General features: G+C 38.1%; 95 protein-coding genes and 1 tRNA gene (1 of these 96 running past the window's edge). 52 read left to right on the top strand and 44 right to left on the bottom strand.

Going from position 1 to position 115,343, the window contains the following annotated elements; translation table 11 throughout:
- A protein-coding gene (gene amaB / locus LVD47_RS15330; protein WP_236978423.1) for an L-piperidine-6-carboxylate dehydrogenase crosses the window boundary here: on the top strand, positions 1-22 show its final stretch. It extends 1,505 nt beyond the left edge of the window; the window shows 22 of its 1,527 coding nt (coding positions 1,506-1,527); its start codon lies beyond the left edge, outside the window; its stop codon occupies positions 20-22.
- A 1-nt stretch (position 23) separates the two neighbouring features.
- Here the strand turns inward: amaB and LVD47_RS15325 are convergent, their stop codons facing one another.
- From LVD47_RS15325 to LVD47_RS15295, 7 genes are all read right to left on the bottom strand, one after another.
- Positions 24-503 (bottom strand): Lrp/AsnC ligand binding domain-containing protein, encoded by a 480-nt coding sequence (locus tag LVD47_RS15325; protein ID WP_236978421.1) that lies wholly within the window; start codon positions 501-503, stop codon positions 24-26.
- 3 nt (positions 504-506) lie between these two features.
- Positions 507-3,014 (bottom strand): type I DNA topoisomerase, encoded by a 2,508-nt coding sequence (gene topA / locus LVD47_RS15320; RefSeq protein WP_236978418.1) that lies wholly within the window; start codon positions 3,012-3,014, stop codon positions 507-509.
- 298 nt (positions 3,015-3,312) lie between these two features.
- Positions 3,313-3,798 carry a DUF6794 domain-containing protein gene (locus LVD47_RS15315; RefSeq protein ID WP_236978416.1) on the bottom strand — a complete coding sequence of 162 codons (486 nt, stop codon included), beginning with the start codon at positions 3,796-3,798 and terminating at the stop codon, positions 3,313-3,315.
- On the bottom strand, positions 3,795-4,163 hold the full coding sequence (locus tag LVD47_RS15310; RefSeq protein WP_236978415.1) for a hypothetical protein: 369 nt from the start codon (positions 4,161-4,163) through the stop codon (positions 3,795-3,797). Before LVD47_RS15310 ends, LVD47_RS15315 begins: the two co-directional genes overlap by 4 nt.
- Positions 4,153-5,367 (bottom strand): metallophosphoesterase, encoded by a 1,215-nt coding sequence (locus LVD47_RS15305; protein ID WP_236978413.1) that lies wholly within the window; start codon positions 5,365-5,367, stop codon positions 4,153-4,155. Before LVD47_RS15305 ends, LVD47_RS15310 begins: the two co-directional genes overlap by 11 nt.
- An 81-nt stretch (positions 5,368-5,448) precedes the next feature.
- Positions 5,449-5,802 carry a 50S ribosomal protein L19 gene (rplS, locus tag LVD47_RS15300; RefSeq protein WP_236978411.1) on the bottom strand — a complete coding sequence of 118 codons (354 nt, stop codon included), beginning with the start codon at positions 5,800-5,802 and terminating at the stop codon, positions 5,449-5,451.
- A gap of 75 nt (positions 5,803-5,877) precedes the next feature.
- Complete coding sequence (locus LVD47_RS15295) at positions 5,878-8,094, bottom strand: PKD domain-containing protein (RefSeq protein WP_236978409.1); 2,217 nt, start codon at positions 8,092-8,094, stop codon at positions 5,878-5,880.
- 265 nt (positions 8,095-8,359) lie between these two features.
- On the opposite strand from LVD47_RS15295, the gene LVD47_RS15290 reads away from it, so the two are divergent.
- A complete protein-coding gene (locus LVD47_RS15290; protein ID WP_236978407.1) occupies positions 8,360-8,929 on the top strand; it encodes an L-threonylcarbamoyladenylate synthase in 570 nt (189 codons plus the stop codon).
- On the opposite strand, the gene LVD47_RS15285 is transcribed toward LVD47_RS15290, so the two are convergent.
- A complete protein-coding gene (locus tag LVD47_RS15285) occupies positions 8,909-9,877 on the bottom strand; it encodes a hypothetical protein (RefSeq protein ID WP_236978402.1) in 969 nt (322 codons plus the stop codon). The two genes, LVD47_RS15290 and LVD47_RS15285, sit on opposite strands and share 21 nt — an antisense overlap.
- A 93-nt stretch (positions 9,878-9,970) precedes the next feature.
- Between LVD47_RS15285 and LVD47_RS15280 the strand changes: the two genes are divergently transcribed.
- The 3 genes from LVD47_RS15280 to LVD47_RS15270 all read left to right on the top strand — a co-directional run bounded on the left by LVD47_RS15280 (position 9,971) and on the right by LVD47_RS15270 (position 12,113).
- A complete protein-coding gene (locus tag LVD47_RS15280; protein WP_236978401.1) occupies positions 9,971-10,444 on the top strand; it encodes an Lrp/AsnC ligand binding domain-containing protein in 474 nt (157 codons plus the stop codon).
- A 174-nt stretch (positions 10,445-10,618) separates the two neighbouring features.
- Positions 10,619-11,074 carry a CBS domain-containing protein gene (locus tag LVD47_RS15275; protein ID WP_236978400.1) on the top strand — a complete coding sequence of 152 codons (456 nt, stop codon included), beginning with the start codon at positions 10,619-10,621 and terminating at the stop codon, positions 11,072-11,074.
- A 442-nt stretch (positions 11,075-11,516) separates the two neighbouring features.
- Positions 11,517-12,113, top strand: coding sequence for an RNA polymerase sigma factor (locus tag LVD47_RS15270; RefSeq protein ID WP_236978399.1), 597 nt, complete (start codon positions 11,517-11,519; stop codon positions 12,111-12,113).
- A 319-nt stretch (positions 12,114-12,432) separates the two neighbouring features.
- Here the strand turns inward: LVD47_RS15270 and LVD47_RS15265 are convergent, their stop codons facing one another.
- From LVD47_RS15265 to LVD47_RS15240, 6 genes are all read right to left on the bottom strand, one after another.
- Positions 12,433-14,910: a TlpA family protein disulfide reductase gene (locus LVD47_RS15265; protein ID WP_236978398.1), complete on the bottom strand. Its 2,478-nt coding sequence runs from the start codon at positions 14,908-14,910 to the stop codon at positions 12,433-12,435.
- A gap of 18 nt (positions 14,911-14,928) precedes the next feature.
- Positions 14,929-15,792, bottom strand: coding sequence for a hypothetical protein (locus LVD47_RS15260; protein WP_236978397.1), 864 nt, complete (start codon positions 15,790-15,792; stop codon positions 14,929-14,931).
- A 15-nt stretch (positions 15,793-15,807) separates the two neighbouring features.
- Positions 15,808-17,256, bottom strand: coding sequence for a RagB/SusD family nutrient uptake outer membrane protein (locus tag LVD47_RS15255; RefSeq protein WP_236978396.1), 1,449 nt, complete (start codon positions 17,254-17,256; stop codon positions 15,808-15,810).
- A gap of 10 nt (positions 17,257-17,266) precedes the next feature.
- Entirely contained in the window at positions 17,267-20,836 is a 3,570-nt protein-coding gene (locus LVD47_RS15250; protein WP_236978394.1) for a SusC/RagA family TonB-linked outer membrane protein, read from the bottom strand.
- 101 nt (positions 20,837-20,937) lie between these two features.
- On the bottom strand, positions 20,938-21,936 hold the full coding sequence (locus tag LVD47_RS15245) for a FecR family protein (RefSeq protein WP_236978392.1): 999 nt from the start codon (positions 21,934-21,936) through the stop codon (positions 20,938-20,940).
- A 107-nt stretch (positions 21,937-22,043) separates the two neighbouring features.
- A complete protein-coding gene (locus tag LVD47_RS15240; RefSeq protein ID WP_236978390.1) occupies positions 22,044-23,327 on the bottom strand; it encodes a deoxyribodipyrimidine photo-lyase in 1,284 nt (427 codons plus the stop codon).
- Positions 23,328-23,419: 92 nt separating this feature from the next.
- Here LVD47_RS15240 and LVD47_RS15235 point away from each other — a divergent pair, with 92 nt between their 5' ends.
- Genes LVD47_RS15235 through LVD47_RS15225 form a run of 3 tightly spaced genes read left to right on the top strand, consistent with a single transcriptional unit; the run spans position 23,420 to position 24,913 of the window.
- On the top strand, positions 23,420-23,848 hold the full coding sequence (locus LVD47_RS15235) for a hypothetical protein (RefSeq protein ID WP_236978387.1): 429 nt from the start codon (positions 23,420-23,422) through the stop codon (positions 23,846-23,848).
- A gap of 14 nt (positions 23,849-23,862) precedes the next feature.
- The gene (locus LVD47_RS15230; RefSeq protein ID WP_236978386.1) at positions 23,863-24,507 is read left to right on the top strand and encodes an SCO family protein; all 645 of its coding nucleotides are present in this window, start codon (positions 23,863-23,865) and stop codon (positions 24,505-24,507) included.
- Positions 24,473-24,913 carry a c-type cytochrome gene (locus LVD47_RS15225; RefSeq protein WP_236978384.1) on the top strand — a complete coding sequence of 147 codons (441 nt, stop codon included), beginning with the start codon at positions 24,473-24,475 and terminating at the stop codon, positions 24,911-24,913. Before LVD47_RS15230 ends, LVD47_RS15225 begins: the two co-directional genes overlap by 35 nt.
- A 19-nt stretch (positions 24,914-24,932) precedes the next feature.
- Here LVD47_RS15225 and LVD47_RS15220 read toward each other — a convergent pair whose 3' ends face one another.
- Both LVD47_RS15220 and LVD47_RS15215 read right to left on the bottom strand, forming a co-directional pair.
- A complete protein-coding gene (locus LVD47_RS15220) occupies positions 24,933-27,611 on the bottom strand; it encodes an MGH1-like glycoside hydrolase domain-containing protein (protein WP_236978381.1) in 2,679 nt (892 codons plus the stop codon).
- A 150-nt stretch (positions 27,612-27,761) separates the two neighbouring features.
- The gene (locus tag LVD47_RS15215; RefSeq protein ID WP_236978378.1) at positions 27,762-28,568 is read right to left on the bottom strand and encodes a tetratricopeptide repeat protein; all 807 of its coding nucleotides are present in this window, start codon (positions 28,566-28,568) and stop codon (positions 27,762-27,764) included.
- A gap of 319 nt (positions 28,569-28,887) precedes the next feature.
- Between LVD47_RS15215 and LVD47_RS15210 the strand changes: the two genes are divergently transcribed.
- From LVD47_RS15210 to LVD47_RS15195, 4 genes are all read left to right on the top strand, one after another.
- Positions 28,888-30,849: a ComEC/Rec2 family competence protein gene (locus LVD47_RS15210; RefSeq protein ID WP_236978376.1), complete on the top strand. Its 1,962-nt coding sequence runs from the start codon at positions 28,888-28,890 to the stop codon at positions 30,847-30,849.
- A 2-nt stretch (positions 30,850-30,851) separates the two neighbouring features.
- Entirely contained in the window at positions 30,852-31,517 is a 666-nt protein-coding gene (locus tag LVD47_RS15205) for a ComEA family DNA-binding protein (RefSeq protein ID WP_236978374.1), read from the top strand.
- A gap of 26 nt (positions 31,518-31,543) precedes the next feature.
- On the top strand, positions 31,544-33,325 hold the full coding sequence (locus LVD47_RS15200) for an ABC transporter ATP-binding protein (protein ID WP_236978373.1): 1,782 nt from the start codon (positions 31,544-31,546) through the stop codon (positions 33,323-33,325).
- Positions 33,326-33,692: 367 nt separating this feature from the next.
- Positions 33,693-34,076 (top strand): DUF3276 family protein, encoded by a 384-nt coding sequence (locus LVD47_RS15195; protein WP_236978369.1) that lies wholly within the window; start codon positions 33,693-33,695, stop codon positions 34,074-34,076.
- Between the two features lie 181 nt (positions 34,077-34,257).
- On the opposite strand, the gene LVD47_RS15190 is transcribed toward LVD47_RS15195, so the two are convergent.
- Together LVD47_RS15190 and LVD47_RS15185 are read right to left on the bottom strand one after the other, a co-directional pair.
- On the bottom strand, positions 34,258-35,610 hold the full coding sequence (locus LVD47_RS15190; protein WP_236978368.1) for a sensor histidine kinase: 1,353 nt from the start codon (positions 35,608-35,610) through the stop codon (positions 34,258-34,260).
- Positions 35,603-36,976, bottom strand: a complete 1,374-nt coding sequence (locus LVD47_RS15185; RefSeq protein WP_236978362.1) for a sigma-54-dependent transcriptional regulator — start codon at positions 36,974-36,976, stop codon at positions 35,603-35,605. The genes LVD47_RS15190 and LVD47_RS15185 overlap by 8 nt, the downstream gene beginning before the upstream one ends.
- Positions 36,977-37,466: 490 nt before the next feature.
- Here LVD47_RS15185 and LVD47_RS15180 point away from each other — a divergent pair, with 490 nt between their 5' ends.
- The 9 genes from LVD47_RS15180 (at position 37,467) to LVD47_RS15140 (ending at position 53,223) form a co-directional block, all read left to right on the top strand.
- On the top strand, positions 37,467-38,813 hold the full coding sequence (locus LVD47_RS15180; RefSeq protein ID WP_236978360.1) for a TolC family protein: 1,347 nt from the start codon (positions 37,467-37,469) through the stop codon (positions 38,811-38,813).
- 399 nt (positions 38,814-39,212) lie between these two features.
- A complete protein-coding gene (locus LVD47_RS15175; RefSeq protein ID WP_236978359.1) occupies positions 39,213-40,463 on the top strand; it encodes an efflux RND transporter periplasmic adaptor subunit in 1,251 nt (416 codons plus the stop codon).
- A gap of 304 nt (positions 40,464-40,767) precedes the next feature.
- Positions 40,768-41,463, top strand: coding sequence for an ABC transporter ATP-binding protein (locus LVD47_RS15170; protein ID WP_236978358.1), 696 nt, complete (start codon positions 40,768-40,770; stop codon positions 41,461-41,463).
- Positions 41,464-41,485: 22 nt separating this feature from the next.
- Positions 41,486-43,921 carry an ABC transporter permease gene (locus LVD47_RS15165; RefSeq protein WP_236978356.1) on the top strand — a complete coding sequence of 812 codons (2,436 nt, stop codon included), beginning with the start codon at positions 41,486-41,488 and terminating at the stop codon, positions 43,919-43,921.
- A gap of 54 nt (positions 43,922-43,975) precedes the next feature.
- Positions 43,976-46,333: an ABC transporter permease gene (locus tag LVD47_RS15160; protein WP_236978354.1), complete on the top strand. Its 2,358-nt coding sequence runs from the start codon at positions 43,976-43,978 to the stop codon at positions 46,331-46,333.
- An 11-nt stretch (positions 46,334-46,344) separates the two neighbouring features.
- The gene (locus LVD47_RS15155; protein ID WP_236978353.1) at positions 46,345-48,813 is read left to right on the top strand and encodes an ABC transporter permease; all 2,469 of its coding nucleotides are present in this window, start codon (positions 46,345-46,347) and stop codon (positions 48,811-48,813) included.
- Positions 48,814-48,825: 12 nt separating this feature from the next.
- Positions 48,826-51,252 carry an ABC transporter permease gene (locus LVD47_RS15150; RefSeq protein WP_236978352.1) on the top strand — a complete coding sequence of 809 codons (2,427 nt, stop codon included), beginning with the start codon at positions 48,826-48,828 and terminating at the stop codon, positions 51,250-51,252.
- A gap of 29 nt (positions 51,253-51,281) precedes the next feature.
- A complete protein-coding gene (locus LVD47_RS15145; protein WP_236978347.1) occupies positions 51,282-51,971 on the top strand; it encodes an ABC transporter ATP-binding protein in 690 nt (229 codons plus the stop codon).
- A gap of 400 nt (positions 51,972-52,371) precedes the next feature.
- Positions 52,372-53,223 (top strand): ion transporter, encoded by an 852-nt coding sequence (locus tag LVD47_RS15140; RefSeq protein ID WP_236978346.1) that lies wholly within the window; start codon positions 52,372-52,374, stop codon positions 53,221-53,223.
- Between the two features lie 102 nt (positions 53,224-53,325).
- On the opposite strand, the gene LVD47_RS15135 is transcribed toward LVD47_RS15140, so the two are convergent.
- From LVD47_RS15135 to LVD47_RS15110, 6 genes are all read right to left on the bottom strand, one after another.
- Positions 53,326-54,294, bottom strand: a complete 969-nt coding sequence (locus LVD47_RS15135; RefSeq protein ID WP_236978345.1) for a D-alanine--D-alanine ligase family protein — start codon at positions 54,292-54,294, stop codon at positions 53,326-53,328.
- 126 nt (positions 54,295-54,420) lie between these two features.
- Entirely contained in the window at positions 54,421-54,846 is a 426-nt protein-coding gene (locus LVD47_RS15130) for a DoxX family protein (RefSeq protein ID WP_236978339.1), read from the bottom strand.
- A 140-nt stretch (positions 54,847-54,986) separates the two neighbouring features.
- Positions 54,987-56,549, bottom strand: a complete 1,563-nt coding sequence (locus tag LVD47_RS15125; protein WP_236978337.1) for an NAD(P)/FAD-dependent oxidoreductase — start codon at positions 56,547-56,549, stop codon at positions 54,987-54,989.
- A gap of 325 nt (positions 56,550-56,874) precedes the next feature.
- Positions 56,875-57,684, bottom strand: a complete 810-nt coding sequence (locus LVD47_RS15120; RefSeq protein WP_236978335.1) for a universal stress protein — start codon at positions 57,682-57,684, stop codon at positions 56,875-56,877.
- Positions 57,685-57,737: 53 nt separating this feature from the next.
- Positions 57,738-58,544, bottom strand: a complete 807-nt coding sequence (gene kdsA, locus LVD47_RS15115) for a 3-deoxy-8-phosphooctulonate synthase (RefSeq protein ID WP_236978331.1) — start codon at positions 58,542-58,544, stop codon at positions 57,738-57,740.
- 5 nt (positions 58,545-58,549) lie between these two features.
- On the bottom strand, positions 58,550-59,560 hold the full coding sequence (locus tag LVD47_RS15110) for a hypothetical protein (RefSeq protein WP_236978330.1): 1,011 nt from the start codon (positions 59,558-59,560) through the stop codon (positions 58,550-58,552).
- Between the two features lie 67 nt (positions 59,561-59,627).
- On the opposite strand from LVD47_RS15110, the gene hemL reads away from it, so the two are divergent.
- Entirely contained in the window at positions 59,628-60,920 is a 1,293-nt protein-coding gene (gene hemL / locus LVD47_RS15105; protein ID WP_236978329.1) for a glutamate-1-semialdehyde 2,1-aminomutase, read from the top strand.
- Positions 60,921-61,181: 261 nt separating this feature from the next.
- On the opposite strand, the gene LVD47_RS15100 is transcribed toward hemL, so the two are convergent.
- From LVD47_RS15100 to LVD47_RS15080, 5 genes are all read right to left on the bottom strand, one after another.
- Complete coding sequence (locus LVD47_RS15100; protein WP_236978327.1) at positions 61,182-62,576, bottom strand: hypothetical protein; 1,395 nt, start codon at positions 62,574-62,576, stop codon at positions 61,182-61,184.
- 94 nt (positions 62,577-62,670) lie between these two features.
- Positions 62,671-63,156: a 30S ribosomal protein S16 gene (gene rpsP, locus LVD47_RS23860; RefSeq protein WP_305067726.1), complete on the bottom strand. Its 486-nt coding sequence runs from the start codon at positions 63,154-63,156 to the stop codon at positions 62,671-62,673.
- Positions 63,157-63,338: 182 nt separating this feature from the next.
- Positions 63,339-65,870 carry a TonB-dependent receptor gene (locus LVD47_RS15090; protein WP_236978325.1) on the bottom strand — a complete coding sequence of 844 codons (2,532 nt, stop codon included), beginning with the start codon at positions 65,868-65,870 and terminating at the stop codon, positions 63,339-63,341.
- On the bottom strand, positions 65,860-66,540 hold the full coding sequence (gene rpe / locus LVD47_RS15085; RefSeq protein WP_236978323.1) for a ribulose-phosphate 3-epimerase: 681 nt from the start codon (positions 66,538-66,540) through the stop codon (positions 65,860-65,862). The genes LVD47_RS15090 and rpe overlap by 11 nt, the downstream gene beginning before the upstream one ends.
- Positions 66,533-67,282: a 3'-5' exonuclease gene (locus LVD47_RS15080; protein ID WP_236978316.1), complete on the bottom strand. Its 750-nt coding sequence runs from the start codon at positions 67,280-67,282 to the stop codon at positions 66,533-66,535. Before LVD47_RS15080 ends, rpe begins: the two co-directional genes overlap by 8 nt.
- Before the next feature lie 61 nt (positions 67,283-67,343).
- On the opposite strand from LVD47_RS15080, the gene LVD47_RS15075 reads away from it, so the two are divergent.
- The 11 genes from LVD47_RS15075 (at position 67,344) to LVD47_RS15025 (ending at position 77,603) form a co-directional block, all read left to right on the top strand.
- A complete protein-coding gene (locus tag LVD47_RS15075) occupies positions 67,344-68,321 on the top strand; it encodes a DUF8428 domain-containing protein (protein ID WP_236978314.1) in 978 nt (325 codons plus the stop codon).
- Positions 68,322-68,472: 151 nt separating this feature from the next.
- The gene (locus tag LVD47_RS15070; RefSeq protein WP_236978313.1) at positions 68,473-68,832 is read left to right on the top strand and encodes an RDD family protein; all 360 of its coding nucleotides are present in this window, start codon (positions 68,473-68,475) and stop codon (positions 68,830-68,832) included.
- A 485-nt stretch (positions 68,833-69,317) separates the two neighbouring features.
- Positions 69,318-70,886 (top strand): signal peptidase I, encoded by a 1,569-nt coding sequence (lepB, locus tag LVD47_RS15065; protein WP_236978312.1) that lies wholly within the window; start codon positions 69,318-69,320, stop codon positions 70,884-70,886.
- Positions 70,887-71,753: a TolB-like translocation protein gene (locus LVD47_RS15060; RefSeq protein ID WP_236978311.1), complete on the top strand. Its 867-nt coding sequence runs from the start codon at positions 70,887-70,889 to the stop codon at positions 71,751-71,753. It abuts the gene before it with no gap.
- Positions 71,754-71,770: 17 nt separating this feature from the next.
- On the top strand, positions 71,771-73,384 hold the full coding sequence (locus LVD47_RS15055; protein ID WP_236978309.1) for a S8 family serine peptidase: 1,614 nt from the start codon (positions 71,771-71,773) through the stop codon (positions 73,382-73,384).
- Positions 73,385-73,478: 94 nt separating this feature from the next.
- Positions 73,479-73,552, top strand: a tRNA-Arg gene (locus tag LVD47_RS15050).
- Positions 73,553-73,740: 188 nt separating this feature from the next.
- Positions 73,741-73,989 carry a 50S ribosomal protein L28 gene (gene rpmB, locus LVD47_RS15045; protein ID WP_236978307.1) on the top strand — a complete coding sequence of 83 codons (249 nt, stop codon included), beginning with the start codon at positions 73,741-73,743 and terminating at the stop codon, positions 73,987-73,989.
- Between the two features lie 12 nt (positions 73,990-74,001).
- On the top strand, positions 74,002-74,190 hold the full coding sequence (gene rpmG / locus LVD47_RS15040; protein WP_236978305.1) for a 50S ribosomal protein L33: 189 nt from the start codon (positions 74,002-74,004) through the stop codon (positions 74,188-74,190).
- A gap of 7 nt (positions 74,191-74,197) precedes the next feature.
- Positions 74,198-74,374 (top strand): DUF4295 family protein, encoded by a 177-nt coding sequence (locus LVD47_RS15035; protein WP_236978303.1) that lies wholly within the window; start codon positions 74,198-74,200, stop codon positions 74,372-74,374.
- 83 nt (positions 74,375-74,457) lie between these two features.
- A complete protein-coding gene (gene ftsY / locus LVD47_RS15030) occupies positions 74,458-75,426 on the top strand; it encodes a signal recognition particle-docking protein FtsY (protein ID WP_236978301.1) in 969 nt (322 codons plus the stop codon).
- Positions 75,427-75,614: 188 nt separating this feature from the next.
- Positions 75,615-77,603, top strand: a complete 1,989-nt coding sequence (locus LVD47_RS15025; protein WP_236978298.1) for a T9SS type A sorting domain-containing protein — start codon at positions 75,615-75,617, stop codon at positions 77,601-77,603.
- Between the two features lie 428 nt (positions 77,604-78,031).
- Here the strand turns inward: LVD47_RS15025 and lepA are convergent, their stop codons facing one another.
- On the bottom strand, positions 78,032-79,831 hold the full coding sequence (lepA, locus tag LVD47_RS15020) for a translation elongation factor 4 (protein WP_236978296.1): 1,800 nt from the start codon (positions 79,829-79,831) through the stop codon (positions 78,032-78,034).
- 775 nt (positions 79,832-80,606) lie between these two features.
- Between lepA and LVD47_RS15015 the strand changes: the two genes are divergently transcribed.
- On the top strand, positions 80,607-81,638 hold the full coding sequence (locus LVD47_RS15015) for a threonine aldolase family protein (protein ID WP_236978294.1): 1,032 nt from the start codon (positions 80,607-80,609) through the stop codon (positions 81,636-81,638).
- 197 nt (positions 81,639-81,835) lie between these two features.
- Here the strand turns inward: LVD47_RS15015 and LVD47_RS15010 are convergent, their stop codons facing one another.
- Positions 81,836-84,478, bottom strand: coding sequence for a valine--tRNA ligase (locus LVD47_RS15010; protein ID WP_236978290.1), 2,643 nt, complete (start codon positions 84,476-84,478; stop codon positions 81,836-81,838).
- 89 nt (positions 84,479-84,567) lie between these two features.
- Between LVD47_RS15010 and LVD47_RS15005 the strand changes: the two genes are divergently transcribed.
- From LVD47_RS15005 to LVD47_RS14995, 3 genes are all read left to right on the top strand, one after another.
- A complete protein-coding gene (locus LVD47_RS15005; protein WP_236978280.1) occupies positions 84,568-85,125 on the top strand; it encodes an RNA polymerase sigma factor in 558 nt (185 codons plus the stop codon).
- A complete protein-coding gene (locus LVD47_RS15000; protein ID WP_236978279.1) occupies positions 85,118-85,489 on the top strand; it encodes a hypothetical protein in 372 nt (123 codons plus the stop codon). Before LVD47_RS15005 ends, LVD47_RS15000 begins: the two co-directional genes overlap by 8 nt.
- A gap of 751 nt (positions 85,490-86,240) precedes the next feature.
- A complete protein-coding gene (locus tag LVD47_RS14995; RefSeq protein ID WP_236978278.1) occupies positions 86,241-87,401 on the top strand; it encodes a sialidase family protein in 1,161 nt (386 codons plus the stop codon).
- 128 nt (positions 87,402-87,529) lie between these two features.
- On the opposite strand, the gene LVD47_RS14990 is transcribed toward LVD47_RS14995, so the two are convergent.
- On the bottom strand, positions 87,530-88,159 hold the full coding sequence (locus LVD47_RS14990; RefSeq protein ID WP_236978277.1) for a hypothetical protein: 630 nt from the start codon (positions 88,157-88,159) through the stop codon (positions 87,530-87,532).
- A 264-nt stretch (positions 88,160-88,423) separates the two neighbouring features.
- Here LVD47_RS14990 and LVD47_RS14985 point away from each other — a divergent pair, with 264 nt between their 5' ends.
- From LVD47_RS14985 to LVD47_RS14935, 11 genes are all read left to right on the top strand, one after another.
- Positions 88,424-89,359 carry an OmpA family protein gene (locus LVD47_RS14985; RefSeq protein ID WP_236978276.1) on the top strand — a complete coding sequence of 312 codons (936 nt, stop codon included), beginning with the start codon at positions 88,424-88,426 and terminating at the stop codon, positions 89,357-89,359.
- 196 nt (positions 89,360-89,555) lie between these two features.
- Positions 89,556-90,248, top strand: coding sequence for a DUF6438 domain-containing protein (locus tag LVD47_RS14980; RefSeq protein WP_236978275.1), 693 nt, complete (start codon positions 89,556-89,558; stop codon positions 90,246-90,248).
- 580 nt (positions 90,249-90,828) lie between these two features.
- Positions 90,829-91,248: a YciI family protein gene (locus LVD47_RS14975; RefSeq protein ID WP_236978273.1), complete on the top strand. Its 420-nt coding sequence runs from the start codon at positions 90,829-90,831 to the stop codon at positions 91,246-91,248.
- A 1-nt stretch (position 91,249) separates the two neighbouring features.
- The gene (locus LVD47_RS14970) at positions 91,250-91,657 is read left to right on the top strand and encodes an EVE domain-containing protein (protein ID WP_236978270.1); all 408 of its coding nucleotides are present in this window, start codon (positions 91,250-91,252) and stop codon (positions 91,655-91,657) included.
- A gap of 240 nt (positions 91,658-91,897) precedes the next feature.
- Positions 91,898-93,931, top strand: a complete 2,034-nt coding sequence (locus LVD47_RS14965) for an NHL repeat-containing protein (RefSeq protein WP_236978269.1) — start codon at positions 91,898-91,900, stop codon at positions 93,929-93,931.
- A gap of 999 nt (positions 93,932-94,930) precedes the next feature.
- A complete protein-coding gene (locus tag LVD47_RS14960; protein ID WP_236978267.1) occupies positions 94,931-95,491 on the top strand; it encodes a helix-turn-helix domain-containing protein in 561 nt (186 codons plus the stop codon).
- Between the two features lie 175 nt (positions 95,492-95,666).
- Positions 95,667-95,891 (top strand): general stress protein CsbD, encoded by a 225-nt coding sequence (locus tag LVD47_RS14955; RefSeq protein ID WP_236978265.1) that lies wholly within the window; start codon positions 95,667-95,669, stop codon positions 95,889-95,891.
- 442 nt (positions 95,892-96,333) lie between these two features.
- Positions 96,334-96,507 (top strand): hypothetical protein, encoded by a 174-nt coding sequence (locus LVD47_RS14950; protein WP_236978263.1) that lies wholly within the window; start codon positions 96,334-96,336, stop codon positions 96,505-96,507.
- 197 nt (positions 96,508-96,704) lie between these two features.
- Positions 96,705-96,995, top strand: coding sequence for a GroES family chaperonin (locus tag LVD47_RS14945; protein ID WP_236978261.1), 291 nt, complete (start codon positions 96,705-96,707; stop codon positions 96,993-96,995).
- A gap of 14 nt (positions 96,996-97,009) precedes the next feature.
- Complete coding sequence (gene groL, locus LVD47_RS14940) at positions 97,010-98,590, top strand: chaperonin GroEL (RefSeq protein WP_236978259.1); 1,581 nt, start codon at positions 97,010-97,012, stop codon at positions 98,588-98,590.
- An 880-nt stretch (positions 98,591-99,470) separates the two neighbouring features.
- Positions 99,471-99,851: a helix-turn-helix domain-containing protein gene (locus LVD47_RS14935; protein ID WP_236978253.1), complete on the top strand. Its 381-nt coding sequence runs from the start codon at positions 99,471-99,473 to the stop codon at positions 99,849-99,851.
- A gap of 21 nt (positions 99,852-99,872) precedes the next feature.
- On the opposite strand, the gene LVD47_RS14930 is transcribed toward LVD47_RS14935, so the two are convergent.
- Positions 99,873-101,414: an acyl-CoA carboxylase subunit beta gene (locus tag LVD47_RS14930; protein ID WP_236978250.1), complete on the bottom strand. Its 1,542-nt coding sequence runs from the start codon at positions 101,412-101,414 to the stop codon at positions 99,873-99,875.
- Positions 101,415-101,542: 128 nt separating this feature from the next.
- Between LVD47_RS14930 and LVD47_RS14925 the strand changes: the two genes are divergently transcribed.
- Positions 101,543-102,751, top strand: a complete 1,209-nt coding sequence (locus LVD47_RS14925; RefSeq protein WP_236978247.1) for a pyridoxal phosphate-dependent aminotransferase — start codon at positions 101,543-101,545, stop codon at positions 102,749-102,751.
- Between the two features lie 82 nt (positions 102,752-102,833).
- On the opposite strand, the gene LVD47_RS14920 is transcribed toward LVD47_RS14925, so the two are convergent.
- Positions 102,834-103,862, bottom strand: a complete 1,029-nt coding sequence (locus tag LVD47_RS14920) for an SMP-30/gluconolactonase/LRE family protein (RefSeq protein WP_236978246.1) — start codon at positions 103,860-103,862, stop codon at positions 102,834-102,836.
- Between the two features lie 361 nt (positions 103,863-104,223).
- Here LVD47_RS14920 and LVD47_RS14915 point away from each other — a divergent pair, with 361 nt between their 5' ends.
- Positions 104,224-105,204, top strand: coding sequence for a GlxA family transcriptional regulator (locus LVD47_RS14915; RefSeq protein ID WP_236978245.1), 981 nt, complete (start codon positions 104,224-104,226; stop codon positions 105,202-105,204).
- A gap of 55 nt (positions 105,205-105,259) precedes the next feature.
- Here LVD47_RS14915 and LVD47_RS14910 read toward each other — a convergent pair whose 3' ends face one another.
- From LVD47_RS14910 to rbsK, 5 genes are all read right to left on the bottom strand, one after another.
- Positions 105,260-106,243, bottom strand: coding sequence for a nucleoside hydrolase (locus LVD47_RS14910; RefSeq protein WP_236978244.1), 984 nt, complete (start codon positions 106,241-106,243; stop codon positions 105,260-105,262).
- Positions 106,244-106,284: 41 nt separating this feature from the next.
- On the bottom strand, positions 106,285-107,295 hold the full coding sequence (locus tag LVD47_RS14905) for a nucleoside hydrolase (protein ID WP_236978238.1): 1,011 nt from the start codon (positions 107,293-107,295) through the stop codon (positions 106,285-106,287).
- A gap of 20 nt (positions 107,296-107,315) precedes the next feature.
- Entirely contained in the window at positions 107,316-108,284 is a 969-nt protein-coding gene (locus LVD47_RS14900) for a nucleoside hydrolase (protein WP_236978236.1), read from the bottom strand.
- A 62-nt stretch (positions 108,285-108,346) separates the two neighbouring features.
- A complete protein-coding gene (locus LVD47_RS14895) occupies positions 108,347-109,360 on the bottom strand; it encodes a GRP family sugar transporter (RefSeq protein WP_236978230.1) in 1,014 nt (337 codons plus the stop codon).
- A 120-nt stretch (positions 109,361-109,480) separates the two neighbouring features.
- Entirely contained in the window at positions 109,481-110,410 is a 930-nt protein-coding gene (rbsK, locus tag LVD47_RS14890; protein WP_236978222.1) for a ribokinase, read from the bottom strand.
- A 540-nt stretch (positions 110,411-110,950) separates the two neighbouring features.
- Here rbsK and LVD47_RS14885 point away from each other — a divergent pair.
- Complete coding sequence (locus LVD47_RS14885) at positions 110,951-112,432, top strand: hypothetical protein (protein WP_236978220.1); 1,482 nt, start codon at positions 110,951-110,953, stop codon at positions 112,430-112,432.
- Between the two features lie 57 nt (positions 112,433-112,489).
- Here the strand turns inward: LVD47_RS14885 and LVD47_RS24125 are convergent, their stop codons facing one another.
- From LVD47_RS24125 to LVD47_RS14880, 3 genes are read right to left on the bottom strand one after another with little or no spacing between them, the layout of a single operon-like run.
- Positions 112,490-112,657: a type II toxin-antitoxin system RelE/ParE family toxin gene (locus LVD47_RS24125; RefSeq protein WP_369427811.1), complete on the bottom strand. Its 168-nt coding sequence runs from the start codon at positions 112,655-112,657 to the stop codon at positions 112,490-112,492.
- Positions 112,658-112,665: 8 nt separating this feature from the next.
- Positions 112,666-112,797 (bottom strand): hypothetical protein, encoded by a 132-nt coding sequence (locus LVD47_RS23755; RefSeq protein WP_255785180.1) that lies wholly within the window; start codon positions 112,795-112,797, stop codon positions 112,666-112,668.
- Complete coding sequence (locus LVD47_RS14880; RefSeq protein ID WP_236978218.1) at positions 112,791-113,033, bottom strand: hypothetical protein; 243 nt, start codon at positions 113,031-113,033, stop codon at positions 112,791-112,793. The genes LVD47_RS23755 and LVD47_RS14880 overlap by 7 nt, the downstream gene beginning before the upstream one ends.
- 76 nt (positions 113,034-113,109) lie before the next feature.
- Between LVD47_RS14880 and LVD47_RS14875 the strand changes: the two genes are divergently transcribed.
- Positions 113,110-113,256 (top strand): hypothetical protein, encoded by a 147-nt coding sequence (locus LVD47_RS14875; RefSeq protein WP_236978215.1) that lies wholly within the window; start codon positions 113,110-113,112, stop codon positions 113,254-113,256.
- Positions 113,257-113,289: 33 nt separating this feature from the next.
- Here LVD47_RS14875 and istB read toward each other — a convergent pair whose 3' ends face one another.
- Positions 113,290-114,024, bottom strand: coding sequence for an IS21-like element helper ATPase IstB (istB, locus tag LVD47_RS14870; RefSeq protein ID WP_236978213.1), 735 nt, complete (start codon positions 114,022-114,024; stop codon positions 113,290-113,292).
- A gap of 53 nt (positions 114,025-114,077) precedes the next feature.
- Positions 114,078-115,343, bottom strand: a 1,266-nt coding sequence (gene istA, locus LVD47_RS14865; RefSeq protein WP_236978212.1) for an IS21 family transposase, incomplete at its 5' end; no start/stop codon positions are given.

Raw genomic sequence — 115,343 nt, 5'->3', positions numbered from 1 at the left:
GGGCATTAAATTCAATCTGTAAATCAGGAATCTTCAATTTCTTTTTCTAATAGATGAATTGGAAAATTTTTTTGAAACTCGAATCCAAAACTAATCATTGTTTCCGTTTGCTGTATTTCCTTCAAATTATCCAATCTCTCAAAAACATCTCTTAAATGTCCATTATTCCGTACCATTACTTTCAAAAGGAAAGAATAATTTCCAGTCACATAACTACATTCTATAATTTCAGGGATTTCCTTTAATTTATCTACTACTTCCATTGATCGGCTCGTATCCTTAAGAATAATTCCCATATAGGCAAAAGTGTCAAAACCGAGTACTTTGGGGTTTAATTTCACCTCCATTTTATCGATGATACCAGCATCCCTCATTTTTGCTATCCGCTGATGCACTAAAGTATTGGAAATTCCCAGGTCTTTAGCTATTTGGGTATAAGCTTTTTTAGCATCATCAATAAGTTGATTAAGAATCTTTAAATCAATGTCGTCCAACTTTACCATTCGTTATTTTTTTGAACTGTTATTGACAATTTTCATTACATCTTCAAGTGTCCAATCCGTCAGGTCCTCTTTACTGTATTTACTACCATCTTCTTTCTTGGGTAAAGAAATACTTTTTCTTTTATACCGAATAAAAGGTCCCCATCGCCCATTTTCCAACGCCACTTTTTCCTTTTCCCATTTTTGAATATATCGATTCGCTTCTTTTTCAATTTTCTTTTCAACCAACTCATGGATTTCATCCTGAGTAAGGGTATTGGGATCATATTTCTTCGGTATATTAACATACATACTCTTGTACTTTAAATATGGTCCAAACCTACCTTTACCTTGAGTTATCGGCTCTCCTTTATAAGTAGCAACAGGCTCATTCTCTTTTTTCTTTATCTTTACAAGCTCCATAGCTCTTTCCAATCCCACTTTGTAAGGGTCTTCTCCTTTTGGTAGCGAAATAAACTGATCCCCCCATTTGACATATGGCCCAAACCTACCAACATTCACAAGAATTTCTTTCCCCTCATGTTCTCCTAAATTTTTGGGAAGATCAAACAATTTTAAGGCCTCTTCTAAGGTAATGGTCTCAATACTTTGATCGAATTTAAGGTTAGCATAGTCTGGCTTTTCATCTTCATCCAGTTCGTCAAAATGTCCTTTCTGGATCAGAGGTTTTCCAAACCGAGAGATTCGGGCAATTACCTGTCTTCCCGATTCCGGGTCTTTTCCAAGCAACCTTTCCCCTTTAAATCGATCAGCCTCTTCCAGTGTTTTTCCTACATCATCATGAAACGGTCCATAAAATGCTTCTAACATAGACTGCCATTTCAATTGTCCTTCAGCGATCTCATCAAACTGCTCTTCAATATTCGCTGTAAAATTGTAGTCCATTATATTGTCGAAATGACTTTCTAGAAAATCTGTCACCACCATGCCCATGTCAGTTGGGTACAATCTATTTACAGTCTTACCGGTAATCTCAGTGTCATCAACTACTTTTACCTCTCCTGATTGAAGAGACAATGTGCGATAAGACCTTTCTTCTCCATCCCTGGATTCCTTTACAACATATCCACGCCCTTCTTCCATAATCTTACTTATGGTAGGAGCGTATGTAGAAGGCCTTCCTATACCCTGTTCTTCAAGCTTCTTCACCAAACTTGCTTCTGTAAATCGTGCTGGTGGTCTGGTAAAACTTTCCCTTGCTGTCATTAAGTCCAGATCAAGGACCTGTCCTACTTTCAATGGAGGTAATATACCTTTTGCCTCCTCTTCTTCATCATCGTCACTGGATTGGATATACAATTTCAAAAAACCATCGAACTTCATAACTTCCCCCTCAGCCCTTAAAATATCACTCTCACGTGTAGATATTGAAATATCGACATTGGTCTTTTCCAAAATTGCATTGGCCATTTGACTGGCTACTGTTCGTTTCCAAATAAGCTCATACAAACGTTTTTGATCGGAATCAGACCCCATCGATCGATTTTGAAAATACGTCGGTCTAATTGCTTCATGAGCCTCCTGGGCTCCCGCAGACTTTCCCTTAAACTTGCGGGTTTGTAAATACTTTTCCCCGAATTCAGAAGTAATGGCATTGGAAATATTACCAATAGCTTCATTACTCAAACTAGTAGAATCCGTCCTCATATATGTGATATATCCCGCTTCATAAAGCCGCTGGGCCGTAATCATTGTCCTTTTAACGGAAAAATTAAGTTTTCTACTCGCCTCTTGTTGAAGTGTAGAGGTTGTAAAAGGAGGGGCCGGTTTTCGTTTGATGGGTTTCACATCAATTTTCTCAATCCTGAAATCGGCATCTTTACAATCATCGAGAAACGAATGGGCTTCATTTTCGTTTGACAACCTTCCAGGGTACGTGGCTTTTATCTCCACTTTTTTCCCCTGTTCATTTTTCAATTTAAAAATTGCTGAAACCTTATAAAAATTTTCAACCTTAAAATTATTGATTTCCCGTTCTCTTTCTACAATTAATTTTACGGCTACAGACTGGACACGACCAGCACTAAGCTTCCCTTTTATCTTTTTCCAAAGGATTTCAGATAACTCAAATCCTACTAGCCGATCAAGGATTCTTCTAGCTTGCTGGGCATCGACTAATTTTTCATCAACCGTTCTGGGGTTTTGAACCGCTTTTAGTATCGCAGGCTTAGTGATTTCACGAAAGACAATTCTTTCGGTGCTTTTAGGATCCAGGCCGAGGACTTCACATAAGTGCCAAGAAATAGCTTCCCCTTCCCGGTCTTCATCCGTAGCCAGCACTACCTGATCTACTTTTTTCATGGACTGCTTCAATTCCTTTACTACTTTCTTCTTGTCGGGGGTAATAATATATTTTGGCTCAAAATTATTATCAACATCTACTGCGTTATTTCCCTTTCCCAAGTCCCTAACGTGGCCATAACTAGATTTTACAGTGTAATTCTTACCCAGAAATTTTTCGATGGTTTTGGCTTTCGCCGGAGACTCTACTATTACTAATTTTTTAGACATATAGGCTAAAAATATTTTTTATTAATCAATTTTTGAAACTAGAAATTCACAATCTTCGGAAGATAATATGCCATTCTATGGGGTACAGAAAGCTATTTATACACCAACATTTCCGAATGAACTATAACTATAACTCTAATTTTGCAAATTCTCTTTAAAATCTACATTCCTTCCGTAAATTTTATCAAAGATATAAATTGGAATAAAAGATTATCATAAAATGTTCATGAAAATTTCATTTCAAAGAAAGGGCAATACTTAGTAATGATTGAAAATCAATCAGAAAGAATGGGTATACCTATTGATTTTCATGCTCGACAGATTCTTTTTTTTCTCTTTCCTTACGAGCTAAAGGAATGGATTGGATTAAATCTTCAGTATTGGGAGATTTATTATTAAGTTTTCGATGATAGGAAATCATCAAAAACCTAACCATATCATCGGGATAATTCAATCCCAAATTATTAAGCGCCACAGAAAGTCTACTTCCTCTGTCTAATCCCCAATTAACCAACATCCATCTACCAAAACTAAAAAAGACATTATTTACGGCAAATGATTCACTTTGGGACGCAAATCGCGCTTTTCCCGGTTCTTCAATAATTTCATCCAAAATTCGAAGAGCATCCAAATGATCTTTTGGAATATAAAAACCATCTATATGCGACTTTTTGATTCTTTTCTGGTATTCCAATTCAAATTTTTCTTCATAGGTCAATGTGTCCTGACTATACATAGGAATTGATAAAACTATTGACAAGGCTATAAAGAAAAGATATCTCATGGTTCTACCCGATTGAATGTAAGTAAAAATGGTGTATTTTGTATCTTTCCAGATAAAATTAAATTACTGGTATCCAAGTGCTTAATATGGAATCTTAACGGAGGATTAGAAGAAATTGTTATTGAATCTGTATCAATTTTATATAGATTGTTTCCCAAAAGAGACAAATTTGTCAATACGGAGTCTTTCCGAAACTCAAAAGAGAGACCATTCAAAGTGTTCGTATTTTTTCCTCTTCTAACCACATCATTAACTATCCATTGCCCTTTGATCAACTCCTTTACATTATTTCCTGAATCACAAGCAACAAATATTCCTATAACCATACAAATAATTACTTCCAGTTGATATTTATTAATTTTCATCTCGTATCAATTCAATTAATGTAATTTCCGGCAGTATCCCTACTCGTCCGGGATACCCCAAAACACCAAAACCTCTATTGACATAAAGATATTGATTATTTGATTTATATAATCCGGCCCATTGCTTGTAAATATATTGACTCGGACTCCACCTAAAAACACCTGGAATCTCGATTCCAAATTGAAAACCATGAGTATGCCCTGATAACGTGAGATCAATATCACTATATTTATTAGTCACTTCCGCTTCCCAGTGCGTCGGGTCATGGGTCAGTAACAATTTAAAATCCGCTTCTTCTGTACCTTCTGCCGCCACTTTCAGATCCCCTTTTCGCGGAAATCTGTCTATCGTACTATAATTTTCGACACCTATTACAGCTAACTTTACCCCTTCCTTGTTAATTATCGCAGACTCATTTTTTAACAGTTTCCACCCAAGTCTCTGGTGTTTTTCAATAAAATCCCTATCGTTTTGAAGCTTTTCATCGAGATCTTTCCAATCGTGATAATCACCATAATCGTGATTGCCGTATATGCTATACCGTCCGTAATTTGCTTTAATCTGCGAAAAATAATCAATAAAAGGATCAATTTCGGATGCAGTAGAATTTACTAAATCCCCTGTAAAAACAAACAAATCCGGATTCAGGTTATTGATCATTCTAATTCCTCTTAAAATGGGTTTTTTCCTCGGGAATGTACCTGCATGTATATCTGAAATTTGTACGATTTTGAAACCTTCAAACTCCCTGGGTAAGTTAGAAATTCTAATTTTTTCCTTTCTTATCCTATATCTAAAAACATTTCTCACCATCCCGTGTCCAAGCAAAACAAGTGGGAATGCCGCCAAAACAATCGAAACATTCTTTACAAACTTGCCCCTGGTCAAGGTTATTTCATCCCCATTTGAACTAATTTTGCCAATTAAAAACTTTAAGCCACGGGTTATGTCCTCAATAATTATCGGAAAAAGTAAAACGGTTTTAGATAGAATATAAATAAATACGAATCCTCTTAAGTATATATTAATTGTGTGCATAATATATTCTGTCGTGTCAAGATAAATCGTAATGAAATATAGATAGACAAGTATATTCAAAACCCAAAACAATGCTATCTTATCTCCTATGACCGGGTACCCCTGTATGACAGATCTATAGGCATAGATATCTAAGAATACGAGAAAAATAAATAAAATAATCATGGAAAATATCTGGAAAATTAAAAAAACCGTGCTCCTTTTCAGAAACACGGTTTTATTTGATTTGTTTATTTCATTATCGCCTTACTTAAAAGCGCGCTTTTCTTTAATTTTAGCCCGTTTTCCAACTAGGTTTCTCAAGTAATATAATTTAGCTCGACGCACCTTACCTCTCTTCAATACTTTAATTTCAATAATATTGGGAGTATTCATTGGAAAAATCCGCTCCACTCCTACTCCATTGGAAATTTTTCGAACGGTAAATGTTTTGTAAGCACCATTACCGGTAACTTTCAACACATCCCCTCGAAAAGCCTGTGGCCTTTCTTTACCTCCTTCAACAATATTGTAAACTACTTCGATATTGTCTCCCGCTTTAAATTCAGGAAATTTTTTATCAATATAGTTCTGTTCTTGTACGTATTTTATCGCATCCATGGCTTTAATAATTACTTAGTGACCTAATAGCGGCTGCAAAGATAAGCATAAATATTAATAAAAAAAATCCTCCTGTCAATTTATAAGAAAAACTTCACCGAAGTGTTTTTTGGGTCGATTACGGGCATCAAGATATTCAACCATGTATACATACATTCCCGGACTGGCCATATATGAGGAATTAGCCAAACTACCATCCCAACCTTCTTGTGGATCATGACCTTCATAAACTTGATTTCCCCATCGGTCATATACTCTAATTACAAATTCTTTCATACCGACAAATACCCCAATACCTTTAAAAATATCATTTTCACTATCTCCATTTGGTGAAAATGCATTGGGAACTGTAAAAATAACGATTGGTTCAATGTCAACAGGTCGCAACAGGGTGTCCGTACAGCCGTTCTCATGAACTGCAATTAACGAAACATTATAAATCCCCGAATCGGGAAAATTTATTACCAGATTTTCTGAGCTGTAACTACCAATTCGCTCAATATTCCAGCCATAAGCAATTGCAGCTTCCGACTTATTAATAAAGGTCACTTCCTTATCAAGATTCGTAGGCCGCAAAGGAGTAAAATCAAAGTCAGCCACAGGGCTCGGCTGTGTAGTAATCATATCGGGGAAAAAAGCTGATGTTTCACAGCCAATTGGAGAGACCAATGACACGCCTACATCATACGTCCCCTGCTCAGTATAGGTGTGCACAGGTCTATACCCGATCCCGGTTGTCCCATCACCGAAATCCCATGTTATATCATAGGTTTCATTCACCGGAGGAGGTAAATTATCGAATAGCACATCCGCCGGAAGACAGGCAATATCTTTTTGATCAGGAAATGCATGATCGGGTGGGACCGGAAAATAACTTATAGCCTTTGTAAGGGTATCCATACAATTATTGCCATCGCGAATTATTAATGATGCATCCCAAATACCAGGTTCCTGGTAAAAATGAGCAGGATTTTGATTAGGAGAAATGTTCCCATCCCCAAAGTCCCAAGAATATTCGGTTATTCCACCATCAGCATCGGAATAAGAAAAATTATTAAAAACCACATCACCAGCAATACAGGTATCATAGGCAAATTCAAAATCAGCTTCAATATTGGGTAAGACCGAAATATCAATATCGGTGCTATCGCTACATTCTGTTCCTTCATTTACGATAAGCTGTCCGCTATACTCGCCGAGAGCAGGAAAAGTAACATCTACATTCTTTTGGTTATAAACTTCTTCCTCGCCATTAATATTAAACTTCCACTTATAGGTACTTATAAACCGCTCTTCGTAACTGGAGTCCCGAAAAGGAATAGTGAATTCACCACAAGATCTCAAAAACACATTGGATTCATTAATGGTAATAGCTGACTGGACCCGGGCAAAAACTGTAGGATCACATTTTGCCACATTAAACTGAAAATCCCGGTTAACTTCACCGATTTTCTCCCCATCCTTATATTCTTCGGCAATTACCGTTATCACAAATTGTCCTTGAATAGTAGGTGTTCCGGTAATAATTCCCGTTTCCGAATCTATCGATATGATTGGATCTCCACCCATTGGATTTTCTGTTGAATAAGTTGGTGATCGAAATCTGACACCGCGGTAAGGGGGACGGCAAGGAGGTGTTGGTTTTACACCGTCACAAGCAGACGGGTCGCCTGGATTATTAAAAGAACTACCGGACAAACCTCCCCCTTCCAAGGGCGTTCCAAAGCGATAAACAATAGAATCAGATTCGGTATCAGATACAGAATGGTCGAAAACAAATGACTGGTCTACACAGACAACCGTAGGAGGGAAATTTTTGAACACAGGACTGTTATTACAACTTTCCTGTGACTCCGGTGTAATCTCAATAAAGTAAGTAGCTCCTATAGATCCCGGATCAACGATATTGGAGATAGTATTATTCCGGCAACAACGTTGGTATACAATGTAATAACTCTGGGATGAAGGCCATGATGGAAGGGTAATTTCAAATTCATACTGTCCCCTTTCGACGCACAGGCCGGGTGGAAGCTCTACACAAGGATAATCCGGTGGATCAATTCTTCCACTGCTGCTCAAAGAAGCGAAGAATGACCCCACTAATGAAAATTGGGTATTCCCCCTGTAAACAGCAATTGAAGCCTGAGCATCCAGGGCAGCTGCATTTTCCTGGGGTCTGCAATCACGGTAAATAAACATAGTCACCTTATACCTGCCGTTTCCCAGACATTCATACGTGATATCCCCCCCAATAATATGCCTGGCATATGAATCTCCCAGAAATATACTCATTAAGACCAAGCAAATTATCCAACCTCTTCGCAACATGGATTTAAATTAATTCATTTTTTATATTTTTTCTGAAAACTGAGGATAATTCTCATTCTACATTCCATTAATTCCTCTTCAACCAACCCATCTAAAATTAAACATAAAATTCTAACAAAAGTTGATACGAAAATTTGCTGCATTTAGATTCAAGTGGGTAATAATTTATCGTTAAAATAGTACTTAAATATATTTTTTTGCGTTTCTGCATGTGTATTAATAAATTTTTATGAGAAAAGAAGTACTTGAAATTGTTGAAAAAATAGAGGCTGGAAAAGTAGTATTATACCCTACGGATACAATATGGGGCTTAGGTTGTGATCCTTTTAACCAGGATGCTGTTGACAGAATTTTTTCTATTAAGAAAAGAGCCCAGGACCAACCGTTGATCCTGTTGGTAAGTGATTTAAATATGTTAAAATCTCTCGTATATAAAATGCATCCCAAACTCGAAAACATACTCTATTTTAATGAACGCCCATTAACCATAATTTTTAAAAAAGCAAGAAAAACATTCGCAAAAGGGATCACTTCCCAGAGTGGAAGTATTGCTCTAAGAATAGTTCAGGAACCTTTTTGCAAAGAGGTTATTAGTGCATTGGGCAAACCCCTGGTAAGTACTTCTGCCAATGTAAGTAAAAGTCCTTTTCCCAAAAGTTTTGATGAAATATCCAGCGATATTTTAGAGAATGTAGACTATATTTCACAGTACCACGGCCAGGTAGGAGAAGATCCTCAACCCTCATTAATAGCTGAGTATTCCGCTAAGCAAAAAGAATTAATTTTCCTTAGAAATTAATTGACCGATTAGTTCCCTTAATTTTTCGTTGGAGAAGGATGAACTTTTATTATAATACAAATCCTGAAATTGGGATGCAGCTACATCCCAATTGTTCATAATATTCGATTCATTTTGAGAATTTGTTTTCACCTGCGGGTTGTAGCCAGAGACCAAAAGCTTATTGCACACTTCTACTATCTTCCCTCCCCCGGAACGAAAGCTAGTGCGGACACAAATGGTATCCGCCGGGAAAGAAAAATTACCAAGAGCTTTATATGATTGAAGTTGCGTTAAATCTACAGCCACCTTTTTTACCTCATCAGGGGTATCGTCTGACAAAAGGAAATAAACCTTATCAGCACTGAAAAATGGATTGCCGGAAGCAGTTACTATATCTGTCCTGGTCTTTCCAACTATTTTTGCCAACTCGAAATCTTCTTTATTACACCATTGATTGGCAAGTCGGAGAAAAATTCCAAAATCCAGTTCACGAATAAAACGCAAATCAATCCAAAGTTCCCTGAACCCCATTGTCTCATTGGAATCGAGCTTTTTCAAAAATTCTTTGACACTACCTTCTCCAATCCTATCTACATTTATATATATTTTTTCGCCTTCATCCCATCCAAAACTTACATATCTATTTGACGTATCTTTTTCTGCACTCACATCAACAATTTCTCCATGCTTGTAAATACTATCCAGTTGCAATCGACCCATGAGTCCCCCCTTATATCTATACCCACCATCTATACTTTCAAAATATTTATTTAGAAAAGCCTCCTTTTCACTCCCAAATTGCATTATTGAACCATGGGATGAAAAATTCTCTCCCCGTAGTTGATTCATTCTGTAATCATTATATTCGGCTTTAGAAACAGTATCCGTAAACCATACCAATAGAAAACATATTGTCCCAACGCCCAGGAGAAATAATAAAAGACTAAACTTTTTAATATACCTCATAAAGATTTCACCAATTAAAAAATGATAAAAATTCTTATATATATTTAAATTATTCTAAATTTATCAAACATACATTAATAAATTTCTTACCGAATGGCGAAGATACATGATTTAGATAAATTGGATAGACAGATTCTTTCCATTTTAATGAAGGATGCAAAAATGCCATATACGGATATTGCAAAAAAACTTTTTGTTTCCGGGGGAACCGTTCATGTCCGAATGAAAAAATTGGAAGAATTAGGCATTGTCAAAGGATCAAGACTGGAAGTGGATGAAACAAAATTAGGATACGACATTACTTCTTTTATCGGTATTTTTCTGGAGAGAAGTTTTCTTTACAATGAAGTGATAGACAAGGTAAAGGATATTCCTGAAGTAGTAAACGCCTACTATACCACAGGAAATTATAGTATTTTTGCTAAAGTTTGTTGTAGAGATACCAATCATCTTCGAGAGCTTTTAAGCGAAAAAATTCAAGCTATAGAAGGTATTCAACGTACGGAGACATTAATTGCCCTGGAAGAAAGTATTAACAGACCAATCACCTTGGTTGAAGAGGATTAAACTGTTTCTTTTGTATTAATATCTACTTGCCAAATAACATACTGCCTTTATTTATTCTGCCACCTTTTACTTAATCAACCTTAAAACTTTTAAGAGTCTATTTATATAAAAAATAATTTGGATTTCGTATATTTAATAGGAATTCAATTACATAGGCAATTAAATACGAAACATATGAAAAATTTTAAACAGAAAGAAGTACCCGCTACTTCAGAAATGGCGGCAGAACCGAAAAGAGTAAAAGAGTACATGACCGATAAAAACAAATTAATCACATTTCATCCAGACACGCATATTCTTGATGTTGCTCAATCTCTCTTACAAAATAGAATAACGGGAGCACCCGTTTTAAATCAAATGGGAGATGTCGTAGGATTGATTGATGATAAAGATTGCCTCAGAATAGTAGTTGAAACAATGTACCATAACCATCCGGTATTGGATAAAACCGCCAGTCACTATATGTCCAACATAATGAAAAGTGTAAACCAGGAAACCGATATCAATGAAGCAGCCAATATATTTCTCACTACCCCGTACAAACGGCTATTGGTAATTGACGACGACGGAAAACTAAGAGGGCAAATAAGCCGAAGAGACATCCTCAAAGCCCTTTTCGATATGGATTAAGTGAAAAATAAAAAAGATAAAGATAAAAGGCACAATAAAAATTGCCCGCCCTTATACCAACAGTTGTGGAAACCTGAATGTTAAATAAGCTTCAAACCGATTTAAACATTAGTAATGATGTTTGGGCATATATAACTTTGATAATGAATTGAAAAAAAACAAGTTGTATTTTATACGGAAATGAATTCAAAGACAAAGGTGAAACGTTCAAAAAATAATTGTTAGCCCTTCTATTCATTTAGATCCCGAATCTTAAGTATACCCCACTAATGAATGTTCCACATATTTATACGTTGACACATATAAGGTCAAAACTGTTTCTTTTCAGGTCTTTATGGAAGAAGATGTTAATGACCAGGATAATTATGTATGATTGCCTATTTTGAGTATATTAATCAAAAGTTAATATCTTTATTCTGTTTTATTAATTTTGCGTCCATACATGCCAAAAGAGAAAAACAACAAGGATGTTAGACTACTGGTCAAAAAACTTAAATCCGGTAACAGGAAAGCTTTTGAGGAGATCTATTACAACCTTCATCAGGCAATTTACGCCAATATATTAAAATTAATAAAAGACAAAACCACCGCCCAGGATCTGCTACAGGAAGTTTTCGTAGTCCTTTGGGAAAAACGCAAAAGTCTGGATTCTAACAAACCCCTTTCCAATTGGCTCTTTGTTGTTAGTTTTAATTTATCCATTAACCAACTCAATAGGGACAAAACGACAATACCATTGGATACAAAATTAGATTTATCCCCAGTTCCATCTTCTATCCAAGAAAAAATTGATTTTGAACTACAATGGGAAATACTTGAAGAAGCAGTAAACCAATTATCACCTCAGAAGAAAAACGTTTTTAAACTATGCAAACTGGAAAATAAAACTTATGAAGAAACAGCAAGGGAACTTAATATTTCAAAACACACTGTAAAAGAATACCTATCCCTGGCTATGAAATCAATCAGAGAATATATTAAAGAAAAAAATATTGATAAAAGTACCCTTGCCGCCCTCCTTATTTATTTAGTCATTTAATCCGCTATTTTCACCAGATATTCCTTTAAGACAGTTGCTCTTTTATGATGGGCCCAGGCGATACCCAAAAATTATAAATTTGGGAACACCTAAATAAAAAGATGTCAAACCTATAATAAATCGTACTACGATATATTTAACTGGCCATGAATATGCGCCACAGCCAGAATATCTTTGGTTATGGGAATCTCCATTGTAGACAATTAAAATCCAAATATTGAATACCAATTTTCATTATTTCTAAATATTGAAAATAATCTTTTGTTGACATTCATTCCCTTTGACATGCACACTATTATCTTTAGAAGTTCATGTCCGGTTAAAAATCAATAGCATCCTGATTTCTTGCGATAATTATATAATCTGTATAGCTATTTAGTGGGCTTAATTCTTCTACAAATGGCACATAGGTAAAATCACCTTTGATTTTGGATAAAATCTCTTTTTCATATTTGTTCCATGGAACTTTATTTTGTACTTCATTCAACGTAACCTTTTGCTTAAAATCAGCTCCCCATTGCCGGGAATTTTCATGAAGTACCACTCCCGTAAATACTCTAATTCCGGCATCCTCCTTTAATAATTTCGCCAATTTGACTTCTTTTCCATAAATGGGTTTATTATAAGCATGGTCCCTTCCGACCAACATAAAATAATTTCTTTCCCGGGTCCTTTCTAAAATGTAACTGACATTTTCTTTCATAGCTACTTCTCTATTACCTCCAAATCCGGTAGCTTTATTAGCTAGTATATCTTCTATCAATACATAATCTTCTGGCTTCAACCAAATTTTTAATTCTGACAAATGTTCCTGCAATAAAGCTCTCATTGATGCCATCATTTTTTTATCTTGATCTGTTGGGTAATCAATCGTATATGTTTTAAAGAATTCGGGGGATTTAATAAATTGCATTGTTGAATCTACCCATTCCGGTTTATTTTCATATTCTTTGAAAACATTATATAATGAATACGCCAAAGTCCTTCCCCTGTCAAAATCAAAACCAATTACGCGGAGAGCCTTTCCCGTTCGTTGATGAAATTCATATACCCTTTTCCATGCAATTTCCCAACTCTTATAATATCCCGCATTTATAGTATAGCGGAGGTAGTGATCATTACCAGTTTCTAAAAATTTATTATAAAAATAGGCTTCTGACGGACCAAATTCAATAAGGATATCATTGACTCCACTTTCCCGGTGAAAGTTTTCAACCATTTGTGGAAACAAGACTGGAGCGACTTCGGAAGAGTGATTTTCACCAACAACTAAGATATTTGTGGAATCTTTTACGCTAAAAAACGAATTGAAACCAAGTAACTCATTTTTTTCAACTTCGCTAAAAGCAGGTGATAAATTATCAAACACTCTGCGTATTCCCGGATTGGATGGTCTGTGAGCATTTGGATCAAGGATATTTCCTTTCGGGTCAATTATCACAAAACGGGGAATTTGTTTAATATTAAAAGCTTTGGAAAAAATTTCCCTGTTCTCATCATTAGCTCTTACCTGAATTCCTGTCATTTCGCGGCTAGTCATGAAATTTTTCCATTTATCAACAGAATTATCATTGTCATATGATACACTTAGAAATACTATACCAGAATCCCGATAATCCTTCTCCAATTTGTGCAAGTCAGGCATTTCTTTTATACAAGGCCCGCACCAGGTTGCCCAAAAATCAATATAAATATATTTCCCCAGGTATTTATCCAGCGAAATCGTCTCACCATCAGGTGTTTCCAACTCTACGGATGGAGCAGGGTTACCTTCCAACATCCCTTCAAGGTGTTTGTACTTTGTTTTTACATTCGCGGCCAAATCAGGATAAGGACAATCTTCTCCAAATTTATCATAAAGATCCTTTTTAAAATCCCTCCCCAAAGCAAAGGCATAGTATTCATATAAAGCCCTTCCATTTAGTAATTCCGGGACATAGGAATAAAGTCCCATTTCACTTTCACTAATTTCATGCATTTTCTTGAGATAAGCATCGAGAAAATAAAAATAGGCTACTCCTTTATCGGCGCTTTCCTCAGCAAATTCAACATCAAACATGAAATCATAAAAATTAGCCGGAAGTATAACTTCTTCTTTTAAGAAATCTTCACGCTTCATTTTATAGTATATCTTGGTAGTTACATTTTCACTTTGAATATCAAAAGTATACATATCTACCAAAGAAGGAGTAAGATTATATTCTGACTTAAATTGTTTCAAAAATTTACTTTGATCTTCCGATTTTTTATCGGCAAATTCCAAAAACCTTTCGGGACCATAGGCGGTGTTAGCATGCCAATTTTTTAAAAATTTCTGCTTATAGGAATTAAATCTCCAATCATCTTCATTCATAAATAAAGAGTTGTCAGATAGTTCTCCGGTAAATTCCAACGTCTCAGGAATATCAGATGCATCGACTTGAAATTGTATTTCTTCACCCGGTGTCAAATAGAAGTATATTAATTTGGAATCAAACGTCGGAACCTGAATAGCCGTATCCCGACCATCCTCCGTTTTGACACTAAACTTTTCAGTGACCGGAACTCTCCCCAAAGATATAAACCCGCGAACCGGGGCTTCCTCTTTAAACTCTAATTCAAAAGTTCCGTCATCTTTAAGCAAAATTTCTTGGGAATTTAACCCACCAAACAATGAATAAGGTCTGTAACTAAATATCAAAGTATCTTTTATCTTATTTTCTATCTTCCCTTCGATTAAAATAGGTTGAGCAAAACTATTGATCTGTCCTGCTAAGAAAAATGCAATTATCAGCTTTGCTAAATTTGAAAATTTCATCTGCATACAATTTTTATTTTAATGATTCGGATTAAGTGGGCTGTCCTGCCATTTCTCATTGATTTGCTCCAATGAAATCCCTTCTGACCTGAAAACTGCCGAAACAAGGCTATATTTTGTTGCTATTCCAGGATAAAGGGTAAGAATGGAATCCCTTGTATTGGGGTTTACGGTTGCAGCCCAAGCAGCATAACTATCAAAATCCTGCTGGTCGCTCAAAATGGCTCCCTGGTCCGATGTAATAAATCCATTTGAATACGCTGCTTCATCTGAGGTGACAGACCAATAATAGCCCGCATCATCAGCAGCTGTCTGGAACTGTCCAAAAATTCCAGAATTGTATTTTTGTCCCCTCAAAACAGAAGACAATGCATATATAAGACTTTCCTTCAGCAATGTTGTATCCAATTGTGATTCATCAAGGCTTCCCACCGTCACATCTGCGAATGAATTGGACCATAAATAAGATTTATACTTATATTTGTAATACCCTGTACCACTGACAAGCGGACTCTTCAATACATAAAAATTCCTGGGAGCAAGGTATTTTTTATCATCAGGCAAAACACTATACAATTCATCTCTGATCATTTTTATATAAAACAAAACTGCTGATGTATCTGCTGGCAATCGTTCTGGCAATTGTAAGGTTTCATCAGACACGAGGTCTTTTCGAAACCTGGGATCTTCGGTGTCAGTATATACGACAATTCCCAGATCATCATATAGAGTCAGTATCGCATCATTCATTTGATCACCCGGAACCAAATTATCCGGCAATAATTCCGGCGCCTGATATGGGTCAATCTGAATTTTTTCTTTAGAACAACTATATAATACATTGATTAATAGCAATATAAAAATCACATTAAATACTTTCATTTTATTATTTTTTGATTATCTGGGATTTTTTTCCATACTCTGATTAAAATCGAGTTCTCTCTGCGGTATTTGCAATGTATATCTGGGATCCCCTTCTTCCAGAATAAATGTTTCTCCTCCATGCACATGCTCTATTCTCGGCATACCGTACCTGCGAAGGTCATACCACCTGTGAAACTCCAAACATAATTCCCTCCTTCGTTCATCTGCCACTATCTGAATAAGTTCGTCCTGGTTGGAAAAATCTGAAATTGTAATCTTATAATAATCCGGATCATCCCCATAATTCACATCGAACTTTGATGAACGCAATCTGTTCAAATCCTCAATAGCATTGACTGATTGATTCAATTGTGCAAATGCCTCTGCCCTGTTAAGCAAGGCTTCTTCTACACGGAACCCCCGAATTGGTTCACTAGTACGATTTGGAAAAGGTCTGTACTTGTAATACACCCTGCCGGCACCATTTGGATAGGAAAAATAATACAACCTGATATCCCCAGGCTCATACATATTTATTAAAGCATCAGATAACCCCAAAGCACCGGGATAATAGAAATAATAATAGTACTCATTGGTACCGAATTTAAAAAGTACATTTTGATTATCGTCATTGAAGTAATGGGTTTGGCCACCATATCCCCATCCCCTGGCGGTCTCAAAGTCATATCCTGACAAGTTAAATAACACAGGATAGGCTTCTATCACTTCTGTAGACAAATCAATGCAGCTTTCATAATCCTTCGTATATAATGCTACCCGGGAAGCCAACAACTTGGCGGAAAAAGGCCTTAGTTTATATTTTGACTCTACTCGCTGATCATTTTCTTCCATCAAAACAATCCCACTAAATAGATCTTTATTTATTTGGTCATATACTTCCTGGACCGAATTTCGAATATACGATTCGGCCTGAACAACAGGATCCAGTTTCAAAGGAACACCGGGATCAGAAGATGCGGTTGCTTCATTATACGGAGCTCCGTACAAGTTTATTAGCTTGAAATAGGCAAATGCCCGCAACACCATAGCTTCACCTTTTACATATTGCTTTCTCCTTTCGTCACCAGTAGCATCATCGACATTTGCTATTACTACATTAGCGTAATACACAGCCTCATAAAAATATTTCCACGCTTTATCATATCCGCCACGCATCGAAGCATCTTCATGGGTATCTCCATAAGAATAGGGAATTATCGGATATAATAATACATCAGGATTATAATATTCAAGGTCCACATCATCAGCCAGAATTTCGGTATAATAATCCAAAGGTACTTCCTCCAGATAATCCGTAGCATTCGGATATCCTTTGTTCAACAATTCATTAAAATCATTTACGGTACTGGGCTTTAATTTATTCTGGGGATCTTCTTCCAACAATTCATCACAAGACGTCAAAAATAATATTGAAAAAATTGTTATAGAAAATAGTCTTATATAATGTTTTAAAAAATTCATAATCAGCATTTTAAAATGTTATATTAATCCCAAAAAGAAATGAAGCAAAATTGGGTAATGATTTGTATACAAATGTTTCAGGATCAAAACCATTGAGTCGTTCATCTGCAAATAAAAACAGATTGTTTCCCTCTAATTGCAGAAAAGCATTTTCGAAGGTTAATTTGGACAACAATCGGTCTGGGAGATCATACCTTAAAGTCACATTTTTCACTCTCAGATAATCTCCAGGTATTACCCTGATATCACTCATATTCCAAAATTCTTTGTGAGTATTTGACCCTGTTTGATTTAGAATGTGGGGTATATAAGTTTCATCACCTTCTTCCCGCCATGCACCGAGTAGTTCTCTGGAAAGATTTTGATCCGGGGCATACATCCATGATTCCAGAATATCATGCATTCTTAGGGAATTCCCCAGTCCGTATGTCAATAAAACAGATAGTTTAAAATCTCCATAGGAGAAAAAGTTACTTATACCGCCAGTATAAGGAGCTTCCAGTGGACCACTATATACCAGGTCTTCCTCCTGAAATTCTAACCCTGTAACCTGCTCTGTTATCTCACCGTCATCTTTTACGAATTGTGCCACTCCATTATCATTAATTCCCGCAAACTGAACTGAATACAAAGAATTTAAAGGTCGCCCAACAACAGCAGCATCTGGCTTATATGGGAAAGAAGAAAGTAATCTTTGTACATTTGTTTCAAGATTAACCTTTGTAACTTCGTTTCTATTATAAGCGAAATTAATTGTTGAACTCCATTCAAAAATTTCAGTCGAAACATTTCTTATCGTAAGGCCTAATTCTATGCCATTATTCACTACATCGGCAAAATTAATGGGCAAGTATGAGAAACCATTTATTTCACTTATCCGTGTATTTGTGATTAAATCCACGCTTTTCCTACGGTAAAAATCAAGTGCCGTAGTTACTCTTCCTCTGGCAACTGAAAAATCAATACCGACATTAGCATTATAGGTCTTTTCCCATCTGAGATCGGGATTAGCGGGCTGGTTTATAGACAGCTGGTTTAATTCGGACCAATAGGCCGGGGGTAAAAATGATGCAATGATCTGGGGCGTACTTTGTTCATTAATAGCTCCCTGTACGCCATAGGAACCTCGAATTGCGATACGATCCAGGAACGCAATGTCATCCATAAATTCTTCATCTCCCAGATTATATCTTCCCGAAACAGACCATGCTGGTTTCCACCGGTATTTAGGATTGGACCCAAATAGATTGGATCCATCATACCGAATATTACCATTTACAGTATACTTTTCAAAGAAAGTATAAGAAGCGACTCCATAATAAGAAGCATATTTCCTGGCATAATCTGTAATGACCAAATATGGTGCGCCACTTAATTCTTCGGCAATGTTTTCATTTGGTGAGACAATTCTGCCCCTATCATGGAGGTATCCCCATCCAGTGCTTTGGTCTCCCCTATACGAATTAGCCCTAAATTCACCTCCTGCATATAATTGAACTTGATGATTTTTTACAGAAATAGGTTTATACTCGGCTGTCAGACGCGCAGTATAATAATCCTGAAAGTCTGAATTAGAGAAAATAACCCCTCCCGAAGGCAAATTACTGTCTTCCGGGGCTGGAACACCAAATTCCGACCTCCGGATGCCCGCTACCTGATTTGTATTCTCCAGGTAGTATGTTTCACTAAGGGTATTCGTCTTATAATAACTAAATATCCCTGAAAGCTTCAAATTATCAAACATTCTATAATTTGCTGTTATTCTGGCAGATAAGTTATTCACCTTAGTTGTTTGATCTGAACTTTCATATTCATTCAAAACATTGAATAAATAAAAATCTTCGTGCCCTCTATAAAAGTGAAAACTGCCGTCTTCGTTATATGCCGGGAAAGTGCGGCTTGTATTAATTGCATAATCAAAAGGACGGGGTGTACTCCTGGTAAAATTGGAAATACCTCCTGGAACCAGGCTAAAGGGATAGGATTGTCTATTCGTAGTATATCCAGATAAATTAAATTCAACATCGAAACGCGAACTCAATTTTGTATTCAGCTTCACCAAAGCCGTATTCCTTTTATAATTTGTCAATAAGTCTGTCCCTTGTTGTCCTAAATTCGAAAAAGACACATAATAAGTAGATTGGTCGCTTCCACCGGAAACATTGATATTAGTATTGTGGGAAACACCGTTTCTGAATAAAACATCAAACCAATCAGTATTATATTGTTGAGCTGCCCGAACTTCATTTTCAAAATCACTCCATGTTTCCAGGTCTCTGTTTTTGTACCGCGCATAAGCCCCTGCCAGTCCTACCGAATTAATATTTGCATCTGCATTGTAGTATTTTTCTGCAGAGTTGAAGTAATACTCTTCAATATCAATTCTCTCTGCAGAATTCATCATGTTAAACCGATCGTAACTAGGTGCCAGTGTCATGCCCACATCTGTCTTAAAATTTACTACAGGTTTACCCTTCTTCCCTCTTTTAGTAGTAATTACAATAACACCAGCAGCAGCTTTTACGCCATATATCGCCGTGGCCGAAGCATCTTTAAGGACATTAATAGATTTGATATCTTCTGGATTAATACCCGCAATAGCATTTCCAATTCTATTCACTATATCGGGATTATTAATTTCAGCAGGAGTCAAAGGTACAGGTTCCTCAAGGATAACCCCATCCACTACCCACAAAGGTTGTGCATTCCCTGTCAATGTGGACGTACCCCTTATCTTTACGATACCAATGGAGCCAGGTTCTCCTGAATTACTTATTACACTCATTCCCGGAATCCGGCCTTGTAGACTTTTATCAACAGAAACAGGCCCATTCTCCAGGATTTCGGCCTCATCAACCTGGACGACTGAACTGGTTAGTTTACTCTTTTCAACTGTATTATGTCCTGTGACTACTACTTCTATTAATTGAGAAGCATCGCTTTCCAGGATGATTTCCAGCGGGCCTTTATCCTTCACCGTATACTCAAATGACTTGAAACCAATGTAAGAAAACTGAAGTATGTTATCAATTTCAATCTCTGATAATTCAAAATATCCGTTAAAATCAGAAGTTGTACCCCTTGAAGTACCTTTAAGAACAATATTTACCCCTATTAAGGGTTCCCCGTTACGATCGAAAACCTTTCCTTCTAGAATAAAACCCGTTGTATCAGAACTATTTTTGTCCCTACCCGGACTCGTTTCTCTTTCGAATTTGTTTTCCTTCTTAATTACTATACTGTTGTTTATAAGGACATATGTAAATCCCCGGTTACTCAAAACGCCCGAAAGTACTTTTCCCAATTCTAAGTTTTTAGCATCAAAAGTTACTCTTTGATCAGCTTGAGCTACCTGCCCGGTATACATAATTCTAACATTTGCAATGCGGCTTATTTCATCAAGAACCAGATTGAGGCTCTCGTTTTCCGTTTGCAAAGAAATCTTCCTTTGAAGAATATCATCACCAGATCTAATTTGTAAATAATTGCTGGCCCCTGCATTGATAAATATTCCCGAGAATACAATCAATACGGCGATCAAACCAGTCTTAATCTTAAAAAGTTGTAAAAATAATCCCATCAAATTCAATTTTGAAAAATATTTAAATCCCCTGTATCCATTATGAATACAGACATACCCAATCCAATCTTTGTATTTGTATTTTGTAGAGTTATTTTTGGTTAACAGCCCTCATCCAATCCAATCATTCTATAGCTACCATTCTCTTTTTGCAGAATTTTTGCATTTACTAATGATTTCAAAACCTCTAACATGTCATTCAACTCATCCCCTCTGAAATCCGCAAAAATTTTACAATTCTTAATGTTTTCCCCCGGTATGATTTCCACATTAAAGGACCTTTGTAAATCTTTAAGCACGAGGCCAAGCGGTATAGCTGAATACTTAAATTCGCGGTCTTTCCAATTTATTTGACTCTGAGAATAGCCATTTGACATAAAAAGGGTCCCCATATTTTTATTGTAAACCACTTCCTCATCCGGATTTATTTTGATTTGATTACCCTCGTTGCCATTCAATCCTACTTTTACAATTCCACTTGCCACAGCCACAGCAGAAATCGAATCTTCCTTATAAGATCTTACATTAAATGCAGTTCCTACAACAGTGGTAGTGATATCACCACTCTCAATTACGAATGGTTTTGATACATTTGATTTTACTTCAAAAAAAGCCTCTCCTTCAAGGGATACTAACCTCGTACCACCTCTAAATTTTTCTGGGTAGACCAATTTACTACCTCCATTGAGCCATACACTACTTCCATCTGCAAGTTCAAGATTTTTAATTTCACCAAGTTGAGTGGAAACACTCAAAGTGCGCTCACTTAGTAAAAGAGGACTCCAATATTTTCTGGTAAAAAATCCCAGTGTAACTAATAAAAGTAAAGATGCAGCTACAGTAAGGTTTCGAATTCCAAAAACTTTCTCCTTTTGTCCAACTTTTCCGATTTCCTTATTTATATCATTAAGGATTCTGTCTGATTCTATTCTCGTCAACAGATCCTGTGAATTCTCAATACTATCGGAAAAAAATTCTCTGGAGATCTCCTGAACTAAATTACGGTCTTCTTCCAGCGTTTTTAGTATAAAATTCCGATCATCGATCGACCATTCTTTTTTGACGAGAATACTTTGAACACGTTGTCTTTTATCTTCCACTAATAAGTGCGTTTACAGTAAATACACACTGTAATAAGATTCGGGGGGGATTGCATGCAAAAAAAATGAAAAAAGACAAACGGGAAACCGGCCCCATATGTAAGAAATCAAAACTCGATATTATAGTCAACAGTATGCGAACACCATTGACTCTTAAATTTTCCTTCTGGATCCAACAACTGATCAACCGTATCAAAATTCACACCCACTTCCCCCTTTTGATCCAGGCTTACTCCTACTATCCTTTGCCAATTTCCATAATTAGAGCAAGGATCGTAATCCAGCAACACACTTTCAAAATAGGCAGCACCCAATAACCAATGAACATTCATTGTTTCGATAAGGTAATAAGCGACCACCCTTCTATACTGGTGACTTAGATAGCCTGTTTGAGCCAATGCTTTCATTGCCGCATTTACTAGTTTGTGTTCGGTATTTCCACAAATCCATTGTTGTAATTTTTCAAAGTTCCAATCTCCATCTGTTTCACTTTCATCAGCTTCGGAAAATCCACCTTTAAGAAATAATTTATTGTAATGCTTTTTCCCCATCAGCCTATGAAAGTCTCGTAAATACAGATTTCGAATAAGTTCCTTTTTTATTTTCTTTAAAGACCTGGGCAATCCGTTGATCCGTTCGTATAGTAATTTTGGAGATAAAGCTCCATTTGACAACCATGGAGATAGTTCCAGGTGCTTCCTTTCCTTATTTTTCACTTCAGAAATATGCTCCCATGATACTTTTAGAGCTTCTGTCTCGCCTCCTTTAAAACCAACATTTACATAATCATTATCCCAACCAAATTCCTTCAAATCAGGTATGGGGCCCTCTTCAATATCTGACAAAAGTGGTTTAATTCTTTGAGGGCTGGGAAGAGGCTCACGGATATCGACAATCCTTTCGGTTTCTTTACGGAAGGTAGCAAATAGATCAGGTGAATGTGTGATAGGGAAAGGTAAATCCTGGGTGTAATGTAACATCTTTCCCCTTGAATATCTTATTTCCTGGCCTATGGTCCACAAACTTTCTTCCAAAGAATCCTGAACGCAAACTTCGTCTTCTGTTCTTTCCCGATTACAAAAAACCCAGGAAGACCGGAATTCTTTAGCCAGGTCAAAAATAATGTCTTCTGTAAGTCCCTTTCTTACCACAAGGTTGGATCCCTGATTTTTTAGATTCATCCTAAGATCCCTTACGGATTCAATTGTAAATAACGCCCTGGTTTTATAGATTTTTGGCAGGATATCAAACATTTTCCCCCTGAACAATCGATCATCAAATACAAAAACCGGAATAATTTCATCGACCGAACGCATAATCTCTGTCAACGCTTCATTATCATGTAGCCTCAAATCATTCCTAAACCATAATATTCCTCTCCGTATTCCCATTATTCTAATATATAATTGATCTAATTATAAGTCGAATCCTTGAAAAAAGCAAGCTTCGCCTTATATTCGTAGCCGCAAATATTACATTTATTATGAAAAATTTACATTTCCTATTACTTATTATTTTCGTTTTCATTATTAGTTGCAACAATGAAAATGAGGAAAGCAGTGTTTCGGATGATACGCCTGAAATGATTGATTACAAAGACAGTATAATGACTATCCATGACCGGGTAATGCCTAAGATGTCACAATTGGAAAATCTCAGAAAAAAGTTGACGGCCGAACGTAAGAAACAAATTTCGGCCAAAAATAATGAACAACTTCAAAAAATAAATCATTTACTGGGTGAATTGAATAAATCAGAAAATGCTATGTGGGACTGGATGCACAATTACCAACCGGATTCTTTAGCTGGCAATACTAAAATGATTTATTTAAAACGAGAATTACACTCCGTAAAACAAATGGAAGAGATTGTTCTTTCTGGAATGGCTAAAGCCCAATCCTATTTTAATTAATAAATGATTCTAAAATGAGAACATTTTCTATTCAACTATCAGTTATACTTCTATTGTCTTTAGTATTCGGATGCCAGGATGCAAATGACAAAGCATTACCTATTATGGGTATCCCAACAATAACCGAATCCGGGGATACAATTCAACATAGCATCCCAGACTATACATTTATTGACCAGGATAGTAATCAAGTAACCCCTGCTACATTTTCAGGAAAAGCATACGTAGCTGATTTCTTTTTTACATCCTGTCCTTCCATTTGTCCGATAATGACCAAAGAAATGAAAAGAATATATGATTCATTTGATGAAGATGATAGATTAATGTTTCTCAGTCATTCTATAGATACCAGGCACGACAGTGTACCGGTATTAAAGGAGTATGCCAATAAATTAAATATTGACCACAATAGATGGCGGTTTGTAACCGGAGAAAAATCAGAGATATATGATATTGCCAATGCTTACTTTAATATTGCATATGAAGATCCGGATGCTCCCGGCGGATATGACCATTCAGGAAAATTGATTCTGGTAGATGCAAACCGTCATGTAAGAGCATATTGTGAAGGAACAGATCATGAGAGTGTCACTAAATTTATAGAAGATATTGAAATACTTCTCCATGAAAAAGACCTTGCGGCTTCTCCTTCTAATTAAAAATTTTATTCCTCCGAAGAAGAGAGTTCTTTGGCTGGCAATACCAGTATTTTGTATTTTAATCAATTGTTCGCATCCTTACCAACAGGGAGAACGCCTCTATGCAGTAAACTGTGAACGGTGCCATGGGAACGATGGAGAAGGATTTGAAAATTTGTATCCATCTCTTGTAAAATCAGGATTTATACAAAACTACTCTCCCTCCCTGGCCTGTGTCATATCGCATGGCAGTCATTACCTTCAGTCAAGGCAGGATAAAAATTCCACTGGGGGAATGCCTGAAAACCCTCATCTATCTGCTATTGAGGTATTAAATATCGTCAATTTTTTACACCATAAATTCGAAACAGGATTCACAGAAAAATTAACAACAGTAGAATCCTCTCTAAAAAATTGTGAGCATTAATATTCGGAAACCTGTTAGATTATGTAGTTGCAAATGCTGTATTGGGACTTTTTGTATCTATTCGCTCTTCACCTATCATCTCATCAATCAAGGTAGCTACTAATCCTGTCCAACCAGTCTGGTGAGAAGCTCCTACTCCTCTTCCGTTATCTCCCTGAAAATATTCATAAAACAAGATAAGATCTTTGTTTTCCGGGCGCTGGTAAAACTTCTCATAGATTTTGTTGACAGGTCGGTTTCCTTTATCATCTACCTGAAAAATTCGCACGAGGTTTTTTGCTATCATTTCACTTATATTACCCATGGTAAGAAATTCCCCCATCTTATTAGGGTTTTCTACTTTCAACTCATCACCAAATACTTGATGATATTTCTGTAAGGTTTGAATAATTAAATAGTTAATCGGCATCCAAATCGGACCTCTCCAATTGGAATTGCCTCCGTAAATCCTAGATGTGGACTCACCGGGATCATAAGCAATTGAATAATCCCTCCCTTCGATATTCATCCTAAACGGATTGGTATGAATTTTTGATAATGATCGAATACCGTAATCGCTAAAAAACTCATTTTTATCGATCATCGCTTCCACGACTTCTTTCATCCTATTTTTGGGTATCAGGGATAAAAACAGATCGCTATCCTTTTCATAATTCTGTAGTACCCTATATCTTTCATTCTTCCTTCTAAATCGATAAAAACGCTCAATCCATTGTCTCAGAGCTCCCAATTTTTCAATTTTTTCCTTTTCAATTTTGAGAACGGCAAATAAGGTAGTCAATCCAACAATTGATCTGATCTTCACTGGAATCCTCCGATTGTCCGGACGAACCATTACATCATAAAAAAAGCCATCTTCATCATGCCAAATCCCAGCCCAATGTTCATCCATCCGATTCAGGGCTTCGGAAATATAAACAAAGTGCTCAAAATATTTGATCGCCATGTCTTCGAAAGTATCATCTACCATAGATATTTCAATGGCCATATCCAACATATTTAACGCAAAAAGAGCCATCCAGGCTGTACTGTCAGCTTGTTGAAGATATCCGCCACCTGGAATTTCCATATTGCGGTCGAATATGCCAATATTGTCAAGCCCCAAAAAACCTCCCTGAAATATATTATTTTGATTTCGGTCTTTACGATTTACCCACCAGGTAAAATTAAGTGAAAGCTTGACGAATATTTTCTTTAGAAAATCGGTATCTCTTTTTCCATACATTTTTTCCTCCATCCGATATACTTCCATCGTCGCCCATCCGTGTACAGGGGGATTAACATCTGAAAACTGCCATTCATATGCCGGAATCTGTCCGTTGGGGTGCATATATGATTCACCGACCATTATCAGTAATTGATTCTTAGCAAAGCCCAGATCCAATTTTGCCAGGGGAATACAATGGAATGCCAGGTCCCACGCAGCATACCAGGGATATTCCCATTTATCAGGCATCGAGATTATATCTTCGTTATACAACGTTTTCCAATCTCTATTTCTTCCGTTCTCACGAATTTTGGGAGGAGGAGGGCTTTTAGGATCTCCTTGCAACCACTGGGCAATGCTGTAATGGTAATATTGTTTCGTCCATAGCATCCCTGCCCAGGCTTGTCTCTGAATGTTCTTTAACTCCTCATTTTCAGTAGTGTGTAACGTATTATAAAATATGCTTGCGTCGGCTTTTCTTTCTGCAGTTATATTTTCTACGCTAGATATCTTAATATTTTGATTACTATATTTTTTTGCCAGCCTTAAATGGATAAACCTTTCTCCTTTCCCTTCAATATTCATATGATACAAAGGGGAAAACTTTGACCCGTCAGCGTATTTTTCCGCTTCATTCCACTTCTTATTGACTACAACATCATGAAATCGATCCTTTACCTTATCGGTTTGGTTATCAATTTCAAATAACCTTTTTGCATTGTTTTCGTTATTTGTAAACATCAGATATTTAGGCTCATCAAAAATCAATTCATATTCCCCTAACTCACTGTGTTCTATTTCTACTTTATCTCTCCGATTCGAAACAGCCCTTATTACATTATCAGGAGACATTTGATCAAACATCCACAAGTTTCTAAACCAAAGAGTAGGTAACACAAATAATTCCGCCTCTTCAATATATCGATTAACAATTTTAACGGTTATACAAATATCCTCATCATCTTGCTTTGCATACTCTACAAACACATCAAAATATCGATCATAATCGAATATGCCAGTATCCAGCACTTCATATTCATATTCTTCAACTGTCCGCTGTCTATTGACTTGTTCCAATTTCTGGTATGGATATTCTTGTTGGGAATACTTATATAAATATTTCATATAAGAGTGAGTCGGCGTATTATCGAGGTAATAATACAATTCCTTTACATCTTCCGCATGATTCCCCTGTGGTCCGGTTAATCCGAATAACCGTTCTTTTAATATACTGTCACTGCCATTCCACAACGCCAGTGAAAAACACATTCTGCAATTTTCATCAGAAATTCCGGCAAGCCCATCTTCCCCCCAACGATAAACTTTACTTCGGGCATGGTCGTGAGGGAAGAAATCCCATGCACTTCCATCTGCACTATAATCCTCCCGGACTGTTCCCCATTGTCGTTCACTCAAATAGGGCCCCCATTTCAACCAGTTTTTCCCGCTTGAACTATAGTGTTCCTCAAGGCGCTTATTTTCATTATTCATACTATACTTTCAATTGATAAAACAAATCACGAAATATTTAAATTTCCATCTCCCTATTCGCTTATCGTATTGTAAAATTTCTAGCAGGACAAAAATAAAAAGAGATGATTGAAAATCAATCATCCCTTTCAAATCTATATATTTTTGAGGTTAATTATTGGCCAACTGATCCAATTTATATTTAGCGGTTTCAGCATATGTTCCGGCAGGAACTTTTTTGTAAGCTTCCAAAGCAGCACTGGTATTACCCAATTCCTCATATGCTTCGGCTTGTGCGAAATAATTTCTACCATCCTTGCCTTCACCTCCAAGTTCAATGGCTTTAGTTGCAAAATCTAACGCACTTTGGTGATCTCCTTTTCCTTTATATGCTCTGGACATATAATAATACACATCTTCTGATTCACCATTCTCATTAAACATATTGGCTAACTCGAGAGTTTTATCCCACTCCTTTGCAGAGTATGCTCTTGAAACAAAGATAGTTGCTTTGTCCTTTAATTCCACTGCCTTATCAGCTTTTCCCCCTTTTTCTGCAGCATTACTGGCCTTTATGTAGGCACTTAAAGCACCAGCATCATCCCCTTGTTCATTCAAAACCATTGCTTTACCAATATAGTTAGCATAAAATCCGGGAGAAACTTCTATACCTTTGTTGTATTTTTCCAGTGCCGCATCCAATTCATCACCTTTTCTATCATCATTCCCGGCATAATAGGATGCAATACCAAGATTTTTATTAGCAAGGGACACAATTTGCTCATCCTCTTCGGGGTCAGCGGCATCGAGGGCTTGTAACAACAAATCATAGCCTTTATGCCACTCTTTAGCTTTCAGGGACGCCACTGCATCATTATATAGAGAAGCAGGAGTTGCCTCATCCTGAGCAATAACCTGACTAGTAAACGCCATAGCCATTATCACAATCATTGAAAAAAATCTTATCGTTAACTTCATTCTTAAAATGGTTATAGTTGAAAAAATTAATAAAAACCTGAAAATATTATCAAATGGTCAAATTACAAAATATTACTCCATAAAAAATATGGTTATTTATTGTGAAATTGCTAATTCAAACTAGCAAATTAATAGAAATATTCATTAAAAATGCCAATTGACCTACCGTTTTAAAAATGTTATTTGGCCGTACATCGTTCGTCTTCATCCTTATTTTAACAAAAAATTTACACTCTCTCCCCAATTAAAAGTCAAAGATTATTTCATTTAAACAAATATTAACTATATTAATACAACTTATTAAAATCAAATACTTGTCGTGAAGACCAACACCAAACATTATCATTTAGTTTTGTTTGGAATCCTATTGATGGTTGGAATTATTTTAGAACGATATTTTTCAGATAATCAATATAAAATTGCGTTTGGATACTACATTATTGTCGGACTTTCAAATATCATAGCAATATGCATTTCATTTCTAAAGCAGAGATGTAATATATTTACAATCCTCTGTGGGGTTTTATTCCTGTACCTTGGTTTTATAGCTTCACATTTGGAGTCCCGCCAATTCCAGGAAAGCAATAGTATCCTAAAAAATAATCATACCGTATCCGGAAAAATCTATCTACTGAGAGATTATGGAGACTTCAAACAATTATTGATAAAATCTACTCTACCCAAAAACATTCACCCTACAGTTCTAGTAAATGTTTTCAATGGGAATACAGATTTTTATGAAGGGCAATTCGTTACAATTTTTCAACCTCCGGCAACCATACCATCCCCTAAAAATCCCTTTGAATTTAACGCCAAAAGTTACTGGAGAAGATACAAGGTAAGCTATCAGGTTGATGTAAACAACTCATCCTCAATAGAGATATCTCCAAGACCTAAGGTTAATTTACTTCAAAAAAGCAACGCCTGGATCGCTGATTATCTAGATTTTCAATACCATGAAACCTCAAAAGCCGGCTTACTTAAAGCACTTATTCTAGGAGATAAGACCGACGTTTCTGAACGTGACAAAAACAACTTCAAAACTATTGGTGCATTGCACATCCTTGCAGTTTCAGGCCTCCATGTGGGTATCATTTCATATCTCTTCTATATACTGTGTGCTCCCATTTATCTAATCTTCAAAAACAAGAAAATAATCTTCCTGCTCACAGGATTGGCCATTTGGTTTTATGCTTTCCTAACGGGAATGAAAATTCCCATAGTGAGAGCATCCATTGTCGTCACGTTATTTTTAGTTTCAAAAATACTCGAACGAAAAACCTCATCATGGATTCTCCTTTCCTGGGCGGCAATCACCGTCCTCTTGTGGCAACCAAAAGACCTTTTCACCGTCAGCTTCCAACTTTCTTTTGCAGCAGTAGCATCAATTATAACCTTCCAAAAACCGATTTCCAAATCGATTTCCAAATTTACAGGGAAAAACAAACTTACCAATTTAATTGCCGTGTCTATGGCTGCACAAATTGGTACCTGGCCCATCCTTTTATGGCACTTCCATCAATTTTCTTACTTGAGCTTACTATCCAGTCTTGTAATTATTCCACTGCTTTTCCCTTTATTAATGACTACTTTACTGGGCCTATTTTTTTCACAAATAGCAATTTCTTTTGGAGCCCCTTTTGTTACAGGAAGTTCTGCTATCATCGATATCATTCAATTCCTTTCTTCCCAGCTAGCCCCTTTTGGTAACCCAAATCACTATATTGTTTTCAGACCTGAAATGATCGCCTTAATAAGTGGGATCATTATCATATCGGGGATATCCCTGAATTTTCGTTTCTCAATATATCGGTTTGTCCCAATATTACTTTCCCTGGGTATCTTGCTGGAAATCATCAATACGTATACCAAACGCAATCAAACCGTAGTAAATGTTTATCACGGCACCAATCCTGTTGTAGACATTTACAAAAATGGGATCTGCTTTACAAATCAAATTGAAATTAGCGAGCCTTATTTAGGGAAAAACAGGTCGAAATTTAAAATTTCAAAAACGAAGTCATTACCAATGAAAAAACAAGATTCGACATTGGTCAAAGGAGCATCCCAATTTTATAAATACTCACATAAAAATTTTTCCGTCTTTATTTTGGACATACAAAAGGAGCTAAAACCGATAAGGGTAAACAACGATAAAAATTCCAAATTCATACTTACCGGAAAAACATACTTACTAAAAGATCGTAACAAATTTTCAGGAGATTCAACCATAATCTGGAACACTTTTACAAAAGGGTTTTACCGAAAAAAAATCCAATAATCATGATTTCAAAAAATTCTTCTTTCCAATATTTAATAACAATTGCCATTTCTATTCTTATGTGGATATTTTTTTTAATTATCCAACAAAAAGCCTGGGTTATTGATTCTTCTATAACTGACTCCATCAATTACATTTCAACAGATACTTCGGAAAATACAGCTGATTCCAACAATGTCGTTATTCCTGCCAGGAAGATACCTTCTGTATTACACACTCCTTCAAGAACCAAACCAAAGCACCAACAAACCAAGGATACAATTAAAATAAACCAGGCAGACTCTATTGAATGGCAAAAATTGTATGGAATCGGCCCGTATAGAGCGGGAAGAATTCTAAATTTCAGGGAAGCCCTGGGAGGATTTGTTTCTATAGATCAAGTCAATGAAACCTATGGACTCCCGGATTCTGTTTTCCAGGAAATTAAAAATCAGTTACAGTTAGTTCGAAAAGAAGTTACGCCAATTTACATCAATTTCATTTCATATGACTCTTTATACAAACATCCCTATGTTACAAAACAAATGTCGTACTTCATTATGAAATATAGATCTCAAAATAAAAACATCAACGACTTTAGCGAACTGAAAGAAATAATTCTAAAAAAGGATCATCAAAGATTACAAAAAGTTAAACCATATTTGAATTTCCGTATTTATAAGGATTGATTATATATATTTGAAAAAAAATAGACTTGAAAGACTTAAAAAGCTTAAATAAATACCTTTGGCGTTACCGTGGACGACTGACTCTTGGATTTATTTTTGTTGCTCTCTCTAATGCATTTGCCGTCCTTCAGCCCAGAATGATTAGTCAGGCTCTTGATCTGGTATTACAAGACATAAAGTCTATTGAAATGGCCGAAGGTTTTGAATCTCAAGCTTTGATTAGCTCAAATCTTTCTTCCAGTTTACTTTCATATGGTCTATTGGTTATAGGATTTGCACTTTTGATGGGTATATTCATGTATTTTACGAGACAAACTATCATAGTTGTATCCCGTCTCATTGAATATGACCTGCGAAAAGACATATACGACCACTATTCCAAATTATCTCAAAATTTCTATAGAAAATCAAAAATTGGTGATTTAATGAACCGGATTATGGAAGATGTATCCAAAGTCCGGATGTATTTGGGACCGGCTATTCTGTATGGAATAAATCTTACTACATTAACCGTTCTCGTAGTAAGTTTTATGGTAAGCGTAAGTAGTGAATTAAGCTTATACACACTGATTCCATTACCTCTTTTATCAGTTTCTATCTATTATGTAAGCAGTATAGTTCACAAAAGAAGCACAAAAATCCAACAACAACTTTCCTTGTTAACCAGTCTGGCACAGGAAGTTTATTCCGGCATCAGGGTAGTTAAATCCTTTGTAAAGGGCAAACAAATGGGAAACTACTTTACTGATCAATGTGACGATTATAAAAGCAAATCAATGGAATTAGTAAAAGTAAATGCTTTCTTCTTCCCACTGATGATGCTTATAATTGGGATTAGCACCATTTTTGTTATTTATTTTGGTGGTTTACAAATAAATAAAGGCAATATTTCAGCCGGAACACTTGTAGAATTTATTATCTACGTAAACATGCTTACCTGGCCTGTCACATCCATTGGCTGGATTGCCTCAATTGTTCAACAGGCAGCTGCATCCCAAAGGAGAATTGATGAATTTTTCAATCAAAAGCCACAAATACTAAATGGCAATATTACTGATTTCGAATTCGAAGAATCTATCGAATTTAAAAACGTATCTTTTGTATATCCTGATACTGGAATTAAAGCCCTCGAAAACATTTCTTTTACTATTAAAAAAGGAGACAGAATTGCAATTATTGGCAAGACAGGATCGGGAAAGACCACCATTGCTGAGATCATTCTAAGAACTTTTGACCCTTCGGAAGGAGAAGTTCTCATTGATGGAAAACCACTAGAATCCCTTGATCTTTTGCATTGGCGTACCCTGATCGGTTATGTACCTCAAGATAATTTTTTATTTTCAGATACTATTGAGAACAATATTAAGTTTGGCCAAAATGATGCTACCCTTGATGAAGTCATGGAAGCTGCTACCAAAGCTTCAATCCATAAAGAAATTGCCGAATTACCCTCAGCATACCAAACAGCTGTTGGTGAACGCGGCGTTACCCTTTCAGGAGGTCAAAAACAAAGGACCTCAATTGCCCGGGCCATCATAAAGGACCCGGAAATCATTATTCTTGATGATGCTCTAAGCGCAGTAGATGCCAATACGGAGCAGGTAGTAACTAATTATCTTGACCAGGATCTGAAAGGAAAAACGGTATTTAATATTACACATCGAATAAACCCCAATTCAGAATACGATCAAATAATTATTCTCCAAAAAGGTCATATATCAGCAATAGGAAAACACGAGGTCCTCTACCATTCAAATAGTTTTTATAAACATTTAATTGACCATGCAGCACTAGAAAATCTCGAATAAGAAAGGGGAATGAGGCAGGGGGAATCCTAAAGATAAACCTACCATAACATCTATTAATGGCAAAAATGAAATTCCTAACCTTTTCATTGGTCAGACTAAATATCCTCTATTTAGAATATCTTCAAAAATGCACCCCGTAAATCCGAAAATAATGGCTAGAATAAAATACTGAAAATTTTCTCTTTTCGAAACTATTAATTCAAAAACTTCTGTTTTTACTAAAGAAGCCCAATTAGGGAGACAATTTACAAAACACTAAATAGGTTAGACAGAAAAGTTTTCGCATAAATATTAAAATTTATTTTTTTTATTAGTAATTATTTTAGTTTTGCATAATTGATTATTGAATTTTAAATGAATAAGAGAAGTGGAAAACGGAAAATCAAATCGCTTTGACAGTGTGTATTCAGAAAAAGTAAGAGCAGGAAGAAGGCGAACGTATTTTTTTGATGTCAAGCAAACAAAAGGAGACGATTACTATATCACCATGACAGAGAGTACACGAAGGTCAAGTGGTGACGGTTATAATAGGCATAAAATTTTCTTGTATAAAGAAGATTTTAATCGGTTTATTGAAAGTCTCGAAAATACGATCAACCACATTAAGACGGAATTAATGCCCAATTATGATTATGAGGAGTTTGATCGTAGAAATGCAGAATGGGAAGCCACTAACCAGGATGAAGATGGGTCAGATGAGGTGACTTCAAATTCAAGTATTTCCAGTGACGAGGGTGATATGGAATGGTAGGGTTTATTTGATATCGTGGCTAATAGATTTAATCTTTTGTATTTTTCATGCCTTAACGCTTGAAGATGCCCGTACAAATATGCCATTGAATGTATTATTTTATAAGGTTGTATGTTGTCATAAAATACCTGGTAGGTATTGAATTCTAATAGTTTGTTCCTGTTGGACAGATTGGAACTCCTTAAAACTCCAACCGGAAAACAGTTTCACTATAAGGTATCGACCGGATCAAATTTAGGTTTCCTCCATGCATTTGCATGATTTTCCTGGAAAGACTAAGACCTATTCCCGTACCCTTCTGCTTTGTAGTAAAGAATGGGACAAATATTTGATCCCGGACTTCCTGTGACATTCCGGGACCATTATCTATTACATCTATATATTTTTTTCCGGTATCTTCAATCCTGAAAGTTATTTGTAAAACCCCTTCTTTAGTCTCTTGCATCGCCTGCAGTGCATTCTTACTCAGATTGACTAAAATTTGGGTAATTTGCTTTTCATCGGCGAAAATTTCTGCATCCTGTTGGGGCTTTTGAATGTTAAGGGTAACACCAATGCCCTTTTCTTGCTCCACTAATACCGCTACTTTGTTAAACAACTTTGCAATATTTGTAATCTTTTTATCGGGTTCGGGAATATTAAGAAAATTACGGTAAGATTGTACGAAACTCATTAAATCGTTCCCTTGTGACCTGATCACTTCCAATCCTCGAACCGTATTTAATATTTGTTCCTTACTGATAGCATCCATCACCAAATCCCCATTGCTTTCCTTTTTAAAATAATGCACTAAAGTATCTGATAGAGAAGCAATTGGAGTAATTGTATTCATTATTTCATGAGTGAGGACTCGAATCAATTTAATCCATGAATCAGTTTCTTTATACTCAAGTTCACTATTGATATCCTGGATGGTAACTAACGTTAATACATCATCCCGCAACGAAATCCGAGAAAACTCCATGACCAATTGAATCGTTTCCCTTTCATTCGAAAACTTAAATAAGTTACGGCGATCACTTGCACCTTTCGAAAACAAATCATATAAGCCTGGTGCTGCCCGTTCCAATTGTCTGATATGATGAAGGGGATGACAATTCAAGAGTCTTCCTGCCGCAGGATTAACTACCCGAATGTGACCTTTTTGATTAAAGATTACAATCCCTGTATTCAATTGGTCCAATATTTTCTGATGATATTTTTCCTGCTCCTCATTTCGCATAAATGTCTCGCGAATCCGTTGATTAAATTCATTGATCTTACGATGTAATTCCCTTACGGATTCCGGAGCATTTTCTTCGTCGAAGCGAACTGAGAAATCCTCATTATTAATAGATTCGAAAAAGAAAGCCATTCTCTTATTTGTCCGATTCAAATATTTTATTAGCCCGAAGACCTGAACAACAAGGACAATCATAGGAATTATAAAATACAACCGTCCAAAAGCAAACCATAAATAAGCTGTAGCAATGCTAAAAATCGTAATAAAAGAAATACGGAACACTAGCTGTAAGTGAAATTGTTTACTAGCCATTTTTTTTCATTTTATGCACTTTATTGTACAACGTTTGCCTACTCACTCCCAACTGTTCTGCCGCAGCTGTAAAATTCCCATCATATCTTTCCAATGCTTGTTGAATCATCACTAATTCCATTTCCTCCAGCGACAGGGAGAATAAATCCTTTTCCTTCGGCTGGGTCGTCGATTGCATTAAAAAATCACCAGTATGTAATATATCCCCCTCGCTCAAAATGACCGCCCGCTCAATTGTATGCCTTAATTCTCTTATATTTCCCGGCCAGGTATGGCCTCTCAATTTTTCAATTACATTAGGAGCCATTCTCAACCCATGCTTTCCGTATTTTCGAGAAAAATTTTGCAGGAAAAAATCTGCCAGTATTTCTATATCACCCTCCCGTTCGCGCAAAGGAGGAACTTTGATCTGAATTGTATTCAATCGATAAAGTAAATCTTCCCGAAACTTACCATCTTGCACCATTCCCTGTAAATCACTATTGGTAGCACTTATCAACCGGATATCTACCGGAATAATCTTGTTAGCACCTACCCGGACAATGGACCGGTTCTGGATTGCAGAAAGCAATTTTGCCTGCATAGGCAAAGAAAGGTTGCCAATTTCATCCAGGAAAAGACTTCCTCCGTCAGCAGTTTCAAACTTTCCGGCCCTATCCACTTTAGCATCTGTAAAAGCACCTTTAACATGACCGAATAATTCACTTTCAAACAAATTCTCCGAAATCGATCCCATATCTACATTGATAAAAACTTCCTGACTCCGTAAGGACATTCTGTGCAATTCCCGTGCTATTAATTCTTTACCCGTTCCGTTTTCCCCTGTAATCAATACATTGACATCTGTTTTCGCAACCTTCCGAGTTAACTTTAACACCTCGTTCAAAGCTGGTGATTTCCCAATAATAATATTCTTGTGGAGATTAATTTCCTGCTTTAAATTATTTTGTTTTTTATTTAATGAATCAATCTCATTCTTCGATTTTTTAATAAGCCATGCCGATTTCACCGTATTTAAAAGCTTCTCATTCTTCCAGGGTTTGAGAATAAAATCCTCAGCTCCTTCTTTTAGGGCTTTAACAGCCAATTCAATAGTACCATAGGCTGTCATCATAATAACGGAAATTTGAGGAGCACGCTTCTTAACCTCTTTCAACCAGAATAATCCTTCATTTCCAGAATTGACCCCGGCAGAAAAATTCATATCAAGCAAGATAATATCCACACCTTTCAGACCAGCAAAAGACGTGAGCTCATGGGGTGTCCGAATGGTTTTGACCGAGCGATATTCCAACTGCAAGAGAATTTCCAGGGCAGAAAGAACATTTTTATTGTCATCAACTACTAAGATATTGGCTTCTTTCATGTTACAAATATTAGGTCCTGAGGAGACAGGCAATCGCATTAATTTATCTTTTCAACAAACATTACCCTCAACCAGAATGATCTGTATCAGGGGTAAGCTATGCCCCAGAGTGCAGAGCATCTCTATTTATACAAACATCCTCCCGATACCCATCTCCCAGGGGGACAGGATGTTTGTAAATACAAGCAATCACCACCACACTACTAATCGTCCCAAAGGGCCAAAATGTTTGTAAACCTTATATTGTCCCCGTAAAGCATGTCCCGATTACAGCAAAAGGAAGTACACCAATATAGCTTGTACCATTCCAAAATAAAGAATTTCTCAATTCCCATCATAGCACCTGTCAAAAATATGGACACTTTGGGTCTAATTATTTTACATAATATTTATACAATTTCATTTCAAAAAAACATAATATACTGATAAACAGATAATTGAAATTATGGCATATAAGTAGTAATACATATTGGCATACGAATAGTAAATTATGAAAACTGCCATCAAAACATTACTTATATATCTTCTGGGAAGCTATACATTAACGTTCGGCCAACAAACCTGGACATTGGATCAATGTATTGACTACGCTCTGGCCAATAACCTAACAGTGCAAGACCTGAATCTAAGAGCTAATGCCCGAAAAGAGTCCTATTCTCAATCCTATCGTGAGTTTTTACCTTCCCTGCGCGGTCAATCCAATTACAACATCCAATACGGGCGTTCCGTAGATCCCAATACAAATGCTATAATAGGCACGAATTTTTTTTCAAATAATTATTCTATCAACGCCTCTGCTGATATCTTTCGGGGTTTTCAGAGGTCCAATAACATCAAGGCAACAAAATTTTTATTAGAAGCTGCCAAAGAAGATATTATTCAAGAAGAGTACTTCCTTGCCTTTCGGGTAATGACTGCCTTTTATGATGTACTATTTTTTGAGGAACAATTGAAAATATCAACAGAACAAGTGGATATATCACGTAACCAATACAAGTTCATCCAAAGACAAATCGAATTAGGGCTGAAGGCAGGTACAGATTTGTATGAAGCCAAGGCAGTACTGATTGCAGACCAATTGGTCCTTACACAAAACGAAAATAATCTGCAAGCGGCAGAATTAGCACTCATTCAGGAAATGAATCTTCAAAATGCTACGGAAATTGAGATAAGAAACATTTCCTCGGAACCTTTGCAAATACGAAAAGAACAAGAAATACATCCCGATTCCATTTACCGGACCGCTCTTTCATTTATGCCAGGTATCGAGGCTCAACGGTTACGAATCCGGGCTGAAGAAAAATACCTGGAAATTACGAAAGGAAGACTTTACCCATCGATTTCATTATCAGCTGGTTATGGCACGGGGTTTTATGAAACCCGCCTGAACGCATCGGGTGAAATAATACCTTTTGGAAATCAAATCCGTGACAACGCCAATTTATTTGTAGGATTATCGCTAGGCATCGCTATCATAGATCGATGGCGCATTCGCTCGGATATAAATCAACAGAAGATCTTAATTAGTCAATCTGTCAATGAAAATAAAATTCGAAAACTAGAACTGCAAAAAACAATAAATCAATTAATACAGGACTATGAGGCGAGCCAATCCGAATATACACAAACGAATCAAAGTGAAACTGCCAGAAAATTGGCTTTTGAAGTAGCCCAAAAAAAATATGAAAAAGGTCTGATCAGTATCATCGAACTGAACCGGGCTAAAAACCAATATGCCATGTCACAAAATGAAAATCTTCAAATCAAACTAAGACTTAAAGTACAGAAAAAAACCCTGGACTTTTACCGGGGCAAACCAACGTTTAATATACAATGAAAAGCTCACTATTATGATATCGATAATATAAAGAAATTCTGAAATCAGAGATCAAAATATCCTCCGGAGTTTTCTACTCTTCTTATGTAAGTAATTCCTGATCTTATCTTAGGATGCCAAATTCCGGAGGTTTATTAAATTCTTAAAAAATGAAATACCAGTGGTAAAAACAAAGCCTTCCCAAGTTGAATTGCCGGTCTTCCCATACCGGGACATTTTCCCAAGCGAGTTAGTGGGTAATCATTCAATTCCCGGAAGGCCTTATTTTGTCAAAAATCGAAATTTAAAAGTACAAATTATTGAAAATTATACGAGAAAAAGATACGCCATAATAAGATGAATAACCGTTCATCAAAACCAACAATGACGCTGAGAGTAATTGATTAAAGAAATGATACAATGGATATAGAAATAAAGAAAAAAAGAGGATTAAAGAAAAAGCATATAGGTTATATTGCCATTGCAGTATTTGCGGCACTAACTGTGTGGGCCCTGGTGTTTTCCAATTCTGAATCCGTATTCCGTACGGAAAAAGACAAATTGGTCATTGCTGAAGTAACGAAAGGTGAATTTGATGATTACATTACCATCAACGGGACGGTTGCTCCCATAGCCACCATCTATATGGATGCCTATGAAGGAGGTCGGGTTTCGGAAAAACTCATTGAAGAAGGGGCTATGGTCAGTAAAGGCGATATTATTTTAAAACTCGAAAACCAAAACCTTTACGAACAAATTCTGGCTAGTGAAAGTAATCTTGCCCTTAAAGAAAATGACTTGAGAAGTACCCGGCTCAATTTTGATGCCCGGGAAATACAGGCACGTAAAGAATTGGTCAAAGCAGAATATGACCTTAAGCGCTTCAAACGGAATTTTGAGCAAAACAAATCATTGTTTGCGGATAAACTGATTCCCAAAGAAGAATACCTGATCACAAAAGAAGATTATGAATTAGGCCAAAAACAGTATGACATTCTCAAACAACAAACCAAACAGGACGCCGAATTGCGAAAAACTATGCTCACAGACCTGGAAACCGATTTGGCCCGAATGAGACAAACATTGACTATGGTCTACCAGCGGATCGACCATCTCAATGTGCGGGCACCAGCAGATGGTCAATTGGGATTTCTCGATGCCGAAATAGGACAACGCATCAACCAGGGCGAACGAATCGGGCAAATAAATATCCTGACTGATTTCAAAATTGAAGCACTTATCGACGAACACTATATCGATCGGGTAAGACAAAATCTTACTGCTGATCTCGATCGCAATGGCAACCATTTTCCTCTGCGGTTACGAAAGGTATATCCGGAAGTAAGAGATGGCCGATTTCGAGTAGACCTGGTCTTTACAGAAAATAAACCAGAGACTATACGTGCCGGCCAAAATTACAATCTCCGTCTTCAATTAGGGGAATCCCAGGAAGCTTTGCTTCTTTCACGGGGAGGTTTTTATCAAAGTACAGGTGGTCAATACGTTTATGTATTGGATGATACCGGAGAAACCGCTGAAAAAAGGAATGTACGAATCGGAAAACAGAATTCGCAGTATTACGAAGTATTGGAAGGACTCAATGCCGGGGAAAAAGTAATCACTTCCAGTTATGATAATTTCGGCAATGCTGAAAAAATTGTATTGAAATGAATAGTTCGAAGACCGAAGCCGGGAGCCGAAAGTTGGTAAATTCAGTATAACCGAAAATAAATTGAAGTGAAATAGGAACAAAAATCAAATAAACCATTTAGACACGTGAGACACTCAGGTAAACTGAGAAAATACTCTTTTTACACCTTTGTGAAGTTAGTGCCTTATGGTGAAAAAAGTGCCACGAATGCCTGCCGGCCGCAGGCGGCACAAAGACACGAAATCCCACGAAAAAAGGGGGTATGCTTTTTCGTGAATTCGTGATTTAGTGGCAATAAAATGAAACACACATAAAATATAATGTATGATTAAGACAACCAATCTATGTAAAAGTTTCCGAACCGAAGAAGTGGAAACCCTGGCCCTGAACAAAGTCAGTCTCCATGTCCGCGAAAATGAATTCGTCGCCATCATGGGACCTTCGGGGTGCGGCAAATCCACACTATTGAATATCCTCGGTCTGCTTGACCGGCCGACCTCCGGATCCTATGTATTTGCCGGGCACGAAGTAGCTAAATTTACAGAATCCCAACGAACCAGGATCCGGAAAGGGAATCTGGGGTTCGTCTTCCAGAGTTTCAACCTGATCGATACCCTCACCGTCTTCGAGAATGTAGAACTCCCCCTACTCTATCTGAAAGTCCCCAAATCCGAACGCAAAGATCGGGTCATGGAAGCCCTGGGACGTATGAAGATAGGCCACCGGGCCAAACACTTTCCCCAGCAGCTCTCCGGAGGACAACAGCAACGGGTAGCCATCGCCCGCGCCGTGATTCCCAATCCCAAACTGATCCTCGCCGATGAGCCGACCGGAAACCTCGATTCTAAAAATGGTAACGAAGTGATGAACCTGCTAACAGAGCTCTATCAGGAAGGAGCTACCATTCTTATGGTTACCCACTCCGATCACGATGCACAATTCGCGCACCGCATTGTAAACTTATTCGACGGTCAAATCGTAACAGAAAGCGTAAACAGGGAGATGACAACAAGGGAGTAGAAAAATATCAAAACGTAATATCATGATTAAACACTATATAAAAATCGCCTGGCGGAATTTATCGACAAACAAGTTTTACTCTCTAATTAATATAGGCGGACTCGCCATCGGTCTGGCCACATGTTTAATGATTCTGCTCTATGTGTTTAAAGAACTCTCCTACGATAAACATTTTAAAAATCATGATCAAATATATCGACTGGTATTAGAAAAAGAAGTAAACGGGGAATGGACCCGGGAGCTTTACTTTCCTACCGGTCTTCCTTATGCCCTGAAAAGTGAATTCCCCGAAATCAAAAGCGCCACAAGAATTAATAGTTTTGGTCTTAAATACTTCAAGATTCAAGGCGAATACGTCAAACTTGATCAACTTAGAGTAGACAAAAGCTTTTTTGAAATCTTTTCCATATCCCTGATCCGGGGTAATACGGATGAATCCGCCTCCGGGATGATTATGGCGGTCATCAGCCGACACATAGCGGAATTGTATTTTCCGGACGAGGATCCCATCGGACAAATTATTTATCAAAAACCTGCACCATGGCCTACTCCTCCCCTGAAAGTGACTGGAATTATTGAAAACATTCCTTCCAACACTCATTTCAAAGCTGATATCATAGAATTCAGCGAAGAAAATGAATTTTCCTTTGATGCCTGGCCGCAAAACGGTGGTACACGTATGTTTCATCAATACATTGAATTAACGAAAAATACAAGATGGGAGGATATTAGCCGAAAGATGCCGTCCATTTATAAAAAATATAACTTTCCAAAAGAAATTCGACTCTCCTTTCAACCGGTCACAGATATCCATCTTTATTCCGATTTCCCTCAGGACCTGGAGCCGGGAGGGGATATCCGCTACATTTATATTTTTTCAATAGTAGCTATATTGCTTTTACTCATCGCAGGTATCAACTACATTAACCTGACAACAGCCAAATCAATGAAACGGTCCAGGGAAGCAGGTATTTGCAAAACGATCGGAGCATCCCGGTCGCAATTACTGACCCAATTTATAGGAGAATCCCTGTTTTTTGTCTTTTTCGCATTACTGATCGCCCTACTTATGGTTCCTATGGCTATTCCGTTTTTCAATTCCCTGTACGACAAATCCATCGTATTCCATTCTTTATTCCAGCCGGGTGTCATAACTGGTATAGGGTTACTACTTACGGTACTTGTCTTGTCCTCCTGCCTGTATCCCGCCCTATTCCTTTCATCTCAAAAGCCGACCCGGGTATTAAAGGGAATACTTCCTTCGTCTCCGTTCAACTTCAACCTGCGAAAAATCCTTGTAATCGTTCAGTTTTCCATCTCCGGAGCACTGATCGCGTGTACATTTATTATTTTTTGGCAAATCTCTTATATCAGTAATAAGAAATTGGGATATAATAAAGAACAAGTCCTGATGATCCGCCCCAACAATATGCGCGAACAGGGAAAAAGCTTTAAACAGGAATTGCTTCGTCATCCGGGAATTATGAAAGCAGGAACCAGTAGCTGGTCCCCGGAAAATCCATATTCATCTTACACTACAGTTTCGGATCCAAAAGAGACAGGAAAGGAATTCCGATTTTCTTTTAACGAAGTAGATCCAGACTTTATGCCCGCATTGGATATGGAACTAGTAAAGGGGCGGTTCTTTTCCGAAGAATTTCCGGCCGATTTCCAGGGAATCGATTTCGGGTCCAACCGGATCGAATTCTCCGACGAGAATATGGCACTCCAGAAGACGCGTTCCATTATCCTGAATGAAACCGCCATAAATGCCCTAAACTTACAGAAGCCTTATATTAATCAGGTTCTATCTCACAAGGGACTCTCCGGAAAAATAATCGGGGTCATCAAAGATTTTAATACCGTTTCCCTGCATCAAAAGGTTCCACCAATGGCTTTTTATGCATGGAAAAACCCGAACCGGGCAACGGTCTACCTGCGCCTCGTCCCACAAAATATAAAAGAGGCCCTGTCTTATATCGAAATCAAATGGAAAAAATTTTTCCCGAACCAACCCTTTGAATTCAGTTTTCTGGACGAAACACTTGATCAACTGTATGTTTCCGAAAAAAGGCTCGTACGGCTATTTGGGATTTTCGCGATCCTCGCGATTGGTATTTCCTGTCTCGGCCTTTTTGCTTTAGCAGCTTTTACCGCCGAACAACGCACCAAAGAAATCGGCATACGAAAGGTTCTCGGCGCTTCAGTAGCCAACGTGGTTGCCCTGCTGTCCAAAGACTTTATCCGCCTGGTATTGATCGCTATTGTCATCGCCACACCCATCGCCTGGTATGCCATGAACCTGTGGCTACAGGGATTCGCTTACCGGATCGAGCTGCAATGGTGGATGTTTGTCGGCGCGGGACTGGTAGCAGTTGTGATCGCTATGGTGACTGTCAGCGGGCAATCCGTGAGGGCGGCCATGGCGGATCCGGTTGCCAGTCTCCACTCTGAATGATCATTAACTGTCAAAAGCAGTGTAAAAAATGAATAAAATAAAAATTCGATAATCATGATAAAGCACTATCTCATACTTTTCCTCCGCAATATCAAAAAAGACAAAAGTACTTTTCTGATCAATCTTCTCGGATTGTCAACAGGCCTGGCATGCGTACTACTTATTTACCTATGGGTCAATGAGGAACTGGTTATGGACAAATTCCATAAGAATCATGACAGGATATACCAGGTAATTGAACATCTTGACTTTTCTGACGGTATTCAGACCTATTTGGAAACTTCCGGCCCAATGGCCGAATTCCTTGCCGAAGAAATGCCTGAAGTGGAATATGCTACTTCGACCATCCCTCCTGAATGGTTTGGGGAGCACCTCCTTTCTGTTGGAAATAACACCCTGAAAGCCGTAGGCCAACTCGTCAGTAAGGATTATTTCAAAATTTTTTCTTACGAATTGATCCGGGGAGACAAAACCGAAGCGATGACTGACCCTAATTCCATTGTTTTATCCCGGAAATTAGCTAATTCTTTATTTGGCTCTATCGAAAATGTCATAGGTAAACTGGTAGAATTTGAACAAAACAGGCAATTCCGAGTTTCAGGAATTTTCGAAAATGTCCCCTCACATTCAACGGTCCAATTTGATTTTGCATTGTCTACTGAAGCCTCCAAAGAAATTCCACCCTGGACCTCATTACAAACCTGGAATAGTAGTGGTCCCAAAGTATATATATTAGTCAAGGAAGGGGCGAACATTCCAAATTTGACGACCAAAATTGAAAAAGTCCGTAAAAACAGAGATGAAAATACGATCCGGACTGCTACATTAGCTCCATTTGCACAACTGTACCTTCACGGAAAATATGAAAATGGCAAATTGACCGGTGGCAGAATACAGTATGTGAAATTATTCTCTGTCATTGCTATGATCATTCTCATCATTGCCTGTATTAACTTCATGAATTTATCGACAGCCCGTGCTTCCCAGCGTTTACAAGAGATCGGTGTCAAAAAAGCAATCGGAGCCCAAAGAAATTCCTTCATATTTCAGTTTATCAACGAATCCGTACTCATGGCCTTTGTAGCATTGATTTTGGCTACAGTATTGGTATGGCTGTTTCTTCCCCGGTTCAATACCATAGTGGATAAACAATTGACATTGACTCTTGATATGCCTTTTTATATAACAGCCACCTCCATTGTCATCCTCACAGGGATCCTGGCCGGTATTTACCCTGCCCTTTATCTTTCAAAATTCAATGCATTAACGATTCTACGGGAAAAAATAAGAAGTACATCCAGTGAATCCTGGACAAGAAAAGGATTGGTAGTTATCCAGTTTTCACTATCCATCCTATTTATCATATCGGTAGTAGTAGTGTATAAACAAATTGAATTTATTCAAAATCAAAATATGGGTTACGAACAGGATCAAATCGTAAAAGTCAATATCGAAGGAACCCTTAAAGACCGGTTGCAGACCTTTATATCCGAAGCCAAAAAGTTACCGGGGATAGAAAATGCATCGAGTACAACGCATACCATGGTCGGTCAGAATTGGAGCGGCACGTTGGATTGGGAAGGAAAAGATCCGAAGAATAATACCCAGTTCCAAATCTTTGGTGTAGACTACGGCTATATCGAAACGATGGGAATGGAGATAATCGCAGGTCATGGTTTTAGCCGGGAATTCGGAGCCGACAGCGCGGGAATCATCTTCAATGAAACAGCAATCCGGACTATGGGAATAGAGGATCCGATCGGCAAAACGGTAGAAAACGGCCGGGCTAAAATAATCGGCATCGTAAAAGATTTTCATTTCAAATCCCTTCATGACAATGCCGAACCCATATTCATGGTCCTGATGCCCGAAGCCGTAAAATATGTCATGGTGAGGATCGAAGCCGGAAAGGAACGTGACGCTTTGGAAGCATTGCGTACTTTTTACGAGGATTTTAATCCCGATTACCCCTTTGAATTCGAATTTCTGAATGAAAATTTCCAGGCACAGTATGCATCGGAACAACGAGTGGCTACCCTCTCCAGGTATTTTGCAGGGCTTGCCATACTTATTTCCTGCCTTGGTCTCTTTGGACTGGCTGCACATACCGCTCGTCAGCGCACCAAAGAAATTGGCATCCGGAAAGTGCTCGGTGCTTCCGTTGGGAACGTAGTAGCACTATTATCCAAAGACTTTATTCGCCTGGTATTGATCGCTATAGTTATCGCCACACCCATCGCCTGGTATGCCATGAACCGATGGCTTCAGGGATTTGCATACCGGATCGATTTGCAGTGGTGGATACTTGCCGCAGCAGGACTAGTAGCAGTAGTGATTGCTATGATTACCGTCAGTGGACAATCACTGCGAGCGGCGATGGCTGACCCGGTGAAAAGTTTACGAACAGAATAAAACAATTTGACATGCTACAATACCATTTAAAAATCGCACTCCGTTTCTTCTTGAGGAACAAGGTATTCACCCTAATTAACATATCCGGTTTGGCCCTGGGGATAACGGCTTTTCTATTATTGACCCGCTATGTTTCCTTTGAAAAAAGTTACGATCAAAATTTGGAAAATGCTTTCAGAGTCACTTTGGAATCCAACTACGGCGAGGATTTTTTTGCCACTTCCGCCGCCAACCATCCGGCCGTTGGTCCGGCCATGGTCAATGAATTTCCGGAAGTGGAGCAGATGGCACGTATCGTCGACACCAAATTAATGAATGTCCGGGGCATATTATCTTATGAGACCGATAATGGTGCACGGGCTCTTTCAAATCTTAAGGACTACAATTTCTATTTTGCCGACGGTATTCTATTGGACATCTTTAATATTCCACTACTGCAAGGCGACCCAAAGACGGCCCTGGATGATCCATACGATTTGATAATATCCGCTCGTATGGCAAAACAGATTTTTGGCAATCAAGATCCTGTTGGTAAGACTTTGACAATCAATAGTGATCATGAAATCACGGTTACCGGTGTATTTCAGGATCTGCCCCAAAACACACACCTGAATTTTGACATATTGATGTCTTTGTCCAGTCTTGATTTTCCTCTTGAGACCATTTGGGTTTGGCCGGAATTTTATACTTATATATCCTTAAAGCCTGGGACGAATCCTGAGTCTCTGGCCTCGAAGATGTCTGCATTTGTTGACATCCACATGAACGAGATTATGACCGAACACGGTTTCAAAGCCCGTATGGGCTTGCAACCTGTTCACGAAATTCACCTAACTTCTCACCTGAGCAAAGAAATGTCTCCCAGTGCCAACAAGGGATCATTGCATTTTTTGATGATCATTGCCCTGTTTGTCATTGGTATTGCCCAGATCAATTTTATAAATCTCTCCACATCCAAATCACTTGAAAGAGCCAGAGAGGTCGGCATCAAAAAAGTAGTAGGGGCGAAACGCTACACCTTGATTTATCAATTTCTTTGCGAATCCCTGATTTTAAATTTTGTTGGGGTTGCCCTTTCCCTTGTATTAATCTCTTTGGCAATAAAACCGTTCAATAATCTGGCCGGAGCGGAAATTCTCTCTTTGTCCATTTGGTTACAACCCGGTTTTTGGATTGTAATTATCACTATATTTCTGGGCGGCGGATTATTGGCCGGGCTTTATCCTGCGTTTGTATTGTCAGGATACAAACCCATAACGGTCCTAAAGGGAAAATTTCATAAAACCATTCAAGGAGCCAATATGAGAAAGGCACTTGTCATTACCCAATTCGCCATTGCCTTAGCCCTCATCTCCGGAACGTATATTGTGTACAAACAGCTATATTTTATGCAAAATAAAGAATTGGGATTCCAGGCGGACCAAAACCTGGTCTTGAATGCGCCCATAGATGTAGACTCGAATGTGCTCCAAAAAATCAAAGTCTTTAAGGAAGAAATTTCACGAAACCCCTTTATTAATTCTACGACTCAAAGTACGGATATCCCCGGCAAACCCTTGTCCACCGTGGACGCCATTCGAAATCTGGGAGAAGAAAAAACCAATAGCGTACCTTTGAAATTTATGTCCGTAGACCACGATTTTCTAAAAACATACAAAATCGAATTGGTTGCAGGTGAAGACTTTTCCGAAGAGGATCAAAGTACATTCTTTCCGCTTATAGAGAATGGCGATCCGAGAATACACCCTGTGATCATTAATCGATCTACGGCCAAAGCATTGGGGTATGCCGATCCTGTGGAAATCATTCATAAGAAAATAATATTTAAATATGGCCCCGCCGATCGCATCGGAGATGTCATCGGCGTTATGGCGGATTACCATCATCAGTCCCTGCAAATGGGATATGAGAACATTATGTTTATATATCCGGACGACTATTCCTCCAACTATTTGACGATCAATATAGATGGTCATCAAATACAACCCGCCATCAATGCAATTAAAAACGAGTACAAAAAACTTTTCCCCCACGATCCTTTTAACTATTTCTTTTTGGATATGTATTTCAATCAACAATACAACGCCGAATTGAAACTGGGTTTTATTTGCTTACTATTTTCCGGTCTTGCCATTTTCATTGCAGCCCTTGGGCTTTTTGGTATTGGATCCCATATGGCGTTGGAGAAGATAAAAGAAATTAGTATAAGAAAAGTAATGGGCGCATCAACGGCTCAGGTCTTGCTGATAATTCCCAAAAAATTATTGGTGCTGATACTGCTCTCCGGAGTACTGATCATCCCTGTTGTTTACTTTTTGGCAAGGAATTGGTTGAATGGGTTTGCCTTTCATACCCCTATGAATATGTGGATGTTCATACTACCCTTGCTATTGGTAATGGCCATTGCTTTATTGTCCATATTATCTCAATCGATAAAAACTACCTATGTAAATCCGGCGGATTCTTTAAGAAATGATTAAAAATAAAAAACCATGCTAAAGACCCATCTTAAAATGGCCTGGCAGAACCTTTGGAAAAACAGGTTCTATTCCACCATAAATATTGTGGGCATGACGGTGGCCATTACCTGTTTGCTTCTCGCGGTAATGTATTGGGATGAAGAACACGGTTATGATGATTTTCATACCAATAATCCAAACCTGTACCGCATCACCACAAATTTAGTGGAGCACAAAGGAGCCATTGTCCAAACCGTAGGGACAACGGGGCAGATACAGGGACGGGCATTTAAAGAAGCCGTCCCCGAAATAAGAAAATTTACCCGGGTAATGGGTGGTGGAATTTCCAGCGAGGTCTCTACCGCTGAGAAAACCCTGCTTTTAAATACACTTTTTGTAGATACCAGTTTCTTTGAGGTCTTTACTTTCCCTTTGGTACACGGTACTGCTCTCACAGCATTAAAAGATGTGAACGGAGCGGTGCTTTCCGCAAGTACCGCCATGCGACTTTTCAACTCCACCGATGTGGTTGGCAGGGTATTGCGTATGGAATCCGACCCTTCGTACCAACGATTAGAAAAACCCCTGGTAGTTTCAGCAATAGCCAAAGATCCTCCGAAGAACTCTTCCATTCAATTTGACATTTTGCTTCCGTTTGAATTTTTAGAGCTTGCCTTTACCGACACCAATTGGTTGAATACCTACCTGGGCACATTCGTGGTTTTGGAACCTGCTTCAAATCGGGAAAGGATAGAGCAGCAATTCAATCGTGTGTTTGCCACTCATGCCAGGGACCAGGTGGAACAGAACATCGCCCGATACGGATTTGATTCCAAAATCAATTATGGATTACAGAATATTTCGGACGTGCATTTGGAACCCCTTTTAAGCGGTAATGACTTTAATGGAGAATCGGGAATTGTAGACACCAGTACCCCCATATATTCCATCGCATTTCTAGTTATTGCTTTGCTTATTTTGATCCTGGCGAGCATCAATTTCATCAATATTACCATTGCCACCGCCCTGAACAGGGCAAAGGAAATAGGGATCAGAAAAATATCAGGAAGTAATAAAATCCAGATTATTTTTCAATTCCTTTTGGAGTCGGGATTACTTTGCGGTATTTCATTTTTACTTTCCCTTTTGGCCATAAGGCAATTGATCCCGATATTCAATTCCCTGACGGCAAAGCAATTTGCATTCGAACAATTTTTCAATATAGAAATGGGAGGCTATTTGTTATTGATTTTCGGATCGGTCATATTGATCACGGGCCTTTATCCGGCTTTTGTACTTTCCAGGTTTCAGCCGTCTGAAGTATTATACAACAAACTCAAACAAATCGGCCAAAATGTTGTCGGACGCGGGTTGATCGTCTTTCAATTTTCCCTGGGAATATTCTTACTCATCGTCGCCATTGTATTTCACTCACAAATGGATTATGTACGCACCAAAGATCTGGGGTATAACCCCGCACAAATTATTACCACAAGGATTTCGGGAAACAGGGATTACGCTGCTATCGGGAATGTACTGAAGGACGAATTATCCAGAGAACCGGCTATAATGTCCATCTCTTATATTCGCAATCAATCCTCGGGCGGGGTCATGGTCAATAATAAACGAATAGAATCTTCATTTAAAAGTGTTGATGACAACTATTTGCCCGATGTTGAAATCCCTTTACTCGTGGGACGAAATTTTTCTCCGGATTTTGCAACCGACCTAACAAATTCAGTGATCGTCAACGAAACTTTTGTGAATGCAAGTAATTTATCAGACCCTGTGGGAAAATCGATAGAATTGATTGAATATGAAGGCAAACCTACGAAAACAATAATCGGGGTGGTGAAAGATTTTCACTTCGGGTCACTCAGGGAGTCCATTAAACCCATGGTCATTTCTATGGCACAAGTTCCGTATGGGGATATTTTGATCAAATTTCAAAAATCAAAACAACGGGAAGCTATTAATGAATTGGAAATGGTATACAAAGCTATAATGCCCAATGCAGTATTCAAGTACGACTTTCTGGATGAGTTGAATGCAAAACAATACAGACAGGAGTTGCGGTGGCAAAAACTGGTAGATATCGCCACCCTACTTGCGATCATTATCTGTTGCATCGGCCTGTTGGGCATGGTCCATCTGTCGATAAACCAACGCATTAAGGAAATCGGCATTCGCAAGCTCCTAGGTGCTTCCGTCACCAGCATAGTCGCTTTACTTTCCAAAGACTTTATTCGCCTGGTATTGATCGCTATAGTTATCGCCACACCCATCGCCTGGTATGCCATGAACCGATGGCTTCAGGGATTTGCATACCGGATCGATTTGCAGTGGTGGATATTTGCCGCAGCAGGAGTAGTAGCAGTAGTGATCGCTATGATTACCGTCAGTGGACAATCACTGCGAGCGGCGATGGCGGACCCGGTGAATTCACTAAGGAATGAGTGATTCCTAATACTTATTAAAAATCAATTATTATGATCCGACTCAGAAACATTGACAAGTACGTAGACAAAAAATTTCAGCGCACTTTCATCCTGAAAAATATAGATCTCGATATTTCCGAAGGAGAATTTATCACAATTATGGGCCCTAGTGGAGCAGGGAAATCCACGCTCCTGAATATTCTTGGCTTCCTGGATGAACCCTCGGAAGGGGAGCACTATTTTTTGAATGAACCGGTTCATCAATTATCTGAAAAGAAAAAATCACAATATCATCGTAGCCATATCGGGTTTGTATTCCAGGCATATCATCTTCTGGATGAACTCACTGTTTACGAAAATATTGAAATGCCCCTCCTCTACAGGAAAGTAAAAACCAAAGAACGCAAAGCCATGGTAGCTGATATGCTCGATCGGTTCAATATGGTAGCTAAAAAAGATCTCTTTCCCTCTCAGCTTTCCGGCGGACAACAACAAGTAGTGGGCGTAGCGCGCGCTATCATTGGCGGCCCCCGTCTATTGCTAGCGGACGAACCAACGGGAAACCTGCATTCCGAACAGAGTCAACAAATCATGGAACTTTTCAAAAGGTTAAATGAGAATGATGGGGTCACCATTATCCAGGTTACCCACTCTGATGAAATGGCTTCATACAGCAACAGGATCATCAATCTCAGGGACGGTACAATTGTAAGAAAAAATCCATACCGGTTGATTCAATAACCGAATAATTTACTACAAGTTGAATATGTTATCACAAAAGCCATAATAAAAACCCGTTTTGATATATGATGGCAAAGGTATAATCCGATATCACAATTCCAACGTATAGCGGGCACCAATCTTCCCATACGCATAGGACGGAAAAATCCCAGGTCAAAACAGGGCCAGCTTAATCCATGCTCCTTTCTCTTCATCAAAAACCATACCTACTCAAGAGGTAAAGGTTAATAGATTTCCGACTCAAGTTCCAATATAGTCTACAAAAAAATATTTATCTTTCCCTTTTTAGTATTGGTTTCATAGACATCACTACCCAACAAACCTGTAATCTCATGATTTTCAATAAAATACATAATAAAGCAATTCTAAGGCCTAATATATGGATTAAGGATTAACAGGTATGCCAAGAACGCCACCACCAAATAATAAAACCCGTTTTGATAATTTCAGGGCTAAAGCCCATGAAATTATTTTCGAGGCCGACACGCCTGCGGGAAAATGGTTTGACCTTCTTCTACTAATATTTATTTTATGTAGCGTCATTATAGTTATGATAGACAGCGTTCCCTATTACCATGAAGTATATGGGGATGAATTACTTATAGCAGAATGGTTCTTTACTGTTTTTTTTACCATTGAATATATTTTCCGACTTTTTTGTGTCTACAAACCGATAAAGTATGCTACATCCTTTTTTGGGGTAGTGGACTTACTGTCCATTCTACCCACATACGTGTCGCTCTTTTTTACCGGCACACAAGTATTAATTGTTATCAGGGCTTTGCGTCTCCTAAGGGTATTCAGAATACTCGGAATGTACAAATTTGTAGACGACGGTTCCCGAATTCTCAACGCAATGAGGTCCAGTTCCAGGAAAATAATCGTTTTCTTAATATTTGTACTATCTGTTGTGACTATACTCGGCACACTATTATACTTACTTGAATCCCCTATAAATGAAGGTTTCAATAGTATTCCGCGAAGCATTTACTGGGCAATCGTTACCCTCACCACTGTGGGGTATGGAGATATCGCACCCATTACTGCTACAGGTCAGTTTCTGGCTGCTATAGCCATGATACTGGGTTACGCTGTCATTGCTGTCCCCACGGGAATAATATCCACTGAATTTATCAGAGGTACGCAAAAGGTAAAGCATTCCAGCATTTCTTGCCCAAATTGCGGATGCGAAGGCCATTATCAATCTGCTGTTCATTGCTTTAAGTGCGGGCATATTTTACACCCTGAATAACCAGATGGGAAAACGCGAGAAAGAAGCTTATAATATTTTCAAATAAAAACATTGGACCCGATCCTATTTACCGGCATATCTTTTCTGTATTACTAAAAAAGACTATCCCCTTTTACTTTCAATAATTTTATCCAGTAATTCGGATATAGACCATCCTTTTGCTATCGCCTGTTGAGGGACCATAGAAACTTCCGACATACCTGGAATCGTATTGACTTCTAAAAAATAAAACACTCCATTACTTTGAATGAAATCAAACCTGCAAATGCCTTCACAACCGAGAATCCTATATATCTTTTCACTCAAATCCAGACAATCTTTTTCTTCTCTCTCAGAAATTCTGGCAGGGGTAATTTCCTCACTTGCCCCTAAATATTTCGCCTCATAATCAAAAAATTCATTGGTCGGCCGAATTTCGGTTATAGGAAATCGAATATATTCCTTACCCAATTTGAGGATACTCGCTGAAAATTCAACTCCCTCAAGGTAACTTTCAACGATAGCCTCTGAGTCAATTTCAAAAACCTTATCAAGCGCCGCTTTAATATCATCTCTTCTGGTAACCTTGGTAACTGCTACGCTGGAACCATTATTATTAGGCTTAATGAATAAGGTATTATCCAGTTCGTTTAGTTGGCGGTCCGACGGGAAATTTCCCTTCTGAACAACAATAGACCGGGCCATCGGAATATCAAAATTTTCCAAAAATATTTTGCAATAATTTTTATTGAAAGTTAAGGAACTACATAAAACGTCAGCTGTACTGTACGGGATTCCCATCCAATCAAAATATCCTTGCAATTTCCCATCCTCGGCGGGTGTCCCATGAATAATAATAAAAGCAAAATCAAAAAACTCCTTTTTATCCTCGACCCTTAACGAGAAATCATTTAAGTCAATATAATTACCGCTTTCCGCATGGTAAAATCGATTCCCATTCATCTCCAGTAATCGGACATTATATCGCTCCTTGTCAAGATGTTCCAAAACCAATTTAGCGCTATTCAATGATACTTCACGCTCAGCAGAGTTTCCCCCTGCAATAACAGCTATATTCTGAGGACTTTTCATATTATGATAATTTATAATATAAAGATATATATTTTCTTATCATATTCTTTACTAAATTACCTTCTATTTCAATCACCTTATCAAAAAACTACCCTTTACCTGCAGCATTATAAAGTCAAAAACCTTCTAACGATATTTCCTGGGCACACGAGTAGTAGCAAAAAGTCTTTTAATACTATATCTTCCACTCCCTCTCCCCATTAAAAGCATAAGACCACCGATAATAGCCATATTTTGCATAAAATCTATGGCATCTTTTCGTTGCATTTCTATTGGCTCATTCCACCAACTATGGATAATAAATGTCAGAGGTAAATAATATATCAATAAAAAAATAGCAGCTATGGTAACGCGATACCCTATTAACAACATGATACCACCTACCAAAAGAAGAATAATGGCACAAATCAATAACATATCCTGGTTCCAGTTTATTCCGTAATCCGTCATCGTCTCCTTTGTACGCTCAAAATAATATATTGAATCGTACGCTTCGTATAGGAACATTGCCGACAGGAAAATCCTTCCCAATAAATCAATTATATCTTTCATATTTATATTTTCGAACCAATTATAATTATACTATAATAATCTCCATATTCCCAGAAAATAGACCCCTTATTGAACTGCCAAATTATCTCTTACAAATAACAGACCGTATTTTCTCTACCCATACAAGATTTTTCCGGGGATTATTTGTTCTTAAAAAATTTGTTCATTCCCTGAACTACCCGTTCTCCGTCCAAAGCAGCAGAAACAATCCCTCCTGCATACCCGGCGCCTTCCCCACATGGAAATAACCGATCCATTTGAGGGTGATTACAAAAAATATGGTGTCTTGGAATACGAACAGGCGCACTGGTCCTGCTTTCCACACCTACAATATTGGCTTCATTAGTTAAATAACCTTTCATTTTCCGTTCAAATTGTCTGAACCCTTCCTGCAATACATATACTATATCATTCGGAAGGATTTTGTGCAAAGGAGACGAATGAATTCCCGGGATATAAGAAGTTCTATTAAGGGATTCGGAAATCCGGCCATCGACAAAATCCCCAATTCTTTGTGCAGGTGCATTCAAACTACCATTCCCATCCTCAAACATTTTTTTCTCTACCATTTCCTGGTATCGCAATGAAGCAAAGACGCCATACTTTTGGAATTCAGGATCTTTAGAAGGATCAACGGTGACTACCACACCTGAATTTGCAAAGGGAGAATCCCGTCTTGAAAGCGACATCCCATTAACCACTATTTCTCCTGGAGCAGTAGCAGCGGGAACTATTAGGCCCCCTGGACACATACAAAATGAGAAGATGCTCCTGTCTCCTACACTAGCTTTGAGTGAATAAGATGCCGCCGGTAAATACGGACCGCGATTCTTCTTATTATATTGCGCTCTATCAATAAAATTTTGATCATGTTCAGCCCGAATCCCTAGTGCAAACGGCTTAGATTCTATTTCCAACCCTTTTCTATTAACAAGGTGATAAATATCCCTTGCACTGTGACCAGTGGCCAAAATCAAGGCTTCTACATTAAACTTACTTCCATTGGAAAAAAAGGAAGTAATACCCATAGAGCCATTTTCCGAAAAATTAACCATGCGGTGATCAAAATAATACTCCCCTCCACATTCTTCAATTGTTCCTCTCATTTTCTGGATAATTCCAGGTAATTTATTTGACCCTATGTGAGGATGTGCATCTACCAAAATATCCTCCGAAGCTCCATGATCCACTAACAACTGCAAAATCCGCTCTATATTCCCTCTTTTCTTCGAACGCGTATATAATTTACCATCGGAATAAGTACCTGCCCCACCTTCTCCAAAGCAATAATTAGAGTCTGGGTCAACAATATTTTCTTGTTGAATACTTCTCAAATCCCTTCGTCTTCTCCTCACTTCCTTTCCCCGTTCAAAGAGTATAGGTTTGTAACCCAATTCAATCAACTTAAGCGCCGCAAACAAACCGGCGGGACCAGCACCTATAATACCTACAGGTTTTGATCTGGATACATCCTTTGGCATCCATTGAGATGATCTGGGATTTGCTTCTTTTCCTTTTTCGAAAAGTACAAATCTCAATTGATATACCGCATTTTTCTGACGCGCATCTATGGATTTCCTTTGGAGTCTGTACCCCAAGTTACCCCTATTGAATTGTACAATTTCCTTTTGAACTTCCCGGTCGATAAATTCCCAATCGTCAATTTTTTCCGGTGGAATCCGGATATCTACCCATTCCTGCATTTAGTAAAAATTTCTTCAAATATATTGCAATTTCATTTTGCACTGACGAAATATACACATCGAAGTTAATTAATCACGAATGTTAAATTTTATGATATGTGTTTGATTCTTTCCGACAGGGGGAAAAGACGCACCTAATTTTGAATTTCATCCCCATAGGGCGGGGACGAAAATAGGTAATCCCGAAAGCCTTGGGGATGAGGTTCAATGACATATCAGTACCCTAACAATTTGTTGATAAACGGCATCATTAATTCTCTGAATATCCTGGCAATTAAAAACTCAAAGAACTGAATCATAAGTTGAAGATCAAGTAAGGTAATAACTATTCATGTAATACCAATAGTGGAACATGGGTCCGCATTCCAATCGACTTTGTTACGGACTTATGAAATATCCTCTGAAAGAAGTTTCTTTTTCGATCTACCAAAACTAATAAATCAGCTTTCGTTTGATCAACACAACGCTCCAGCCCCTTGATGATCTCATCTGATTCAAATTGAATAAAAGAAGTCATCCTTTCACCTAATAATTTATCTAATTCTTTCAATGAAACGTCCTTCTCTTCATCAGATAATTCCCCGATGTGGACTACAGAAAGGTTGGCTTCCGTCCTTTCCAACAGTCTTATCATTGGGGCTATTGATTCATCCTTAACACTTTTCAGGTCTGATCCGTATACAATATTTTTGTATTTGGAATATTTAGTCCCATTTGGGATAACCAGAACAGGGACATCAGTACTCTTTATAATTTGCTCTGTATTACTACCTACCAAAAATTCCCTGATTTCTCTATCTCCTTTGATTCCTACAACAATAAAATCTGCATCCAAATCCTCATTGAATTTGACAACATCCACTACAGAACCAATACCCAATTTTTTTGTAATTTGACTATCCGGGTGTTGAATCATCTCCTGCAAACGGACTTCTTCCGCTTTTAACTTTATCTCGACATCTTCTTTCATGTTTTCCAAAAGAGACGACACCATAATTTCGTTTGGCTGATAGGGAATATCATAGGCATGCAAAAGCACAAAATGCATAGGCTCTTCATGAAATAAATCACATGCATATTTCATGGCATTTCGCGATTTCTCGCTAAAGTTTGTTGGAAGAAAAACCGTTCTCATCGATTTGTATTTAATTCAGTTATAATATACTAAATTACTCCTATAAAAAATAATTAAATAGAATTTCTAATACGAACTAATCGCTGCATCATACTATCCAATTCCCCCAATTCCAACATATTGGCACCATCAGATAATGCTTTGCCCGGATCCGGATGTGTCTCCAAAAATAATCCGTCTGCACCAACAGCAATAGCTGCCCTCGCTATGGTATCAATAAATTCAGGCTTCCCCCCGGTAATACCCGATGGCTGATTGGGCTTTTGATTAGAATGCGTGCAGTCTACTATGACCGGGTAATTCATTTTCTTCATAACAGGAACTGACCGAAAATCAACAATCAGGTCACCGTAGCCAAAGGAAAAACCCCTTTCCGTGACCATTATATTCCTATTTCCGGTTTCTTCTACTTTTTTGACAGCATGATGCATGGCCTCCGGTGCTAAAAACTGCCCTTTTTTTATATTCACTGACAAACCGGATTTTCCAGCTGCATCTAACAATTCAGTTTGCCGGCATAAGAAAGCGGGAATCTGGAGGACGTCAACATAATCAGATGCCAATTTCACCTCTTCCACAGAATGCACATCAGTCAGTATCGGCACATTAAATTGTTCCCTTACACGTGCAAGGATCTGCAATGCTTTTTCATCCCCAATACCTGTAAATGAATGTATACTGCTTCGATTGGCCTTTTTATACGAAGATTTAAAAATAAAAGGAATATGTAATTTCTCACATATAGACTTCACATATTCTGCCACTTCAAAACACACACTTTGATTCTCAACCACACAAGGACCAGCAATCAAAAAAAAATTGTTTTTGTCGTCAAGTTCGCGGAATATATTGGGAAGCATTCGATTTAATTTTTATACATCCAGGCATTTGGCTCTACCTCATCGCGGATGGTAGTTACTTCTTTTTCTGTCTCCGAGCAGTTCACCCTGGCACCGACTAGGGTCAAAGTATTTCTCTTTAATACAACCGGTATCATATCCAGATTTTTCAATTTTTCAGTCATCCTTGCAACATTCCCTTGATTAGCAAATGCCCCTACGATAAGTGTACATTGCTTTGCCTCTAATGATGGATTAATATTTATATCTTCTACCGCATTTTCCTCCACATTTCCTTTATTTCTACTTTCTTCAGCTTTTTGAGTTGTTGTTTCTGAATTCTCTTTTTCAATAGTTGATTCATTGGTATCAGAAAAATATACTACCCCTTCAGTATCCTGATATGATTTAGGGGCCACATTTACCAATTTTCTTTCAGGATATTTCCCATCAGTAAAAATTTGAGAAAAAGGACCCTTCCAGAAAAAAAAGGCAATACCAAAAGCAATTAATAATAAGGTCCAGAGTGCAGGTACTAAAACACCCCTCTTTTTTGCCGTACGTATCTCTTTAATTTCAGCTCTTTTTTCGAACCTTGATCCGGGTAGCTGGACATTATATTTTCCCTTATAGTTTGATTTCACAACCGGAAGAAAATCATAGAATGTCTTACCTGAAGTATAAAAATCAATTTTCCCATCATTGATTTTAAAAACCCCAATATGCCCAAGAACAAAAGGGGCTTTATCCATATTCTCTAACCAGGATTTTTCCCATTCGCTGATCAATTCCAAGGCCTCTTCATCAGAACAAAATTTCAAAATCTTTATAAGGTGTAATAAATTTTTATCACTCTCCGCATGCACATTATTATAAAAATAAATTTGTTCATTTGGTGGAAAAATATCTGCACCGCCTTTTTTTTGGTAAGCATTAAGATATACTTTCTTAAGTTCGCCACATTGGCTAATACTCAAGGAACCTTCCTTTTCAAAAGCTATTACGGCAAGTCTGGTGATATTATCCTTTAAGTACATATTATAAATTTAAATATAATGTCTTTTTTGTTTATCATAGTCATATATCTTTGCAAAAAAACACAAAATGAATTTAAACAGGCATAAATCAAAGGAATTATTTGAAGAAGCAAAAAAAATGTTTCCTGGAGGAGTCCACAGTCCGGTAAGGGCATTCAAATCTGTATATGGACCTCCTTTATTTATCGATTCAGCTAATGCGTCCTATCTCTTTGACGTTGATGGGAATAAGTATATTGACTTTTGTAATAGTTGGGGCCCTTTAATTTTAGGACATAAAAATCCTGAAGTTATCGAACTTGTACAGAAAACGGTAGCTAAAGGGTTGTCGTTCGGAACCCCTAATCCCATTTCAAATGAGTTGGGAAAACTTATTCTGCAAAACAATAAATATATCGAGAAGATCAGGTTTGTCAGTTCCGGGACAGAAGCTGTGATGTCTGCCATAAGACTGGCAAGAGGATACAGCGGCAAAAATAAAATCGTAAAATTTGAGGGCTGCTATCACGGACACGTAGACTCATTGATGGTAAAAGCAGGTTCCGGTTTGGCAACCTTTGGCACTTCAACGTCCGCAGGAATTCCGGAATCGTTTATAAAAGAGACCATTGTCCTGCCATTAGCAGATTTAAAACAGTTGGAAAATACGTTGCAAACCTATAAAAATGAAATAGCTGCAATTATAATTGAACCCGTCCCAGCGAATAATGGATTGTTACTTCAGGATCACAACTACCTGAAAAAAATGAGAGAACTGTGTACTCAAAATAATGTACTGTTAATCTGGGATGAGGTTATATCAGGGTTTCGGGTTGGATTTGAAGGAGCTGCTGGGTTTTATGATATTCAACCTGACATTATAACCTATGGTAAAATCATTGGAGGGGGCATGCCCGTAGGGGCTTATGCAGCTAATTCACATATTATGTCCCATGTTGCACCAGAAGGAAATGTATACCAGGCAGGAACTCTGTCTGCCAACCCAATCAGCATGGCTGCAGGATTGGCTACTTTACAAATTTGTAGCAGGAAAAACTTTTACCGCGACATGGAAAATAAAACCAAAAGGTTCGTACGGCGAATTAGAGAGTTAGTTAGCAAAAATGTTACTGATATTTCAATTCAAACCATTGGATCAATTTTTTGGATTGCCTTTTCAGATACCAGGATTATGCGATCTGATCAAATCGATCCTAAATCTATGGAGAAATACAAGGAGCTCCATGCTTTTCTCCTCGAAAAAGGAATATATCTTGGCCCATCCGGATACGAAGTAGGGTTTATATCTGATGCACATACTGATGAAATATTAGAACAGTCCGCACATACAATTGCACTAGGAATCAATAAAATATCTTAAATAAAGGCTAAATATTTACAGAAACATATCAAACATTATTATACGGAAATAAAATAAAACATATTCTAAATACATTTTTTATTTTATTTCCTCTTGGAGTTTTAGGCTCAAAACTTTGCGAGCGCTCACCTTGTGTTCAGGGGTCCGGTGTAAAATTCTAACTCTTACGTAAAGATCCACTGAGATTCCAAATAGAAATATGACATCCGCAGGATTGTTCAGATAATTTGTTGAAATTTAATATGCCCCCGAATATATCATTTAACGAACCCTACTGGCTTTTTTCTTTTTCCGGGTCTTAAAAATTTCTAATATCTCTTTTTCCTTCATGGAAAAGAGGTTTTGAAATTGGCCTAAAACGAATTTTTTGACTTCCTGATAATTTTTGCCCCGTTTGTCAGTAAAAACTTTTATACAGGACTTGACAAATTTAATACAACTTTCTTTCACCTGTTGGTTGAATTGTTGATTATCAAATAAATTTGTATACGTTAATAAAAGCTTATTTAGTTCAAAATAATCGGGATAATCTTTGGGTTGCATGGTCTCCATTTCCGATTGGAAATAATTAAAAATAGCTAATCGCAATGCTTCATTAAATTCGGAAAGGCCTTCATGTGCATTATAGACAGACTTTACCTCTTCGATACTGGTTTCCGAAGCCAGCCCATTTTCATGAATTATGTTTTGTACGTAATAAAATGAAAAAAGATCATCTGATGGATTATCGGATAGTATATTATACACCTTTGCATACGAATCGGATTGAACCTGCATCTCACTACTGAGTAACCTTTCGATGAAATGGAAATGCATTTCCTCAAAATTATTATTCTCTTTCCTTAGACCATTGAGTACTTTCGCTACACGTTTCTCTTCCTCACCTTCGAAGCGGATATAGTGGATGCACAATCCTAGAATATCTACAAATTCCTGATTTCCGTATACATTTAAATCCTCCAGAAAAACCACTAAATCTTCTATGAATGAAGAATTATCCAGATCATTGGTAATTCTATACTTTAAGAAATTGACAAATTGACCATACGATGCAATCAATTCAATTCTGTCTTCCGGGAAATCAATGGTATAAAAATTATGGTCTCCAAACTGCCGTTGGTATTTGTTATAGGCTAACTTCCTGTCGTGTAACAACCACAGCTTTTGTGATTTTAGACTTTTCAAGTAATTGACGACCCTCTTATTGGGCATATTATTAATAAATGACGTAGTCCATATATCACTATTCAAAGCAAAACCCATTTGGACGGTTTGTCCTATTCTATTTTTTATAAAATCAAAATGAACAGAATCGCAAATAGTACTCAGGATTTTTTGAAATTGCTCCTGGGGTCTGATATATTTATAATCATCGTTGATGGCTCCCCTCAACACAGAATATCCCAGGATCCGCGGTAAAAACAATCCCTCAAATGCTTCATCCATAAGCTCCTCCTCCAGGGTAATGAGTTCTAAAGGATGATTTTTAGCCACTTCATCATACAATTCCTGAATCCTCGGTTCAAACAAATCACTCATCTCTTTGTAATCGGATTCTTCCTCAGACTCAAGATAATTCTCAAGCAAATTTGACTCTTGAATTTTTGATTTTAATTCCTTTAAATGCTCAACATATGATGATTCAAGTGGCTTCATTTTAAACTTTTAATGTTTTTTAAATAGCAAGGAACCCGCCCAAAAAAGGGCAGGTTCACAATAAAAATATAATATTTTTTATAAGAAATCTAACTTATTCCTCCTCCGAAGAAACGCTCGTCTCTTCAGAAGATTCAACAGAAGCTTCTTCAACCGGAGTTTCCTTTTCTGGCGCTTTACCAAAGATTGAAATCAAGCGGTCTCTCTTTTCCTGAGCAGATTCCTCGAATCGAGTAGCTACTTTTTCCTCTTTCTTACTGACAAAATCAGTCCACATTTCCAATGCTTTCTCCTCTGTAAATGCTCCTTTTCTAACACCTCTCATCAAGTGCCTCTTGTACAATACTCCCTTAAATTTTAATATTGCACGCACAGTATCCGTAGGTTGTGCTCCCTTCTCCATCCACTCAAAGGCTTTGTCCCGGTCCAAATCAATGGTAGCCGGCTTGGTCATTGGGTTATAAGTTCCGATTTTTTCAATAAACTTACCATCCCTGGGAGATCTCACATCTGCAATGACAATGTGATAAAACGGTTTTTTCTTCCTTCCTTTTCTCTGTAATCTAATTTTTACAGCCATCTACTTAAATTAATTAATAATTAGGTAATAACTCACACAATCCGACACGGCGGACAATGAGCTTTTATCGCGCGCAAATATAAGTTTATTTTTTGAATATAAGTATATAATTTTACGTCGAAGACTATTGTCCGCCATACTTTACCACCTACCGGTTTTACCGACCTATCTCTTCTCCTGGACTAAAATTCCATCCTCAGTTTAAGATTTATCCTACGGGAAGTCAATCTGTTTTTAACCGGGTATTGGATATTATTGATAGCTTTTACCCAGGTTACGGAGGCATCGTTTTGGATTTGAAGTAAATTGAATACCTCAATACTGAGCCAGGCATTATTACAAAACCGAAAAGGGTTATGGGGCTTATCCCGGATCCAATCCCTATCCCATAATTGAGCTGAAAAACCAGCATCAACCCTGTAATAAGGTTTATACCTAAATGGATTTCTCAACTCAATATTTTCATTTGGTGTACCAAAGGGCAACCCAGTCCCAAAGTTCAAACTCAAATGAACTTTAAAATTTTCATTGCTTGGTAAGTAATCCTGAAAAAATACAGATGCACTCATAAACTGGTCTGTAGGCCTGGGTACATAATCCGCATCCACTATATTATTATCTCCTTCCTTCAGATCTTTATGGTCAATTCCTGCCCATTTTTCCAATGCTTTTAAGAAAGAAATGTTGATCCAGCTTTCAGCTCCCGGAACAAACTCACCGTTCAACCTAAAATCGATACCAGCAATATGGCCTGTGGCCAAATTTTCACCGAAATATCGAATTCTAACATTGTCCACATCATAAGGGATCAAGTCCCAAAGTCGTTTATAGTAAATTTCACTCATGAACTTCAAGTCCGCATCGAGTTTTTCCCAACGAAAATCAGTGGAATATCCCAGGACGAGATGAAATGATTTTTGAGAACTTATTTCGCTGTTAATCGTTCCGTCCAAATATCTCATTTCCCGATAAAAAGGAGGTTGGACATACATTCCTGCAGCCAATTTCAAAACTCTGTTAAAAGGAGTATGTAGCGGCTTGAATAATATTTGACCTCTGGGAGAAAGATTGAACTCATTATTAAATGACCAATAATTGGCGCGGAGCCCTCCTTCCAGTGTCAACAAATATTTACCGGGTTTCCTCAAATTGAAACTCTCCGTAATATATGCCTGAATTCGATTGGATTCAATATTATTCTTCGATTTATAAACATTGGCAAGCTCTACTGATTCGTCAAAGTAGGGCAAGGAATACCCTGCAGAGTCCAGACGCTCCCATTCATTCAAGCGGTCATTAATTTGCTCAAATTGCCCTTTTAACCCCCATTGTATAAAGTGGCTGGTACTTATCCCCTTATCATTGAAATTATTCTTTTCTATTCCTCCTTTCACCTCTAAATTAGCTACTTTCGACTGCAATAGGTTTCGGACATATTTATGTTGTATCCCCTCACCTACCAAAGCTACAGCTTCTCCCTGATTTTCGGCCCCCAGTGAAGTTTCGATTTGATTTAGTTGGTACGTACTGATAATATCAAAATTCTCAGATTCAGCAGATTGGTATGCAGACGCCAATATCTTGATAAAGAAGGGATCTTTCTTTCTTTCGGGTAAATAGGTAAAAGAAATCCCCCCCATTCCTGTCTCAAATATATCGCGCTCAGCTCCCTGGAAATCGGAGTCAAGACGTAAAGTATAATCTATAAGCCCAAATGCGGTGGATCGAGTAGTAGGTGTAAATTCATACAGTGCTCTGTTGTAATTCAAAAGCAAACCAGCCTGCCAACTTTCACTCAAGTCATAGGTAAGATAGGTCTGAATATCTGAAAACTGCGGTAAGTACTCCCCTTTTATATCCAGTGTATTTAATAAATAAGAAGTAGATTTATACCTGGCTCCTGCAATATACCGGAACTTGCGATAATTGGAACCTTTAATCGGTATAGCCCCTTCCATATGCCCGGTAGCCCCCAGCAAACTTAAATCCACACTATAAGCTGAAGAATCGGGTCTTTTGTATTTGATATCCAACACCGAAGATAGCTTGTCTCCATACCGAGCGGAAAAACCACCCGATGAAAAAGAAATGTCCCTTACCAAATCCGGATTGGGGAAAGATAGTCCTTCTTGTTGGCCACTGCGTATCAACTGCGGCCTATACACCTGAAAATCATTTACATAGACTAGATTTTCATCGTAATTACCTCCGCGCACATTATATTGCGAACTCAACTCGCCACCTGTTCCACTGCTGACTCCCATAGCTATATGGGGTAAAATGTTTTCCAGGTTCCCCGATATGGAAGGCAATAATTTAATTTCGGATATATCCTCTACTATCATACCGGGTTGATTGGAAATTGTACTTTGCACCACAACTTCCAAATCCGATATGGATGGTGACATTTCAATATCATACCTAAGGTGAATATCTTTTGGCTGCTTTTCGACTTCAATTTCCACATTCTTAAAACCCACTCGTTGTGCTATAACAATGGTGTCACGGTCAGACTGAAATTCAAACGAAAAACTTCCTTCAGCGTTTGTCCCAATAGCTTTGGTACTTCCCTTTAAAAAAATATATACATCAGATAGTCTCTCCCCGGTTGATGCATCAGAAATCGTACCATCGATAGTAACTGTGCCCTGGCCCATTCCCGGGAATATAACTGAAATTAAAAAAAGAGTAACCAGTAAAAATTTATACATCATATTTCGGCAGGTTCCCAATGGATTTTAACTTGTTTATTGTATCAGCAGGATTTTTTGACTTAAATACCGAGCTTCCGGCAACCAGGACATCGGCCCCAGCTTCCATGATCTTCTCAGCATTTTGAAGTCCGACCCCACCGTCTATTTCAATTAGTGCTTTAGAATTGCGATTCTGGATCATTTGACGGGTTTGCCTGATTTTATTCAATGTTTCGAATATAAATTTTTGTCCTCCGAATCCCGGGTTCACGGACATAATCAGGACCAGGTCAAGTTCTTCAATTACATGTTCCAGAATACCAACAGGGGTATGGGGATTGATAGCTACTCCTGCATGACATCCCAGGGCTTTTATTTGCTGGATATTCCTGTGTAAATGGCTACAGGTTTCGGCATGAACAGTAATATTTTGCGCACCGGCCTTTGCAAATTCCTCCACATACTTTTCTGGTTCTACAATCATCAAATGTACATCAAGAGTTTTTCGGCATACTCTTGATGCCGCCTCTACAACCATCATCCCAAAGGATATATTGGGCACGAAGCGACCGTCCATTATATCAAGATGGAGCCAGTCCGCATGGCTACTGTTAATAAATTCAATCTCTTCTTCTAATCTTAAAAAATCTGCCGCAAGCAATGAAGGGGCAACGATCGGATTTTTAATCATAATTCTTATTTGTCACATTAATAACTTCAAAATCGGTAGATAAATTGAGAAGACGAAGATAAATTTTTACGGTGGTCAATACATCCTTTTCGCAATATTTTACAATTTCATCTAATCGGTTAGAATAAAAATAATCACGTACTTCGCTTCCATCCATCGTATCTTTTGGTGAAGGAATTCCCAAAACTGCAGATAACAAATCCATAGAAGTAAAATGTTTATAATCTCCGAACTTCCAAAGATCCATTGTATCTATTAAATGATTGAGTTCCCAGGGCTTCTTACCAGACAAATTCAAAATATCCGGTAATCTAATTGAATTAATCAATAATCGCCTGCATAAATACGGAATATCAAATTCCCTGATATTATGACCACAATAACGATGGATTTGGGGATTATTAAAATGTTCCTCAATTAAGGGTACAAAACGATGCAATAGTTTTTTTTCTTCTCCAGCTAATGATTTCACCTTTAGGGACAATTGTCCTTTCTCTTCCAAAAAGTACCCCATACTTATACAAACAATTTTACCAAATTCCGAATAAATAGCGGCTTTGGAATTATAAAGCACTGCCATTTCATCTGTATTAAGCCCCTTATTTACACTGATAATCCGTGCTTTTTTCAGCCATAATTCCTTGAACCGGGGATCAAGTGCATCAAAATCTTCCTCTTTTGGAACCGTTTCAATGTCAATAAATAATATATTCAATAATTTTGATAGAATTGATCTTTGCATTTTTATTCGATATTTAAAATTTTCGAAGATAGATTTGCGTTAACTGTTAAAATCTAATAGTATGTCATCAGAAAATACTTCAAAAAACATTGCTACATTTAGTGTAATAGCTTTAATCTTATTGGGAATAGCAGGTTATTTATTTTACCAAAATACACAATTAAGAAAAGAGATCGCACAAAATGATGCTGAATATCTTCAGCTTGAAGAAGTTAATTCTCAATTAGATTCTGAATACCAGGTAGCCCAAAAAGAACTCAACGCACTTAAGGGAGATAATGAGGAATTGAATAAACTTATAGATCAACACCTCATGGAAATAGAAAACCAAAAAAATCAAATTGCTTCGATGGTCGGTGTGAACAGGGATTTTGAAGCTGCAAAAAATGAAATATCCGAACTTAAAGCTACAGTTGAACAATACCTGGAAGAAATCAACCAGCTAAAAGAGGAAAACCAACAATTAACAGAAGAGAATATTGCTCTTAGAACAGAAAAAGCCGAATTATCCGATCAGGTATATGAAACACAAAATGAAAATCAAGAACTTTTATCAGAGCGTTCTGCCCTTAGTTCCGAAAAAGAATTGCTGACGGAAGAAAATACAAATCTTTCAAAAAAGGTAGACAAAGCAACCATGATCCCTATATCAAATATTGATGTAAAAGGGTATATGACAAAAGAAAATGGCAGAGAAGTTCGAAGAAGAAGAGCTGGCAATGTAGAAAAACTGAATGTTTGCTTCGAAACAGAAGTCAATCAACTGGCTGAAGAAGGGGAAGAAATGTATTATGTAAGAATAATTAGTCCAAGTGGTGAAACTATTGCAGTCGAAAATGCGGGTTCTGGAGTTCTTACTTTAACGGATACTGAAAACCAGCTCCAGTATAGTACTGTTCAAAAAGCGGGTTACGAATACAAAGAAAGTGAAATTTGTCTTGAATGGGGTCCCAATATACCATTTCCGGAAGGGACTTACATTGTAGAGATCTACAATAAAGGTTATTTAGCGGGATCATCTACCTTTAAGCTCAGATAATCCCGAGTACGTTAACGAAAATATTGATGTGGAGTTATACCATCTTGTATTCATTCGCAAGGTTCCATTGCTTATAAAATTCTTATAATTTCAAGTTTAATAGGATATATTTTTTGTAACTTGTTTCCATTAGTTACAATGAATATCAACCATGTATGCATCTATTGGAAAAAGGTTAATAGCCTTTATACTGGATATTTTAATTCTGGCTGTTATCGGAGGGCCTTTGGCCCTGTTTCTGGGAGGTAAAGAATCGTTCTGGTATCAATGTGCTATATTTTTGGGCTACTTTTCCTATTTTGAATCATCAAGCATGCAGGGGAGTTTTGGTAAATACATTATGAAGATCCAGATCGAAAATACCAATGGCGGTCCAATTTCATTTCTGAAAGCAATTATCAGAAATACAATAAAATGTATTCCATTAGAATTTATCATTGCTTTGTTCAGTTCCAAAAACAGAACTTTACACGATTATATAGCGGGTACCATAGTGACGGATAAACCTTAAAGCTCTTCATAAACAAAAACCTACAAAACCTTCATTCGGTTTTTAATTCAATTGAAAAAATGCCGTAATTAGGCACGGTCCAACGCGTACCTGATTGACATCAATAAATCATCTGAGTTTCCTAGACAAACGATGACAAAGTTTAAGCCCGGAAGAACCTTCCAAATCATTACAAAAATCCAAATTCTTTTGTTTCAGCTATGTAATTATTGATATCCATACCTCATTAGATGCCATCAATTTTAAGGATAATCGCAAATTCAAATCTTGATTAACCATTTAATCGAAAACAATTATCACTTTCATAACATCCCCCTACCCCACCCGTTGTTTTGAATGTCCACTATAGAATATCCTTGGTTTAGTAAGTATAGCTAACTTCTGCATTATGCCGATAATCCGAAGTACTACATAGAAAATTTGACTTAGTCCACGATCATTATTTAGTTTTTTAATTACATTTGGAACCTAAATAACATTTAACCGTGGGTATATTAATTTTTGTAATTGTTTCATACATATTGTTAAGCTTATCGCTTCGAAAGCTTTTTGAAAAAGCGGGAAAAGATCCACAAAAAGCCTTGATCCCGGGGGTAAATTTTGGAATTTGGGCCGAAATAATCGGCCGATCCAAAAATCACGCCTGGTTGTTACTGATCCCTATCGTCAATATTTTCATTTATGCCGGAATGACGATAGACATGGTCCGTTCTTTTGGCAAATCAAGCTTTTGGGATGCTGCGTTATCAGTTGTGTATGCCCCCTTATCATTTTACCTTCTAGGAAAAAGCGGACTCAATTACAACGGTCCGGTAGTTACCCAGGAAAGGGAATACAATCAAAAAATAAGGGAAGCAAAGGAATCAGGAGATAATCTCAAAGTACAGCGATTAACCTCTAAAAATCCTTTCCAAAAATCTCCAACCAGAGAATGGGTAGATTCATTAATATTTGCAGTTTTTGCGGCTGCTTTTATTCGAATGTTCCTTATAGAAGCATATATTATTCCGACTTCATCAATGGAAGGATCACTGAAAGTCGGGGACTTTTTATTTGTATCTAAGGTAAATTATGGTATACGTACCCCTATGACGATAGCTATGGTTCCCCTTCTTCATAACAGGATAGGATTTCTTAACGCCGAATCATACCTGGAAAATCCCAGCCTTCCGTATTTTCGATTACCTAAATTGGAAAAAATTGATCGCTATGATAATGTAGTATTTAACTATCCCGAAGGAGATTCAGTTGTATTAACACCCAACAGAACATTTAGCGTTTATGATTTGAGAAGAAGGGGTATGCTAAACCAGGTTCCGGAGAATGAAATCATAACACGTCCTATGGACAAAATGGACCATTACATCAAGAGGGCTATAGGACTTCCCGGTGAAGATCTGGAAATAAAAGAAGGAACGGTATACATTGACGGAACCGCTATCGAAAATCCCGAAATGACTCAATTTGCCTACAAAATAAGTTCTTCTCAAGGTCCGGTCAATACCAATACTTTAGATAGAATCGGAGTAGACATAAATGATCATGCCCAGGCCAACCAGGGCTATTACAATTTAAGTCAAAATGAGGTTGAGGAAATTAAAACCCTTGGAAATGATATAACGGTAGAATATATCAAACCTTCCCACCATGAAAATTATCTCTACCCACATGACGAACAACATTACCCTGGATGGACATTTGATGACTTTGGTCCTATTCACATTCCTCAGGCGGGGGAGACCATCGAATTAACACCGCAAAATTTAGCTGTATATGAGCGGGTAATACAAGTGTATGAAGACAATGAGCTTATAGTGAAAAATGACGGAATTTATATAAACGGACAAATAGCTAATGAATATACTTTCAAGTACAATTATTACTGGATGATGGGAGATAATCGTCATAATTCCGAGGATTCCAGGGTGTGGGGATATGTCCCGGAAACCCACATTGTAGGAAAACCTCTTTTTATTTGGATGTCATTAAAAAATAGTAATTTAAGCGATGGGATACGCTGGTCTCGAATATTTCAATCAGCTAATAAAAAATAAATGAATACTTCGATATATTGGATTTTTTCTTTTCTGTTTTGTTCATTGATATGCCACGGACAAGACCCTTCTGAAGCATATTATATTAGTACTTCAAGCACTGGTGGAAAGTATAACATTGATAACATCGAACTTATTTCATCCTTCAATAAGGGAGGCTATAATAATCAACCTTTTTATGTCGGATCAGAGCTTTATCTTGCTTGTTCCCGAGGAAGTTTCATTCGAAACAATACTGATTTAGTAAAGTTGGATCTACAAAAGAGGCAATTAAAATACCTTACTAATACCGGAGAGCAAGAGTTTTCACCAAGTGTATTCAATGGTAAAATATTTTTTGTAAAGCTGGATAAAAAAAACCAACATCAGGAACTTTGGAGCCTTGAAAGAGGCCAAATAAAACGGGTTATCCAGTATTCAAATATAGCATACTATCAAATAATAGATCAAGAGAATATTGCCTTGGTTTTGTTGGAAGACAACCAGTTAAATCTTTATCTATACAACACTTTGAATGAATCTAAAAAGCTCATTTCCCGGGATGTGGGACGCTCCATTCATCTTCAAGATTCCGATCACCTGATGTTTGTTCACAAATACAGTAATGAATATTGGCATTTAAAAAAATATAGTATTCGATCAGGAAGAGTGGCTATAGTACAAAAAACAATTCAGGAATCTGAAGACTTTTGCATTGGAGACAATGACATAATTTGGATGGGAAAAGGATCAAAAATCTTTTCACTTAACCTGAACACACCTACTCCAGAATGGCAAATGGCTATGGATTTAGAAAAATTTAACCTAACAAATATTAAAAGATTAGCCACGAACAATAATAACCAATTTGTGGTCATTAATCAATAAGTTATAAAATTATTGGTGTGAAGGTACAGTATTTGCTTTCTCTATTTCTATTTTTAATCTTTTCTGTTGATAATGTTTCTGCCAAATCGCAATGGGAAGGTTATATTATTACGCTGAAATCGGAATTTAATTCATCTCAGTTAAAAGAATATTTTTCAGACCAGGGCTATCCGGTCGATATCAAATTATTGGCCAAAAGTATAAATGCTTTTAAAATCCATTCTACCATACATACACGACGACCTATAAATTTCGAAACGTTGATTGAGGATTGTCCTATGATAGAACTTTGGCAAAAGAACTATATCTTCCATTTCCGGGATAATGTCCCGAATGATCCCAGAAATGACGAATTATGGTACCTGGAAAAGATCAAAATGTTTCAAGCCTGGGATCAGACCACTGGATCTGTTTTGACTTCATATCATCAACCGGTAATCGGCATTTTGGAACCGGGATTGGATATTTCGCAAACAGATTTTGAAGATATCTTTTATACAAACCCCGGGGAAATTCCTAATAATTCAATTGATGATGATCAAAACGGCTATATTGATGATGTCATGGGATGGAATTTCAATGACGAGAATGGGATTCACCCTATCGACCCCAGTAGTCACGGAGATGGTGTAATTGGGGTCGCTGCTGCGCGCGGCAACAATGGAATAGGAATTACAGGAATCAACTGGCAAGCAAAAGTATTGCCTGTTTCACTGACCAATCGCGCCACCAATGCCATCACTATTGAAGCCTATGAGTATTTCTATCAAATGAGAAAACGTTACAATGAAACTGATGGAGAAGAAGGAGCTTTTATTGTTACGACAAATAGTTCCTTCGGGGAAGACGGACTTTTTGAATCTGACGTTCCCGTATATTGTGAAATGTTCAATAAAATGGGTTCCGTAGGAATTTTAAGTGTAGGAGCCACTACCAATAATGAAACGAATGTAGATAACTTTGGAGATATTCCAAGTGATTGTTCTTCGGAACAATTAATTATCGTTACATCTATTGATAATATGGATGATATACAGGGTGGTTTCGGATCGATCAATGTCGATATAGCCGCCCCTGGAGCTGACATACTTACAATGGCATCCAATGGAAATTTTATTATGGATTCGGGAACTTCATTTGCTACTCCCCAGGTTGCTGGTCTAATTAGTCTGGCATATACATTGCCACTTGACAGCTTACAATCGGCCATTACCCGTTCCCCCAATTTTCTTTTAAATGCCGTCAAAAGCTGTATTCTTGAAACTGCTGTTTCTGCATCTGATTTGGGCCAACGTACACTCTCCGGTGGATATCTAAATGCAAATGCCTGCCTTAAATGTGTATCCGAACAATTCCAACCGGCTAATACATCCTCTCCCCTCAAGGGACTCAACGTGTATCCGAATGCCGCCACGAATGAAATCAATTTTGAATTTTCCACTATTGATTTCAGTGCTAACGTCCATTTCAGCATTATTGACTACCTCGGAAAAATTATTGCAGAAGGGGATATAGATCCCAGCCTTGGGAATACTGAAAAACTCAATATTTCGCAATTAACCGCTGGCGCTTATGTTATACTTCTGGAGCAGAATGGCCATAAAACCCATTTGAAATTTATCAAGATATAATATATTGTAAGGCAAGTATTTCTATAAAAGCTTTTAATATTCATAATTTTTATTATTTTTGCATCCAATTTTGTACATTGGATACATAACACCGGGCTTCGTAGCTTAACTGGATAGAGCACCTGACTACGAATCAGGAGGTTGCAGGTTCGAATCCTGCCGAGGTCACAAAATGAAAAAACGTGGTATGTTTATATTCTCAAAAGTGAGAATCACCAAAGATACTATATAAGGTATAAACTTGAGTTTGTATCGTCAGTTTGATTTAAAAAGCTACAAAAAATAGCTTAGTTTAAAATTCCGGAATACATGTTCTCCGGGTACATTGTATAAATTATAGATAAAAATTAAATGTTATGTCAAAGGTATGTGAGCTAACCGGAAAAAGACCAATGGTCGGTCATAGCGTGTCTCACTCAAATGTGAAGACAAAAAGAAGATTTTTACCCAATTTGAAGAAGAAGAAATTTTATATACCGGAATTGGATAAATCAGTAACTTTGAAAGTCAGTACAAAAGCAATGCGTACAATCGATAAATTAGGGATTTATGCCTATTTGAAAAAGTTGCAAAAAAAAGGAAAAGATATTCCGGTTAAACTATAAATTTTACTAGTAATGGCAAAGAAATCAAAAGGTAATAGAATTCAGGTTATATTAGAATGTACTGAACATAAAGATTCCGGAAAACCCGGAACATCCAGATATGTTACTCAAAAGAACAGGAAAAACACCCCTGAAAGGTTGGAATTAAAGAAATATAATCCTATTTTGAGAAAGTATACTGTTCATAGAGAAATAAAATAAGTGAATTATGGCAAAGAAAGTATCAAAAAACGCAAGGGTTGCTCAAAGGGCTGCAAATGCAGGTTCAGGTAGAGACCATGTAAAAGTTATAAAAAGTATAAAAGATCCTGTAACAGGGAAATATTCTTTTAAAGAAATGATTGTTCATAAGGACAAGTCCAAAGAATTTTTCGCCAATAAATAAGCGAAAAAAAAAATGGAGTACATTGAAAGGCTTTTCTAATCGGAAAGCCTTTTTTTATATTGAAATTGTAAATCATCAGGTGTATGAGTTTTTTTAAAAAGTTCTTTACAAAGGAAAAGGAAGAAGACCTTGATAAAGGTCTTGAAAAAACCAAAACAAATATATTTTCCAAAATCACAAAAGCAGTAGCCGGGAAAAGTACGGTAGACGAAGAATTCCTCGATGAACTTGAGGAAATTTTAGTCTCGGCAGATGTGGGATTGGATACAACAATTAAGATCATCGACCGCCTGGAAGAAAGGGTATCCCGGGATAAATATATTAACACATCAGAGCTCAATTCCATCCTTAAGGATGAAATTATACAACTCCTGGCTGAAAACAATACCATAGACCTGGAAGACTATAAAATCACATCCGGTGAGAAGCCTCATGTAGTACTCGTTGTTGGTGTTAATGGCGTTGGTAAAACGACTACCATTGGTAAACTAGCCCACCAATATAAAAAGGAAGGCTACAGCCTTGTATTGGGTGCAGGTGATACTTTCAGGGCTGCAGCTGTAGAGCAATTAGAAATTTGGTCTGAAAGGGTGGGTTGCGATTTCTACTCAAAAGGTATGAATGCAGACCCAGCAGCTGTCGCATATGAAACTGTAAAACATGCTGTCGATAATAAACTGGACATTGCCATCGTGGACACGGCTGGAAGACTACACACGAAAATCAACTTGATGCGTGAACTTTCGAAAATTAAAAAATCTGTTGGTAAAGCGCTTGATGGGGCACCGCATGAAGTATTGCTCGTATTAGATGCCTCAACCGGACAAAATGCCTTCGAACAATGTTCTAAGTTTTCTGAAGCCACAGAAGTTTCTGCATTAGCAATGACCAAATTGGATGGCACAGCAAAAGGGGGCGTGGTACTAGGTATTTCAGACCAATTCAAGATACCCATCCGCTATATTGGTGTTGGGGAGGGTATCGAACATCTGCAAATTTTCAATAAAAGAGCTTTTGTCGATTCCTTATTTGGACAAAATCTGGTCCCATAAATTATTCTTACATAATCCCCCTTCACCGAATAGCTTTGTTTACGAATAAAAGAGGGAATTGAACAGCAAATCACAACGGCTATTTACTTTGTCAAATTCACTGTAAAAGATATATGCCAAAAAGATATTTTGTTGATATTCAGTCTTTTTATTATCTTTTCATTTGATTTCTCATTAAAATGGGAATTATGAAAAGATGGATATACATACTTCCTTTGTTATGTTTTGGGTATTTTTCCAATGCCCAGGTTGAATATATATTGGATACACTGGCTGCCCCTACATGTAAAGGTGCAGCTAACGGGGCCATCATATTCCAGGAAATTAATATTCCGGGTCAAATCGACCGTTATGAATGGAATACGGGTGCGAATAGCCAGGATCTTGTATATATTTCAGGGGGAAGTTATTTTCTCACCATTTATAATACCGAAGGAGAATCCTTTATAACGGATACTTTTAATATCTCCGAACCCGATAGCCTGGTTATAAACGATTTCGTCAGTAGCCCTACAACAAATACATTAAACAATGGATTTATTGATTTTTCAATAAATGGAGGTACCGCCCCCTTTAATGTTAAAATTTCCAGGTTTGAAGATACCATGAATGTATCTTTTGATTCCATCTACACCCTAACCGATATAGACACCGGAATAATTTACATTCAAACAACAGACATTAACGGCTGTACGACAGAAAAAACGTACAATTTACGAGCAAGACCTTGTCAATTGCTTGTGACACATGAATTAATGCCCACAGAATGTCAATCAAGTAATAACGGTTCAATCCGGCTTTTCCCGGACAGGGAAGTATTGCCATTGGAAATTAATTGGTCAAATGGAGAAAATAACAACCTTGAAATTGACCAACTATCAGAAGGATCCTACTCGGTAATTATTTCAGACAGAAGAAATTGTACGGTAACGGATTCATTTTATATTTATACAGAAGACGTACACCCGCCTGAAAATGTTATTCTGAGGAAAAACCTTCGTCTTATACTCAACCAACAAGGGATGGCAGCCCTTGATCCCCAAAATGTTTTTATTCGGGGAAATGACCGGTGCAATGATGAAATAAACTTTGACATGTCACAATCCATTTTCACCTGTGATGATATTGGGGATAATGAGGTCGCTTTTAGCGTAAAAGATGGAGTGGGAAACGCTAATATTCAAACCATAAATGTAGAAATTATAGACACCAGTGACCTGAAATTTATATACCAGGATACCGTAATGACATCTATTTGCAATGGAAAAGCTACGTATGAACAACCTTATTTATCCGGAATTTGTCAAACAACAAGAAATGTTCGCCTGATAGGAAACGGAAGTGGTAATATTGAAGAACCGGGAACCTATCTAGACCGGTATTTTTACATTCCCTCCCCCGGAGATACAATGTGGGCGGAAGTAACCGTAATTGTGCAAGATTCTGATGTCAGGGCTTTTTTAAATACCGAACCCCCACAATGTAATAACGGTACTGAAGGCTATATATCTGTTGCCTTACGGAATTCGACCCAACCCATTACCTACGAATGGTCAAATGGAAGTACAGAAGATTATATATACGGGATCAATAGCGACCAAACGTATTCGGTACTTATAACAGAAGGAAGCGGCTGTGTTTTTGAATTATCTGCCACAGTATCAGGACCTGACAGTCTCATTACGACACTTGATGAAGTTTTTGAGCACGATGGGAGAATTGATATAGCAATAGATATCAATGGTGGAACTCCTCCATATTCGTATTCCTGGATGGAGAATAATATCGAAATATCTTCTACAAAAAATCTCACAAACGTCGAAGACAATAAAGTTTATTCATTAATAGTAAGGGACAACAATGGTTGTATAAGCAATACTCTGGTCATTGACCGGACAATAACCTCCGGTAATTTAGACCGGGAACTCAGTAATAATATCCTAATTTTCCCCAATCCTGGTGACCATAGAGGGAATATTAATATTCAAATTAAAGACCTTTCGGAAAAAATAACTAAGATTGAAATATTCGATACCAACTTATCCGTAATTAAAACCATACACACTATTTCACCTCTAATGTCGATTCCCATTCCATCCACCTCGAAAGGACTACTATTGATAAGGCTTATAACCGAAAATGGTAATTATACGACCAAAAAATATGTTCAGTTTTGAAACTTTTATAACTATGTCATTTTAGCAATATACACAGAACAGCAATGGTTTTTCAAACCCGCCCGGATTTATGTGACCGGCGAGGACGGGGCATTAAAGTTGCCATGATTATCAGTTCTTTATAAAATGTGGAAGACCAAAAGTATAAATTGAAAATAGTTAAAGGAAAAAATATAACATTTCCCATTCCATCAAATGGACTCAGGTGTTGGTCCGGAAATGCCCCGCTGAAACGGAACGACTACTGTGCTAATATTCTGGCAGTAGGGATAATGAATTAATTCGATCGGAAAACTACTTCCCGGATTTAGGGAGTCAATAAAATATCTTTTCCAGAATAAGCCCTACGGACGAAAACGGTTAATGTAATGGTAGAATTCCCGTATTTATCTTAGGTTTACCTTTGGAAAATAAAGAATTCTACCCCGTTAATCCTGCAATTTCAAAACCTCTAAAAATGCTTTTTGAGGTACTTCTACATTGCCTATTTGGCGCATTTTCTTTTTCCCTTTCTTCTGTTTTTCCAGAAGCTTTCGCTTCCGGGATATGTCTCCACCATAACATTTTGCAGTTACATCTTTGCGCAGTGCTGAAATAGTCTCCCGGGCAATAATCTTAGCTCCAATCGAAGCCTGTATAGCAATCATGAATTGTTGTCTCGGCAATAACTCTTTTAACTTCTTACAGATCTTCCGGCCTATATACTCAGCCTTATCACGATGCACCAAAGCAGAAAGCGCATCGACTACATCGCCGTTAAGACGAATATCCATTTTCACAAGATCAGAAGCCCTGTAATTCAAAGGGGTGTAATCAAAAGATGCGTAGCCTCTGGAAATCGACTTCAATCGATCATAGAAGTCAAATACAATTTCAGCCAACGGTAGCTCGTATGTCATTTCTACCCGTTCCTGGGTAAGATATACCTGCTTGACCAATTGCCCCCTTTTGTCGAGACACAAATTCATAATACCACCAATATAATCAGGTTTTGTAATAATTTGTGCCTGTATATAGGGTTCCTCGACCCTATCCAGACTATTGGGATCCGGAAGGTCATTGGGGGTATTGATAATGATTCTCTCGTCGGGATCACTGGACATATAAGCATAGTACGAAACATTCGGCACAGTGGTAATTACCTCCTGGTCAAATTCACGCGAGAGACGTTCCTGGATAATTTCCAGGTGCAACATTCCCAAAAACCCACACCTAAATCCAAAACCCAATGCAGCTGAAGACTCAGGCTCAAAAACCAGACTGGCATCATTTAGCTGGAGCTTTTCCAAACTATCGCGAAGATCTTCAAAATCATCATTATCAATGGGGAATATTCCCGCAAATACCATGGGCTTTACGTCTTCAAATCCACGTATTGCCAAATCCGAAGGATTCTCAATGTGGGTAAGCGTATCCCCAACTTTTACCTCTTTAGAAACCTTTATACCTGTAATTATATACCCAACGTTACCCGCCTGGAGTTCCTTCTTAGGCACCATATCCAATTGTAATACGCCAATTTCATCCGCTTCATATTCATTATCGGCATGTACGAATCGTACATCGTCCCCTGTTTTCAATGTTCCGTTATAAATGCGGAAATAAGCAATGACTCCCCGAAACGGGTTAAAAACCGAGTCAAAAATCAATGCCTGTAGTGGTGCTTTTGGATCGCCTGCAGGTGCAGGTATACGGTCAACAATTGCCGCGAGTATATTCTCCACTCCCAATCCTGTTTTGCCACTAGCCAACACGATTTCATCTCGATTACACCCCAGTAATTCAACCACTTCATCACTGACCTCCTCCACCATAGCAGAATCCATATCAACTTTATTAAGTACTGGAATAATTTCCAGATCGTGTTCCAAGGCCAGATAAAGGTTGGAAATAGTCTGTGCCTGTATCCCTTGCGAAGCATCAATTAGGAGCAGTGCCCCCTCACAGGCTGCAATCGATCGGGAAACTTCATAGGAAAAATCAACATGTCCGGGGGTATCAATTAAATTAAAAGTATAGGTATCCCCATCTGTATGTTTGTAATACATCTGTATAGCATGACTTTTTATGGTAATCCCCCTCTCCCTTTCCAGGTCCATGCTATCAAGGGCCTGGTCCTTCATTTTCCTCTCATTGATAGTATTTGTATACTCCAATAAACGATCGGATAAAGTACTTTTCCCATGATCAATATGCGCAATTACACAAAAGTTCCTAATTTTTTCCATAGCCCACAAATATAATTGTTATTCCCCATATTGTACATACAAATTCTAGTTATCCCGGATATGGAAGACGTAGTAAATCAACCCAGCCCATCGAATACCTGAAGATTAAGATAACTAGTATGATCTACGGATCAGGTCCATTTTTTAAACGTCTATCTTTTTATCCGGTTTATTCCAGGAACACATCTAAGAAAATTATATACCTTCCCATGCAGGTTGTACTTACCATTGACTCTTTACCAATAATGCAAAAAATATAAATCATATCGACTAATTCTACTCCTATAAGCACCTATACCTCACCCGAAAATTATAATAGCTAAAAAAAGTGTGCGTAGATAGGGAAAAGGAAGAATATCTCACATCCTGTAATTATCCTAAAGGTGAATTGAGTGAGATGTTTACAGAAATTGAACAGGTTACCAAGGTTTACGTTCTCCTCAGACAATATCGACAGCTTTTTCGGGAACATATAAAGGGAAGTAATTGTCCTATTCACAACCAGCAAAGTCAAGTCAATCCATACGTTATTGGTACATAAAATATGATTACGCAGCGTTGACACTGGTATGAAAAACCTTGAAAACCCATATGAGACTTGCAAGGAGTGGGTAAGTTTGTATAATAAGTACTGCTGGAAATCTAATCAAAACCTGTATATGTGTACTTTCTGGAAATCTCTTTCCAATCTTTACCCCATACACTATAGGAGCAATTCCGTATATTTTCTTGAACTTTTCTTTACATTTGATCAGATAAAAGCACTATAATTTTAATGGGGAAAAATGTAACCATAGACCTTAGATCTGACACCGTTACCAAGCCTACGCAAAAGATGCTCAATGCAATGCTAAAAGCCCGGGTCGGTGATGATGTATTCCGGGAAGATCCTACAGTCAATCAATTGGAAGAGAAAATAGCAAACCTGTTTGGAATGGAAGCCTCATTATTTTGCCCTTCTGGAACTATGGCTAACCAATTAGCGATAAAGCTACATACCTCCCCATTAGATGAGATGATATGCGCCTCCAATGCCCATGTACTCAATTATGAAAGTGCCGGATACAGTTTTTTATCCGGTATTTCATACAAGGGTATTGATTCATCCAATGGTAAAATAAATCCAATTCAAATTGAAGAATCAATTAGGCAAAATCTTGACTGGCTTCCGGAAAGTAAACTTGTGACTATCGAGAACACAACCAATATGGGGGGCGGAACCTACTATACACTTTCAGAAGCATCCGCTATATCAGCATTATGTCGAGCTAAAGGTTTAAAATTCCATATTGATGGTGCGAGAATCTTCAATGCACTAGTAGAAACCGGAGAGTCGCCTTCAGAATGGGGTAAGATAGCGGATACCATATCAGTATGTTTATCCAAGGGGTTGGGTGCCCCTGTCGGCTCCCTTTTGCTGGGTACATCGACAATAATACAAAAAGCAAGAAAAATACGTAAAGTTTTGGGTGGAGGTATGAGACAAGTTGGATTCCTTGCGGCAGCAGGAATTTACGCTTTGGATAATAATATAAAAAGATTGGAAATTGACCACAAACATATACTGGAAATAGCAAATACGCTTAGACATTGTAGTCTCGTAAAGGAGATAAAACCTCCTGCTACCAATATCCTCGTGTTTAAAATAGCAGGGATGCCTTCAGCAAGATTTGTAAAGGAATTAGAACAGGTAGATATTTTTTGTCTGGCTATAGACAGTGAGTGGATACGTATTGTCACTCATCTGGGGATTACTAAAGAAATGATCCACACGGTAAAAAATAAAATAGCCACGATACTCTCGTGACTATTTTATTATTAATTATAAACAAGCGTAAAGCTTTGTAAAATCGGTTTTGTTTACTTTATTGGGACCATTTTCTCATTTAATCTAAATATACAGCATAATTTCATAAATACCAAAAATACCACTAAAAAAATGGTCAAATAAAAACAGGCTATATTTATATTTTGATTTTATTTAATACGTTATGAATCCATACATCATCCCAGTCTTTCCAGGCTTTCTTGAAGCATTGCCACTCGTGAAAGTCCGTCATTTAATTTTTTCCTTTCTTTTTCTACCACTGCTTCAGGCGCATTATTTACAAAACGTTCATTCTTCAATTTTCCCTCTATTTTCTTTACAAACCCCTTAGCATATTCTAGATCGGCTAGCAATTTCTCCCGTTCCTCTTCGAGATTGATATTGGGTAACAAAACAAAAGCCTTGAGCGTTTGAGCCACAATATTTCCATGGGGAACTGTCGGGGCTTCCGATACCAACTCAATATCTTTGACATACCCCATCTTCCTTAACAAATTCTTCAACCCATGGGAATTAACCATCATGGCAGCCGATTCGCTTTTCATAAACTGCAGGGTAAGAAGTTCTTTTTGTTTTATCTGATTTTTGTTTCTTACATCCCTTATACTGGTAACCAATATTTTCAGTAATGCAAACCCCTCGGAAAGGCTATTGTCGGATTCCTTTCTTTGCGGCCATTTAGCTATTATAATATGATCATCTTCTTCTCTTCCCCGTATATTCTGATAAATTTCTTCCGTAATAAAAGGCATAAAAGGATGTAAAACAATCATTAGGTTTTCCAGCAATTGATTTATTAGTTTATAACTTTCCAGATCGATGGGATCCCCATATGCCGGCTTGACCATTTCCAGTAACCATGAACAGAATTCATTCCAAATAAAGTTATACAATTTCATGGCGATATCCGACAATCGGTACTGTCTAAAATCTGCATCCAACTCATCCAATAATTCATAGAATTGACCTTCAAACCACCGGATAGCCAGAAGCCTCATTTCGACGTCTTCAGGCCTAACTGAGGAATCATCTATCTTCCAGCCCTTCACAAGTCTAAGGGCATTCCACATTTTGTTTGAAAAATTCCGGCCTTGTTCACAAAGTTTTTCATCAAATAACAAATCCCCTCCGGCCGGAGAAGATGATAATAGGCCAAACCGGACACCGTCAGCCCCAAATTGATCAATTAATTCCAGTGCATCCGGAGAATTTCCCAGTGACTTACTCATCTTCCGACGCTGCTTATCCCTTACCATTCCAGTGAAATAAACCTCCTTAAAAGGCCTTTCTCCTTTCCATTCATAACCAGCCATTATCATTCTTGCCACCCAAAGGAAAATAATATCCCAACCGGTAACCAGGGATGCTGTGGGATAGTAATAATTTACTTCTTCGCTACTGCGCATACCATTGAAAACAGAAAATGGCCACAACCAGCTTGAGAACCAGGTATCCAATACATCCTCATCCTGCTTTAAGTCCGATGCAACGATCTCATTGTTATCCAATTTTTTCTTCGCCAACTCCAACGCCTCTTCCCGGGTAGCAGCCACAAAAACTTCATCCCGGTAATAATATGCCGGAATTCTATGTCCCCACCACAATTGCCTTGATATACACCAATCCCTGATATTCTCCATCCAATGGCGATAGGTATTTTTCATGTTTTCAGGAAAAAAACGAACGCTATCTTCCATAACGGCATCCAGAGCCGGTCCAGCCAGTTTTTCCATTTTCACGTACCACTGTTTGGACAATCGAGGTTCAACAATAGAGTTTGTTCGCTCTGAACGCCCGACATTATTTGTGTACTCTTCTACCTTTTCTAATTGCCCTGCCTCTTCGAGATCGATAACAATTTTTTTTCTGGTTTCAAAACGGTCCTTACCTACATATTGGGCACCATTTTTATTAATCGTAGCATCTTCATTCAATATATTAATGACTTCAAGGTCATGCCGCAAACCGATCTCGTAATCATTCATATCATGGGCAGGTGTAATTTTAAGTGCTCCCGTACCAAAATCTTTCTCTACATATTCATCAAAAACAATTGGAACTGACCTGTTTACAATAGGAACCCGTACCCTTTTTCCTTTGAAACGGGTAAATCTTTCATCACCTGGGTGGACGGCAATAGCCGTATCTGCAAGAATGGTTTCAGGTCTTGTAGTCGCTATGGTAATATATTCATCCGTATCTTCCACCTTATATTTTACATAATATAATTTTGACCGTTCCTCACTATACAATACCTCTTCATTGGACAATACAGTCTTCGCCTCTGAATCCCAGTTCACCATTCTTAATCCCCTGTACAATTTACCCCGGTTATACAGGTCTACAAATGCATTAATTACCTGATCAGAACGCACTTCATCCATCGTAAAAGCGGTCCTCGACCAATCACAAGACGCCCCCAGTTTCTGCAGTTGATTCAATATAATACCCCCGTACTTATCAGTCCACTCCCATGCATATTTCATAAATTCCTCCCGGGACAAACTTCCTTTGGTCATCCCTTTCTCACGCAACCATTTTACAACTTTAGCTTCTGTAGCTATCGAAGCATGGTCAGTTCCAGGAACCCAACAGGCATTCTTACCGTCGAGTCTAGCCTTGCGGATTAAAATATCCTGTATACTATTATTGAGCATATGCCCCATATGCAACACACCTGTAACATTAGGCGGGGGAATAACCATAGCATAAGGCTCCCTGTCATCCGGTACAGACTTGAAATAGTCCTTCTCCATCCATATCTTATACCATTTTTTTTCGATACTTCCTGCTTCGTAGCGCGCGGCCAATTCTGTCATTTTTCTGATATTATTTAGAAAACAAATATTTTAAATTTTACGGATATTTATACAACAATTCAACCATTTTTCTCATCTATATTACTGCAATGGACGAACTAAAGGTCATAAAAGGTCTAAAAAAAGGTAAACGAAAATTCCAAAAGGAAGTTTACAACCAATATGCACCTGTATTCATGGCCATAGGTATAAGGTATTTAAAAAGCAAACACGAAGCTGAAGATACTGTGGCAGAGGCATTCTTTAAAATTTTCACTAAAATCAAAACGTATAAGAACAATGGAAGTTTTGAAGGGTGGATGAAAAGAATTATGATAAATGAATGTCTTATGGTTTTGCGAAAAAAACAGCGAAGTTTTTTACATATTCCACTGGACAATGTAGAAATTGAAATACCTTCTGACGCCGTCAGCCAATTGGGGGAAGATGAACTATTGGAAATGATCGCAGAACTGCCGGAAGGGTACCGGACTATTTTCAACCTTTATGTAGTGGAAGGGTACAAACACAGGGAAATAGCAGATATGCTGGATATAAGTATACATACTTCAAAATCTCAGCTTCTGATGGCAAAAAGGAAATTACAAGAAGAATTAAAAAAAAACAGGATCCGTTCCTTAAATAATAAATTGATACAAAATGGATAATTTAAGAGATAAATTAAATAATGCGCGTGTGGCTCCTGACCCAAAGGTTTGGCAAAAAGTTGAACATAATTTGTCGATTGAACAATTTCACAAAAAAAATCACAGGACACGCCGATGGATCGGAATAGCAGCAGGCATATTTTTACTTTTTGCTTGTTGGACTTTAGCGGAAATATATGATAAAAATAGTTATCACCTCGAAAATCTCAATATTGATCATTCGTTAGCTGCTTATGATGAATTCCCATCCGGGAACCTGAATAAGAATATCGATAAGTATGAAGTTCAAACTTCCGGCAAGTTACTTCCTAACTACAAACTTCTATCCGAAAAACCACTTGTAGCTAATACGGTAGTTCAATGAAGAAACCTCTCATAGGAAAGTGATCGAATGTTCTTATTTATTAGCCTTTAGTTGATTACTTGTCCCTTATCTATTTGAAGTTCTTTTAGTAGAATTATTTTAATCTATACCTTCAATTATCAATATATTTTGACCACAAGGGCTTTCGTACTATAGCTTAAAATACCTATTGTTTCTAAACCCGTAGACCTATAAGAATAATCTTGCTATGTCAATTCTTCCACCATTGAATCTGCCCCCAGGAGTAAGGTGATATCCCATTAGACAATGAAACAGGTCTTCCCTCTCCTTTTTCCTGAGTTAATAATATTAGCAACATCGTTCAACAAACTCAATTTTCAACTGACTTACAGATACTTATAAAAACACCCCCCCTCAACATTGATCATTTTTCAATAATAAAACGCCTAAAAACTGCTCCTGGTAATCTTTTGATGAACATGGACCCGGCAAATATCCAAAGAAAATCACTGTATTGACCCAATAAAATACCACATCTTTTTCCTATTTTGGGTGTATTAATTGTACTGTTTTTATCTGTAACTACATATACAAAAGGAGTAAATACCTCTTTTTTACTCTTTAAGAGAATTTCCAGGGATACTATGAGTCATATTACGATTTATCCCCGAAAATAGGGAAAGAATGACAGGAGAGTAAGGTGTATTAGATCTACGCCTCTATAGCGGCGGTTCATTGGAAACGGGAGAATAGTCATATTTCAAATAATAGGATGATAAAATGGATTTAAATGAAAATTTCTACTAGCTTTTTATTATATTTTTTAGTTCTATTGGGGAATACTTGTTACAGTCAAATTTCATTTTGGTCAGGAGACACCCTGGATTTTATAGAGCCGCCCCTATTTCCCCAGGAAAATATCAAACACGTAAAAGTGCGGTGGGCTGAATTGCCATCTACATTTTTAATTGGATGTGCTATTGGGGAACATAAGGGTATATTATATGCTTCCTGGGCTACAGGGCCAGAAGGGGTTAAAGAAAATGGACCGCTGGAACATGTGAAGGTAAAACGTTCATTAGATCAGGGCAAGACGTGGCAGGATGAACAAGTATTGGCACCTGTGGTGGATGGTATGTATAATCATAGTCACGGTTCTTTTTGGTCCATACAAGATACTCTTAATTTTTTCACAGCAAGTTTTACGGGACATACAAGTGGGATCTATGATGGAGTTCGGATTTTTTTAACAGATCTTTTTACAGAACGATTCTATTTTGAAGAAACAACACAGACCTGGGTTTCGAAAGGAAAAGTAATTGATAACTTTTTTCCGATGGATGAACCCCGACTATTACCGAATGGAAATTACATTATGTCGGGCTTAAATAAGGACCTAAAGGCAGTTGTTGCCATTAGTTCAAAAGATCGACCTGATCATTGGAAAACGGTTTCATTGCCGCAAAAATTTGTAAAAGGGTACCCCGAACCCACTACTTTTGTTTTTGAAAATAAGGTAATTTTATTCATTCGAAACTATGAACACCCAGAAGACAAGGACTATTTTTGTTACGCTATCAGTGAGGATTATGGAGAGACCTGGAGCCCCATTCAAATATCCGATTTTCCGGCTACCAGAGCCAAACCTTATGGGGGATTTTTGTCTACCGGGCGACCATATTTAGTGAGTAATTTGAATGGACGGAAATGGATCTGTTTAAGCATCGGAGCCAAAGGAACCAACCAGTTTTCTACTATTTTCCGTCTAAGACCGGGGGGCCCTCCAAACCCATCTTATTTTAACGGAGGAGGAGATTATACCAATCAGCAATGGGCCTATCCTTATGTCATTGAATACCAAGATCATCTGTTTATAATTTATCATTCAAATAAATTGGATGCCGAATTAACTATTATCCCTTTATCAGAAATAGAAAAAATAGTGAAATAGAACGGCCCTTTACACATAGTTTCCGGACCTCGGCTATAGCCTTTATTGGCAGTAATGTTTAAAAATAGCATAGGCTTCGGAGTAACCTCTTTGATCTAGCTAAATATCTCCATTTTTTTACACACCCGCTAATTGGCTAATTCTTTAAAATCCATGGGTTTCCACTGCACTCTTCGTATCCTTCTAGGTGCATATTGCTTCTCCAACCATTCTTGTATAAAAGACCTAAAGTCATCACAAACTGTGAACCAATCGTCAAATGAATTACATCGGTCCAGTCTCAATGAAACATTTTCAGGTATCAAAATATGTGATGTCAATTGACCGTCATTATTGATTTCTAATTGCCCCAGTGAAGAGACTGGGACAACATCTCCCCGATCCACAGACTTACCCATTAAATAGAAGGGTAACGAACCACCAATGTTTTCCCGCCTATAAATCAACTTTCCCTGATGCAGAGGCCCTGGTAGGAATTTGCGATCCAAAACAGATGGGATATCATACCATGTATGATCTGAAAAACTATACGCCTGGAAATCATAGCTCCCCGCCGGATTTTCTACTAAAAACAAATAACTGGAAGAATCAGAAAAAAGGGTATCACTAAGTCCATTGAACGAAACGCTATCTTGGAGTGTTACCGATATACTATTCCCGGGCCCCGCTTCATCGGCACTTTGTTTACAAGATGTTAACCCCAAGGTCAGGAATATCAATAGAATTTTAAATTCGTTTGAATAATGTGCAATAACCATTTATAAATAAGTTGCCTTAAAATCAAAATAATGATATAAATATTAAATACTCAAAATAAAATATAAGACAGATTTATCTTACATACAATGAAGTAAGGTTATAATGAATGTTAAACAGCAATAGTATCCTTGCCTCCATAGAGCTACTAAAGTAGCTAAAAACCATTTAATTCTAAAGAATAGGAGAAAATACAGATAATTTTTCAACGGAACCTACTGCCAAACTTTTTAAATTTTATATTTGCAATTCAAATCATTGTGCTAATGTTGAGAACTTTTTTTGTTGTGTTGGTTTTAGGAGGGGTAATGTTTTCTTGTGTTTCTTCGAGTAAATATGAAGAACTGGATAAACGATATCGGTCCACTGACCGTAGGTTGACCCAGCTCCAAAAGACCAATGAATATAACGAACAGGTCATCGCAGACCTCCGGCAAAAAGCGGACTTGCTGGAGACACTCCGCGAAGAACTGGGTTCTACCAAACAAAAATTAGCAGCACTGGAAGGTAGCCACCAACAATTACAAAAGTCATATGACAACGCTCTGGAAGAAAAAGACAAACTCATCACTACGTATTCCGAAGACATGGCCGCTTTCAGCCGCGAATTGGCAGAAAAAGAACAAAACCTCAATATTCAAAGGCGCACTCTAGATAGTCTGATGCGGGATATCGAACTAAGGGAGCGAAAACTTGCGCAATTACGCGAAGAATCTTCCGCACAACAGGCCCAAATGGCCAACCTCCGTCAGACAATTACAGAAGCCCTGAGAAGCTTCTCAGAGGCGGATCTGACAGTACGTGAGGAAGAAGGGAAGATATATGTGACCCTCAGCCAGCAATTACTATTTGCCAAGGGAAGTAATGTAATTGACAACCAGGGAAGAAAAGCCCTTATCCAGCTGGCCGGGGCCCTGCGTGATCAAAGGGATATCAATATCAATGTGGAAGGACATACGGACTCGGATGGGACACCTTTTCGCAATTGGCAACTCAGTGTTGAGCGTGCTACTGCCGTGGTGCAAATACTCACAGCAAATGGTCTGAACCCTGAGAGAATTACAGCATCAGGTCGGGCCTTTTACGCCCCGGTTGCACCCAATGATACTGAAGAGAATAAAATGTTAAACCGCCGCACCGAAATTATCCTTGAGCCCAATTTGGAAATACTTTATGAACTTTTTGAAGGAAAAGGAAGTTGAAGTGTATAGAAAAAAGGTATGCAGGTACTTTAACGAAAAGGCTTCGATCCTCTGTATTTTCTTTTTTTTCAGAACCCTTCGTCGCACTGGTATTTGGATTTGATTGAAGTATCCAAAGGGAAATAGATATACCCCCTTTCTTTTCAACTGCTTCCAATAAAAAATATTAAAATTAGTAGTTAAATTTTTTCCATCCATGAAAATATCCCTTCTCCTTCTGTTGACTTTAGCGATTCACTTCTCGTGCTCCTCCCCTAAGCACCTTTCAGAAGTAAGCTCCGAAGAAACCTTGTTGAAATACTCCAGGTCTGCCTGCTTCGGAACCTGCCCGGTATATGAAGTCCTACTTACTCGTTCTGGTACAACTTATTTCGTGGGAAAACGATTCGTTCCTATAATGGACACCTTGTCTTTCACTCTTGATTCCAGAACACTCCGGGATATCAAAGCGATCCAAAACCTTGAATCCTATCAAAATATAAAGCCCGCTGAATCTAATGTCGAAGTAATGGACGTTCCCGTGCTCCATTTCTCGGACCGGAAAAAGGGAATAAACCTTGAATTAAAGATGAATATTCCCGGCGAAATACAAGCCATTACAGACAGGATAGACAGGGAACTGACTGCACGCTATTTTTTACCAGGTGAAGGAGAAAATGCCCTGGTCCGCCAAGAAATTATTCTCGAATTTGTCCCGGAAATCGACCCTTTTGATTATAACCAATCCTTTCGGTTCTATGAATTAAATTACATGGATAAAATCGCTGATAATATATATTTATTCCGTTTAGTCACTACCCAATCTTTAATTGGGGATGCCCTGGCTGACCTCACCACAAAAGATGCCATCATTGCCGCCCAGAAAAATCATGAATTGGAACATAGGTAAGAGCCTGCTCATCCCGAAGGCAGCACTTCGTGAAAATCTATTCGCAGACTATCCCGGGGCGTCGCATTAGGAAGAATTAAAATTTAACAAATATAAAAATTAACGTTACGAAATTGATTCTGAAGTGCCTTCTACTAGTACAAATTGATACTTTTTTGGCCTTTTAATCATCCATTCCTTAGGTTTTAGCTAAGAGCCCCAATGGTATCGCCATGTGAAAAGGCACCCATCGAAGGACGTTGGGTCAAGAGTGCCTTTCCCTTACCATACAACAATTGCAGAAACTATGATCTACCAAAATGTCAAAACAAGCTAATGGAAGGCACTTATTGATTGTCTATCGATATCCAATAAGGTGTTATATAAAATATATGCTAATTCCTTCTTCCTCTGTATGAAGGCCTTCGGGAACAAAATTCATTAAATTCTTCGCCTGATTGTGTTGTTAAATGTCTTGCATTATGAAAATGTAAACAACTTTTAATTTTGCCCCTTCGGATAGGATCGAAATTCGAAAATCATCAAAAATTGTGTATTTTACCCTGGATAAGGATTCGGTTACAACATCTAATATTTCAAAATGAAAAGATTAATCATCCTCATGCTCTTTGGTTTTACTCTTCAATTGGGCCTCGCCCAAAACTTGGAAAGTTTGCAGCCCAGAACATTTGAATACCAGGAAGGGGACACTACTTTCGTGATGAAGCAATATTTTATGTGCTTTCTTAAAAAGGGCGATAATAGAGAGCAGGATGAGAAGGAATCCGCTGAACTCCAAAAAGCCCATTTAGCACATATTAACCAACTGGCAGCCGACAAGAAAATATGTATTGCCGGCCCTTTTGGTGATGATGGGGAAATACGTGGGATATTGATTTTTGCAACGGCTACGATGGAAGAAGCAAAACAACTTGCTGAAAATGACCCAGCTGTAAAAGCCGGAAGATTAAAAGTCGAATTACATCCCTGGTGGGCAGCTGTCAACTCCAAATTATTTTGATATGAAATATTGGTTAGTTAAATCCGAACCCGAAGAATACAACCTTGAAGACCTCATAAATGATAAAACTGGAACCTGGGACGGTGTACGCAATTACCAGGCGCGCAATTTTATGCGACAAATGAAAATCAATGATCTTGTTTTCATTTATTATAGCGGGAAAAATTCCCGAATCGCCGGACTGGCTAAAGTAGTTTCACCCCCTTTTCCGGATCCTACTGACGAAACCGGGAAATGGTCAGCCATCCACATGGAATTCGTAGATAAATTCCGCCACCAACCTACCTTAAAAACATTGAAACAGGAACCGGTTTTCCAGGATTCTTTTCTCGTCAGGAACAGCCGGTTATCCGTGATGCCTGTTTCTCAGGAAGAAGCGGATGTGATCTATAGCCTAATGTTGAAATAAACCATCTAATGTTTTCGCACTTACTAGAAATTATTCTATTGCCAACGAAATAAGTGCTAGATTCTCCATAATATAAAGGTATGGATAAATGAAATTTTTCGCAATTTAAACCGTTTCTGGCTTCACAGACCAATATAATTAAATAAACATTTAAAAATTTGCAATTAAACAATACAATTGTATTTTTATTTCAAAAAATACAATACGATTAATCCTATTCTTTATCCCTAAATTAAAGTTATGTCTAATCAAATTATTATTAAAGGAAATGTATCATTTGACCAGTCAAATGCCGTAGTAGCAACAGTAAAGTTGTGGGAATCCAATCATAAGGATGCGCTTGACGCATGTGCTTTAAAAGCAGGTTCAAACGGTACATTCACCCTGGAAGCTACCCCTGAATCGGATCATCCTGTTCTCTACATCACGGCTGAATTGGAAAATCCTGAAGTCGTCCTCCTATCGGTTTTATCGCCTAATTGGCAGGAAGATATTTCAAAAAACGGAGTGGTCATAAATGAGTTGACTACCGTGGCTTCAGCCTTTACATGTGCCCAGTTTTTTACCGGGCTTCAGTTATCCGGGGATCAACGGGGAGTATCGATAGCAGCCAAAAACACCCCTAATCTAATCAACCCGGTAACAGGGTCCTGGGGTGACGTACTCATGGACCCATTCAACATCACCCAGAATGAGACACTCGCCCGGCTGAACACATTAGCAGCCCTGATCACAGCATATGATACGGAACATACTAATGGAGACCAATGGAAGGAAGATTTTTTGAAATACACAACACCCTTAGAAGGCAAAAAGCCAGGAAATACTGCCGAGGCTATGATCGGAGTTGCCCTTGGCCCCTGGGCCTATCCTACAGAATTATTTAGCCTCTTTGATAAATCCTATCCCCAGCCGGCTGATGGTTTCCCTGCCAAGCCCAATAGTAAAGTGCCTGTCAGCCGGAGGAATTCCCCTTTTGTACCTTATTTAAGTTTTGCACCGGATGATTTTGCTATGATTTTAGCTTTTGGTCAGGGTGGCATCTGTGCGCCTGGGAAGCTATCCCTGGATGAAGAAGGGAACTTGTGGACAGGGTTAAACTGGATGCCGGGAGCCCAAAATGGAGTTTACCAGGGCATTGGCGGAGGGCTTGTCAAGCTCGATTCAACCGGAAGACTATTATCACCTCCCGTGACAGGTTTTACCGGCATGGGTGTAGACGGAGCAGGCTGGGGTACAGCAGTTACCAAAGACGGCACTTGCTGGGTAACGAGTTTTAATGGCTCTATTGGTGTATACAAGTTGGAAGATGGTTCCCCCGTCATTGAGGAAGTTCCGCAAGAACTGGCTGAAGCCTTAAATGAAATCGGAGGTTTGCAAGGTATTGGAGTGGCACCAAATGGAGATATTTGGATTGTAGGGACTTCGTCCAATCAGATGCTTCATTTCCCGGAAGGAGATCTTTCCAAAGGCAGGGTCGTAGTAAATAAAGATCTTACCGATGCACTTTCTGCTCCTTTTGCAGCTTCGATCGATAACTCCAACCGGGTATGGATCAGCAATACGAACGGTAAATCTTTGGTGCGATATTCCCCGTCTGAAAAAGACACTCCGGTAGAACGTTTTATCCTGGCAGGTGGTGGTCGAGGAGTAGCTTTGGATTCCAAGGGGAACTGCTGGGTTGCCTGTAATACGAGCCCGGACTTCCCTTCTACTACCCCTACGGATGGGGTTTCAATCATAGAGGGGTTTGCATTGGGTTATCCGCACCTCGACCAAACTGTCGGACACAACCAAACTACAGGATCAGTCTTTATGATACCCTCAGATGCCAGACCAAAGGACACAATAGATAAAACCACACACAAGTCGAATTTGCAAGCGTTTGGCGATGGTGAACTTAGTGCACCCTGGGGGATATCTGTCGATGGCAATGATGATGTCTGGGTAGCCAACTTTATGGGCAGAGGGGTTTCTTTTATGGCTGGCGCTTCCCCTTCCGGACGCTCAGATGGATATAAAACAGGTGATTTAATTCACACCATCCATTCCGGAAGTATACAGATGCTGACCGATGTAGTGGTTGATCAGGCGGGCAATATCTGGTGTGCCAACAACTGGAATCTACCTCAAACCGTAATGGCATCAAAACCCGACCCCGCTTATTCGACATGGGGAGGAGGGTCTGGTGTATTGGTCATCTATGGAATCGCAAAGCCCGCACAAACGCCTCTCACAGGACCTGTTAGTAGTGTTCCCTATCCCAAATTATAATTAATTGCCGTCAAAAGGGCGTTCTGGGATCCGTCGGTAAACAAATAAAGAGCTATACAAGAATGGGTAATAGCGGTTAATATATTATCTATCTCGCCGAAGAGACCTTTACTTCACTGTGTGCCACCTCTCACAAGGAATAAAGTTAATTTAAATTATAAATAATGGTCAATTAAAAATCTAATTTTGGCAGGCACTTCTTGATTAGGTAAATAAAGGATAGACAACTATTTAAGATACAATGATTATAATTAATCAAGAATCTATTACCAACTACGATCTATTTTAAGGATAAATATTTCTTATAAAACATAGTAGATTTATGAAAAAATTAAATCTGAAAATTATTTGAAAAGACGCCTAATAAGATTACGTCCTGGCTATGCCCTGGTTTTCGCAAATCCCGTCAATTATTCTACAGGCAACAAAATATAGTTTCACCTGGGTCAGCTACAAGGTGATTGAAAATTTCGATATCAGTGCGAGACCAATCTCTTCTTCTACCAAGTCGAAAAAGCATCCAGAGAACCTTCTCTAAATCACCTTTGTTCAATCAACAACTAATATCCTAAAATCTGCCACTTCATGAAGAATGGATTACAATTTCATTTACAGAAAAAATTCCATACAACATTTTTCATACCTTAATTGTTACCAAACTATAATAAATCTTCCAAAGGACATGACTCCATTCTTTCATATGAAATCTAAATCTTTATGGAGGAATTCACGAAAAGAAAGCTTTAGTACTACAGTTTGACCAGATCATAATATGATTCGAAATGTAGGTCATCGAAAAATGGTTTTTTCGGTTGGGGATAACAGACAAAATCGAGGTTGCACCAAGCGATGTTTTGAAATATCAATTTCACCAATTGAAAATGGTAAAAATATTCATGGAATGGAATATTATATTACATCAAGGATTCATGGATCGATCTCCTTTGACATGATATCAATCGTCTCACGCTTAATAATATAAGAAATGTAACTATTCAAATGAAAATATATATTAAATATATGGTTAGTCTTAGGTGCAAAATATTGGTCACTGAAGAACTAAATAAGCTGGGCCTTTACAATTTCACAGTTACCCTGGGATTGATTGATATGCTAGAAAATATATCTATTGAGCAAAGGGAACAATTACGTTTGAGTTTGCTTAAATCCGGCCTGGAAATATTAGATAATCGAAAAAGTATTTTAATTGAAAAGATTAAAACACTGGTCATTGAGATGATTCATTATTCTGATGAACTACCCTCAATTAATTATTCGGATTATTTAAGTAAGAAATTGGGGTATAATTACACCTATCTGGCTAATGCATTTTCTGAAGTTAAGGGGATAACCATACAACATTTTATAATTATTCACAAAATAGAGCGCGTAAAAGAGTTACTGATCTATAATGAATTAAACCTTACAGAAATCTCTTATAAATTAAATTATAGTAGTGTTGCACACCTATCCTATCAATTTAAAAAAATTACAGGGCTTACACCTACATTCTACAAAAATTTGAAAAATAAACGAAAGGCAAATTTGGAAGACTTATGAAAGGGATTCCTTATTAATATTTTATCTTTCCTCCCTGTTAGTCCAACCCAAAAGGAATCCTACATAAGTGTGATTTATATAACAAATAGAATGAAAGATGTAACGTATACTTTCAAAAATGAACCACCTTGTGCTATTGTAAAAAATTTATTTTACAAGATAAATTGAAAGTGTTATGAATTCATCAAAAGAAAATCCTCTTGAAAATTTTAAAATCACAGGTAACTGGACTGATCAATCAAAAAAGTTAAAAGAAAAATACTCGCAATTGACTGATGAGGATCTAAAATTTGAAAATGGAAAGGAAAACGATCTTTTCAAAAGAGTGGAATCACGATTAAAAAAGGGCCGACAGGAGGTGATAAATATCATCAAGAAAGTACAGCCGTCCAAAGCATAGCCCATACCGACTGGGTACAATTAGATATTAAAAGAGGAGGCTCTATGCCTTCTCTTTTTCATCTACAACCATTATAACACTTGAAAAAGAACTAAATAGAAAAAGCAAAATTATTTACGACTGCCACGAAAGTAGAGTATATGCCTCATTATTTAGTTATCAAAACAAGTGTAAAATACTATCGGAAACTTATGTGCGATTTTATTTGATTCTTGAACAATGATGACCGAACGGATTTCGTATTTTGATAATATTATATTGGTAATGGAAGGAATGGCTGAAATTCTGTTTAATGATGAATCCAATAAACTTAAAACTGGCGAATCCATTATTATACCAGCTCACTCTTGCAGTACCATCAATGGTTATACACACTCTAAAACGTTGTCCTCTTTAATCAAAAACGAATACAAATATATAATTCTTTAAAATATATTATATAATGGAAAATATTTTCAAAGAGGGTGATTACGTCTGTGACAAAACAAATCCCAATATAAAATTAATCGTAAGACGTTATGTTGATCGAATCTATTACTGTAAAGTTGTTAACAACCCCCTGCACAAAGACCTGGTCTTTTTTGAAAGGGAAATTCAATATTACAAAGAGAAATAAATGGATATAATCAGAACACTTTAAGGAACAATAAATTATGCCTTTACAAAGATAACCAATATTACATACTAAGGGTTTTGAGTACAAAACCGGTGAAAAAGAAACACACTCGATCAAAAGTCGAAAAGAATATGAAAAACAAGGGCGAAAGGGATATTGACAATTAAAAACTTACAACTCATTAAATCAACAACAAAATGAAATTAAGTATACAACCACTAGGAGACAGGTTTCTGATTAAAGAGGGATTGGCAGAAGAAAAAACACGGGGCGGAATTATAATTGCCGATACGGCAAAAGGTAATTTATTAAAAGGCACCATTCTTGCGGTAGGCATATCCATCCCAAATAATTCCACTCCATTAAAAATTGGTGATTCCGTATTATACCGGAAAGACTCAGGTATAAAAATACACATGGAAGGGATCGTATCTCTCCTGGTAAATGAATCCGATATTTACGCAATTATCCAAGATCACAACCAATAGATCACAACCTACACATGAAAAAACAAATATATTTCGGAGAAAATGCCCGTACGATTTTAAAACAAGGGGTGGATGCCTTATCCGATGCGGTAAAAACCACATTGGGGCCTAAGGGACGCAATGTGGTTTTGGAAAAGTCCTTCGGCCCTCCTTTTATAACGAAAGATGGAGCAACTGTAGCGAAAGAAATTGACATGGGACAGATACCAATGAATACAGGAGTATCCATAATAAAGCAAGTAGCTTTAAGAACTTCTTCTAGTGTTGGGGACGGTTCTACAACCGCCACTGTATTAGCTCAAAAAATAATCTCGACAGGGTTGAAAAATGTAACCGCCGGAGCCAATCCGACTGAAATAAAAAAAGGCATTGATTCAGCCGTTGTTCAAGTGATTTCACATTTACAATTATTGTCAAAACAAATAGATGATGACTTTACATTTATACAAAGTATAGCTACGGTCTCTGCTAACGGTGATCAAACAATTGGCAAACTAATTTCAGACACAATAAAAGAAATAGGAAAAGAAGGCCTAATAACTATAGAGGAAGCGAAAGGAATGGAAACCAGCATAAGAATAGTCGGAGGTATGCAGCTAAATAAAGGATTTGTATCTTCTTACTTCGTTAATCATCCCGATAAAATGACGGCCGAATTAGAGAATCCCTATATATTGATTTGTGACCAAAAAATATCAAGCATCCACGCAATCCTTCCATTATTGGGGGAAATTGCCAAAAAAGGTCGCCCGTTACTTATTATTGCAGAAGATTTGGACGGAGATGTTTTATCTACCCTGGTAATCAATCAGCTGCGAGGTATTCTTAAAATAGCTGCTATCAAAACACCATCATTTGGAAACCATAGAAAAGATATACTTGAAGATATTGCTACGTTGACCGGAGGTGTCGTCATATCCGATAAAATAGGAATTACACTGGAAAACACCTCAGTTAAGGACCTTGGAACCGCAGAGAAAATAATCATTGACAAAGATTCGACAACCATCATCAATGGTAGTGGTAAAAATGAAGTCATCAATTTAAGAATCAAGTCAATTAGATCCCAATTAGCTAAATCAAGTTCTAAATCAGAAATAAAAAAGTTTGAAGAAAGAATCGCTAAATTGTCAAGTAGCGCAGCCATACTCAAAATAGGGGCCTTTACAGAACTGGAAATGAAAGAAAAAAAAGCCCGTGCCGAAGACGCATTACACGCCGCAAAAGCTGCTATTGAAGAAGGGATACTTCCTGGCGGAGGGTGCGCTTTTATTAAATGCAGCGAATACATCAAAAAAATGAGGGGAGAAAATGAAGATCAACAGACGGGAATTAATATCCTCAGGCTCGCTTTGGAAGAACCCTTGAGACAAATCCTAAAAAATGCAGGTGTCAGTGGTTCTTCGGTAATTATCGATAAAATAAGAAATAGTCAATTCAATTACGGATACAACGCTGAAAGTAACCAGTTTGAAAATTTATTTGAAACAGGAATAATTGACCCCTTCAAGGTCTCTCGAACTGCTCTCGAAAATGCTGCATCTATCGGTGGGATGATGCTTCTCAGTGAATGCCTTATAAGTGGTGTGTCATGATGTGATTAATAAAATAAAAAAAACTCAAAGTATTTGCGAAAATGTGATAAAAGCATAACATATCAAATAATTCTCCCATGTAAGTTGATCATATACTGTCAGATCAAATAATGCTTATTACATAATATGTAATAGAACTACTACCATATCCAATTTGTCATATTATTTATTAGGTAAATTCATTACCTTCCCATTCTCTTTTTTCGGTGCAATAATCCCCAAAGATGTAATTCATCCAGAACTTTTTCAAGGGACATACTGGGATTTGTTATTAAATATTAAATTATTAATAACCAGTAAGATATCTCCCGCATACCGTACCAAATATATTCTCTCTTATCTTTGGGACTATTATTTAGCCTGTTTATTTGAAAACAAAAGTCCGTTTTGCCTCCTGGCAACTACTGTTCCTTGAAGCTGTAAACAAATATTCAGAGACACAAAAGGAAACATACAAATTACTGTAATAATATAAGTAATACTACATTATTTATTACGAAACATCTGTTACTATATTAATATCGATGTAGTCAGTCAGTAAATTTTACATCATATTTATAAAATCTGATCTAGGACACCAGTTATCATCTACACAATAACACAAATATACTAATAGCAACCAAATTACTTTATTCTACTATTTTTTTTACTAACTTAACGTTATAATTTATAAAAAGATCGCACATTAGGATTAAGTTATCATACGAACATTAATCCATTTATGTCTTTCTCAGACTTAATCAAAATATTTAAAACTGGACTTCTTGAAATCTTAGTCAAACTACTGAAACAGCCATTGGGGAAGCAAAATAATATCAATTACAGTATGGGGAGTCCTTTTGATAAAGTGATATGTAAAAGACTATGAAAATGAAGTATTATGGATATCCTTAAAAACATTCGCCACATACGGGAAATTCGATTATTAACGCAGGAAGTAATGGCAAGCGAAATGGGGATCAGCCAATCAGCATACAACAAAATAGAAACAGGGCAAACACAACTAACACAAGTTAAATTAAAAAAAATAGCGGAAATTTTCGAAGTCGAAGTAGACACTCTCATTAAGTTTGACCCAGAGGTCCAGTTATCTCCGCCAAAGAAATCCTGTCCCCCAAACCAGGAAGCCTTTTCTCCCGACCTCCGGGAGGTATACGAAAAACAACTTAAAGAAAAAGACAAAAAGATTATCATATTACTTCAACAGGTGAAGTTTTTACAGAATATAATTGATCGGTTAAAGACAAATAATTCCGACTAATCTCCCCTGTATTCACTCCATTTACATCGGTATATTTCCATGTTTACGCTGAGGGCGTTCTTTATGTTTATTTTTCAACGACCGGAAAGAACGGATAAGGACTCTCCGGGTATGTGAAGGGATAATAATATCGTCTACAAAGCCCTTTTCTGCCGCCTTATAGGGATTGGCAAAAAGTTCGTTGTACATCTTTTCCTTTTCTTCCACAACGCTCTCCGGTTCATCACTCTCTTCAATTTCCTTTCGAAATATAATTTCGGAAGCCCCTTTGGCGCCCATAACTGCAATCTCAGCCGATGGCCAGGCGTAATTGAAGTCAGCCCCAATATGTTTGGAATTCATTACACAGTAAGCTCCGCCATATGCTTTCCGCGTGATCACGGTAATCCGCGGTACGGTAGCTTCGCAAAAAGCATACAATAATTTGGCACCATTCGAGATAATTCCATTCCATTCCTGGTCGGTGCCCGGTAAAAATCCAGGTACATCTTCCAACACCAACAGTGGGATATTAAAACAATCACAAAAACGCACAAAACGAGCGCCTTTGGCAGAGGAATTCACATCCAAAACACCAGCCAGATTCGCCGGTTGATTAGCAATTATGCCAATACTCATCCCGGCCAACCGACTAAATCCCGTGATTAAATTAGCTCCAAAGTCTTTATGGATTTCAAAAAAACTACCTGGATCCACAATGTTGTCAATGACCTTGTGCATATCATAAGGACTATTGCTACTTTCCGGTATTATATCATCTAAAAGTTCCCTGTATTCATCGTCCAGTTCGTAAGGAAGATCTTCCGGGTGTTCTTCATTGCTGGAAGGAAGGTAACCTAGAAGGCAGCGGATATCATCGATGCATTCAGAATCATTGATCGCCTTCCGGTGAGCAACGCCCGATTTGCGGGTATGGGTATCAGCTCCTCCGAGCTCCTCGGATGTTACGGTTTCATTTGTTACGGTCTTTACTACATTTGGTCCTGTGACAAACATATAGGAAGTATGCTCTACCATAAAGATAAAATCTGTCATCGCAGGACTATATACAGCTCCCCCGGCACACGGACCCATAATTGCAGAGATTTGAGGGATGACACCGGAAGATTTCACATTTCGGTAAAAAATATCGGCATACCCTCCCAGGGAAGCAACACCCTCCTGTATACGTGCTCCACCACTGTCATTCAACCCAATCAATGGAACCCGGTTTTTCAAAGCCATATCCATAATTTTACAGATTTTATTGGCATTGGTCTCCGATAAGGTTCCCCCGAAAACCGTAAAATCCTGAGCAAAAACAAAAACCAATTTACCGTTTACTTTGCCAGATCCAGTCACAACTCCATCACCGGTGATTTTCTGTTTTTCCATCCCAAAATCCGTACTCCGGTGCTTGACAAACCGATCCAATTCCTGAAAAGTCCCTGGATCCAACAATAATTGTATGCGCTCCCTGGCCGTCAATTTTCCTTTTTCATGTTGTCGTTCGATCCTTTTCTTACCTCCTCCTGATTGGGATTCCCCTATTTCATCTTGCAATCTTGACCATTCTGGCTTCATCGGTATATATTTTATTTTTTGTAAAAAATAATTGTTTTTTTTAGAAAGGACTGCATAAACATATGAATTAGATCAAATATTTTCATTTATTTTGTAGCCGCATTTAGTAAATCCATAATATAAATAAAATGAAAAAGTCATTCGAAGACATGATTTCACATCGAGTGAAAAATATGAAAGAATCCGCTACCATCAAAATGGCACAAAAGGCCCGGGATTTGCGTGAGCAGGGACACAAAGTTATAGCCTTAAGTCTCGGTGAACCCGATTTTGACACTCCGGATTATATCAAAGATGCTGCTATTGAAGCATTGAAAGCCGGGAAAACAAAATACACCCCGGTACCTGGTATTATGGAATTACGTCAGGCAATTGTCGATAAATTCAAGCGTGAAAACAACCTCGAGTATACACCTTCACAGATTGTTGTATCAAACGGAGCCAAGCAATCTATCGCCAACGTATGTCTTTCGCTTCTCAATGAAGGAGATGATGCATTGGTTTTTACTCCTTATTGGGTATCATATTATGAAATCATCAAGTTGTGCGGGGCCAATCCCATTTTGATTGACGCCCCAATTGACCAGGATTTCAAAGTTACCCCAGCACAATTAGAGGCATCTATTACACCCAATACAGAAATTGTCATTTTTTCTTCCCCCTGCAATCCTACGGGCAGTGTTTATTCCGAAGAAGAATTGGAGGGATTAGCTGAAGTTTTACGCAAACATCCAAATATCATCGTTATCTCTGATGAAATATACGAACATATTAATTTTGGCAAGCCTCACGTGAGTATTGGCAGCCTTGAAGGGATGAAAGACCGAACCGTTACTGTCAATGGATTTTCCAAAGGATTTGCTATGACAGGATGGAGATTGGGATATATTGGAGCCCCCCAATGGTTGGCCAGTGCCTGCGCCAAAATACAGGGACAAATCACCAGTGGTGCCAATTCATTTAGCCAGTATGCAGCAGTAGTTGCACTAAATGAGCCCTCCAATGCACGCGAAGAAATGAAAGAAAAATTCGAAAAGAGAAAAGGTCTTGTATCACAACGATTAAAGGAGATACCGGATATCCAGGTACCTAATCCCACTGGGGCATTTTATATTTTCCCCAATGTAAGTGCTTATTTTGGTAGGTCAAACGGAGATATTTCTATCGAAAATGCCGATGATTTTGCAGAATATATTCTCACTGATGCGCATGTAGCCATTGTTTCCGGATCTGCATTCGGGAATAACGATTGCGTCCGTATTTCGTATGCAGCATCGGAAGATGACCTGAATACGGCATTGGATCGTATGAAAGCTTCTTTAGCGAAATTGAAATAGTTGGGAAGCTGGAAGTCCGGAGAGGGAAGTCAGAAGTCGAAAACTTGCGGCTGGCCTCTTCGGGCTTCGGCCTTCTTTCTCCCTACTTCATCCTGACCCTCAACAAATACATATCCGCTGTGATATAAAGATTTTTCTCATTGGTATCAAATGTACAATTGGCAGTTGCCTCCCCGGTCTTTATTTTGCCTAATACTTTTCCTTCCGGACTAAATATCCAAATCCCACCCGGTCCCGTGGCAAATACAACCCCGGAACTATGTACTTTCAACCCATCAGGCAATCCTTTCTCTTCCCCTACCCGATCGGTGGCATCGTAAAAGATACGACCATTTGATAATCCGGCATCATCTACATCATATGCAATCCAGCAGGCTTTTTGAGGATCACTATTCGCAATATATAAGGTATTACCACCAGGTGAAAATGCTATACCATTGGGCCGGGTAAGGGAGTCGACTAAAAGTTGTGCTTTTGATTCACCTTTCTTCACTAAAAAAACACCCTGGAAATCTAATTCTTTGGCGGGGTCATTTATATTGCCTTCCAGGCCATAGGGAGGATCTGTAAAGTACAAATCCCCCGCGGGATTGTACACTGCATCGTTCGGACTGTTGAATCTCTTTCCGTTAAAAGTATTAACGATCGTTTCAAATTGAGGTTCGGGCTGATTCCATTCACTTATCAACCGGCCTATTTGACGATCACCATGTTGGCAAAGTACCAATCTACCCTGGGAGTCAAGAAGCAACCCATTGGCTCCGGGTTCTCCACCCCTTTCTAACTCCCCAGTATATCCCGAGGGATTAAGAAATTCGCTTACACCAATTCCTTCTTTCCAGCTATATACCGCATTGCGTGGGATATCACTAAATAAGAGCAGATTTTCGCGTTCTATCCAAAGGGGTCCTTCTGTCCATTCGTGACCATCTGCCAACACCTCAATCCTGGCATCTGCAGGTAATAAGGAATCGATTTCATTACTAATTCGGGTAATGCTACCTATTATTTTTACAGCCGTCCCGGAATTTTGACCCTGGCCTGACGTACCTGACTCAGAGATGCAGGAAATGAAAAACGTCAACCCCAGTAAAATATAACACCCCTTCATATTCCATTAATATTTATCTTTTTAATATAATGTGAGTTCGATGAATATTTGTTTCTGTCATTATTTTTGCGAAAAAAGCAATGCCCAGGGAATTACTTTGTGGAAATCAATAACAGATTCAACCATTTTACTCGTTTTCCGCCCCGGGTCTCCACCCAAGGTTAATAATATCTCGCTACTTGTCCCAGCTCTAAAGCAAAAAGCGGCGCACGGTCAGAGCTCTTATTTTTTCTGTCAAACTCACGTTAATATACTGAAATAAATTATTGCATAAATCTGATTATACCGAATTATTAAATTAATTGTATATTTGATCACCTTAAAGGGCTAAATACGACCTATCAATTTATTAAAAAATAGCATGAAACATATTTCCCTTTTATTACCTCATGGCGACACCAGCCTTAGTAATCTCGAGGCCACATACAAAATGTTTACAAAAGTCAATGAGGCCGCTGAGCAGGTAGGGAAGCCCCCGCTATTTGATATACACCTGGTAGGAATGTCAAAAGACCCTAAAAAGGCATTGGTCTTTACAGTAGAACCCGATCTTTCTATCCATGAAGTCCAAAAAACAGACATCATCATTATTCCTGCCGTACACGGCAACATGCAGACCGTAGTAAACAATAACAGCGATTTTATTCCCTGGATTAAAGAGCACTATTCCAAAGGCTCAGAGGTGGTTTCCCTGTGTATTGGTGCCTTTATACTGGCTTCCACAGGTTTACTCAAAAATAAAAGTTGTACTACCCATTGGTTGGTCGCTGAAGAATTCAAGGAAATGTATCCTTCAGTAAAAATACAGCCCTATAAAATTATTACGGATGAAGACGGTATTTACACCAGTGGAGGTGCCTATTCTTCTCTTAACCTGATCCTTTACCTGGTAGAAAAATATGCCGGAAGAGAAATGGCGATTTTGTCTTCCAAAATTTTCGAGATTGAAATTAACCGAGACAGTCAGTCCCCCTTTATCATTTTTAGCGGTCAAAAGGACCATGAAGACCATCAAGTTCTTAAAGCCCAGGATTTTATTGAAGAGAATTACACTAATAAAATCACCGTATCCCAATTAGCAAAAATGCTAAATATGGGGCGTCGAAATCTGGAACGCAGGTTTAAGAAATCAACGAATAACACCGTCATTGAATACATACAAAGGGTAAAGGTTGAAGCAGCCAAAAGAAATTTTGAAACCAACCAGAAAAACGTATCGGAAGTGATGTATGAAGTAGGGTATTCTGACTCCAAGGCTTTTCGCAATGTATTCAAGAAAATTACCGGACTGACTCCCACTGCCTATAAGGACAAATATAACAAAGAAGATGTGATGATTTAAACCGAATCTTTGGTCCAAATGACAAACGCCCAATCCCTACAAATTCCCAGATTATCTATTTGTTCGGTACATACATCATCAATTCCTCCAGGGTATCTGCTATTCTCTGGTAAGGATATTTATGTACCAAAAAATAATGGCCGGCATCCGTATCCGGATCCCAACTATTGGTTCCGTCTTCGTTAATAACAAATTTTCCTGGGCCATTGACATAAAAATATCTCTCCGGATTCCGCACGGCACAAAGTACTGCCGTTTGGTCCCAGGAAGGGCGATTATCCTCCCCTTCTTTCGTATAAGTTTTGAGGTTATAATCGTATCCCCACTGGACCGGGCTATTTATAGACTCTTGCATACGGGCTACTTTCCCGCCCGTACGTACTTTAAAACCGATCTCAAAACCACTAAAAAGAATGGGGGTGGGCCATTCGCGGAATACTTTCCAGGAAGCTTTATCATCCTTGAAAACGTTGAATTCCTTTCCTTCGGGAAACGCTCCGGCCATAGCCACCCACTTTTTGACTTTTTTACTAATCAGGTCCTTTCCGCTCAAAGGAGAAATATCATCCGGTCCGGATGCCAACAATGCAGCCAAATTTGAAGTAAATCCCACGGTAATGATCGTCACTGACCGATTTTTCTGTTTCGCCAATATTTTACGATATATCTCCACGGCATCCGGATATATTTTGCCTGCCAAACCGGGTTGAAATCTCTCTATTAATTTTTTATTCCAGTCATTCCCTGCTGTAAAATCAGGGGCATTGTCCGGAGCCGTTCCCACCGGGATTTCATCTCTTCCGAAATATGTATTGATAGCTTCTATTGTGGGGGCAATTGAGGGATGCCTGTCGCTAGCCACAGTAGCCAGAATTTCACATTCACCATTTGCCTCTAATGCATGCAAAACTGCCAGCGCTCCAATGTCATCATAGTCCGGCCCCATGTCGGTATCAAAGATAATGGGAGTCTGGGCAAAGACCGTTCCATACAATCCTGAAAGCACAAATAAAAATAAAATGTAAGAAAATGTATTCATAGTATTTATAATTAAAAGGGTCTCTAATTTTTCAAACAAATTCATTTACTTTTACCCAATAAAGGGTCCATACTCATCAATTCTTCCACAATCTTTTCAAGTATTTCTTTATCCATAGAAGGGATTACTCTATAATGATAGTTATGAGAATTAGACTGATCCCATGAAGGAGTCCAATACGTTTCCATCATATCATTTTGCTGCAATCTACCTGGCTCTATTTCAAAGTAGTGCGGTCTAATGGCAAATAAAACAGCGAGCTGATCCCAACTGGAACGTCCGTTTTTTAGTGCATTATTTCCCCATAATTCATACGCTTTACGAACCGGATTATCTTCAGAAGTCCTTGGCAACAATGTGTTTCCCGTAATATATTCTTTGCCGGCACCACTAAAATAAACATCGGTTGGCCATATTTTCAACAACCCTGAAATGTATGGGGCAGTTCCATTCTTGCCAAAATTCCAGTCATTAGTAGGCTTTGTCCCTGTATATGTCATCGCCACCCACCTTTTCACCTTCTCCTTTACCATCTGAAAGCCCTCAATATCATGTACAAGGTAAAATAATCCTACCGGGTGCCCCACGGTTATTATTGTGACACTGGTATCCGGTTGGACACGGAGAATTTTTTTATACTCAGCAACTAACTCCGGCCCTTTATTCACTATGTCATGGTAGAATTCGTTTATCTCGCAGGCAATATATCGGGAATACGAATCATTTGGATCTCCAATAACAGCCCTGCCCTGATATTGTGCTAATGCCAGATCCCCTCTACCATAATAATGATTAATGGCATCAATCGTACCAATCCCAAAAGGATTGGCATTTGAACTAAAAATAGTCCCCAAAATTTTAGCTTCTCCTTTATCGGCCAATTGGTGCAAAACGGCCAAGGCTCCAGCATCATCACAATCAGACCCAATATCAGTGTCGAAGATGATACCAGGGCAGAATCCTGAATTACTAAACTTTTTTTCCTGGGCGAAAATTGAAATCATTCCCAAAAAAATAATAGAGATTGTCGAAATACATTTTATAAGCTTCATGCGGACTGGTTTCAAAATTGTTAAAAATCCGGGCTGTAAATACCTACCATCAGGGCATCAATTATTTTGGCAACCTCATCCGGGTTTTCTTTTTCAGTAAGATGGCCTTGCCCATAGGTTCTATCATCTTCAATCCAATGATTCGAACCGTCAGAATTTACACGACAATATCCCATAGAATTCACATTCCAGTATTTGTCATTCCCTGTAATAGAATATAAAATCGATACTTGGTCCCAACTTTGCCTTCCTTTAAAATTGTTATATAACTCATAGGCCCTCCATACAGGATGTCCAACAGATAAATAACTCTTTAGAAAACTACCTCCTGTAATGACTTCATTCCCAATTTCCCATCCCGCAAAAACTACTTTTGAGGGCCAGTTCGTTATACAATATTGGGTAGACTCCGGATCTGGCCTGTAAAAATTAGCCTCTTTCCCCGAAGGAAACTTACCGCCCATACACGACCAAAGTTTGACCTTTTTTTGAACCAATTCGGCTCCGGTTAAAATACTAATGGTATCTGCTTTGGATTTTAACAGATTTTGCAAATTGGTTAAGTGACCGATTGTAATAATCGTTACGCTGGAATCCGGTTGCTCTGATAACAATCTCCTATACAATGCAACAGCCTCTGAGGCATCTTCATACTCCTGAAGTTCCTTACTAAATTCTTCAGAAATCTCCTTTGTATATCTGGAATGATGTCTCAATGAAATTCCCTTTTGTACCCCAATCGGAATATCCGGTCTACCGTAAAAATGATTTATGGCATCTGCACAAAGTGGGGAATATTTATCATCACTCGTCACAATAACACCCAATATATCGACCTTTTTGTGGTCAGCCAATGTATGCAACATGGCCATTGCTCCTACATCATCGACGTCGCTATCCAGGTCTGTATCAAGGATTATGCTACTCTGACTAAAAAGAACCTGGTTCACTCCCAATATCAGGATCAGTATCAAGTCAATTCTTACCATATCAATTTCTCTTTCTTAATCATTTATACTTTTTTGAATCGAAATATCAACCAGATAATTCTTCAACCTCCGGCCCTGATAATTAACCCCAGCCCCACTATAAATAAAACAAACATTCCAACAATCAATTTGCGCACCAATAGACTCCCTCCTGCAAATTCTTTCCATATCAACACACCCCACAGTGCTGCGACCAATGTAGCGCCCTGCCCCAAACCATAAGATATGGCCGGTCCGGCTTTCCCGGCAGCAATGAGATTAAACAAATTACCCAATCCCCAGATCGCCCCACCCAAGACACCTACTAGGTGGATGCCGATTTTTCCGGTAAAATAATCTTTGTATTTAACAGGGCTTCCTTCCAGAGGCCTTCGCATCAAAATGGAATTGAATATCAAATTACTCAACAAAATTCCTGTTGAAAAAACAACTACGGCCGTATACGGAGTCATTTTCCCCGAAGCAGGAGACACAAAATTCTCCAGGTCCATACCCGAAGCCACAAAAGGATAAAATAATGACATCAAAATCCCGGCTATAACAGATATAACAATCCATTTCACGCTTGCTTGATGGTCTCCTTCATCACTAGTCTTTTCCTTTTTTCGATAAGCAATGGCATTTATGATTATCGCCAGTGTCACTAACAGTACGCCTATAGATAACAAAGTAACATTCCCTTTAGAAGCTAACAAGTAGTTCAACAAAACCCCCAAAATCAGTGCTATTCCTATACCGACCGGAAAAGCGACAGCCATTCCAGCACCGGCAATTGCGGCAGTAAGCAGGATGTTTGCGAGGTTAAAAATCACACCGCCAAAAAAAGCATTCCGGATATTGCTCCCCTCCGCCTGTGCAAAGTCCTGTAAAAAGGATCTCCCACCTTCACCAAAACTTCCCAAAGTAAAAGCAGCCAAAAGGGAAAAAATAAAAATTCCGATGACATAATCCCAGTAAAACAATTCAAAACGCCACTTCCCCTGTAACAGTTTCTGCGTGTTCGCCCAGGATCCCCAACACAACATTGTGATCAGACAAAACACAACAGCTAATGTGTAACTTTCTACTATAAACATGCTCAATCAGTTATTCAATTTTCAATTCTTCAACCCTACAATGTGCAATCTTCAATCTTGCAATGTTCAATCGGACAGTGATCAATCCTTGATTCATAATTGAAGGATTTATAATTGTCTTCATTCCAAGATACTCAACACCAGTTCATTTCGATAGGGCATCGCCGATTGTGCCCCCATTCTCGTTACTGTAATAGCCGCAGCCCGACATGCAAATCGCACGGAATCAACCAGTGATTTGCCTTCAGACAATCCCACAGCCAATGCCCCGTTGAATGAATCTCCGGCCGCAGTCGTATCTATTGTTTCTACTTCTGTAGCAGGAATGTACGTACATTCACCCGACTCCAGCACCAGGGCACCCATCCTACCCATCGTGATTACAACATTATTCACTCCCTGCTCGTAAATGACTTTTCCAGCCCTTTTTGCACTTTTTTCATCTTTCACCGGAATACCTGAAAGCATTTCCGCCTCTTTTACATTTGGCGTAATAATGTCAATAAATGGGAATAATTCGATGACACCATCCACATTACCGGGAACAGGGGCAGGATTCAATATAACTTTCATATCATTTCCTGAGGCGATCTGGGCTGCTTTTTTTACGGTTTGGAGAGGAATCTCTAATTGCATAAGCAAAATACTAACATCTTCAATCTTATCGAGAGTTTCCTCCAAGTCACAAGGCATAAGGTTCGCATTAGCGCCGGGAGCAACTACAATACTGTTCTCACCTTCTTCATCTACCGTAATCAGAGCTACTCCGGAAGGGCTATTTTCATCTGGAACTAACCCCCGCGTATCTATACCCTCTTCGTCAAACATTTGGGAAGACTGCTTCCCGAAAATATCATCCCCTATTTTGGAGATAAACATTACATCCCCCCCAAGTCGGGCAATGGCTACGGCCTGATTCGCTCCCTTCCCGCCCGGATTCATGAAAAAATTTCCCCCCAGAACGGTTTCCCCCGGCTCAGGTATATGATCCGTCTTTACGACCATATCCATATTGGTACTTCCAACTACTATTATTTTATTTCCCTTCATACAAAGTATATATAACTTCAATATTTAATAATTCAAAAATATTATTTCAAATAAACATTATTCAACCTAACTTGTTTGATATTATTAATCTAAATAACTATATATTTAATTATTAAATCATAAGAATTTGTTTTACAATCATTTATATTTAATTTTTATTACCATTTTTATATTTATTGTCAATTTATGGTAAGTCTAAAAGCTGATTTCACTGAAAAGAACATCTTTATCCATTGCTTATTTGAAGCTCTTATTCTTAAGTTGGTTTTCGCAATAGACCGGGAACCAATAGCCTTTTCAGGAAATTGTTTGAATAGTCTCCCCCTCTGGAGAAATCTATTCAAACGACGACTTCTCATTTTTTTTTGCGAAAAAATAATCTGGTTAGTCCATATCCTAATTATTGCAGCGAAATTGACCCAAATAATATTATATAGCAAGGGCTGACAGGTTCACCGGTACATATTTTCCCAAAACCCAAAATATTCTTATCTAACTATCTTTAATACCTTTGAAGTAAAGCCAATTCCATACACTACCATGAAATCCGAACTAATCCAACTCATAAAGACCTTGTCAGCGGGCGAAAAGAGAACTTTTAAATTGCAGACTAAAAAGCAATCTACTGAAAAAGCCTACCTGGATCTCTATAAAATTATCGATCAATCAAAAACAATTGACGCGTCGTCAATAGAAAAAGAATTTAATACCCTTCACCCTGAAAAATCAATAGAAAATGCGGCACAGTATTTAATGAAAATCCTTACGGATACGCTCATTGATATACGTATCGGCTACGATCCCCAATTCCAAATCTATCAGCAAATCATGCGCTCAAAAGTCTTCTTTGAAAGGTCAATCCCGGAGGAAGGATACAAAGAACTCTTAAAGGCAAAGATCCTGGCAGAAAAGTATCAAAATCATTTAATGCATTATAATACACGCAGATTAGAACTCGACTACCTTTCCAAAAGGTCATTTGAGGGAATTTCTGATCATGATCTTGTCAATCTGCAAACAAAATCTAAAAATCTCCTTCAGCTTTTACGGCAGGTACAAGAACACCACTCATTGTACGAATTACTCGAATATCGATTAATCAATTCGGGTTCATCGCTATCTGAAAATGACCGCAAAAAACTCAACGATCTTGTTCTCACGGAATTAAGCTTGATAACCAGAGGAGTACAGCATAGCTTTGAATCTCAAAAGTTGCATTTACTTTTCCAATCGTTTTTCTTTACTCACACCGGGGATTATCTCTCAGCAATGAAAATATTTAAACGATTAAATAATCTATTTGAAGAAAATAGAACGATTTGGGACCAACCTCCTTATGACTACCTACATGCACTGGAAGGCATTCTGGACAGCCTACGCACCATCAACCAGTTTGATGAAATGGAATTATACATCAACAAGGTAGAGTCATTGACATCAATAAAAAACTCAGAACACTTTGTAACTATATGCCAAATAATCGCCTTGACATACCAGATAGCAAGACTTATCAACTCAAACCAGTTACATAAAGCTAAAACGCTGGTTGAAAATATAGATCACAAGTTCCTCGAAAATCCGGGCATTGCTGATCACAAACGTCTCACTCATTTATTTTTTTACGCAAGTTTGACATTTCTATTGCTTGAAGATATAAAGAAGGCAGGAAAATACCTCAATCAAATATCTGTTGAATCACGTCAACAATCAGCTCTTGAAAAAGCCTCACGCTTATTAAATATCCTGGTACATTACGAAATGAATGATCAGGATTACTTAGAATATGTCATCCGCTCTTACAAAAGAAATTTTCGCAAAAGAGGCCCCATGCTCCAGACAGAACGCCTGGTTTTCAAGCTCATTAAATTCGACCCCGACCGGAATAGTCCGCCAAGTAAAAAACACTACCTGAAAAAAATACAATCAAAATTGGATGCCGTTCGCTCCGACAAGTATGAACACCAATTGCTCCGATATTATGATTTTACGGATTGGATTGAAGGGAAGCTCAGTAATCGGTAAGCTTTGGGACAAAAGTCAGGAATCTGGAGCCCGGAGATTGAACCAACCGGGCAAAGGTTAATATTCTTTGGGTTCCTGTTTAACATGACGAATGCGTAAGATAGCTATTTCCTTTTCCTTGATCTTATAAGCTACCCTATAAGAGAATTTTTCAAAAGCTCGGTAACTACCATCGTTATCAGTTTTAAATTTATCTGGTGGATATTTTCCCGGATGATCTGCCAGATTACGGACTATTTTAAAATTCCTTCCCGTACTTTTTCCGCATTGGTACGTGAGTCCCTATTAATGAAATCATAGGCTTTCTGTAGTGATGCATAAGCCGACTTATTCCACACAATAACAATTCCGGATTTTTTCACCATTCTTCCGCCATTTTCTCCACCTCATCTTGTGTGAAGAATTCACCCTGATCCACTTTTTCCTCAGCTTCTTCTATTTCCTTGTTATATTGCTCTATGGAGATACGTCCCTCATTCTTCAAGGCATAGTAGATCATATGTTTCAAAGCCTCCAAAAGTGATATATCTTCAATATTTTGTAATTCTCTAATGATCAAAGGCCTTTCCGCATTAATGTCCAGATCTATTAAAAGTTTCATTCATCAATTATAACAATTCCATAGCAGGTTTAAGTTTCATTTTTAGATCCAAAGGATCATATTACCTATATTTATTATGGACCTTTTATTCAGAACAAAAGAAGAAAGTAATCGCGCGCAGGAACAGGCATTTTTCAACCTGAATCCCGTTGACCGTTTTGTAGTGTTTTTGAACTTAATTGCATATTCCGGAGTTATTGACCCCCTGAATCCGGGATACTGACCCCCTATGTGGAAAACGTACAAAAAAACATGACTAAGATAAATGTTTTGAAGGAGACCGTAGACTTTTTCCTTTTAAATCAATGCGGTGTCCTTTGGGAATAATACGATCTAATATAGCATCGGCGATCGTGGGTTCATCAAAATATTCATGCCATTTTCCTACGGGTAGCTGAGAACAAATCAGTGTAGCGGCTCTTTCATATCGATCTTCGAGGATTTGTAGGAGAATGAGTTTGACTTCATGTGTGATGGGTTGCAAGCCAAAATCGTCCAGGATAATCAGTTGTGCTTTTTTAATTCGGTCCATCCATTTGATGAGTGATCCGTCGGTTTTGGCCAAAGCGATTTGTTCGGTAAACCGGTTCATATTAAAATAGAGGGTTCGATATCCCTTCACGCAAGCGGTATGTCCCAGAGCACAGGCCAGGTAGGATTTTCCACAGCCGGTGGCCCCGCTGATCAATACATTTTCACCTCGACGTATGTAGGCACAGTCGGCCAGGGTCATGAGTTTTTCTTTGGATAAATTTCGGGATTCGGTACAATCGATATCCTGGATCACGGCCGGATAGCGGAGTTTACTCAATCGCAAGAACATTTGCATACGCTTATGGGCCCGGTGTTGTTTTTCAGCATCCACCAATCGGGCCAACAATTCATGGGCTTCGGGTTGCTGATTGACCGGGAGGTGTAACAGACCTTCATAGGCATCGGCCATACCGGTCAGTTTCATTTGTCTCATGATTTCCAGAGATGCGTTTTTCATATTTGTACATTTTGTGCCATGACTTCGATCCATGACGGGTTATAAAAATCAGATTATTGATAGGCTTCGGGCCCTCGAATATTTCCATGTTGAGGGGGTGTGAAAAGATCCCCTTGTTCCTCGTTTTGATCCAGGTTGCGTACCAGGATATTTTTTAACATTCGGTACGTAACTTTATCGACTTTTTGACACCGCATACAAGCTTGTTCCAATCGCTGTGCAGAGTAGGTATCGACCAGGCGGAAGATCCCCATACAGATGTTAAAGCTCTGCGGGGGATGTACCACCGAACGGATGACGCTTTCGATCGCCCAGCGTGTGGATGGACCGATTTGGGCAGCCTTATCGATATAGTAAGCGGCATTAAAGCCCCGGGCTTTTTTCCATTCCGCATGGGAACGGGGCATGTGGGCCGGGTCGGTTTGATACCGGTACAGGTTGCGATACAGCAAACGGGTATGTGTGGCTACCCGTTGGGTCCCGATAAACACTTCTACGTTTCGGGAAGTATACACAATCGTAGATTCCCGGCCTACATATTGAAAAGGAACGGAATAGTAGTTTTTCTCTTCTCCGATAAAAACATGATAGTCCCGGCGGACCTTGGAACGGGTCGTTTTTTTGATCTCAAATAAGTCCGGGGGCAATACCTTCATTTCAGGCCATTCAACCGATTGGAACTCGGAGGATCGGCAGCCGCGTTTTTGTTGATACGGCCGGTTATTGTGGTCTTTGAGCGATTGAATGATGCCTTCGTTTAAAGCGGCCGGGCTATGGAAAGTTTCGTTGCGAAGCGGGCCATATATACGGTTATAGATAGTCGATACCAGGTTTTCCACACTGGCCTTGTCTTTGGGTTTACGTACCCGGGTAGCTTGTAAATCGATTTGATAATAGGTCGCCAATTGTACACACAAAGCATTAAAATCCGGTTCATATTTATCGGCCCGGGTCACAAAGGATTTTAGATTATCGCATAAAATTACCTTAGGCAAGCGACCAAAAAACAGGAATGCCTGATTCAGACCGTACACAAAATCCGCTACTTTTAGACTGGACAATGCGATCGCAAAACTATGCTGCGTATGCGGCATCGTGGCAACTAACACCGGACAGGAATACAGCTCCCCACTGTGGGCATCCACCCAGTGCATGGGCTTGCCTGCAAAATCTACCTGCATGACTTGTCCGGGCGTATGGTCCATGCGAAGGGTCAGGTCCCGGCGTCCAATTTCCCGTTTTAAGCGTTCACAAAACTGACTGTATCCGTATCCGTCCGAATGCTCCTTGCGGTACTCTTCCCACAACAATTTTTTCGT

It is taken from the genome of Membranihabitans maritimus (genome assembly GCF_021729145.1).
GTDB classification, from domain to species: Bacteria; Bacteroidota; Bacteroidia; order Chitinophagales; family Saprospiraceae; genus Membranihabitans; species Membranihabitans maritimus.
Note: the sequence above shows the minus strand (reverse complement) of the source record. Positions and strands in the feature narration are given on the sequence as shown.

Coding starts and splice junctions, on each gene's coding strand:
- LVD47_RS15325 (WP_236978421.1), bottom strand. CDS start 503: ATGGTAAAGTTGGACGACATTGATTTAAAGATTCTTAATCAACTTATT.
- topA (WP_236978418.1), bottom strand. CDS start 3,014: ATGTCTAAAAAATTAGTAATAGTAGAGTCTCCGGCGAAAGCCAAAACC.
- LVD47_RS15315 (WP_236978416.1), bottom strand. CDS start 3,798: ATGAGATATCTTTTCTTTATAGCCTTGTCAATAGTTTTATCAATTCCT.
- LVD47_RS15310 (WP_236978415.1), bottom strand. CDS start 4,163: ATGAAAATTAATAAATATCAACTGGAAGTAATTATTTGTATGGTTATA.
- LVD47_RS15305 (WP_236978413.1), bottom strand. CDS start 5,367: ATGATTATTTTATTTATTTTTCTCGTATTCTTAGATATCTATGCCTAT.
- rplS (WP_236978411.1), bottom strand. CDS start 5,802: ATGGATGCGATAAAATACGTACAAGAACAGAACTATATTGATAAAAAA.
- LVD47_RS15295 (WP_236978409.1), bottom strand. CDS start 8,094: ATGAGTATATTTCTGGGAGATTCATATGCCAGGCATATTATTGGGGGG.
- LVD47_RS15290 (WP_236978407.1), top strand. CDS start 8,360: ATGAGAAAAGAAGTACTTGAAATTGTTGAAAAAATAGAGGCTGGAAAA.
- LVD47_RS15285 (WP_236978402.1), bottom strand. CDS start 9,877: ATGAGGTATATTAAAAAGTTTAGTCTTTTATTATTTCTCCTGGGCGTT.
- LVD47_RS15280 (WP_236978401.1), top strand. CDS start 9,971: ATGGCGAAGATACATGATTTAGATAAATTGGATAGACAGATTCTTTCC.
- LVD47_RS15275 (WP_236978400.1), top strand. CDS start 10,619: ATGAAAAATTTTAAACAGAAAGAAGTACCCGCTACTTCAGAAATGGCG.
- LVD47_RS15270 (WP_236978399.1), top strand. CDS start 11,517: ATGCCAAAAGAGAAAAACAACAAGGATGTTAGACTACTGGTCAAAAAA.
- LVD47_RS15265 (WP_236978398.1), bottom strand. CDS start 14,910: ATGAAATTTTCAAATTTAGCAAAGCTGATAATTGCATTTTTCTTAGCA.
- LVD47_RS15260 (WP_236978397.1), bottom strand. CDS start 15,792: ATGAAAGTATTTAATGTGATTTTTATATTGCTATTAATCAATGTATTA.
- LVD47_RS15255 (WP_236978396.1), bottom strand. CDS start 17,256: ATGAATTTTTTAAAACATTATATAAGACTATTTTCTATAACAATTTTT.
- LVD47_RS15250 (WP_236978394.1), bottom strand. CDS start 20,836: ATGGGATTATTTTTACAACTTTTTAAGATTAAGACTGGTTTGATCGCC.
- LVD47_RS15240 (WP_236978390.1), bottom strand. CDS start 23,327: ATGGGAATACGGAGAGGAATATTATGGTTTAGGAATGATTTGAGGCTA.
- LVD47_RS15235 (WP_236978387.1), top strand. CDS start 23,420: ATGAAAAATTTACATTTCCTATTACTTATTATTTTCGTTTTCATTATT.
- LVD47_RS15230 (WP_236978386.1), top strand. CDS start 23,863: ATGAGAACATTTTCTATTCAACTATCAGTTATACTTCTATTGTCTTTA.
- LVD47_RS15225 (WP_236978384.1), top strand. CDS start 24,473: ATGAAAAAGACCTTGCGGCTTCTCCTTCTAATTAAAAATTTTATTCCT.
- LVD47_RS15220 (WP_236978381.1), bottom strand. CDS start 27,611: ATGAATAATGAAAATAAGCGCCTTGAGGAACACTATAGTTCAAGCGGG.
- LVD47_RS15215 (WP_236978378.1), bottom strand. CDS start 28,568: ATGAAGTTAACGATAAGATTTTTTTCAATGATTGTGATAATGGCTATG.
- LVD47_RS15205 (WP_236978374.1), top strand. CDS start 30,852: ATGATTTCAAAAAATTCTTCTTTCCAATATTTAATAACAATTGCCATT.
- LVD47_RS15190 (WP_236978368.1), bottom strand. CDS start 35,610: ATGGCTAGTAAACAATTTCACTTACAGCTAGTGTTCCGTATTTCTTTT.
- LVD47_RS15185 (WP_236978362.1), bottom strand. CDS start 36,976: ATGAAAGAAGCCAATATCTTAGTAGTTGATGACAATAAAAATGTTCTT.
- LVD47_RS15180 (WP_236978360.1), top strand. CDS start 37,467: ATGAAAACTGCCATCAAAACATTACTTATATATCTTCTGGGAAGCTAT.
- LVD47_RS15175 (WP_236978359.1), top strand. CDS start 39,213: ATGGATATAGAAATAAAGAAAAAAAGAGGATTAAAGAAAAAGCATATA.
- LVD47_RS15170 (WP_236978358.1), top strand. CDS start 40,768: ATGATTAAGACAACCAATCTATGTAAAAGTTTCCGAACCGAAGAAGTG.
- LVD47_RS15165 (WP_236978356.1), top strand. CDS start 41,486: ATGATTAAACACTATATAAAAATCGCCTGGCGGAATTTATCGACAAAC.
- LVD47_RS15160 (WP_236978354.1), top strand. CDS start 43,976: ATGATAAAGCACTATCTCATACTTTTCCTCCGCAATATCAAAAAAGAC.
- LVD47_RS15155 (WP_236978353.1), top strand. CDS start 46,345: ATGCTACAATACCATTTAAAAATCGCACTCCGTTTCTTCTTGAGGAAC.
- LVD47_RS15150 (WP_236978352.1), top strand. CDS start 48,826: ATGCTAAAGACCCATCTTAAAATGGCCTGGCAGAACCTTTGGAAAAAC.
- LVD47_RS15145 (WP_236978347.1), top strand. CDS start 51,282: ATGATCCGACTCAGAAACATTGACAAGTACGTAGACAAAAAATTTCAG.
- LVD47_RS15140 (WP_236978346.1), top strand. CDS start 52,372: ATGCCAAGAACGCCACCACCAAATAATAAAACCCGTTTTGATAATTTC.
- LVD47_RS15135 (WP_236978345.1), bottom strand. CDS start 54,294: ATGAAAAGTCCTCAGAATATAGCTGTTATTGCAGGGGGAAACTCTGCT.
- LVD47_RS15130 (WP_236978339.1), bottom strand. CDS start 54,846: ATGAAAGATATAATTGATTTATTGGGAAGGATTTTCCTGTCGGCAATG.
- LVD47_RS15125 (WP_236978337.1), bottom strand. CDS start 56,549: ATGCAGGAATGGGTAGATATCCGGATTCCACCGGAAAAAATTGACGAT.
- LVD47_RS15120 (WP_236978335.1), bottom strand. CDS start 57,684: ATGAGAACGGTTTTTCTTCCAACAAACTTTAGCGAGAAATCGCGAAAT.
- kdsA (WP_236978331.1), bottom strand. CDS start 58,544: ATGCTTCCCAATATATTCCGCGAACTTGACGACAAAAACAATTTTTTT.
- LVD47_RS15110 (WP_236978330.1), bottom strand. CDS start 59,560: ATGTACTTAAAGGATAATATCACCAGACTTGCCGTAATAGCTTTTGAA.
- hemL (WP_236978329.1), top strand. CDS start 59,628: ATGAATTTAAACAGGCATAAATCAAAGGAATTATTTGAAGAAGCAAAA.
- LVD47_RS15100 (WP_236978327.1), bottom strand. CDS start 62,576: ATGAAGCCACTTGAATCATCATATGTTGAGCATTTAAAGGAATTAAAA.
- rpsP (WP_305067726.1), bottom strand. CDS start 63,156: ATGGCTGTAAAAATTAGATTACAGAGAAAAGGAAGGAAGAAAAAACCG.
- LVD47_RS15090 (WP_236978325.1), bottom strand. CDS start 65,870: ATGATGTATAAATTTTTACTGGTTACTCTTTTTTTAATTTCAGTTATA.
- rpe (WP_236978323.1), bottom strand. CDS start 66,540: ATGATTAAAAATCCGATCGTTGCCCCTTCATTGCTTGCGGCAGATTTT.
- LVD47_RS15080 (WP_236978316.1), bottom strand. CDS start 67,282: ATGCAAAGATCAATTCTATCAAAATTATTGAATATATTATTTATTGAC.
- LVD47_RS15075 (WP_236978314.1), top strand. CDS start 67,344: ATGTCATCAGAAAATACTTCAAAAAACATTGCTACATTTAGTGTAATA.
- LVD47_RS15070 (WP_236978313.1), top strand. CDS start 68,473: ATGTATGCATCTATTGGAAAAAGGTTAATAGCCTTTATACTGGATATT.
- LVD47_RS15060 (WP_236978311.1), top strand. CDS start 70,887: ATGAATACTTCGATATATTGGATTTTTTCTTTTCTGTTTTGTTCATTG.
- rpmB (WP_236978307.1), top strand. CDS start 73,741: ATGTCAAAGGTATGTGAGCTAACCGGAAAAAGACCAATGGTCGGTCAT.
- rpmG (WP_236978305.1), top strand. CDS start 74,002: ATGGCAAAGAAATCAAAAGGTAATAGAATTCAGGTTATATTAGAATGT.
- LVD47_RS15035 (WP_236978303.1), top strand. CDS start 74,198: ATGGCAAAGAAAGTATCAAAAAACGCAAGGGTTGCTCAAAGGGCTGCA.
- ftsY (WP_236978301.1), top strand. CDS start 74,458: ATGAGTTTTTTTAAAAAGTTCTTTACAAAGGAAAAGGAAGAAGACCTT.
- LVD47_RS15025 (WP_236978298.1), top strand. CDS start 75,615: ATGAAAAGATGGATATACATACTTCCTTTGTTATGTTTTGGGTATTTT.
- lepA (WP_236978296.1), bottom strand. CDS start 79,831: ATGGAAAAAATTAGGAACTTTTGTGTAATTGCGCATATTGATCATGGG.
- LVD47_RS15015 (WP_236978294.1), top strand. CDS start 80,607: ATGGGGAAAAATGTAACCATAGACCTTAGATCTGACACCGTTACCAAG.
- LVD47_RS15010 (WP_236978290.1), bottom strand. CDS start 84,478: ATGACAGAATTGGCCGCGCGCTACGAAGCAGGAAGTATCGAAAAAAAA.
- LVD47_RS15005 (WP_236978280.1), top strand. CDS start 84,568: ATGGACGAACTAAAGGTCATAAAAGGTCTAAAAAAAGGTAAACGAAAA.
- LVD47_RS15000 (WP_236978279.1), top strand. CDS start 85,118: ATGGATAATTTAAGAGATAAATTAAATAATGCGCGTGTGGCTCCTGAC.
- LVD47_RS14995 (WP_236978278.1), top strand. CDS start 86,241: ATGAAAATTTCTACTAGCTTTTTATTATATTTTTTAGTTCTATTGGGG.
- LVD47_RS14990 (WP_236978277.1), bottom strand. CDS start 88,159: ATGGTTATTGCACATTATTCAAACGAATTTAAAATTCTATTGATATTC.
- LVD47_RS14985 (WP_236978276.1), top strand. CDS start 88,424: ATGTTGAGAACTTTTTTTGTTGTGTTGGTTTTAGGAGGGGTAATGTTT.
- LVD47_RS14980 (WP_236978275.1), top strand. CDS start 89,556: ATGAAAATATCCCTTCTCCTTCTGTTGACTTTAGCGATTCACTTCTCG.
- LVD47_RS14975 (WP_236978273.1), top strand. CDS start 90,829: ATGAAAAGATTAATCATCCTCATGCTCTTTGGTTTTACTCTTCAATTG.
- LVD47_RS14970 (WP_236978270.1), top strand. CDS start 91,250: ATGAAATATTGGTTAGTTAAATCCGAACCCGAAGAATACAACCTTGAA.
- LVD47_RS14965 (WP_236978269.1), top strand. CDS start 91,898: ATGTCTAATCAAATTATTATTAAAGGAAATGTATCATTTGACCAGTCA.
- LVD47_RS14960 (WP_236978267.1), top strand. CDS start 94,931: ATGAAAATATATATTAAATATATGGTTAGTCTTAGGTGCAAAATATTG.
- LVD47_RS14955 (WP_236978265.1), top strand. CDS start 95,667: ATGAATTCATCAAAAGAAAATCCTCTTGAAAATTTTAAAATCACAGGT.
- LVD47_RS14950 (WP_236978263.1), top strand. CDS start 96,334: ATGGAAAATATTTTCAAAGAGGGTGATTACGTCTGTGACAAAACAAAT.
- LVD47_RS14945 (WP_236978261.1), top strand. CDS start 96,705: ATGAAATTAAGTATACAACCACTAGGAGACAGGTTTCTGATTAAAGAG.
- groL (WP_236978259.1), top strand. CDS start 97,010: ATGAAAAAACAAATATATTTCGGAGAAAATGCCCGTACGATTTTAAAA.
- LVD47_RS14935 (WP_236978253.1), top strand. CDS start 99,471: ATGGATATCCTTAAAAACATTCGCCACATACGGGAAATTCGATTATTA.
- LVD47_RS14930 (WP_236978250.1), bottom strand. CDS start 101,414: ATGAAGCCAGAATGGTCAAGATTGCAAGATGAAATAGGGGAATCCCAA.
- LVD47_RS14925 (WP_236978247.1), top strand. CDS start 101,543: ATGAAAAAGTCATTCGAAGACATGATTTCACATCGAGTGAAAAATATG.
- LVD47_RS14920 (WP_236978246.1), bottom strand. CDS start 103,862: ATGAAGGGGTGTTATATTTTACTGGGGTTGACGTTTTTCATTTCCTGC.
- LVD47_RS14915 (WP_236978245.1), top strand. CDS start 104,224: ATGAAACATATTTCCCTTTTATTACCTCATGGCGACACCAGCCTTAGT.
- LVD47_RS14910 (WP_236978244.1), bottom strand. CDS start 106,243: ATGAATACATTTTCTTACATTTTATTTTTATTTGTGCTTTCAGGATTG.
- LVD47_RS14905 (WP_236978238.1), bottom strand. CDS start 107,295: ATGAAGCTTATAAAATGTATTTCGACAATCTCTATTATTTTTTTGGGA.
- LVD47_RS14900 (WP_236978236.1), bottom strand. CDS start 108,284: ATGGTAAGAATTGACTTGATACTGATCCTGATATTGGGAGTGAACCAG.
- LVD47_RS14895 (WP_236978230.1), bottom strand. CDS start 109,360: ATGTTTATAGTAGAAAGTTACACATTAGCTGTTGTGTTTTGTCTGATC.
- rbsK (WP_236978222.1), bottom strand. CDS start 110,410: ATGAAGGGAAATAAAATAATAGTAGTTGGAAGTACCAATATGGATATG.
- LVD47_RS14885 (WP_236978220.1), top strand. CDS start 110,951: ATGAAATCCGAACTAATCCAACTCATAAAGACCTTGTCAGCGGGCGAA.
- LVD47_RS23755 (WP_255785180.1), bottom strand. CDS start 112,797: ATGGTGAAAAAATCCGGAATTGTTATTGTGTGGAATAAGTCGGCTTAT.
- LVD47_RS14880 (WP_236978218.1), bottom strand. CDS start 113,033: ATGAAACTTTTAATAGATCTGGACATTAATGCGGAAAGGCCTTTGATC.
- LVD47_RS14875 (WP_236978215.1), top strand. CDS start 113,110: ATGGACCTTTTATTCAGAACAAAAGAAGAAAGTAATCGCGCGCAGGAA.
- istB (WP_236978213.1), bottom strand. CDS start 114,024: ATGAAAAACGCATCTCTGGAAATCATGAGACAAATGAAACTGACCGGT.